The following is a 112,821-nucleotide window of genomic DNA, read 5'->3' as shown; positions in this document are numbered from 1 at the left end:
CAAGGCCTACGGCCTCGCGGCGGAACGGATCGGCTGGGCCACGGGCGCGCCGCACCTGATCGACCTCGTCAACCGGCTGCGCGGGGCCTTCAACGTCTCGGCGAGCGGGCAGAAGGCGGCGCTCGCGGCCCTGGGCGACCAAGATTTCGTCGCCGCCACCCGCGCGCACAACACCGCCGAACGCGCGCGGCTGGCCGAAGCGGTCGCGGCGCTCGGCAATCACGGCCTTTCGGCAAGCCCGAGCGAGGCGAACTTCCTGCTGATCCATTTCGAAGGCGCGGTGAGCGCGGCCGACGCGCTCGAGGCGCTGCAGGAGGAAGGCTATGCCGTGCGCCACCTGCCGGGCCAGGGCCTGCCGCGCTCGCTCCGGATCACGATCGGTCGCAGCGAGGACATGACCCGCGTCATCGCCTGCCTGCGCCGGCTGTGCGGAGAACCGGCGTGAGGATCGAGCGGGTCGCGATCATCGGGCTGGGGCTGCTGGGCGGTTCGATCGGGCTTGCCCTGCGCGAACGCGCGCCCGGCATCGTCACGACCGGCTTTGACGCCAACCCGCAGGTCCGCGCGCGGGCCGGGGAGCGCGGGCTCGTCTCGGCGATCGCCCAAACCCCCGCCGAGGCGGTGCGCGAGGCCGATCTCGTGGTGCTGTGCGTGCCCGTCGGCGCGATGCGCGATGCCGCCGAAGCGATCGCCGCGGCCCTGCCCGAAAGCGCCATCGTCAGCGACGTCGGCTCGTCCAAGCAGAGCGTGGCCCGCGCGCTCGCCGAAGTTCTGCCAGGGCGCTGCGTGATCCCCGCGCACCCGGTCGCCGGGACCGAGGAAAGCGGGCCGGACGCCGGGTTCGCGACGCTGTTCGTGGGCCGGTGGTGCATCCTTACCCCGCCGGAAGACACCGACCCGGAGGCACTCGAGGCGCTCTCGAACTTCTGGGCGGGGCTCGGCGCGAAGGTCGAGGTGATGGACGCCGCGCACCACGATCTCGTCCTTGCCGTGACCAGCCACATCCCCCACCTCATCGCCTTCACGATCGTCGGCACGGCGAGCGACCTCGAGGAAGTGACCCGGTCCGAGGTCATCAAGTATTCCGCCGGGGGCTTCCGCGACTTCACCCGCATCGCCGCCTCGGACCCGGTGATGTGGCGCGACGTGTTCCTCAGCAACCGCGAGGCGGTGCTCGAAATGCTCGGGCGCTTCACCGAGGACCTGACCGCCCTACAGCGCGCGATCCGTTCGGGCGACGGGGAGACGCTGCACGATCTGTTTGCCCGCACCCGCGCGATCCGGCGGCAGGTGATCGAGGAGGGGCAGGAAACCGCGCGACCCGATTTCGGCCGCGAGCATTGAGGTTCAGCCGGGCCTGTTAAGGCGGTTGATCGCCGCGTGCACCCGCGCCTCGATCTCCGCGCGCGGAAGGCCCGCCGGGATCGTCTCGCCCACCCGGTAGGTGATCCGCCCCGCCCGCTTCAGCCGCCGGTGATAGAGCGGGCCGGAATCGACCGCGACCGGCACCACGGGAAGCTTCAGCAGCTTGTAGATCCCGGCGAAGCCCGATTGCAGCGGCGCCTCCTGCCCGTGCGGCACCCGGGTGCCCTCGGGGAAGATGACGAGCGGGCGGCGCTCCGCGACCCGAACCCGGGCGAGCGCGATCATCGCCCGCAGCGCCTTCGCCCCGGCCTCGCGTTCGACCGGCACGAGGCCATAGGCCGTCGCCGAGGCGCCCCAGCCGGGAATGGCGAAAAGCTCGCGCTTGGCGAAGACGGTCGGAAAGCCGAGCAGGCGCGGCATGTCGATCGCCTCGAAGAAGCTCTCGTGCTTGACCGCGATCAGCACTTCGCCGCGCGGCAATTCGCCCTCGACCACGACCTCGATGCCGAGCAGGCGCTCCACGCACCAGCGGTGCCACGCGCTCCACGCCCCGACGACCCGCCGCAGCGGCGCGGCTCCGAACGGGCGGACCAGCACCGATCCGGCGACCAGCAGCGCGCTGATCCCGTAAAACAGCGGGTAGAATGCAAGGTTGCGCGCGAGCGTCAGCATGGCGCGGCTCAGACCCCCAAGAGGCCGCCCGCGAGGCTCGCGAGCAGCTTGTGATATTCGAGGAACAGGTTGGCGAGGCTCGGCTCGGACGGGACCGCGTCGCGCACCACCGTGACCCCCGGCGGCAGGGCGCGGTCGAGCTCGCTCGCGGCGCGGCGCATGTGCCAGTCGGTCGTCACGAAGCGCAGCGAGGTGATGTCGTTCGCCTCGACCCAGGCGGCGATCTCGGAGGCATTGCCCCTGGTATCGACCGCCGCGAAGCCGAGCGTCACGCAGCATTCCATGCGCTCCCCGGAAACGCTGAACTCGGCGGCGAACTCGGCCGGGCGCACCTCGGGCGCGACCCCGCTGACCAGCAACCTTTCGGCGAGCCCGCGCTCGAGCACCGCGAGCCCGCGCGGGATGCGCCCGGCGGCCCCGGTCGGAACGATCACCGCGTCGGTCCGCACCTCCCCCGCGGGCCGGGGAAGCGAGACGGCGAACCACAAGAACCCCAGTGCCCAGGCAAGCACGAGCGAAGCGAGCAGGTAGCGAATCACGGCGGGGCGCTCAAAGCATCTTCCTCAGGGCAAAGGCAATGGTGATCCGGCCCGTGAGCGCGGCGAGCGCGACCGCGAGGACCGGGATCGCGGCGATCGCCCCCCAGTCCCCGATCCCCAGCGCCCCGCCCGCCACCATCCCGCTGTCGAGCCCGGCGAACTGCCGCCCCAGCACGAACACCGCCACCGTGCCGAGCAGCGCGCCGAGCAGCGCGCCGAAGGCCGCGTCGCGGATCATCGCGCGCTGGAAGATGCGGGTCACCTGCCGGTCCGTCCCGCCGAGCAGGTGAACGATCTCGACCGTGTCGCGGTGGTTGGCGAAGGCGCTGCGCGCGGCGAGCCACACGGCTGCAGCGGTGGCGAAGGCGACCAGCGCGATCAGCGCGAGCGCGAGCCATTGCAGCGCGGCGAGCGCGTCGTAGACCGGCCGCAGCCAGTCCGACTGGGCATCGACCCGCGCGCCGGGCACCTCGCCCTCGAGCGCGGCGGTGAGCGCGGCGATCTCCGCCGCGTCGGCCTCGCGCACCAGTTCGACATCGATCAGTGCGGGGATCGGGACCTCGCCGCTTTGCGCGCCGCTGCCGAGCCAGGGTTCGAGCAGGTCCACCAGCTCCGCACGCGGGACCACCCTGACCGATCGCACCAGCGGCTCGGCCGTCAGGATGCGCGCGGCGCGTTCGGCCCCGGCCTCGCGCGCGGCGGGATCGGCCTCAATCACCTGCACCGTCACCGCGCCCGACAGGTCGGCGCGGGCATTGGCCGCGAGATTGCCGAGCGCGAGCCCGCCGGCCGCCGCGATCACGACGAGCGCGGTGAGGAGCGCGATCACCCAGGGCATCGCCCCGCCGAACCGGCTCGAGGGAATGAGGCTCGCCGCGAGCCGCGCGCCCACGGGCGCGGCCCTGCGCGAGGGTTTCTCGGCCAGCGGGGGCGTGGTCATGGCAGGCCCGCCCCGCCCGCGCCCGCCCCGCCCGCACCCGCCCTGCCCGCACCCGCGAACCCCGCCTCGCTCCCGCCCGGGCGCGGGGGAAAGCGCAGCGCGCCGGTCGGATCGGACAATCGCCCCTTGCTGAGCCGCATGATGAGCGAATCCGGCACCTTCTTGAGCAGGTGGACATCGTGCGTCGCGACGATCACCGTCGTGCCGACACGGTTGTTGAGCGCCTCGAACAGGCGCAGCAGCTTGAGCGCCATTTCCGGATCGACATTGCCGGTCGGCTCGTCCGCGATGAGCATCTGCGGGCGCGCGATCACCGCGCGGGCGATCGCGACGCGCTGCTGCTCTCCGCCCGAAAGGCTCGGCGGGCGGGCATCGGCGCGGTGGGCAAGCCCGACCCAGTCGAGCATGTCGGACACCGCCTTTCGCAGCCGTGGCTCCTCGGTTCCGGCGAGGCGCAGCGGCAGGGCGACGTTGTCGAAGGCGGAGAGGTGATCGACGAGGCGGAAGTTCTGGAACACGACGCCGAGCCGCCGCCGGAAATCGGGCAGGCGCGAGCGCGGCAGGGTGATGATGTCCTTGCCGAACATCCGGATCGCCCCGCGCGAGGGCCGCTGGGCGAGGTAGAGCAGCTTGAGCAGGCTCGTCTTGCCCGCCCCGCTGGCGCCGGTCAGGAAATAGAAGCTGCCGGGGAAGAGCGTGAAGCTGAGATCGCTCAGAACCTCGGGATCGGTGCCGTAGCGCAGCCCGACATTATCGAACTTCACGATCTCGCCCGGCCTGTCGGTCATCGCGCGCCTTTATCAGCGCCGAAATGGAGGGGGAAGTGCAGTTTGGGCGCTATGCACCATACAGGGCGCGATACCGGACGCCAACGATGTGGAAAAAAGCGTGCATATCCGGCACCTTTCGGGCGCTGCCCTTGTGCCGGACAGGCCGCGCGATAATGCATAGACGACAATGATCATATCCTGCCCCGCCTGCGCGACCCGCTATGCCGTGCCGGAAACCGCGATCGGACCGGAGGGGCGGACCGTGCGCTGCGCCAAGTGCAAGCACAGCTGGTTCCAGGAGCCTGCGCCGGAAACGGCCGACCGGACCCGCTTGCCCCGGTCCGAAACGCCCCCGGCGCGGGAACCCGGACGGGACGATGCAGCAGGGCCGGTTCCGGGCGCTCCTGCGGGCGTGCCTGCGGACGAGCCTGCGGATGGGGCACCTGCCGAGGAGCCGCCTTCCCCCGCCCCGCCCTCGCCCGCGCCTGGAGAAAGCGATCCCGCGCGCCCGGGCGTCAGCCATTGGCGCAGCGCCGAAGAGGTCGCTCGCTCCTCGCCGCCCGCCGCCGCCGAGGCCGAGGCAGAGGGCGAAGAACCTGCGGGCTCTCCCCCACCGGACCAGCCCCCGTCGCCCCAGGCCCCGCCACGGGAACAGGCGGGCGCCGAAGACGGCGTCGATGCGGGCGTCGCCGTGCGCGCCCTGCGCCGCGGCCTGCGCGCCTCCGACCAGCCCGACGAGCCCGGCGAGCGCGCCCGCGTCAGCCGCGACGGCCCGGCAGGAGCGCGCGATCGCCGCGGCGAAACGGACGAACCGCCGGTCGGGGCGGCGATCGATCCGGCGCGCGACCCTCTCGCCGGGGAGGCCCGGCGCGACGGCTTCGCCGAAGATGAAGAGATCGCCGCGCTCCCCGGGGAGGACTATCCCCTCGGCGAATATTCCGACGATGACGACGCCGACGGGGGCGACCGGGGCGGGGACGAGGTCTCCCACTTCGAATACCGCGCGCCGTTCACCGCCCGGCGCAACCCGGCGAAGATGTGGACCGCGGCCGTCGCGATCTTCGCCCTGCTCGCGGTCGGCGCCGCGGTAGCGGTGAATTATTACAGCCTGCCCGAATTCGCGCCCTTCAGCCGCCCGACCTTCGGGATCGGCAAGCCGGGCCTCGCGCTCGACTTCGCGGCGGCCGAACAGCGCGTGGAAACGCTCGACAGCGGCGAGCGGATCTACCGCGTGCGCGGGACGATCAGCAACGAGAGCAGCGAAAGCGTGCGCGTGCCCGATCTGCTCATCGTGTTTCGCGACGCGGCCAACGAGGAAGTCGCCGACTGGGTCGTCGTTCCGGCGAAGCGCGAACTCGCCCCGGGCGAAACGCTCAACGTGACCGAGGCGATCGCCGACGTGCCGCAGACCGCGCAGTTCGCCGAAGTGGGCTGGGCGCCCGGCTGATCCCTGCCCCCGCCAGCGCGGACCCGTTCAGCTGAAATCGATCCAGATCGTCCCGGCCGCATCGATCCGCCGCTGGCGCGCCCGTGTCCCGCCCTGCCTGTCGTCCCCGGCGCGCCTCGCCTCGGCGTCGATGTCGATCACCGCGGGGCGCAGGATCGTGACCGTGGCGCTCACGGCGACCGCGACCGGCTCGCCCACGGGGCGCGACGCCCGCTCCGTCGGCGCGCCCGAAGCCTGGGCGATGGCCAGCACGGCGGGGGCAAGGCTGAGAAGCGGGCTCACGCAACATGGTTGCCAGTTTCCTAACGCCGCGCGCAAGCCCCGCGGCGAGGCGGTCCCGGGTCGGGACGGGCGCGCCCGCCATCCTTTCGCGCAGCCGCCCGCCCTCCCCCGTGCAAAGTGCTTGCGCCGCGTCCACCCCCTTGCTAGGGGCGCGCTCCTACCGAGGGGCGCCCGGCACCGCGCGCCCCTGACATGAGTGCGGTCGTGGCGGAACTGGTAGACGCGCAACGTTGAGGTCGTTGTGGGCTAACGCCCGTGGAAGTTCGAGTCTTCTCGACCGCACCAAACAGTCTCCGAGGGGACCGGAAACACCGGAGCTCGCTCGGCCGGCGCCGCAAAGCGCGCGGTACGGCGGGGTTTCAGGCGGGAATGGATTGGCAGATGTGCCAGAGCACACCCGGAGAGCCGGATATTGCGGCCTTTTCCCCAGTTTCTCTGGCAGGAAAGAACTGACCGCAAGCGCAGTCGTGCGGGCTTAGCCCGGATTATTCACCGGCAGTGGTCTGACGGGTTGGCGGGAGTGGCGTAAGCATTTGCATTGTTGTAGGAATGTGGTTGCTTAAGCCAGACCTGCAACGGGGCAAAATATGCCACAGACCACACCCGCCGGATGCGATGATAGCGCGTCCGTATTTTCGTTTCCAGCAGTGCGCGGCAAGAAGGTCACAGCTGCGTTTGACGGCGGCAGGCTGACCTCGGATGGCGGGGTCCTGGTGCCGGCTCAGGCCGAGCGCATGATGGGGCTCTGCCAGCGGCTTGCGGCGTGTATTGCCGATCCGCGCGATCCTGCTCGGGTGGTTCATCGGCTTGAAGATATCCTGCGCGCGCGGATGTTCGCGATCGCCTGCGGCTATGAGGATGCCGATGATCTCGACGCTCTGCGCGATGATCCGGGCTTCCGCCTTGCGCTGGGCAAGCTGCCGGGATCGGGTGCGGGGTTGGCCAGCCAACCGACGATGAGCCGCTGGGAGAATGCGCCGAGCACGCGCGAGCTGGCAAAGATGCTGGGGATCATGATCGACATCTACTGCGCCAGCTACCCCACTCCGCCGGCGGCGGTGACGCTGGATATCGATGACACCTGCGACGTCGTGCACGGCTATCAGCAACTCTCCTTCTGGAACGGACATCATGGGGAGCGCTGCTTCCTGCCGATCCATGTCTACGACACGGCAACGGGCCGGCCGGTGGCGATGCTGCTGCGCACGGGCAAGACGCCTTCTGGCAAGGAGGCGGCAGGGCATATCCGGCGTCTGGTGCGCCATCTTCGCCGCCACTGGCCTGATACCCACATCACCATCCGCGGTGACGGGCATTATGGACGGCCCGAGGTCATGGCCTTCTGCGAGGCGGCCCATGTCGATTACGTGTTCGGTCTGCCGACCAACGCCGCGCTGCGCGCTGATCCGGTTATCGTCACTGCCGCCGATGCCTGCGCGGTCCGCCGCGCCGAGTGCCAACTCCCGGTCCTGCGCAGCTATGCCGAGACCCGCTACGGCGCGAAGAGCTGGAACCGCCAGCGCCGCGTCGTCGCCAGGATCGAGGCCAGCACGCTGGGCATGGATATCCGCTATGTCGTCACATCGCTAACCCAAGGCTCGGCTGAATACATCTATGACACGCTCTACTGTGCGCGCGGGCAGGCCGAGAACTTGATCAAGCTGCACAAGACCCAGCTGGCCAGTGACCGCACCTCGTGCCGGTCGGCGAACGCCAACCAGATGCGCCTGATCCTGCACACCGCTGCCTACTGGCTGCTGTGGCGCGTTCAGCAGGCGATCCCAAAGACCACCGCTCTGGCAAAAGCCGAGTTTACGACCCTGCGCCTGCGGCTGCTCAAGGTTGCTGCCCGCGTCATGGAAAGCGCCACCCGAATCCGCGTAGCGTTCGCCTCTGCGTGCCCCGATGCCGATCTGATGCGTGCCATCGTTCTCGCGCTCAAGCCTGCGCCGACGTAGCGGGCGCGGCAGTGCCGCAGAAACCCCGAGCCAAGTCCTTCAACCAGAAAAGCCCATCGATCACAGCGCGGTGAAACAGACGCCAGCGGTGCCGCACGCCCGCTCTACGCCGCCGCACGCAGCAGTGGCGTCAAGCTCGCGCCGAGAGGCGCCCAACCGCATCGCCGTGAATAAGAGAGGCTAAAAACAACAGCGCCAAGAGCGCCCAAAACGTCACAGGCTATTTGTTGCCGATGTATCCAGAAATACATGCAGATGCATATTGTGGCAATCTTGATGCAGATGCATCCGTTTGATAATGGGCTCCATGACGAAAGATACCCGGGAACTCTCAGATGAAGCCGTCACGGCCTGGGCACGGCTTGTTCGCGTCTCGCAGGCGGTTTTGTCGAAAGTCGAAGCGGATCTGAAAGCGGCGGGGTTTCCCCCGCTTTCGTGGTATGATGCGCTGCTGGAACTTGACCGTGCAAGACCCGAAGGCCTTCGGCCGTATCAGCTTCAGGAGCGGATGCTCCTTGCGCAATACAACGTTTCGCGGCTCACCGACCGATTGACGAAGGGCGGTTACGTTGAGCGCGAGGACTGCGTGGACGACGGACGCGGACAGCTGCTCAAAATCACGCAGGACGGACGCCGCTTGCTGCGGCGGATGTGGTCGGCCTATCGACAGGCCATCGCGACGCATTTTGCCGGCAAGCTCGACGCGGACGAGACGACGGAGTTGGCGCGTATGCTAGCCAAATTGCGCTGAGAAGCAAAATGGCTGACGCGAAATTTATCCGACAGGTACTGCGATACTGCCAAGACCATGGAACTCGCTTGCATCGAGGCCCCGAATGTGACCCATGAGATCGGCCCAAGTCTCTTCCGCATTGGCGTTATCGGGCTGGGTTCGGCGTCATGGAGCGACAGCGCACAATTCCACACAAAGGTTTTTCTCTCGGCCAGTGCACCTCGCCGGGATGCTCACAGTCTTGCACCACCCAGACCCGAAGTGTAACCACTTAGTAGCAAGGGAGGAGTTAAAAATTGGGCACGGGAATTTCCAGACGTGGTCTCATTGCAGCAGGGGCGACCGCCTCCGGGCTTTCCGTGATTGGCGGCGGTAAAGGCTGGGCAGGCCAAATATCCGCCGATCCGGTCGATCCCTTCCACGTGGCGAGCCTGCAACGCGATCTCGAAACCTATGACGGGTTCGGTATTCATCGCAGCGGCGGCACCGCCAATCGCGCCGTTCTCAACTGGATGGAAGCCGAATGGTCTCAGATCGGTTATTCGACCACTCGCCAGTGCTTCACCGTGCCCAGCCATGATGATTATGAGGCAAGGCTCGTCCTTCCCGACGGCGCGACGCTGGCACTTGCGGCCCAACCCCCCTTCCGGGCACGGCACGAAGTAGAAGGGAGGTTGTGCTACGCCACGCTGGCCGGGCCGATGGGGCAGGCGGCGGACGCCATTCTCGTCGCCGAACTGCCCAATGGCCGCCACAGCGCGCTTGACGGGCCGCTCATCGCGCCTTTTCTCGCAATGGCGCGCGAAGTCGAAGCGCGCGCTATCATTCTCATCACCAACGGGCCATCTGACGAGGCGATCTTTCTCAACACCGATACCAAACGCGACACTCCGCTGCTCGCGCTCGCTGCACCTTCGCGCGCGCAGAAGCTTCGCGATGCTGCGCTCGCAGGCCACTCGGCCCGCTTGGCAACGCCTGCCCCGGCCGGCCAACGCCCTGCGGAGAATCTGATCGCGCAGCTTGAGCGAGACGGGCCCCGCCTCGTCATCAGCACGCCGCTCAGCGGCTGGACGCATTGCGCCGGAGAGCGCGGACCGGGCGTGGCGGTTATGCGCGCACTCTCGCGCTGGTTGCCGGGGGCATTGCCTGATCACAGCCTGACCCTGTTCGCCGCAAGCGGCCACGAGCTTGCCGAGCTGGGCGGTCGGCTGTGGCTCGACAATGGCGCTCCCGATCCGAAGCAGACCGCTCTGTGGGTCCATCTCGGTGCAGGTTTTGCCGCAAGGGACTGGCATGAACCGCCGCGACGACTCCTGCCGCTCAATCACGCCGATCCGCAGCGCTATCTGATGGCTTCGCCAGACATTCTTCCGATAGTGCGCCGCGCCTTTGCCGACGAACCGGGCCTTGCCAATGCCTATCCGCTCACGCCCGACACGGCGGCCGGGGAACTCGCTCATATCGCGGCCCACGGCTATCCGCGCGTGTTCGGGGCATTTGGCGCGCACCGACTGCACCATGTAATGAGCGACAGGATGAATGCGGTTTCGGGCGAATTAGTGGCCGGCCCGGCGCGCGCTTTCCGGGATGCCATCGCACGGATCCTCGCCCCGGCTCATTCGGGCGAATAGGGCGCACAGCGCGCTGCCCAGCGCAGCGCATCAATCTGCTCAATATCCTCCTGCCGCGGCACGTAATAGCGCAGCAGCACCGCTGCCTTCAGCGCATCGATCTCGATTAGGCGGGCACTGTCGGGAAGCACCTGCGGCGCTTCACCAAGACGCGCGACAATGAAATCGAACGCTTGCGCAGGCGCAAAGTCGCGGTCTGAGGCGACGAAGGGATTGAGACTGTCCGGCGTGTAGACCGAAAGCGACCAGTAGCTTTCGGGCAACGGCCCGCTGACCCGCACCGGGCCCTCGGAAAGATCGACCCAGCAATAGGTCGGCCGCGTATCAGGATTGTTGCGCGGAACCGGCGTCTGCGGGGTGACCGGTGGGGAAAGCACCATGGTGTTGGTCGCGCCCCGTGATTTCATCAGCGCCTCGATCCGCGCCATCTCCTCATAGGGAATAGCGTGAATGCGGCTCTGGAAGCCGCTCCAGCCGGTAGCCAGAAAAACAGCGAGGCCTGCGCCAGCATAGAGCAATGCGGTTTTCAGCACGGGCCAATCCTTTCGATTGCTGGCAGTGCCTCGGGTGCGGCGGGATCAAATGTCGTATCCGGCTGGTAAACCCGGAACAGCAACTCAAAGCGATCCGCCTCGCCCAAAGGCAGCCAGGCATCCTCTTCCGCTGGCGCAGCGCGCGAAAGGACGATTCGGCTGTGGCCCGCATCGGAATTGATCGAATAGCGTTCCAGGCGGTTGGCGATCGGCTTGTGATCTGCATCATAGGCCGCCAAGCTCCACCAGCGCGCACCGATCTCGGGCACGCGCACCTCATAGTCGCAGCCTCCGTCAAGCGGAGCGTCCCCCGGCGCGGTATCGGTGAAGAAATAGGCGACCTCCGAGCGGGCGAGCGGCAGGATACCGGTTCGCGCGATCCACGCGCGCAGGACCGGATCGCTATCGGGCGAGCCCAGGGCCTGGGTAATCCGCCAGCTGCCGTAATTTACGAATTCGCCGCCGCCGAAAATCCGCCCATCGGCAGCGGCTTCGGCCAGGCGGGTTCCAGCAAGCCAGCCAACCACGCCGCACAGGACAAGGAATGCCGCGATCCCCGCGATATAGCGTGTCATTGCCCGGCTTCGCGCAGACCGGCCACCGCATGAAATCCCTGCGGATCTCGCGCGCGGGCGCGCCACGCACGGCACATATTCAGCACGCCTTCAGCAAGCCATTCGCCATATTCATCGTCGCGTGCGGGGTCGGCATGGAGTAGCCAGTTCAGCGCGCCGTTGAGGCAGGTATCCGTATAGGTTTCAGCGCACATATGTGCGATCAGGGAGTCGACACCCTCATTCAGCATCAGCTCGCGCAGACGGCTCGAGATTGCCTCATGCACTTGCTGGTAATGGGCTCCATAGGTCGGATCGTTGCGCGCATCGCGGCAGATAATGATGAAAGCGGCGCGGTTCTCGCGCGCCAGCTGCAAAGTAGCCTCACCCTGGCGCGCAGGATGCGGGTCGCACTGCGCATCGAGTGCCAGCATCTTTTCGGCGATCCGTTCAAGGATCGAATGGATCAGATCCTCCTTCGAGGCGAAATGCCGGTAAAGCACAACCTTGGAGACATCGATATGGTCGGCGATCTGGTCCATCGTGGTATCGCGCAGACCCTGTTCGGCCAGCACTTCCGCAGCTGCATCAAGGAATTTCTCGCGTCGCTCCTTGCGCGAGTCAATCGCCTGGCGCGAGCGGGTGAGCTTTTCGACATTGGCGGCCATGGCCGGTATCCTCCCGAAGTGATGATTGTGATCTCGTGAGCATGCGATCATAACATGTCCACCCCCGGCTAGTCTGGCGGCGGAGAAAGTCCCGGCCAGCAAGACGCGAACAGTGCGCTCGCAAGAGCCGCCCGCCTCAGCAGAGATATGCTGTACGGCTTGCAGCGGGCAGACTGGCAGGCGGGCATCAGAATGTCACCGATGCCTGTACGCCATAGCGAGCCGGTTGGTTGTAGAAATTGTTCTGCAACACATTCTGCAACACGTAGACTTCGTCGGTGATATTGGCGCCATAAGCAGAAATGCGCCACCATTCGCCTGACAGGCCGATGCGCGCATCTACGAGCAGAAAACCGTCGAGCGAGCGACCGGCAAAGGCGGTATTGGGAATCCCCGAATCAAACCGTGTGGGCGAATCGCCAATGGCATTTTCAAATCCGCCATCCTCGGCTTGCAGGCTTCCCCCGAAAAACAGGTTCAAGCCCTCGGACAGCGGCACATTATAAAAGCTGTCAAAGGAAAGGATAACGTCGCGAGTGCGCGGCACCCGCGCGCCGGACAGATCGAATTCGACGATTCCCACACCCTCGACCGAAGACAGGATGGAGGTTCCGTCATCAAATTCGCCGTCAATCGTCGAAATGCGAAAGCCGCCGGTCAGCCTGCCCGACCAGACCGGAAAGGTCCAGTCCAGTTCTGCCTCCAGCCCGTAGACCTCGGAGCCGGAGACATTCTGCAGGGCAGTGGACGTATCGGTCGTCGAAATGGCAGTGACGAGCTGCGGATCGTCAGTCGTCATGTAGAATCCGGCCAGGGCATAGCGCAGCCGATTGTCGAACAGCGAACCCTTCCACCCGATCTCATAGGAGCGGGCAAGCTCGCCCTCATAGGGGACGAAATCCTCGCTCGGTACGCCAGTATTGAAGCCGAAGGGCCGGTAGCCCGTGGCGAACCGGAGATACAGGTTCGAAGCGTCCGTCAGTTCGTAACGCAAGGTGGCGGCCGGCAGGAACCGGGTCTCCTTCTCGTTCAGGTCCCCCGTATCGATCACCGTCGCACCAGATTGCTGGCGGACGAAGACGAAATCTTTTTCATCCCGGATCAGGCGTGCCTCGACCGCCAGGTTCAGGCGCTCGGTGAGATCGAAACCCACCAGCCCGAAAGCGGAAAACGAGGTCAGTTCCTCGACGAAATTTTCGCTGCGTGTCGCGAGCGCTGCGAGCGAGGGAACAGAGGAACTCCCGGCATTGGCCAGCCGGACATCGTCATCGAAGGTCTGGAAATCGGCCCCGATCAGCCATTGCCAGCGCCCGCCTTCTTTCGACGAAAGCCGCACTTCGCCGCCAAACCGCTCGAAATCCTCGGCTTGGGTGACGGTGATCATGGTACCGCCGACGCCCTGAAACCCGAGGAAATGATCGAGATCGTCGTCAAACCGCTCGGCATCGCGCGTCTTGTACGAAAACACGATATCGAGATCGGCAAAATCGAGATTGCTGGCGAGTTCGGCAAACACGCTGGTTTCCTCCAGGTCGACGCGCCCGATCGTATCGGCATTGCGCTCAAACGGCCCAGGATCGGCCGCTCCGGGTACCGGAAGCCCGCCATTATTGACTGGCAGGCGCTCACCCAGTGCCGAAAAGCTCGGCGTTTCGTTGGAGTAATGCTCCAGCGTGAGGGTAATGTCGGTGCGCTCTCCGATCCACCCGCGCAACGCACCACGCAGGCCGGTATGGCTCTGGAAATCGACCGCTTCACCGGTGTTTACGTCGGTGTAGAACCCATCATCCTGATCGCTGTAAAACCCACCAAGACGCGCCGCGAAATTTTCGCCCAGGGGCAGATTGAGCACGCCGTCAATGTCAAATCGGTCGACATCCTCGTACCGGGCACGGACGCGGCCTTCGAGAGTGTTTCGGCGCGGCGCATTGGTGATCACGTTGACCGCCCCCCCAACCGCATTCCGACCGTAAAGCGCAGCCTGTGGCCCACGATAGGTCTCAACCGCCCGAACGTCGAACAGGTCGAGCCGGTTGAACGAACGGCCACCGAAACCGCCGCCCGCGATATAGAACCCGTTGCGGTAAATCCCCGTCGCCGATTCGGAGAAGCCCTGCCGCCCGGCGCCCTGCCCGCGGATCGATATGTCAGCGAGGAAAGCCGGGCCGCCACTGACAAAGCTGGCGCTGGGGATCTGCCGGACCAGATCAACCGTTTCATCGACAACGAGATTGTCCAATGTATCGCCATCTAACACGCTGACCGCGACCGGCGTGTCCTCGACCCCTTCCGCGATACGGCGCGCAGTGACAATAATGACATTGGTATCCTCTTCAGCCGCGCTTTCCTGCGCAGCCAAAGCTGGTGCGAACACCCCCATATTGGCCATGCAGGCCGCCATGCCTGAACCGCCCAGCAGCAATTTACGCATAATTTCACTCTCTCCTCAGATGCATTCTTGTGAGCACCTGAGGCCATTGCTACTTTAGGGTAACAATACAGGTCAAGCCCCTCTCAACGGCCGATGCGAAAACGACCCGTGCCGCTGCTTTGAGGCAGCACTGACAGCGGCGGCAAAACAGGCTCAGCAAGGCAATCAATGGCACCAATCTGGAAGGCGCATTCGAGGGCTGGCACCAAGCATGGCTGCGAAAGAAGGTGCGCTAATTATCGCGGCGCGCCCGATATCATCACGTTGCGCGGATCGAAGGGCACTGGCTGAAGGAGAAATTTGATGCACTGGAACCTTAATCAGACCGTTGCGACACCTGCCGGCATTGTGGCTTACGGAACGGCCGGTACCGGTCCGGCGCTCGTTCTGGCCCATGGCTGGCCATGGTCGTCCTTTGCCTGGCACCGGGTAATTCCGGCACTGGCCGAAAAGTAAAAAGGCCATTGGTACGACATGCCGGGTTATCCCGGATTATTCACCGGCGGTGGTCTGACGGGTTGGCGGGAGTGGCGTAAGCATTTGCATTGTTGTAGGAATGTGGTTGCTTAAGCCAGACCTGCAACGGGGCAAAATATGCCACAGACCACACCCGCCGGATGCGATGATAGCGCGTCCGTATTTTCGTTTCCAGCAGTGCGCGGCAAGAAGGTCACAGCTGCGTTTGACGGCGGCAGGCTGACCTCGGATGGCGGGGTCCTGGTGCTGGCTCAGGCCGAGCGCATGATGGGGCTCTGCCAGCGGCTTGCGGCGTGTATTGCCGATCCGCGCGATCCTGCTCGGGTGGTTCATCGGCTTGAAGATATCCTGCGCGCGCGGATGTTCGCGATCGCCTGCGGCTATGAGGATGCCGATGATCTCGACGCTCTGCGCGATGATCCGGGCTTCCGCCTTGCGCTGGGCAAGCTGCCGGGATCGGGTGCGGGGTTGGCCAGCCAACCGACGATGAGCCGCTGGGAGAATGCGCCGAGCACGCGCGAGCTGGCAAAGATGCTGGGGATCATGATCGACATCTACTGCGCCAGCTACCCCACTCCGCCGGCGGCGGTGACGCTGGATATCGATGACACCTGCGACGTCGTGCACGGCTATCAGCAACTCTCCTTCTGGAACGGACATCATGGGGAGCGCTGCTTCCTGCCGATCCATGTCTACGACACGGCAACGGGCCGGCCGGTGGCGATGCTGCTGCGCACGGGCAAGACGCCTTCTGGCAAGGAGGCGGCAGGGCATATCCGGCGTCTGGTGCGCCATCTTCGCCGCCACTGGCCTGATACCCACATCACCATCCGCGGTGACGGGCATTATGGACGGCCCGAGGTCATGGCCTTCTGCGAGGCGGCCCATGTCGATTACGTGTTCGTCTGCCGACCAACGCCGCGCTGCGCGCTGATCCGGTTATCGTCACTGCCGCCGATGCCTGCGCGGTCCGCCGCGCCGAGTGCCAACTCCCGGTCCTGCGCAGCTATGCCGAGACCCGCTACGGCGCGAAGAGCTGGAACCGCCAGCGCCGCGTCGTCGCCAGGATCGAGGCCAGCACGCTGGGCATGGATATCCGCTATGTCGTCACATCGCTAACCCAAGGCTCGGCTGAATACATCTATGACACGCTCTACTGTGCGCGCGGGCAGGCCGAGAACCTGATCAAGCTGCACAAGACCCAGCTGGCCAGTGACCGCACCTCGTGCCGGTCGGCGAACGCCAACCAGATGCGCCTGATCCTGCACACCGCTGCCTACTGGCTGCTGTGGCGCGTTCAGCAGGCGATCCCAAAGACCACCGCTCTGGCAAAAGCCGAGTTTACGACCCTGCGCCTGCGGCTGCTCAAGGTTGCTGCCCGCGTCATGGAAAGCGCCACCCGAATCCGCGTAGCGTTCGCCTCTGCGTGCCCCGATGCCGATCTGATGCGTGCCATCGTTCTCGCGCTCAAGCCTGCGCCGACGTAGCGGGCGCGGCAGTGCCGCAGAAACCCCGAGCCAAGTCCTTCAACCAGAAAAGCCCATCGATCACAGCGCGGTGAAACAGACGCCAGCGGTGCCGCACGCCCGCTCTACGCCGCCGCACGCAGCAGTGGCGTCAAGCTCGCGCCGAGAGGCGCCCAACCGCATCGCCGTGAATAAGAGAGGCTAGATGTCCTGATACCGATGCATCCCGTTTCACTCCCGGCCCGCGCGAGTGCGCTCGTCTGCTCGCCAGCAGGTGGAACAAAGGAAGGGCGTCTTGCCGGTCATCGCAAGATCCCGCCACCATAGGGCCTGCTTGATGCAAAGGGAGATTGAATAAATTCCTCGAGCCCCTGTCGGAAACTCTCAGCGCCGGAACCGAAGCCGATAAGGATAAAGGCGGCGGCGAGTGAGATGTTTTTCAGGAAGTCCCAGAATATCGGTAGATTGGCGTTCTCTGAGGCGAACGCTACGCCGTCACCAGTCCAGAACCGCTTGTACATAAGCGCCGTTCCGACACAGAAGGTAGCGAGCAAGAGAAAGCACAGGCGATCGGCTACACCGGTCAGCACGCCGAGCGTTGCGACGAGCTTGAGAAGGATCGCTGCCAGGATCATCCACTGGGCGACGCTTCGGCCGACCCCTGCCGAGGCTGCATGTCGCGCCGCGCCTCGGAAGTCGCGCAGCATATAATAAACGCTGAAAGGCACGAACAGAGCCACCAGCCCCAATCGGAGCAAAAAGATCGAGACGAATTCCCAGGGAATGGTCATGTTGGGCCGCGTCTGTTATTTGACTTTTACGCCGCGGATTTTGATAAAAATACGTCCTCTTTTATGAGGAAGCTTTCAAGTTCATCGTCAAGGAACGTTCTCGCCCCGAGATCGCCCTCAAGCGTCCATTGAAAAAAGGCCAGCATCGACGCCTTGATAAGGCCGTGATGGCGACCAAGGCCGGGATAGGCGAGGCTTCTTCCCCTGAATTGCGGATTGGGATCACCGCTGAAGGTAAAGTGGTTGGCGCCATGCAGGCTGAGGAAATATTGGTCGACGTCATTGATCTCCCGAAACGGAACCTGCCGGGCCGCCGCGTCGAAATCGCCGTTCGGCGCATCGTCTTGCGAGCCGGTGATGTGCAGAATCGGCGCAAGCATGTCTGCGAATGCGCTCTCTACGTCGCCATAATGCTCTCGCGGCGGCGAAGGGCTTAGCGCAACGGCGGCTTTCAGAGACGGCAAAGCGAAGCTACGGTCGAAACCCTCCACCCGCTGACCCGCCGCTATCAGCGTGGTGATCGCGCCGAAAGAGTGCCCATAAACCGCCAGCTGCCGTGCATTGATTCCGTCAGAGATCTCCGATCGTGAGGTTTGCAGTTGCGCGACTGCAAAACCGATGTCCCCGAAGCGCGGCGCAGCCAAGCGCGGGTCGCGAATGGCTCGCCCGACCTGCCGCAGATTATCCTGGAAAGCGGCCCGGTCGCTTCCAGGATGCTGCAGATGCACGGATGCGATGCCGTGGCTGGCCAGATGCGTCCCATATTGCCGCCCGCTGTCGCGGGTTCCGCCCGCACCGTGGGAATACAGCGCCACGGGCGCCCGACCAGGCCTGTTCGGAAGGAAAGCGCGCCACGGCACAGCCCGGCCGCCACGCGCAGGATCGGTCCAGACACCGTCGCGTTCGATGACGGCGAACCGTCCCTCGACCGCACGCGGATCGGCCACGGATTGCCTGGGCAGATCGTTGGGGGGCTCCGGCAGCACAATTCCGCGCCGCTCGGCGACGCGTCGCCGGATCCGGTCACGCAGCCGCTCCTGAGCGGAAGCACCGCCGGACGCGCCGCAGGCCGAAATTCCGGTCGCCAGGGCAATCCCGAGCCCAGCCATTGCGGCGCGGCGCGACAACCCGCCGGTTCCACCGGCAGGTGCCCAGTGCTTCCGGCCTCGAAGCTTTTTATCCTCCGAGGGCAACCCGGCCTCACCCATATTCCCGCGATTTTCGGGGATGGTGCGCCGCCTAGTCTTCATGACTTTCCTCCTTCGAGTGGCTGATCGACTTTAGCCCGGATTATTCACCGGCGGTGGTCTGACGGGTTGGCGGGAGTGGCGTAAGCATTTGCATTGTTGTAGGAATGTGGTTGCTTAAGCCAGACCTGCAACGGGGCAAAATATGCCACAGACCACACCCGCCGGATGCGATGATAGCGCGTCCGTATTTTCGTTTCCAGCAGTGCGCGGCAAGAAGGTCACAGCTGCGTTTGACGGCGGCAGGCTGACCTCGGATGGCGGGGTGCTGGTGCTGGCTCAGGCCGAGCGCATGATGGGGCTCTGCCAGCGGCTTGCGGCGTGTATTGCCGATCCGCGCGATCCTGCTCGGGTGGTTCATCGGCTTGAAGATATCCTGCGCGCGCGGATGTTCGCGATCGCCTGCGGCTATGAGGATGCCGATGATCTCGACGCTCTGCGCGATGATCCGGGCTTCCGCCTTGCGCTGGGCAAGCTGCCGGGATCGGGTGCGGGGTTGGCCAGCCAACCGACGATGAGCCGCTGGGAGAATGCGCCGAGCACGCGCGAGCTGGCAAAGATGCTGGGGATCATGATCGACATCTACTGCGCCAGCTACCCCACTCCGCCGGCGGCGGTGACGCTGGATATCGATGACACCTGCGACGTCGTGCACGGCTATCAGCAACTCTCCTTCTGGAACGGACATCATGGGGAGCGCTGCTTCCTGCCGATCCATGTCTACGACACGGCAACGGGCCGGCCGGTGGCGGTGCTGCTGCGCACGGGCAAGACGCCTTCGGGCAAGGAAGCGGCGGGCCATATCCGCCGCCTGGTGCGTCATCTTCGCCGCCACTGGCCCGATACCCACATCACCATCCGAGGCGACGGGCATTATGGGCGCCCTGAGGTCATGGCGTTCTGCGAGGCTGCCGACGTCGATTATGTGTTCGGCCTGCCGACCAACGCCGCGCTGCGCGCCGATCCCGTCATCGTCACTGCCGCCGATGCCTGTGCGGTCCGCCGCGCCGAGGGCCAGCACCCGGTGCTGCGCAGCTATGCCGAGACCCGCTACGGCGCGAAGAGCTGGAACCGCCAGCGCCGCGTCGTCGCCAGGATCGAGGCCAGCACGCTGGGCATGGATATCCGCTATGTCGTCACATCGCTAACCCAAGGCTCGGCTGAATACATCTATGACACGCTCTACTGTGCGCGCGGGCAGGCCGAGAACTTGATCAAGCTGCACAAGACCCAGCTGGCCAGTGACCGCACCTCGTGCCGGTCGGCGAACGCCAACCAGATGCGCCTGATCCTGCACACCGCTGCCTACTGGCTGCTGTGGCGCGTTCAGCAGGCGATCCCAAAGACCACCGCTCTGGCAAAAGCCGAGTTTACGACCCTGCGCCTGCGGCTGCTCAAGGTTGCTGCCCGCGTCATGGAAAGCGCCACCCGAATCCGCGTAGCGTTCGCCTCTGCGTGCCCCGATGCCGATCTGATGCGTGCCATCGTTCTCGCGCTCAAGCCTGCGCCGACGTAGCGGGCGCGGCAGTGCCGCAGAAACCCCGAGCCAAGTCCTTCAACCAGAAAAGCCCATCGATCACAGCGCGGTGAAACAGACGCCAGCGGTGCCGCACGCCCGCTCTACGCCGCCGCACTGAAGCGGCCCCCAAAATGACCGGACAGGACCTCACACTTATGTAAGAGTGAGGCATATGACCGACAGTAATCCCAGGAACTATGTGCATGCGGAGGTTCTCGGAGGGGTTCAGCGCCGTAGGCGCTGGACCCCGGAAGAGAAGCTCCGCATGGTCGAAGAGACCTTCCTGCCCGGCAACAGCGTGTCGCTTGTGGCGCGCATGCACGGGGTCGCGCCGAACCAGCTTTTTGGCTGGCGCCGGCAGGCGGCAAGCGGCGCCCTGTCCGCCACCCGCGCTGGCGGCGAGGTGGTTCCGGCGAGCGAGTATCGCGCGCTGGAGAACCAGGTGCGCGAGCTGCAGCGCATGCTCGGTAAGAAGACCATGGAGAACGAGATCCTGCGCGAGGCGATCTCGCGCGTGGCCGGACCCAAAAAAACAGCGTTGCGCACGCTCTCGTTGCCGGAGGGCGACCTGTGAGCGCGGTTGCGAGAGCGCTTGGCGTCTCCCGGCAGCATCTCTCGTCAGCCAGACGCAAGGCTCCTGCACGCCGCCGCGGCCGGCCTCCACTGCCTGAGGAGGAGCTCGTCGCGCGTATCCAGGCCCTGATCGCCGAACTGCCGACCTATGGCTACCGCCGGATCCATGCGCTCCTGCGGCGGCAGGCGCGCAATGGCGGGCCATCTGCGCCCAATGCCAAGCGGGTCTACCGAGTGATGAAGGTGCATGGCCTGCTGCTCCAGCGCCATAGCGGAAAGGGTGACGAGCGCCGCCACGATGGGCGGGTCGCGGTCGATACCCGCAACACCCGCTGGTGCTCCGACGGCTTCGAGATCGGCTGCGATAACGGCGAGAAGGTGCGGGTCGCCTTCTCGCTCGACTGCTGCGATCGCGAGGCGATGGGCTTTGTTGCCACCACCGCAGGCATATCCGCCGAGGACGTGCGCGATCTCATGACCGCCACCGTCGAGCACCGCTTCGGCCGCGTGAACAGGCTCCCTACTACCATCGAATGGCTGACCGATAACGGCAGTTGCTACACCGCCAGGGAGACCCGTCGCTTCGCCCGCGAGATCAACCTCAGGCCGCGCACGACACCCATCGAAAGCCCGCAGTCCAACGGCATGGCCGAAGCGTTCGTGCGCACCATGAAGCGCGACTACGTCCGCGTCGCCGAAAAGCCCAACGCCAGAGCCGTGATCAACCAGCTGCCCAGCTGGTTCCACCACTACAACACCGTCCACCCGCATCGCGCACTTGGCTACCTCGCCCCGCGAGAATACATCACCCAATCAACCAGTGAGGAACTGTCCGGGAATTAAGGGGCAACGACACGCACGCAGCAGTGGCGTCAAGCTCGCGCCGAGAGGCGCCCAACTGTCAATCGGCGTTCAATCGGGACCCCCTATCGGCGCGCAAAAGGGACCCCTCTGCGGTTGCGAGGATCGGTTGACGCTGGGCGCGGTTTTCGCGCTGCTGGCGGCGTAGGGAGGGCGTAGCCCGACCGGAGGCGTCAGCAGCGCGAAGTCGGTTTTCTGATCGGGTCAGCTGCGGTTTTTGAAGCGCCAGCTGTCGTTGCCGGTCTCGACGATATCGCAATGGTGGGTGATGCGGTCGAGCAGCGCGGTGGTCATCTTGGGATCGCCGAAGACGGTGGGCCACTCGCCGAAGGCGAGGTTGGTGGTGATGATCACCGAGGTCTGCTCGTAGAGTTTGCTGATCAGATGGAACAAGAGCTGCCCGCCTGATCGGGCGAACGGCAGATAGCCCAGTTCATCGAGCACCACGAGATCGAGCCTGCCGAGCTGGGCGGCGATGGCGCCAGCCTTGCCGATGCGAGCTTCTTCCTCGAGCCGGGTGACGAGATCGACCGTATTGAAGTAGCGCCCGCGAGCGCCAGCACGCACGACGCTGGCGGTGATCGCGGTGGCCAGATGGGTCTTGCCCGTCCCGGTGCCGCCGATGAGCACGATGTTGCGGCGACCGGGCAGGAACGAACCTGCGTGCAGGGAGCGCACCAGCTCTTCGTTGATCGGGGTGCCCTCGAACGCGAAGGCGTCGAGGTCCTTGATTACAGGCAGCTTGGCTGCGGTCATGCGGTAACGGATCGAGGCGGCATGACGATGCGCGGCTTCGGCGCGCAGCAGGTCGGTCAGGATCTCGTGGGTCGTGCGCTTGCGCTGCAGCCCGGTGGTGACCGCCTCGTCGAACGCGCCGGCCATGCCCTTGAGGCCGAGTGCGCGCATCGCCTCGATCATCTCATGCCGCTGCATCAAGGCCTCGCACCGTATCGTAGCGCGCGCAGTCCGCGATCGGCGGATGGTTGAGCTTGAGATCGACGACCACGTCCAGGGGGCGCTCGGATGGCGGGTCCCGGTATCGGGCCAGGATGTTGAGGATGACCTCGTCGCTGACGGCGCCGGCATCGAGCGCCTCCCGGACCGCGGCCTCGACCGCTTCGAGGCCATCGGTCATTATGGCTGCCAGCACGCGCACGAAGCGGCGGTCGGCTTCATCACCGCTGCCCAGCTTGCGCCGCAACCGCGTCAGTGCCGGTGGCAGGTCCCACCCCTGGAAGGGTGCGCCGTTCCGCAGAGCGCCGGGCTTGTTGGCCAGAACGGGCAGGTAATGCCAGGGATCATAGATCGTCCGGTCGCGGCCGAAGTGCCGGGCATGCTCTGCGATTACCTCGTCGCCGAGGCGCACGACGATGCGGTCGGCATAGGCGCGGACCTGGACGGCCCGCCGCGCCGCCTTGGCCATGACCGAGTAGCGGTTGCGGTCGAAGCTGATCAGGCAGGTGCCGGTCACGGCATGCGCGGTCTCATGGAAGCCATCGAACGGTGCCAGCATCGGCTGCAGGGCTGGCCGTTCGAGCTCCAGCGCCTCGGCAACGGTCAGCTCCTTCTGCTCGGGATGCGCGTGCGTTGCGGCCCATCTCAGGCACTCAGCTTCCAGCCACCCGTTGAGCTCCTCGATGCTGGCAAAGCGCAGGCGAGGCTGGAAGAAGCGGCCTCGGATGGTCTGAACCTGGTGTTCAACCTGACCCTTCTCCCACCCCGCCGCCGGGGAGCAGGCCGTGGGCTCGACCATGTAATGATCGGCCATGACCAGAAAGCGGCGGTTGAACACCCGCTCCTTGCCGACGAACACGGTGGTAACCGCGGTCTTCATGTTATCGTAGATGCCGCGCAGGGGCACGCCGCCGAAGAAGGCAAAGCCCCGCGCATGGGCGTCGAACACCATCTCCTGCGTCTCGCGCGGATAGGCCCTGACGTAGACCGCGCGCGACGCGCACAGCCGCATCTGCGCCACCTTCACCCGCATCGGCTTGCCCGCGATCTCCACATCCTCGTGGCTCCAGTCGAACTGGTAGGCCTCGCCAGGCTTGAACATGAGCGGGATGAAGGCAGGCGCCCCATCACCCGCATCCTTGCGCCGCGCTTCCGTCCAGCGCCGGGCGTAACGTCGGACCGCGTCGTAAGAACCTTCGAACCCCTCACGGCAAAGCAGATCATGGATCCGGGTCATGCGCAGCCGATCGCGCCGGGGCCGGGCCTCGTTCTCCGTCAGCAGCACGTCGAGCCGCTCCTGAAACGGTCCAAGCCGGGGCAGCGGCTGAACCGTGCGGCGATAATCAAATGCGCCTTCCGGCGCTCGGATCGCCTTGCGCACCACCTTGCGCGACAACCGCAGATCCCGCGCAATCGCCTTGATCGCCTTCCCGCCCGCGTGCTCCCGCCGAATCCGAACAACCGTCTCCACAACCAACATCCCGATCTCACCACCTGGAAAACCAGGCAGCCTGCTACACCATCAGAATGAGGGGTCCCTTTTAGACGCCGATCACCCCGCTAACGGGGTCCCTTTTGCACGCCGTTCCACACGCCCAACCGCATCGCCGTGAATAAGAGAGGTTAAGACCGTCAGCAACTCCGATTCCGACGGCCTTTACTGGGAGGTGAGCGAAGGGCGCCGATGACGGCGCCCTCCCCTTCCGGCCCCTGTTGCGCGCCGAGGCCGATCGGCGCGGCTGATCCGGGCAATCAGAAGGTCGCGCGGACCCCCGCATAGAAGAAGCGGCCGACCGGGTTGACCGGATAGGCCCGCTCGGTGACGAAGGGTTGCTCGTCGGTCAGGTTGTTCACGCCACCATAGACTTCGAAACGGTCGTCCATGAAAGTGTAGCTCGCCGAGAGGTCGTGGATGAAATATTCATCCGCGATCCCGATCGGCCCGAATTGTGCATCGACCGTTTCGATCTCGACGTCGCCGAGGCCCATCTCGCTCAGATATTGCAGCGAATAGCCGAACCTGAACGAGCCCAGGGTGTAGCCGACCGAAGCCGTGCCCGACCATTCGGGACGGCCGATCTCGCCCAGTTCCGGATCGATCGCTTCGGGATCGGTGGGGTCGAAGAAGAAGTCGATCCTGTCGACCCACGAACCGACCGCGGACAGGTCGAAGCCGTGCTCGCCGATGGCGAAGGAGTAGCTTACCGACGCGTCGATCCCGGCCGTCTGGATCTGGACGAAGTTGATCGTCGACAGGTTGAGCGAAGCGAAGCCGAGGAACTGCGCCGAGTTCGGATCGCGGTTGCGGGTGAAGGAGGTGCAGAAATCGTTCGGGAAGGTGGCGCTGTCATAGCAATTGTCGACCACGTCCTGCGCGGCGATGGTGCTGATCGCCTCGTCGATCTCGATATTGTAGTAATCCACCGTGATGCCGAGCCCCGGAATGAAGCTGGGCTGCAGGACCGCACCCAGGGTGATCGTGTCGGCGGTTTCCTCGCGCAGGTCCGGATTGCCCGAGATCGTGCCCGCGAAACGCGCGCTCAGCGGGTCCGAGAAGCCTTCGGGAATGCCGTCGGCGCGGCAGTTGGCGATGCGGTTCTGGACATTGGGATCGTCGATCGCGACGAGGGCGTCGATCTCCGTCTGGTCGCACGGGTCGAACGGGCGGAAGAAGGCCGCCTGCGGAGGCGCGAAGAGTTCGGAGATGTTGGGCGCGCGAACGGCCCGGGAATAGGTGCCGCGAAAGCGCAGGTCGTCGATCGGTGCCCAGAAGCCATTGACCGCGTAGGTCCAGACCCCGCCGACCGTCGAATAGTCGGAATAGCGCCCGGCAAGTTCGAGGCGCAGTTCCTCGAACGCCGGCACGCCCGAAAGCAGGGTGGTCCCGATCTCGCCGAACAGCTCGACCACGTCGAACGAGCCGCCCGAATCCTGCAGGAATTCGTCCGGCGGCGTGGCGAGAGAGGTCTGCGAGAAGCCGAGGTCGCCCACGAAATCGCCCGCGTTGCCATCCGCCGTGGTTACCGGAAGGATGCCGCGCACCAGCGGATCGAAGGTCGAGAAGCTCGATTCGTCGCGATATTCGAAGCCGAAGGCGAAATCGATCGCGTCATAGGGCAGGTTGAGGAACGCGCTCGTGTCCCCGTTGACGATGCCGAGCAGGACGAGCTGCTCGGTCTCGAACCGGTTGGTCGTGGTGGTGGTGATGAAATCGATCGCCTCCTGGCTGATCGTCCCGATACCGAAGAGATTGGCCGGCTGGCACTCGCCCTGGCCGGGCACGAAGGTGAGATAGCCGAATTCGCCGGTCGGGATGCCGAAAAGGGTCGAGGGCGAACGCACCGTGGGATCGAGTTCGCTGCGGCAGACCGGATTGCCCTGGGCATCGCTGGTCACGTCGATCGCGGCGAAGAAGCGGTCGAGAAGGACATTGTTGTTGTTCGTCTCGACGGTTTCGTAGCGCCCCCAGTTGGCGGAGACGGAAAATCCGATCTCGTCGGTCAGCGAGCCTTCGAGCCCGCCCACGAATCGCCATGTCTCCGCCACCGTGGTGTCGATGTTCGGGCCGAGATCGATCGGGTCGCGGGTGATGAACAGCCCGCCCGCATTGTCCGCGACCGGCTGCAGCTCGGGCGGGATGAACGGGTTGTCGGGCGCGACCGTCAGCAGGTCATAGAAACTGTTGAGCGCGGTGCCGAAAGTCGTTTCCTGCCGGACGTACTTGCCTTCGAAGAAGGCGTTCACGCTGTCGGAAATATCATAGTCGGACAGCAGGTTGATGGCGAAGCGATCGATCTGCGGCACGAGGAAGGCGTTGTTGTCGAAGATCACCGCATTCCCGCCGAAAGCGTTGAAATTGCTCGCGACGAGCCCGTCCTCGACGACTTCGACCCCGTTCTCGGTGTTGAGCCAGCAGCCCCCCACGATGCCGAACGAGCCGGAAAAGTCGAGCAGCCCGTTGAAGCCGGTGAAGGAATCGAGGCAGTCCGAATTGCCGTTGCCGTTGAGGTCGAGCCCCGGATCGGAAAAGTTCGCCGGCAGGATCAGACCGCCCGCCGAGGTGATCGAGAACTGGTATTGCGGCGCGATCAGGCGGGTCGGGGACGCCTGCGCCCGGTCGATCAGCGCCTGTTCCTGCGCGGTCGGGCTCACGCCTCCGGAAAAGATCGAATCGAAGGTGCTGCTTCCCGGCGTCGGGATGATGAAGCCGAAGGGAAAGCGGCCGTTCGCGGGGTTGTAGAAGGCATTGAAGTTCGGCGTCCCCGAACCGCCCAGGTCGCCCTGCTGGAACCGCAGGAAGGGGTTTGGCCCGTCGTCGCTGATATTGCCGTCGCGATATTGCGCGCGGTCGCCGAAGCGCAGCCCGTCATCGCGCATGTATTCGCCGACGAGCGTGATGTTGCCCCGGCCATCGCCGAAATTCTTGCCGAGCTTGGCGTAGATGTCGAGGCGGGCGCCGTCGCCCTCTCCCGATATTCCGCCCTGGGCGCCGAGTTCGACACCGTCGAAATCGTCCTCCAGCACGAAGTTGACGACGCCCGTGACCGCGTCCGCGCCATAGACCGCAGATGCGCCGCCGGTCAGCACCTCGACGTTCTCGATCAGGGCGGGCGGGATCGAATTGATGTCGACGATCGCGCTTTCCGCGACGCCCGCGACATGGCGGCGGCCGTTGACGAGGACCAGCGTGCGTTCCGCTCCGAGGCCGCGCAGGTTGAGCGTCGCCGCGCCGACCGCCCCGCCCGATGCGAGCTCGCCCGCATCGAGCGTCTGCGCGCTGGTCACGGAACTGGCGAGGGCCGGGACTTCGCGCAGGGCCTCGGTCACGTCGGCGCCGCCGCGGATCGTTTCGGCCTCGATCGTGACGATGGGCGAGGCCGAGCCGAGGTTGGGATCGCGCCTAAGGCGGGAGCCGGTGACGAAGATGTCCTCGGGTTCGACATCGTCTTCCTCCGCGGCAGTCTCGAGCGAGATATCCTGCGCCTTCACCGGCGGGGCGAGAAGCGCCGTGCCCGACACGGAAAGCAGCGCTGCCGTGATGATGGTGCGGCGCGAGCGAGATCTGGATACGAAGTGCATGTCTACCCCCTGGGCTTGCCTAAGTCCTCGCCTCTCCTTGTTGCATCCACCAGCCGAGCGGCTCTCGCGTCCGCTTCGTCATGATTTTCGTATTGATGTCCGGCCGTGCGGGCCGGTTCGAGTTCCCCTTCGAGCGCCTTGCGGAAGGTCCGCTTGAGCAACCACGGCTCGAGGAACCGGCCGACCAGGTAGACGGCGGCGAAAATGCCGGCGAGGACGTAACCGGGCGTGGGCGAATGCCTGCCCTCGTCCTCGTCTTCCTCCTCGTCCTCCTGATCCTTCGCCTCGGGCGCGGGCGCGCCGAGCATCCGGTCGATCCAGTGAAGTTCGCCCGGCTCTTCCGCCTCTTCCCCGGCGGCGCCTTCGCTGCGGGCTTCCTCGACCTGCGGCCCGTGCAGGGCGTTGGCGAGGACGGCGAGCTGGGCGAAGGCGAGAAACAGGAGCGGCGCGAGAAAGCACAGCAGCAGCGCGGCGCTGCCGACATCATAGTCGAGGCGCGCGCCGCCCCCGCTGCGTTCGACCCGCAGGGTGCCGCTGGTGAAGGTCGCCAGCTTGTCCTGCGCGGCCGGGTTGTCCTTGTTGTAGGTGAGGGTGTCGCCGGTGACCTCGCAGGAGGTTCCGCGGGTCGCGAAGAGCGGCGCGAGACGTTCGAACGCCGCGTCGGGCGGGACCCCGTCCGGCAGCCCGATCGAATCGCGCACCCGCCAGATCCGGTCCAAGTATGGCACCTTGGCTTTCATCTTGCGCTTCGCCCCCGAAGGTGGGCAAGCCAGTCCCGTTCCCGCAGGCGCGGGTTCGAAAAGGCGTGCTTCTCGACTGGTGGCCGCCCCCGGGCGAGGCGACGTGGATGCGACCGGTTACTCGGCCGGCTCATGGCTTTCCGGTCCCGCCACGCGCGCCATCCGCCGCGCGAGGTTGGACTTCAGTGTCCTGTACCCTTCGGTGAAGGGGAAATGCATGGTCTCGCGAATATCCATCCGGCGCCCCCCTTCCATGCCGAGAACTTCCGCCTCGCCATCGACGCAGGTGCCGAACAGCCGGTCCCATAGGATCCAGGTGCCCGAATAATTGCTCCGGGTGGCCTCGTAATCCTGCGAATGGTGAACGCTGTGATGCTCGGTCGTGTTGAAAATGAAGCGCCACCAGGCCGGCGTGTTGAACCGCACGTTGATGTGCTGGTAGGTCGCGACCGTCAGCCCGATCGCCCCCGCGATCAGGAAGGCGCGCGGCAGGAAGTCGAAGAACCCGCCGATGCCGAGACCGATCAGGAAGAGTTCGACCGGATTGCCGACCGAGCCCTTGTTGATGTTGAGCTGGGTGATGTAGTGGTGCGGGGCGTGGGTCAGCCACAGCGGGTACCAGTTGTGCATCCCGCGATGCATCCAGTACTGGCCGAAATCGAAGATCATCGAAATCGCGATCGCCTGCACCAGCAGCGGCATCGTGGTGAACCACGCGACCTTGTCCCAGCCGAACGCGCCCTGGATCGCCTCGATCATGACCGTGTCGCCGATGTAGACATCGACCATCCGCAGCACGGTGTAGCCGAGGCCGACGTAGAACAGGTCGGTGGCGAATTCCTTCCACGTCAGCCGCCAGCTGTCGTAGCGCGGATTGACCCATTCGAGCGCGAGCAGGAGGATCTTGAAGCCGACCGCGATCATGAACGCGGTCGATGCCACGGCGATTTCGTTGGGGGCCCAGTACCAGAACGCGACGACCGCGAACAGGAAGAACGGCTGGAAATAGGTGAAGACCAGCTGCTTGAGCGGGCCGCCTTCGACGCGGCCGATGTTTTCCCAGCCCACGGTGACCGGGGCCTCCGCCCCGATGATCCTGTTTCCGACGCGTGTCCCGCTCATTCGGTTTTCCCCGTTCAAATGCAAATTCGCAGCAGAGCCGTCGCCGAGAGGGCCGGTCGAACCGGTCCCTTCAACGACATCTCTCCCGCGGACGATTTTGGTTATGGCTGTTTGCGCTATGTCTGCGTCTGCGCTTTCATGAAAGTCTAACGATATTACCGACCGGGTCAATCGTAACATTACGGAAATTGGTAGGGTGTGGCACTTTTGCTGCTCTTCGCTCGGTGCCCGCTGAAATTTTCTATTCCTTTCCGCGCGCTACATAGGCCCGCCAGCCGCCGAGCGCGGTGATGTCCTCGGCACCTTTCGTCGCGCGCGGTTCGGCGACGAACCCCTTGACGCTGGTGCCGTCCGACAGGGTCACGGTCCCGATGGCGAGCGGGGCGGGCACTTCGGCGACGAAGCTGCCGAAGGCGGCGCAATCGAGTTCGTAGACCTCGACCTTGATCGCGCCGCCGGTTTCGTCGTGGACGAGCGCAGGCTTGGGCGGGACGCTGTCCGCCATGGCGTAGAGCCTGTAGGTCGGCGCGGTCTCGAACGCGCCGACGAAATGCGCGTCGCGCGATGCGAGCTGCCAGTGCAGCGGCATGTCCTTGAGATGCGCTCCGACGACCGCAAGTTTCACGCTTTCCATCTTTCCCTCCAGATCGAGTGCGGGCGGACCGGGCAGGTCCGCCGCCGAAAGGTATGCTTCGGCCGCCGCGATCAGCGCTGTGTCGCTGTGGGCGGGACCGATCAGCGTGATGCCGAACCCGGTGTCGTTCGCGCGCGCCCCCGCGGGCACGGCGATCGCGGCCATGTCGAGCAGGTTCACGAAATTGGTGTATCGCCCCAGATGGCTGTTGAGCGCGACCGGCTCGGCCAGAAGTTCGGCGACGCGGTAGCTGCGCGGGGCGGTAGGGAAGGCGAGCATGTCGACCTTGCGCCACATGTCCTCGGCCTGCCGGGCGAGTTCGGCGAGGCGGTACATCGCCTTGAACGCATCGACCGCCGTGATCGCGAGACCGGGCTCCAGCAGCGAACGGACGGTCGGTTCGATCTGCCCGGGATCGCTCCGCAGCAGGTCTTCGACCGCCGCGCTGCGTTCGGCCACCCAAGGCCCGCCGTAAAGCAGGCTCGCCGCTTCATCGAGCGGGGCGGTGTCGATCTCGACGAGCTCGGCCATGCTCCCGAGTCGGGCAAGCGCGCTGTCGTAGAGACGTTCCGATTCTGCGTCTCCGAACCATGCCCGCTGGCCGCGCCGCGGGACGCCGATCCGCCGGATGTCGAGGGCGCGCTCCGCGGCTTCGCGCGAATAGGGATCCTCGGGATCGAACCCGGCGAGGATGCCGTCGACGAGGCGCGCATCGGCGGGATCGTGGGCGAAGACCGTGATGCAATCGAGCGTCCGGCAGGCCGGGACGAGCCCGCGCGTGCTCCAGCGGCCCTTGCTCGGCTTGAAGCCGGTGAGATGGTTGAACGCGGCGGGCACGCGGCCCGAACCCGCCGTATCCGTGCCGAGCGCGATCGGGACGAGCCCGGCGGCGACGCTGACGGCGGAGCCCGAACTCGACCCGCCGCTGACGTGAGCGCGGTTGTAGACGTTGCGCGGGATGCCGTAGGGGCTGCGCGTGCCGACGAGGCCGGTCGCGAACTGGTCGAGATTGGTCTTGCCGACGCAGATCGCCCCGGCCCGTTCCAGCCTTTCGATGACCGTGGCGGAGCGTTCGGGCCGATAGGCGAAGGCGGGACAGGCCGCGGTGGTCGACAGGCCAGCCACGTCGATATTGTCCTTCGCGGCAAAGGGCACCCCGGCAAGCGGCAGGGATTCTCCCGCGGCAAGGCGCGCATCGATCCGCCGCGCCGCCCCGATCAGCGCCTCGTCATCGGCGCGGCTTATCCACGTCTGCGGCTGGATGAGGTCATAGGCCGCGATGCGGGCCAGCGCATCGCGCATCACCGCCTCGGCGCTGGCGTCCCCGGCATTGACCGCGGCGGCGATCTCGCGGGCGCGCTGACGGGACGGGGAATGGGCCGGGGCAGGGGCCGGGGTCCGGGCCGCGCCGCTCATGCGCGCTTCCTCAGGGCCAGGATCGGCGCGCCCGGTTCGAGCGCCTGCCGTTCCGCGATGTAGACCGCCTCGACCCGCCCGCTGCCCGGGCTTTCGAGCGGGCTTTCCATCTTCATCGCCTCGATCACGGCAATGGTGGTCCCGGCCTCGATGTCGTCGCCTTCGCTTACCAGCAGCTTCCACACGCTCCCGCCGAAAGGCGCCTCGACCAGTTCGGTGCCGGCGGGAAGCTCGATCTCGGCTGCCTCGCCCGAGGCGCCCGCCCCCTCCTCGACCAGCTCGCTGATCCGGTCGAATTCCCCGTCGCGCTCCCACTGGCCCCGTTCGGCGGCGAAGGCGGCGGCGCGCCGTTCCTCGAAGGCGCGGATCGATCCGGCGTTCTCGGCGAGGAAGGCGCGGTGTTCGGCGAGGCTGAATTCGGAATGCTCGATCTCGATCGAACGCCGCCCGGTCGGAAAGTCGCGTCGCCATTCGGCCAGTTCGTCGCCGCTGACTTCGAAGAAGCGGATCTGGTCGAAGAAGCGCAGCAGCCAGGGCCGGTCCTCGCGGAAGGCGTCGGTCTGGCGATAGGTGTTCCAGACCTGGATGGTGCGCCCGAACAACTGGTATCCGCCCGGCCCTTCCATGCCGTAGATGCACATGTAGGCCCCGCCGATCCCGACGACATTGGGCGGGGTCCAGGTGCGTGCGGGGTTGTATTTCGTCGTCACCAGCCGGTGGCGCGGATCGACCGGCGTCGCCACCGGCGCGCCGAGATAGACGTCGCCGAGACCCATGACGAGATAGCTCGCATCGAACACGATGTCCTTGACCGCATCCGCGTCGGCGAGGCCGTTCACGCGGCGGATGAACTCGATATTGTCCGGGCACCACGGCGCGTCGTCGCGCACCGCGGCCATGTATTTCTCGATCGCCTCGATCGTCGCCGGGTCGCGCCAGCTGAGGGGGAGGTGGAGAATGCGCGAGGGGATCGTGAAATCGTCGAGATCGCCCAGCTCCTGCTCGGCTTCCATGAGCGCGGCGAGCGCGCCTTTCTGATCGAGCCTTTCGCCGTCGAAATGCAGCTGGAGCGAACGGATCCCGGGCACCATGTCGATCACCCCGGGCAGGGCCATCGCCTCGAGCCGCGTCAGCAGCGCATGAACCCTGATCCGCAATTCGAGATCGAGCACGATCGGCCCGTATTCGACGAGGATGTTGCGGTCGCCCTGCTGGCGATAGACCGTCTCCGGGCGGTTGCCCGAACCGGCTATCCTGGCAAGGACGGGGTCGAGCCCGCCCACCTCGCCGCGCCCGGAAACGAGCGCGGGAGGTGCGGCATACCCCCGCTTCTGCCGCTCGCCGATCGCTTCCGCCCCGGCGAGATCGATCGGGACGAAGCGCAGGCGATCGCCGGGCGCGAGCTGGCCGATCTTCCAGCGGTCGGCCGCGATCACGACGAAGGGGCAGACGAAGCCGCCCAGCGAAGGTCCGTCGGGGCCGAGGATGATCGGCATGTCCCCGGTGAAATCGAGCGCCCCTATGGCATAGGGATTGTCGTGGATGTTCGAGGGATGGAGGCCCGCCTCGCCCCCGTCGCTGCGCGCCCATCGCGGTTTCGGACCGACCAGCCGGACCCCGGTGCGGTTGCTGTTGTAATGGACCTTCCATTCCGCCTCGAGGATGGCGGCAATGTCGCCTGGCGTGAAGAAATCGGGCGCGCCATGGGGGCCGTACATGACCCGCAGGCTCCACTTGCCGTCGAATTCGGGCATTGGTTCGAGGTTTTCGGGCGCTCCGGTCCCGCCACCCGCGAGGTGCAGCGTGTCGCCCGCGACGAGGGTGCGCGCCGCGTGGCCGCCGAACTGGCCGAGCGCGAAGGTCGCGCGGCTGCCGAGATAGGCGGGCAGGTCGAGCCCGCCTGCGAACAATATGTAACCGCGCGCCCCCGCCCCGCGCACCCGGCCGAGCGCGAGCGTCTGTCCCGGCGAGACATCGACCGGCTCGTCGCGCGGCACGGCCTCGCCGTCGAGCGTCGCCCCGAAATCGGCCCCCGCAAGGCAGATCCGCGCTGCGCTCGCAAACCGCAGCGTTGGCCCGTTGAAGGTCACCTCGAGCCCCGCGGTGCCTTCGGGATTGCCGAGGCGGCGATTGCCGCGCCGGAAGGAAAGGTCGTCCATCGGCCCTGACGGCGGCACGCCGACCGCCCAGTAACCCTCGCGCCCCGGCCAGTCCTGCACGCTCGTCGCGGTGCCGCCGGAGATGACGGTGACGCTCGCGGGGCGGTATTCGATCCGGCCCAGCATCTTCGTCGAAACGGTCCCGGCGAGGAAATCGGGATGGCGCACGACATCGCGCAGCCAGCGCAGATTGGTCTCGATCCCGTCGAGCCGGGTCTTGCCGAGCGCGTCGTGCATCGCCGCGATCGCCTCCGCGCGCGTGGGCGCGTGGGTGATCAGCTTGGCGATCATCGGGTCGTACCACGCGCTCACCGTGCTGCCGGGGGCGCACCACGTGTCCGCGCGGATGCCCTCGGGGAACCGGACTTCGGTGAGGGTGCCCGAGGTCGGCCGGTAATCGAGCGCCGGGTCCTCGGCATAGAGCCGCACCTGCACCGCGTGCCCCCGCGGTTCGGGCGGGTCGCGCTCGAGCATCGCGAAATCGCCCCGCGCGCCGCGGATCATCCATTCGACGAGGTCGATCCCCATGACCTCCTCGGTGACGCCGTGCTCGACCTGGAGCCTCGTGTTCATCTCGAGGAAGTAGAAGTCGCCCCGCTCGGCATCGAACAGGAATTCGACCGTCCCGGCCGAAAGGTATCGCGCCGCCTGCGCGAGCCGCACCGCGGCCCCGGTCAGGCCGCCGCGCGTCGCCTCGTCGAGCAGCGGGGCGGGCGCTTCCTCCACCACCTTCTGGTTGCGCCGCTGGAGCGAGCAGTCCCGTTCGCCCAGCGGCATGACGCGCCCCGCCCCGTCGCCGAAGACCTGCACCTCGATGTGCCGGGCGCGCGCGATGTAGCGTTCGAGAAAGACCCCGCCGTCGCCGAAATTGCTGCTGCCGAGCCGCGCGACGCTGGCGAAGGCATCCTCGATATCGCTCTCGTTCCGGCAGATCCGCATCCCGATCCCGCCGCCGCCAGCGGTCGCCTTGAGGATGACGGGAAAGCCGATGTCCCGCGCGGCGGCGACGGCTTCGGCGGCATCGGCCAGCAGGCCCGTGCCGGGTGCGAGGGGAACCCCGCTCGCCTCGGCGAGATCGCGCGCCGTGTGCTTCAGCCCGAAGGTGCGGATGTTTTCCGGCGTCGGGCCGATGAAGGCGATGCCGGCCCCGGCGCATTTTTCCGCGAAATCCGCATTTTCGGCGAGGAACCCGTAGCCCGGATGGATGAGTCCCGCCCCCGCCTCGCGCGCGACCGCGATGATGCGATCGGCATCGAGATAGCTTTCCGCCGCCGGAGCGGGGCCGATGCAGTATGCCTCGTCCGCCTGGAGCACGTGGAGGCTTTCGGCATCGGCCTCCGAATGGACCGCGACCGAGCGCAGGCCCATCGCCTTCAGGGTGCGGATGATCCTCGTCGCGATCGCCCCCCGGTTGGCGACGAGGACGCTGTCCGCCCTCATGCCGCGACGATCATGCGGATCGGGGTCGGGTTGAAGGCATTGCAGGGATTGTTGATCTGCGGGCAGTTCGAAACGACCACGACCACGTCCATCTCGGCCCTGAGATCGACGAACAGCCCGGGCGCGGAAATGCCGTCGACGATGCCGAGCGTCCCGTCCGCCTCTACCGGCACGTTCATGAAGAAGTTCACGTTCGGCACCATGTCGCGCTTGCCGCGCCCCTCGGTGAGATTGGCCTCGAGGAAGTTTTCGACGCAGGCGTGCTGGGCGCGCGTGTGGTGCCCGTAGCGCAGCGTGTTCGATTCGCATGAACACGCGCCGCCGATGGTGTCGTGATAATCGACCGCCGACCCGGTGATCGTCATCATCGGCCGACCCTCGTTCGATCGCAGCACGCTTCCTTCCCGCAGGAAGATGTTGCCCTGCGCGGCGACCGTGTCCTGCGCGCTGTACCGTTCGGTGTCGTCGGCGGCGCTGTAGATGAGGAAGTCGACCGCCTGGTTGCCTTCGGTATCGACGATCCTGAGCGTTTCGCCGGCCTTGACGTGATGGATCCACGGCGCGCGGGCGGGCACGATCTCGTCGTGGATGATCCTGCCGGGCAGGTTCTCGCTTCCTCCGGTCGAGGTCATCGGCTTGCGGCCTCCTGTGCTATCGGCGGTAATAGTCTTCGACGTTGAGGAAGGCGCGCTGGCCTTCGGGCGTCGCGTTGCGGACCGGGTCGCCTTCCGGCGTCGCTTCGCCGCGCCATGCCGTCACCCGCAGCGGGGTGACCGAATAGTCCGTCCGCGGGTCGAGCACGTGGGGCACGTTCGCCATGACGACGATCACGTCCATCTCCGCGCGCAACACCACCGTGCGCCCCGCTTCGTACGGGCCGACGAGCGGGGTGATCGATCCGTCGGGCTCGATCCGCGTGCCCTTGAACAGGTTGATGCAGGGATGGACGTCGCGCCGCTGCAGGCCGTGCTTCGCCGCCCCGATCAGCAGCCGGTCGCGCCCGTTCGGAAACGCGCCGCTGTTGCGCCCTTCGCCGTATTTCGCCGCATTGGTCGCGGCGTTCGACGTGCCGCAGAAGGCGTCGTGCGTCCTCGCGTCGTCGGCGATGATGCTCATCAGGACGCGGCCCATGTCGGACAGCAGCAGGCGCCCCCCCTCGAGATAGGCGTTCCACTGGACCTTGACCGTATCGGCGACATTGAGCCTTTCGGTCGGCATTTCCGCGTTGAAGATCATCAACGCCGCGCAGGCATCGCCATCGCGGTCGATCAGGCGCAGCCTCGTTCCGCGCTTCAGCAGGCGCGAGGCGTATCCGCCCGCGGCGACCGTTTCTTCCCAGAGAAGGTCCGCCCGGTCCACGCCATCGGGAAGGTCGTCCGCATCCGGGGGCAGCCTGGGCATGGCCTCGACCACGGTTCCCGCCATCGCGCGGGCGTGTTCGCGCGCCGCCATCGGATCGGCGAGCCTCTCGTTCATGCGGCAGCCTCCTCTGCTCGGTCGTCCGCTCCCTTGCCCGACGCCTCGTCCTGCTCGTGCAGCGGGGGCAGCAGCGCCGTCGTCGTCACCAGCTTGAGCTGGCGCACGCCGCGCACGCGGCGCAGGGCATTGCACAGCTCCTCGAGCCGCTGCGCCGGGCCCTGGACGAGCAGGACCTCGAGCGACTGGTCGTCCTCGAGGAAGACGTGCTGCGAGGAAATCACCTCCTTGAGGTAATCGAGCTGGGTTGCGGAAAGCTGCTGGCGGACATTGCCGTGATCGGCGCTGTAGACGAGGGTCACGGTCCCCGCGAGCGTCTCTTCCGGGCGGAATTCGGCCTCGTGTTCGGCGAGCGCGTTGCGGATCAGCTGGGCGATCAGCTGCGAGCGCGAGGGCAGGGCGCGCTCCTCCACCATCGCGTCGAGCTGCTGGAGGAGCTCGGCCGGAAGGCTCATGCTGAGCCGGGCGAGGCTGGTCGGGTCGCTGGGCATGGTCGTTGTCCTCTCCTAATTATTATGATTTCTGTCAATAGTAATAATCGGCCCGCCCGCCGGGGGTGCCCCCTTCGATCCCGGCTCCCCGGCGGAGCCGTCCGGCAGCGCCTTCGCGCCATCCTCGCGGGTCTTGCGGGTGAGCGGGATGTCGTAGATCACGGTCGCGCCGAAACGCTGGGGAGCGTGGGGATCGATGCGCGGCTTGTCCAGCGTGAGGACCCGCGTGCCGAGGGCGAAGGCTTCCCGGATGTCGTGCGTCACCATCAGGATCGTCAGCCCGTATTCGCGCCAGAGCCGGGTGATGAGCGCGTGCATATCCGCGCGGATGCCGGGATCGAGCGCCCCGAACGGTTCGTCGAGCAGCAGGATGCGCGGACGCTTGATCAGCGCCTGCGCGATCGCAAGGCGCTGCTGCATCCCGCCCGACATCTGCGCGGGGTAGAGATCGAGACTGTCCTCCAGCCCCACCGCCGCGAGCATTTCCGCCGCCTTCTCGCGCGCCGCGCGCCGGCGGCTGCCGAACAGGCGGGCAGTGAAGGGCGCCTCGGCGCATTCGAGCCCGAACATCGTGTTCTGCAGGACCGTGAGATGCGAGAAGACCGAATAGCGCTGGAACACCACCCCGCGATCCGGCCCGCATTCGGGCTTGAGCGGCGCGTCGTCCAGCATGATCCTGCCGCGCGTCGGCGCGGTCTGGCCGAGAACGAGCCGCAGCAGGCTGCTCTTGCCCGCGCCCGAGGGACCGATCACCGAAAGGAAGGAGCCCTCCTCGATGTCGAGGTTGATCCGTTCGAGCACGACCTTGTCGCCATATTCGACCCACACGTTGGACAGGGCGAGGACAGCGCTCAATGGCTCTCTCCGTGCGCCCAGGCAAAGGCGCGGCGGGCGAGGAAGGCGAGCAGCAGGTCGATGACCGCCGCCAGCAGCGCGATCCACGCGACATAGGGCAGGATCACGTCCATCGCGAGATAGCGGCGAACGAGGAAGATGCGGTAGCCCAGCCCGATGTCCGACGCGATCGCCTCGGCCGAGATCAGGAACACCCAGGCCGGGCCCAGCGACAGGCGAAGCGCCAGGATCAGCCGCGGCATGGCCTGCGGCAGGGCAACCCGGAGGATGAGCTGCCAGGTGCTCGCGCCCAGCGTCTGCGCCTTGATGATCTGCTCTCGCGGGAGCGCGACGATGTGGGCGGCGATGTCGCGCACCATGAAGGGCGCTATGCCGACCACGATCAGCGCGACCTTGGCCGTCTCGCCCAGCCCGAAGGTGATGAACAGGATCGGCAGCAGCGCGATCGGGGGGATCACCGCGATCGCCGTGATGAGCGCGCCGAAGGTCGCCCGGAACAGCGGCAGCACGCCCAGCAGCAGGCCGAAAAGCAGGGCGATCCCCGTCGAAATGGCAAGCCCTAGGCCAAGCCGCTGCAGGCTCGCCGCGGTATCGGCCCAGAACAGGAAGCGGCCCGACAGCGGATCGCGCTCGAACGCCAGCGCGCCGAATGCGTCGATCATCGCGCCGGGCAGCGGCAGGAGCTTGTCGTTGGGATTGATCGCGTTGCGCTCGCCCGCCATGACGAGATAGACGAGGACGATCAGCGCGATGGGAACCGCCCCCAGCCAGCGATTGGGGCTGCCCGTGCCCTCGCCTGTCAGCCAGCGCATCACGATCCGCTCACGCCCCGCCCGGCAGCGCCGCGGCGCGCCTCACAGCTTTCCGTCCGCGGCCATCTGCATGAAGGTCTCGTCGAAACGCAGCGTGACATTGTCGGGATCGCCGAGCGTCCGGCCACCGGGAAAGGCCATCCCGACCGCATCGGCCGAACGCGCGCCCTGTCCGAACAGGCCCTGCGAGAAGCTGAAATCGCGCACCTTCCTCATCGTCTCGACCAGCGCCTCGTCGGTCGTCGCGGCGACCGCATCGGCCGGGTCGGCGTAAAGGAAGGTCGTCGCAAGCTGCCGTTCGAACAGTTCGGGCGTGGTCCCGGCGAGCGCCGCCATCGCCGCGCGGGCGGCGCGGCCTTCCTCGTCGTCGCGCCGCATCAGCGCCATCGTCTCGTACCAGATGCCCGCCAGCGCCTTGCCGAGATCGGGATTGGCTGCGAGCGTCCCGGTATCGACCACCAGCAGGTCAACGATCTCGCCCGGGATGTCGGCGGAACTGAAGACGAGGTTCGCCCCCGGCACTTCCTTCATCGTCATCAGCTGCGGGTTCCACGCCACCGCCGCGTCGACCTGCGAGGAGGAGAAGGCGCCGGCAATGTCCGCATCCGACGTGTTCACCGTCCGCACCGCGCTCATCGGCATCCCGGCGCCTTCGAGCGCGCGGGCGAGCAGGTAGTGCGAGACCGACAGCTCGACCAGATAGACCTCGCTCTGCGCGAGGCCCGCGACATCGCTCCCGTTCTTGAGCAGGATGCCGTCATTGCCGTTGGAATAATCGCCGACGATGATCGCGCTCGTATCCTTGCCGCCGGCGGCCGGGATGGTCAGCGCGTCCATGTTGGCCACCGTCACCCCGTCGAGCTGGCCGGCGGTGTACTGGTTCACCGATTCGACGTAGTCGTTGACCTGCACGAAGTTGATTTCGATGCCGTATTTCTCTTCCCACTTGTCGACGATGCCGGCCTGGTCGGCATAGGGCCAGGGCATCCAGCCGGCATAGATCGACCAGCCGATGTCGAACCGGGCCTGTTTTCCCCCCGCCTCTTCCGCTTCGGAAGAGCACGCTGCCAGCAGCGCGGCGCATCCCAGAAGTATGAAAGCGCCGATGCCGCGCACCCCGTTCACCATATGGCAGCTCCTTTCGCGGGTGCAGCATTGCCGCAAACGCTTCCCATGTCCATCCGAAAAATTATTACCTTTGCCCCGATTGGTATTATCGTTATGCCTTTCGGTCAAACCGCCGCGGGGGTTGCGGCGGCCGTCCGAGGGAGTGCCCATGAAACGCCAGACCGCCTGTTCGCTCATGCCCGTGGTGGCCCTCGCGGCGGCCTGCACGCAGGCTCCGCAGGCCGAAACCGCCCCTGCGCCCGGCGCGCGGTTCACCGAACAGGCGATCGACGTGCCCGGTTTCGCCGATTTCCTCGCAGTGGACGGCGACAGGGTGTGGGTGACCAATGACGGGCGGGTCGAGCAATGGTCGCGCGATGGGCTTGCCGAATCGGTCCCGATTCCCCGGCCGTGCGGCACGATGGCGATCCTGGCCGGCTCGCTCTGGGTGGCCAATTGCGCCGATGCCAACCTCTACCGCATCGGCACCAGGACGGGCGAGGTCGAGACGATCCTCAAGACCGGCATCGCCAATCCGCGCGGCGAAACCAATGTCGTGGCCGGTGCGGGATCGGTCTGGGTGCCGAGCGATGCCGACGGCACGATCGCCCGGATCAACCCGGCCAGCAACGAGGTCGAGGCGCAGGTCGATGTCGCGGCCGGGACCTTCTTCCTCGCCTTCGGGGAAGGGGCGCTATGGGCGGTGAGCAGCGCCGAGAGCCTGCTGCAACGGATCGATCCGGCCACGAACGCGGTCACCGGAAGCGTCGAACTGGGCAGGCAGCCGGGCTTCCTCGTCGCGGGCGAGGGTGCGGTGTGGGTGCAGGAACAGGGCGAAGGCACGGTCGCGCGGGTCGATCCGGCCACGCTCGAGATCACCGGGCGGGCCGAAGTGGGCGAGACCCTGCTGTACGGCGATATCGACACGGGCGAGGGAAAGGTCTGGCTGCGCACCACCGAGGACCAGACCTTCGTGGTGATCGACGCGAGGACGCTCGAGATCATCGCGCGGGTCGGCCGGGCCGAGGGCAGCGGCGCGCTGCGCCACACGCCCGAGGGGATCTGGACATCGGCCCACGACGTCCAGACCCTGACGTGGTGGACCCCGGCAGCGGGCGAATAGGGACGACGCACACCGACCGGGGCCGGTTCCGGACGGCCCCCTTCGCAGGCCCCGCCTTCACGCCCTGACGAAGGCCTCGATCCCCCGCCGCGCGTAGGCGAGGTCCTCCCCGGAAAGCCCGCGGGCCGGCCCCGCCATGAACCCGATGCCGCGAATGGTCGCCGAATAGGCCGCGACGAGCGAGGCCGCAGGCACGTCGCCGCCCAGCAATTGCCCGAGCGACCACGCCCCGCTCGGGTCGTCCATGCTGCGAACGACGCCGCGCAGGCCTTCGAATTCGGCCTCGTTGTAGATCGCCAGTTCGATCTCGTCATAGGCCCTGAGCACCGGCTGGCTCCCGCTGGCGATGGCGCCGAGCACCAGTTCGACCATCTCTTCGGGCGCGAAGGAGAGCGCGGCAAGGCCCCCCGCCCCGGCGCGCATCGCTTCGCGCTCGTACAGGCCGTGGAGCGCCCGGTGGAGCAGTTCGCTGCGGGTCCCGCAATGATGCACCACCATGCCCAGCGTCACCCCCGCCCGCTTGGCGATCGCGCGGAAGGTGACGCCGGCATGGCCCCGTTCCGCCAGCAGGTCCGCCGCCGCTTCGATGATCGCGCGCGAGGCCGACTCGTCCCTGCCTTCCGGCCGCTCGTAGGCGTCCGCCGCGCGGCGGCGATGCGCGCGGCGCACGGCATCCTCGCCGGGCTCCCCTGCTTCGAGCCAGCCGACCAGCGCCCGGACCGTCTCGGCCAGCAGCAGACTGTCCATGACCGGGTCCCAGTCGAGCAGGTGGCGCGCGCTCTCCCCGTCCGCGAACAGGGCCAGGGTGGGCGCATGGCGATCGAGCCCGATCAGGGCGGCGAGTTCCCGCCAGAACCCGTGCCAGCTCTCCTCGAACCCCGCATAGCCCAACGCGCGGCTGCGGCGCCGGGCCATGGCGAGCGGGCGCCTGGCGCGCGTCCAGTCCTCGATGACCGCGGCGATGACAGCGGCCCTCGCCGCGCTCGTCAGCACCTCGCCGCGAAGCCCGCCGAAGAGATCGAGCGTCTGCCCCATCCACACCCGCGCCCGATCCGCCGCGACATCGGCACAGGCGACATACAAGCGTTCCAGATTGTCGAAGTGATAGGCGATTGCCGACTGCGTCGCCCCGGCTTCGGCGGCGAGCCAGCGAACCGAAAGGCTGTCCGCGCCTTCATCGGCCCACGCCTTCACCACGGCCTCCATCAACCGTTCTTTTGTCGGCTTTGCGTCGTTTTTGCGACGATTGCGTGACCCGCCGCGCCCGGCCTTCGCATCGCTCGTCATGATCGCATTTCGCTTCGGTCGCGCACGGGTCCCGGCCGGGCGGCCAGGGCCGTGTCATCGTTCTTACTTACATGCGTTCTAATTACCGCGGCGAATCAAGACAAGGGGCTCCATTCAATGATCGTCAGAACACGCCGCGACACGCGCTTCTTCCTTCTTGCCGGAATCGCCACCTCGGCGCTCGGCTGCGCCGTGCCGGCCGCGGCGCAGGACGCCGTGACCGCAGGACAATCCCCGGAAGCGGACGGGCAGACCGCCCGCGACGGCGCTGACGATGTCATCCTCGTCACCGGCTCGATCCGCGGCTCGCTGATCAACGCGACCGAGGCGAAGCGGCGGGCGATCAACGTGGTCGACGTGGCCACCGCCGATTCGGTCGGGCGGTTTCCCGACGTCACCACCGCCGATGCGCTGGCCCGCCTGCCGGGCGTCGCGGTCCAGCTCGACCAGGGGCAGGCGCGCTACATCCAGGTGCGCGGCGCGCCCAATCGCTGGACCTCGGTGAGCATCGACGGCCTGCCTCAGACCGGCGTCGACGAAGGCGGGAGCGAGCGCGCCTACCGCTTCGACGCGGTGCCGGCGGTGCTGCTGCAGCAGCTCGTCGTCAACAAGTCGCTCACCCCCGACATCACGGCCGAGGCGATCACCGCGCTGGTCGACCTGCAGACCTTCTCCCCGCTCGACGACGCGCGCCCCGGCTTCGGCGCGGCCGGCGATCTCGGCTACGGTTTCATGAGCCTGGGCGACGGCGAGCAGCGGCAGGCCTCCTTGCGCGTCTCGTGGACGGACGACACTATCGGCATCGCGCTCGGCGGGTCGCATTACCGCCGCGACCAGGTAACCGACAACCGCGAGGCGGACTACGACGCGGCCGGCGCCCCGATCGACATCGACATCCGCAACTACGAGCTCCAGCGCGAGAACAACGGCCTGTTCGGCGCCTTCGAAGTCCGCGCAAGCGAGGATCTCAGGCTGTTCGCGCGCGGTTTCTACACCGAGTTCACCGACCGCGAGCTTCGCAATGCCTACGAGATCGAGCTCGCCGATGCTGGCGCAGTCGGCACGCGCGGGGCGCTGACGGGGTCGCTCGACAATGTCTCGATCACGACCAATTTCAACGACGGGCGCTACGCCAACGAGAACATCATCCTCGCCACCGGGTTCGACTACGCCAACCCCGACGGCCTCACCGTTTCGGGCCAGTTCGGCTACACGCGGACCGAGAACACGACCGACCTGCCGCTGGTGCAATCCTCGATCGGGGGCATCAGCGTCGATTACGACCGCAGCGCCGATCCGCGGTTTCCGGTGGTCGACCTGTTCCGCACGGTCCCGGCGCAGACCGGCTTCGCGCGGGGCGAAAGGCTCGACGCGATCCCGATCGACGAACAGGACGCGTTGCGCACGATCCTGATCCCGATCGTGCAGGGCGTGGTGTCGGATGCCTATTCCGGGCGGCTCGACCTGGCGAAGGAATGGGACCGCTTCACCTTCAGCGCCGGCCTTTACGCGACCGCGCGCGAGATCGAGGGCAACAATATCGGCATCGGAGGGATCGTGCCGCTCGCCACGATCGGCTTCGACCCCAATGCCTATGCGACGACCCGTCCGTGGGAGACGCAGTTCCCGGTCGGAGTGGGGATCGATTACGTCGACAATGTCGCGCTCAACGCCGACCTCCAGGCCGGGCTCGCCGCGGCGGGGATCGATCCGGCCGATTTCGTCCTGCCGAGCTCGCTCTACGCCCAGGAAGAGCGGATCTACGCGGGCTACGTCATGGGCCGGTACGAGGACGGGCCGCTGCTGGTGAACGCCGGGGTCCGGCTGGAGCAGTACGAGATCGACAATGCCGGGACGGTGCTGGCGGGCGGCGGGGCCGTCCCGCTCGAAACCGCGCAGGATTTCCTCGACATCTTCCCCAGCGTCAACCTGCGCTACGAGGCGAGCGACAACCTCGTCCTGCGCCTCGGCGGGCAGCGCGGCGTGTCGCGTCCGGCCTATGCCGCGATCCGCGTCGGAGCCTCGATCAGCGACACAGGCGCCACCATCGCCGGGGGCAACCCCTTCCTCACCCCCGAATACACCTGGGGCCTCGATGCGAGCGCGGAGTACTATTTCTCGACCAACGGCATCGCGTCGGTCGGCGTGTTCAACCGCTGGGTCGAGGACGTGCTCTACCAGAGTCAGCAGGTGGTCGGGTCCGACCTCTACGACAGCGGCGGGATCGACCGTTCGGGCTACCTGCTCGGCTCGTCCTTCAACGGGGAGAGCGGCAGCCTCTACGGGGTGGAATTCAACATCCAGACGCAGTTCGACTTCCTGCCGGGCGCGCTTTCGGGCTTCGGGGTACAGGGCAACCTCACGCTGCTCGGCGGGGATTTCGAGGCGGTGGATGCGGCGACCGGCCAGCTTGCGACCTTCCAGTTCCAGGGCCTGTCGGACACGGTCTTCAACGCCTCGCTGTTCTACGAATATGCCGGCCTGTCGGCGCGCGTCGCCTACCAGCGGCGTTCGGACTTCCTCGATACCCTCGGCGGCTTCGGCGCGGGCGAGTTCCGCGACGGGTTCGAGAACCTCGACATCACCTTGCGCTATGCGCTGAACGCCAACTTCACCCTGTTCGCCGATCTCGCCAACCTGACGGACGAGACCTATGTCGCCTTCCAGGGTACGCCCGCTACGCCGTCCGAAGTCGAACGGATCGGCGAGCGTTACCTGTTCGGCATCCGCTTCAACTTCTGACCCGCAAGGAAGGGACCCCGGCCCATGAACCGCATCCTCGCAATCGCCGCCGGCGCCGCGCTGGCGCTCGTTCCCGAGAGCCTGCTCGCGCGCAACATCGTGCTTGGCAATGACGACGGGCTCACCAGCAATCTCGTCGCGCTTTACGAGGCGTTGAGCGAGGCAGGGCACGACGTGATCGTCGCGGTCCCCTGCACCAACCAGAGCGGGATGGGCGCGGCGCTCGACATCGCCCGCCCGCTCGTGCCCTTGAGCGAGCCGTGCCTTAACGACGCGGCACAGCCGGGCGATCCCGGGGCGGGTGCGATGACCCGCGAAGACCTGCCCGCAGGCGATTTCCACTATGTCGACGGCACCCCGCTGATGGCGCTGATGCACGGGCTCGACGTGGTCGCGCGGGAACGCTGGGGCGGCGCGCCCGATCTCGTCCTGTCCGGCCCCAACGAAGGGCAGAACGTGGGCGCGATCGTGCTGTCGTCGGGCACGGTCAGCGTCGCCCAGTTCGCCGCGCTGCATGGCCTGCCCGCGATCGCGCTGAGCGCCGGGGCGAACACGGAAAGCGAGACGCTGGACAACCCGCTTTCGGACGAGGTCGCCGGGCGCGTCCTCGACCTCGTCGAAGCGCTCGACGCGGCAGCGGGCGACGGCCCGCTTCTGCCCCGGGGGCTCGCGCTCAACGTCAATTTCCCCGACCGGCTCGAAGGGGCCGAATGGCGCGAGACCCGGATCGGGACCTACAATGCCTACCGGGTCGGCTTCGCCGCCAACCTCGCCGAGACCGCCTCTGCGACCATGCGCGCGATGGCCGCGGCCCGGGGCATGGAGATCCCCCCGCTTCCGGGCGTCAGTTTCGACATGAACACCGAACAGCCGGCCGCCGATCAGCTTGGCGATGAAAGCGTGGTCTATCGCCGCCATGTCGCGGTCAGCCCGATGCGCGCGGGATACGACCCTGCCGGCGCGCCCGAGGTCGACCTTGCGGACCTCCTCGGCGGGCTGCTCGCCCCCTTGCGCGAAGCGGCCGAATAGGTGGCCCGCCCCGTGGAGAACCTCACCACGCCGGCGTGACGATCCGGTCCCTGGCGCGATCGCCGGCCGTGGCGGCCCTCGTGTCGCGCGGTTCGACACGGAAGATCGGCGCAGGCCACCGGCTGCACGAAACCAGGCCGGCCGCCCGGCCATTGCGCGCCGTGACGGACCGGCCTCAGTTCCGGACGGCAAGTCCCATGCCGGCGCTCACCGCGAGGATGAAGACCATGACCACGACCCCGCTGATGCTCCAGCGGGACAGCGCCTGTTCCGCTCTCTCGTCGGCTCGAGCCAGCAGCGTGCCGCCATGTCGCAGGGACGCCTCGGCCCGTTCGGCTAGACTGCCGCGAACCGATGCCAGGCGCGCGGGAACAGCCCGGAGCGGCGCAAGGACCCTGCCTGACCAGCGCGCGGCGCGCAGCGGGTCGGCTTCGTCCTGCGTTCCCGCGGGCCAGCGCGCGGCCGCCATCGCCGCGATCACAGCCAGCCCGATCGCCGCCGGCCACAGCGCCGACCAGAGAGTGCCGGGGCGCAGCGGGTAGTCGGGAGGAAGCCCGCTCCACCCGTTCCACAGCCACCAGGGCAGCGCCAGGGCAGCCAGCACGAGCGCGCCAGCGGGGAGCGCCATCGACATCGGAGGGGCCGACCTGCCGCAAACGACCCTGGCGGGCTCCTTCGCCGGAATCGCAGCGAGCCGGACCATGAACCAGCCGAGCACCAGGGTCGTCGTCACGGCCGAAAGCGTGAGCGCCAGCTCCTCCCAATGCCCCAATCCGGTCTTGGCCATGGTCTTGGCCAGCCCCCCGCCGGTCAGCGGCGCTCCGGCGACGGAAAGCGCGGCGAGGCCCATCGCCGCCAGCGCGCCGGTGCGCCACGCCCCCTTGGCGACCGCGACCACCGCGACGCCGAGAAACAGCGCGCCCTTGGCCAGCCCGTGGTGAAAGGCATAGAACGCGGCCTGCGTCATGTCGGCGCCGGGCGCCCGCGTCGCAGCCGCGACCAGCGCGATCACGATCCCCATCTGGCTGATCGTGGAATAGGCGAGGATCGCCTTGGGCGCGCGCACCCGCAGCCCGGTCAGCGCGGCGAGGAAAGCGGCGGCGAAGCCCAGCGGGACCAGGACGGCCGCAGCATCGCTGGCGACCGGCAGGAACAGCATCAGGCCGACGATGCCCGCCTTGACGATCGCGCCCGACAGCACCGCCGAGGCCGGCGTGGGCGCGGCAGGGTGCGCCAGCGGCAGCCAGACATGGAGCGGCATCAGCCCCGCCTTGATCCCGAAACCCGCAACCAGCAGCCAGATCGCCGCTCCGCCCGGCGGCGGCGCGGCGGGCAGCGCGGCCCGGATGTCCCCGATCATCAACCCGTCGGCCGCCCCTGCGCCGATCACGAAGCCGACCAGCAGGCAGACCTCCCCAACGATCGCCAGCACGATGTAGACCCGCCCCGCGCGCAAGGCCGGCGCGGTCCCTTCGTGCACGACGAGGAAATAGGACGACAGGGAAACCGCGGCGAAGGCGACGTAGAAGGTCACCACATCCTGCGCCAGGAAGACGCCGAGATTGCCCGCCAGCGTCAGGCACCAGAACCCGCTGAACACCGCCGGCCTGCGGGTCGCGGCCATCGAGCCCTGGGCGTGAATGGCGGCGGCGAACCACAACGCCGCCGTGAGCCCCAGCAGCAGCGCGGCAGGGCGATCGGCGGCCAGCGTGACGCCCAGCAGCAGGCCGGGCGCCCGGGTGGCGCCCTCCACCCCGGACACCGCCAGCCAGAGCGCCGGAACAGGCGCGAGCGGGAGCAGCCGCAGGGCATGGGGGCGGATCGCGGGCAGCGCAGCCAGCACGCCCAGCAGCAGCGGCCAGACCAGCGCCGCCAGGGGCAGCAGCGGCCCCGTCGGCCCGATCACGGCAGGTAATCCAGCTGCGCGATCAGGGTGGCCCACCCCAGCGGGCTGAACGGCGTCGCCGCCAGCAGGCCGACCGCGAGCGAGGCGGATCCGGTAACCACCGCCGGCGCGATCAGGGCAAGGGGGCGCTCGGTCGGCGGATCGCCCGTCGCTGCTGCCTCGCCCGGGTCGAGGAACCAGATCCGGTAGACCAGCGGCAGGAAATAGGCGGCATTGAGCAGGGTCGAAAGCGCCAGCACCGCCAACACCCCGGGCGCGTCGGCTTCGACCGCGCCGATGCCGAGATGGATCTTCGTGACGAAGCCGGCCGTCGGCGGCAACCCGATCATTCCGATCGCGCCGAGCGAAAAGCACACCGACGTCCACGGCATCCGTTCGCCGATCCCGTCGAGCTGGTCGATGCGCCTGATCCCGGCACGCTCGTCATAGATCCCGGCACAGAAGAACAGGGTGATTTTCATCAGGCCCTGATGGACGAGATGCACCAGCCCGCCGATCAGCGCATAGGGGCTCGCCAATGCCATCCCGAGCACGATGTAGGACACCTGGCTGACGGTCGAGAAGGCCAGCCGCTTCTTCACCTCGGTCTGGTTGAGCGCGCGCGCCGAACCCCACAGGATGGTGAGCGAGGCGAGCAGCGCAAGCGGCTGCGCCAGGTCGAGCCGATCCATCAGGTCGAGCCCGAACACGTCGAGCACGATCCGCATCACGCCGAACGCCCCCGCCTTGACCACCGCGACCGCGTGCAGCAGCGCGCTGACCGGCGCAGGTGCGGCCATCGCGGCGGGCAGCCAGCCGTGCAGCGGCACCAGCGCCGCCTTGGCCCCCAGCCCGGCGATGAACAGGGCAAAGATGATCTGCAGGCTGGTGTCGTCGATCAGCAGCAGATCGGCCGGAACGGCGAATTCGACCGGGCCGACCGCGCTTTCCAGCCACACGATCGCCACCAGCAGCAGCGCGCTGGCGGGCAAGGCATAGGTCAGATAGATGCGCCCCGCGGCGATCGACCTTGCGTCCTGCCTGTGCACCACCAGCGGCCAGGTCGACAGCGTCAGCATCTCGAAGAAGATGAAGAACGAGATCAGCGTGCCCGACAAGGCAATCCCGGTAGTCGCCGCCACGCACAGGCTGAAGAACCCGAAAAAGCGCGATTGTTCGGGTTTGCCGTGCAGATAGGCGATCGCGTAGATCGTGGTCAGCAGCCACAGGAACGCCGACAGCGTGACGAACAGCAGCGACAGCGCATCGACCCGCAGCAGGAGGTATAGCCCCGGTGCGAATTGCAGCCGCGCTTCGTAGATCGTGCCCTGGGCGACCTCGGCGATCATGAACGCGATCAGCGCCAGTTTGACCACCGCGCCGCCGAGGTTCAGGCCGTTGCGCCAGCGATGGCATCGCTCCGGCAGGAAGAACGTGATCGGCGCGACCAGCAGCGAGCTGAGCAGGATCATGACGGGGAGCGCGGCGGTCATTCCAGCCCTTCCGCAGCGTTCGCCGGTCGCCCGATCTGGAGCAGGCCGAAAGGCGGTTGCGAGGCCACGCCCAGCAGGATGGCCGACAGCGCCAGCAGCAGCGGCGCGACCTGCAACGCGGGCGGCACGGGGTTGAACGCGGCGCCGTCGTCGCGCGCGAAGATCATCCCCAGCGGGCGATAGAGATAGGCCGCCGCCAGCACCCCGCCGATTACCAGCACCACGCCCCAGACCACCTGACCCGAGGCGAAGGCCGCGGTCAGCATCAGGTACTTGGCGGTGAACCCGCCCGATGGCGGCAGGCCGACCAGGGTCACGGCCGCCAGCCCGAAGGCGAAGGCGGTCATCGGGCAGGCGCGCGCGAGGCCGCGCATCCCGTCCAGCCGGTCATGCCCGACCGCGACGATCCACGCCCCCGCGCACAGGAACATCGCCGCCTTGGCAAGGCCATGGCTGAGCGCCTGGAACATCGCCCCGGGCCAGGCGCTGGCCGACCACGGCTGCGCGTAGGAATCGCCGCCGGCCAGCGGGAACACCAGGAACAGGTAGCCGATCTGGGCCACGGTCGAATAGGCGATGATCAGCTTGAGCCGGGTCTGGCGCAGCGCCAGCAGCGAACCATGGAAGACCGCCCCCGCGCCCATCGCGCCGAGCGTCACCAGCAGCGCGGGCGAGGCCAGATCGGGCAGTGCCTCGAACCACAGGCGGACCAGGATCACGAAGGATGCCTTGGGCACGAGGGCCGACAGCATCGCCGATGCCGGGGCGGGCGCTCCCGAATGCGCGGGCGGGAGCCAGGCGTGGAACGGGAACAGCGCGGTCTTGATCGCCAGCCCGGCGGTCATCAACCCGGCGGCGAGCGGGATCGCGATCGCGCCGTCGCCCGGCATCGCCTGCCGCCCGATCCCCTGCGCCGCCAGCAATGCGAGATCGAGCGTGCCGTATCCCGAATAGATCAGCGCAGCGCCGAGGAGATAGGCGAGCGATCCCCACAGCGCGAACATCATGTAACGCAGGGCCGCCGCAAGCGCGCCCGCCCTGCCCTCGATCGCCACGAGAGCCACGGCCGCGACGGTCATCAGTTCGAGAGCGACGTAGAGATTGAACAGGTCGCGCGACAGGAACCCGACGTTGAGCGCGCTCCACAGCATCGTCGCCAGTGGCCAGAACGCCCATTGGCTGCGCGTCTCGCCGGCGTGGCCGATCCCGGCGAATTGCGGGCGCGCGCAGACCAGCACCGCCGACATGACCAGTGCCGTCATCGTCAGGAAGGCCAGCGCCAGCCCGTCCGCGCGCAGCATGATGCCGAGCGGCGCCGGCCAGCCTCCGACGGCAAGCACGACGACGCCAGACCGCAGCGCGACCGGGACCAGCACCGTCAGCGCTGCCGCGATCCCGCCCAGCGCGAGCAGCGCCAGCAGCGCCCCCCGGCGCGGCAGCACGACCGCGAGCAGCGCCGCGAGCAAGGGCGCAGCGACCAGCGCGACCACCGCGAGCGAGGCGTTCATCGCGGCGGCTCCTGCGGCGTGTCCCCGGCGCTGTCCCCGGCGCTGTCCTCGGGCAGGCTCGTGCGGCCCGTGACACGGGCGTAGGCGAGCACCAGTCCGACACCCAGGGCGGTGGCGGCCAATGCCACCACGATGCCGGTGATGATCAGCGCCTGCGGCACCGGATCGGCGGCCACCAGCGGCAGCCTCGCGCCGCTCGCACCGAGCAGCAGGAAGATGCCCGATCCGATCACATTGAAAGCCAGCAGGCGGCGCAGCAGGTGCCGATTGGTCACGTAGCTGTAGAGCCCCAGCCCGATCAGCGCCGCGCCGCAAAGGCCGAAGATCGTTGCCGAGGCGATCACGGCCTGTCCCGCGTATGGCCCGCAGGCGTCGCGGGCGATTGCGGCGGACCCAGCACCAGCAGCGCCAGCGTCGCGGCGATCGACAACGTCAGCCCGCTCTCGATCAGCAGGATCACCCACTTGGCAACGGCAGGCGGCAGGGCGAGAAACGTTCCCGCAAGCGCTCCGGCCAGCCCGATCGCCAGGAACAGCAGCGGTCCCGCGATCAGGACCGCGCGGATCCGCGGCGACGTGACCCGCGGCGGGGCCATCAGCCCTGCCATCATCACCAGCAGCCAGACCGCAGCCAGCACCGTCCCCCCCTGGAACGCCCCGCCGGGCCGCGACGCCCCGACCCAGACGAGATAGACTCCGAGCAGCAGGCCGAAGGGCGGCAGCAAGCGGCCGAACGTCGCCAGAACGCCCGCGGCGCGCGCGTGCTGGCGCAGGCCGGGCCGCAGGCCCCAGTCCTCGTCGCGCGCGAGGGCCCAGACCCCTGTCAGCGCCGCCAGCAGCACCACGCTTTCGAGCAGGGTGTCCCAGCCGCGAAAATTGAGCAGGACGGCGGTGACGGGATTGGTCACCCCCGATGAGGCGAGATTGGCGGCCACCGGGCCGCGCAGCCCCTCGTCCGCCGGCTGCGCGAGAAAGGCCCAGCCCAGCACCGCACTGATCCCGGCCGAGCCGAGCATCGCCGGGATCCGCGCGGCCGGCGAGGCAGCGCGCGACACCGGCGGGGCGGCAAGGAGGCCGCCTTCGCCGCTGCCCTCCGGGCGCCGTTCGACAAGGTTGCGCGCCAGCCGCGCGACCGCGCCGATCAGCAGCACCCCCGTCAGCCCCGCGCCCAGCGCCGCTTCGGTCAGGGCCACGTCGATCGCGCCCAGCCGCAGCCAGGCCAGCGCGACGAAGATGCCGTAGACGATGAAGAACACCACCGCCGCGAACAGGTCGCGCACGCTAATCGCCAACCCAGCCGTGGCGAGGATCAGCGCGGCGAGCACCAGGTCGAAGCCGGTCGCGGCGTAGCCGGTCATGGCGCCTCCCGCCCGCCCTGCGGCGCGGCTTCCGGCGGCGTCCGGCGGGACTGCCGCACCGCTGCCGAGCGCGCGACCAGCTGCGCGGTGGTCCCGGCCGCGATCAGCGCCATCACCCAGATCAGCGCGAGCTTGCCGAGCGATTGCCAGTCGGGTGCCTGGAACGCCAGCCCGGCGATCAGCAGGCCGAGCCCGACATTGTCGGCCTTGGTCAGCGCATGCAACCGGCTGAGCGTATCGGGGAAACGGATGATGCCGGCCGTCCCGGCGAGGAAGAACAGCAACCCGGTTGCGGTGAACCCCACCGTCATTGCGTCAGCGAGCATCGGATCCCGCTCCGCCCGGGGTTGCGCTGCCCGCTCCGCCATCGTCCGGCAACGGCACCTCGTCTTCCTCCGGATCGCCGGTGCCATCCGCGCTTTGCGCCTTGACGAAACCGATCGCGGCAAAGGCGGCGAGCAGCGCCAGCACCAGCCCGGCATCCAGCATCCGCCAGTCGCTCGCTGCCGCGAGCAGCAACACCGTCCCGACCCCGCCCGTCCCCGCCAGCTGCGCGGCCATCATCCGGTCGGCCGGGTCCGGCCCGCGCCAGATGCGCCACAATGCGCCGCCAAGGCTGAGCAGCAGCAGCGCGGCGAGCAGGAGCAGCCAGGCGGTCATGCCCCGGGGTTTTTGCCGCCGGATGCGCCGATCGCGAGGCGCAGCCGGCGTTCCTCCTCGCGGATCGCGGCTTCGGCATCGCTATTGCGGTCGAGCACGTGGACCAGCAGCATGTCGCCGCTGGTTCCCGCCGCCAGCGTGCCGGGCATCAGCGACAATTCGCCTCCCAGCGCGACGCGCCCGCCATCGGGAAGATCGACGCGGATCGCGATCCAGCCGGGATCGATCGGCATCGCGGGAGCAAGGGCGCGCCATGCGACGTCGATCCCGCCGACGAGGGATTGATGGACGAAATGCGGCAATTGGCGCAGCACCCGGACGATCCGCAGCGGCGTTCCGGGCGGCAGCAGCCGCAGGCTCAGCACCAGGGCGAGCGGGACCATTGCTGCTCCAACCAGCAGCGCCTCGCCGCCGGTTCCCGCAAGCACAAGCCAGACCAGACCCAGAAGAAACCCTCGCTCGACGACAGAGATCGCGCTTCTCCCTGTCCGGTGCACCGCCCGTCCGCGAGGACGGTGTCTAGCCCGGATTATTCACCGGCAGTGGTCTGACGGGTTGGCGGGAGTGGCGTAAGCATTTGCATTGTTGTAGGAATGTGGTTGCTTAAGCCAGACCTGCAACGGGGCAAAATATGCCACAGACCACACCCGCCGGATGCGATGATAGCGCGTCCGTATTTTCGTTTCCAGCAGTGCGCGGCAAGAAGGTCACAGCTGCGTTTGACGGCGGCAGCAGGCTGACCTCGGATGGCGGGGTCCTGGTGCTGGCTCAGGCCGAGCGCATGATGGGGCTCTGCCAGCGGCTTGCGGCGTGTATTGCCGATCCGCGCGATCCTGCTCGGGTGGTTCATCGGCTTGAAGATATCCTGCGCGCGCGGATGTTCGCGATCGCCTGCGGCTATGAGGATGCCGATGATCTCGACGCTCTGCGCGATGATCCGGGCTTCCGCCTTGCGCTGGGCAAGCTGCCGGGATCGGGTGCGGGGTTGGCCAGCCAACCGACGATGAGCCGCTGGGAGAATGCGCCGAGCACGCGCGAGCTGGCAAAGATGCTGGGGATCATGATCGACATCTACTGCGCCAGCTACCCCACTCCGCCGGCGGCGGTGACGCTGGATATCGATGACACCTGCGACGTCGTGCACGGCTATCAGCAACTCTCCTTCTGGAACGGACATCATGGGGAGCGCTGCTTCCTGCCGATCCATGTCTACGACACGGCAACGGGCCGGCCGGTGGCGATGCTGCTGCGCACGGGCAAGACGCCTTCTGGCAAGGAGGCGGCAGGGCATATCCGGCGTCTGGTGCGCCATCTTCGCCGCCACTGGCCTGATACCCACATCACCATCCGCGGTGACGGGCATTATGGACGGCCCGAGGTCATGGCCTTCTGCGAGGCGGCCCATGTCGATTACGTGTTCGGTCTGCCGACCAACGCCGCGCTGCGCGCTGATCCGGTTATCGTCACTGCCGCCGATGCCTGCGCGGTCCGCCGCGCCGAGTGCCAACTCCCGGTCCTGCGCAGCTATGCCGAGACCCGCTACGGCGCGAAGAGCTGGAACCGCCAGCGCCGCGTCGTCGCCAGGATCGAGGCCAGCACGCTGGGCATGGATATCCGCTATGTCGTCACATCGCTAACCCAAGGCTCGGCTGAATACATCTATGACACGCTCTACTGTGCGCGCGGGCAGGCCGAGAACTTGATCAAGCTGCACAAGACCCAGCTGGCCAGTGACCGCACCTCGTGCCGGTCGGCGAACGCCAACCAGATGCGCCTGATCCTGCACACCGCTGCCTACTGGCTGCTGTGGCGCGTTCAGCAGGCGATCCCAAAGACCACCGCTCTGGCAAAAGCCGAGTTTACGACCCTGCGCCTGCGGCTGCTCAAGGTTGCTGCCCGCGTCATGGAAAGCGCCACCCGAATCCGCGTAGCGTTCGCCTCTGCGTGCCCCGATGCCGATCTGATGCGTGCCATCGTTCTCGCGCTCAAGCCTGCGCCGACGTAGCGGGCGCGGCAGTGCCGCAGAAACCCCGAGCCAAGTCCTTCAACCAGAAAAGCCCATCGATCACAGCGCGGTGAAACAGACGCCAGCGGTGCCGCACGCCCGCTCTACGCCGCCGCACGCAGCAGTGGCGTCAAGCTCGCACCGAGAGGCGCCCAACCGCATCGCCGTGAATAAGAGAGGCTAGACGGCCGAACTCGCCTTCTCAACCACGATACGCCCGCGGCGCGAGGCGCCGATCATCTCCGCCCGAAACGCCGGACAGATCACGAACCCATGTGCACGCCTCCACTCGTCGTCATCGTGTTCGGCCTGCCCCTTGCCGGCGTGCCGACTCCGGTCGCTCGGATCCCCGGCCCGCGCCCGGGCAGGCTTACGGCTCGATCCGCACGGTCAGCATGTCCCCCGCGATCGCGCCCGGCCCGGCCTCGTCCGGTTTCTTCTGCTCGATCGTGAACGGCGGCGAATAGCCCGCTTCCCCGAAAGTGAACGCGATCAGCTTGTTGGTGTCGAAAAAGACCTGCCAGTAATGATCGGTATGGCAATAGGGCCGCACCGCCAGCACCGTGCCGCGCTCGTTGAAATCGAGGATCTCGACATCGGGCGCCGGATCGGCGAGCACGTTGGGAATGGCCGCGAGCCCGGGCTTCAGCCGCGCACAAGCGAAGCCTTCCTGTCCCGCGAAAGATCGGGTCGCGCACCGCCGGCACCGCGCGGCGGACGATCGGCGGCTCGACAAGGCGCGCGGCTTCGCCCAGTGACGCGCCATGACGCCCGTTCTGCCCGATGAGCCTGCCGCGCGCCCGGTTCCAGCGCGCCCGGCGCTCGCCTGGCCGGCGGCGGCGCTGGTGGGGGGCGCGGTGCCCGCCCTTGCCATCGTGCTGTTCGCGCAGGCGCCCGCTGCCCTGCCGCTCGCGTTCCTCGCCGGGCCGGTCATCGCGGTGGGCCTGATGGGGGCCGGGATGATCGGCGCCGCCGCCGACGGCCGGTTCGGGGTCGGCGTGCTTCTTGCGCTGGCGGCGGGCGCGGGCCTCGTCCTCCTCGCGCACCTTTTCGGCATGGCGCCGCTCGCGCACCCGCTTTCGGCCGGAATCGCGCTCGCCGCCGCAAGCCTCAGCTTCGCCGCTCGCGGTGCGCTCTTCGCCCGCTCCGCCGCGCAGCGGGGCTGGTGGATCGCGCTCTTCGTCATCGCGGGCGAGGTTTCGATCGTGCTCGCCGCCTGGGCCGAACCGGACGCCCTGCCGGACTGGCTGCTCGCCCTGCTGCCGGCGCAATGGGCAAGCAGCGCGATCCAGGCGGCCGTGACCGGCGGCGGGGCGCGCGCGGCGGGAGCGCCGCTGCTCGCGCTTGCCGGGACGGCGGCGAGCACCCTGCTGGTGGCCCGGCTGTGGCCGCGCCGCTGGCCCTATCTCGTCATGTTCACCGCGTGGCTCGCCCTGTCGGCGCTGGTGCTGCACCGGCCCGGCCCGCCGCTGCCCCAGCCCCGCGCCGAGCCCGCCGCCGCAGCGGCTTCGATGACCGGCGCGGGAGCGGGCCCTCAGAACCGGATCGACGCCTCCACCCCGTAGGTCCGCGGCGCGCCGCGGGTCAGGTAGTCCTGGTAGAAGGCGTTGAGGTTGAGCCCGTAGACGTAATAGAATTCGTCGCCCAGGTTCCTGCCCCACAAGGAGAGCGAGAAATCGTCGCGCTGGTAGGTCACCCGCGCGTCGAACAGCCAGTAGGCGGGGTTGCCGCAGGCGAGTTCGGGCGTGGCGAGCAGCACGCTCGATCCCGGGGCCGGCCGGTCGCAGGGGTCCTGCCCGTAATCGCCGAAAGGATCGAAGAAATATTCGCCCATGTAGCTCGCGTTCCCGCGCAGGGTGAGCTTGTTGCGCCCGTCGTCATAGGGCACGAGCTCGACCCCGGCGTTGAAGGTGAGTTCGGGCGCGTTGGGGAAATCATTGCCGTTGATGTTGAGCGTCAGCGCGCTCGGATCGCCGGGATCGATCTCGTTGCCGCGGTATTCGGAATTGAGATAGCCGAGCGCCGCGTCGATCCGGATGAAGTCGGCCGGCTGCCAGGTCAGCTCGGCCTCGGCCCCGAACAGCCGCCCGTCGGCGGACCGCAGGAAGCTCGTCGCGCCGATGATCTGCGCGATCTGCTGCCCGCTGTAATCGTAGTAGAAGCCGGCGAGGTTCAATTGCACCGTATTGTCGGCGAACTGGCTCTTGAGGCCGACCTCGTAGGCGTTCACCTGTTCGGGATCGACGAAATAGACCTGGCTGATGTCCTGGTAGGCGAGCGCGTTGAAGGTCCCCGCGCGGTAACCGCGCGAATAGCTTGCATAGAGCAGCAGGTCCTCGCTCGCCTCCCAGTCGAGGATGATCCGGCCCGTGAGCTCGCCCGTGTCCTCCTCCCGCCGGACCCGGTCGCGGGTCCCGTCGAAGGGGAATTCATAGGGCACGGTGCTGGCGAAGATGTTCTGCCCGCCGAGGTCGAACAGCACGGACGACCCGTTCTTGTAGCGCACCGTGTCCCACGTGTAGCGCAGGCCCACCGTCAGGGAGAGGCTGTCGGTGAGGTCGAGCACGCCCTCGCCATAGACCGCGAAGCTCGGCCGTTCGATCGTGAACTGCTGTTCGGCGAGGATCGGGCCGAAGGGCGGCGCGCCCGCCGCGGCGCAGGCGGCCTGCACCGCCGTGCCGCCCGCGCTGTTGGTCGCGGCGACATCCGCGTTGAAGGCGATCAGCGAACGCGCGTCGAAGAAGCCGGCGGGATTGACCACCACCGGCGCGCAGAAGCCCGGATCGTTGATGCCCAGCGTCGGATCGAGCGCGAAGGCCGGCAGCGTGCCCAGCGAATTGCCGACCGCGATCGGGATGTTGTTGAAGCTGTCGGGAACCCCCGCCCCCTGCAGCAGCGGGCGCAGGAAGCCGAAGAAGTCGGGCTCGTCCCGCGTGTCGATCGAATCCACCCCGAAATAGGCGCCGACAATGCCGCGGAACGGCCCGCCGTCGTCGAAGCTCAGCCGGGTGTCGAAATTGAGGTTCTGGCTCTGCGAATTGTAGCGGATGGCGCAGACATTGTTGGGCGATCCGTCGCAGTCGAAGGGAGATAGGCGGAAAGTCGCCTCGTCATAGCCCATGATCGAGGTCAGGGTGAGGTCGTCGCTGAGCCGCCCCTCGACCGTCAGCGCCGCGCCATAGCTGTCGGTGAAATAGCGCCCGGCGGTGTCGGCCTGGACCTCGTCCTGTTCGAGCAGGCGGCCGCCCAGTTCGGGCCGCGGGAGGAAGCGCGAATAGCCCGCCGCATCGGTCCGGTTCTCGAGATAGCCGATGCCGTAGGGCAGATCCTGCCGCGGGTTGGAGCGCGCGCCGTAGAGCTTGAGCGTGATCGACAGGTCGGGGCTCGGCTCGAGCAGGAAGGTGACGCGCCCGGAGACGTTGTTGGCCTCGGCGAAATCCTGATTCAGCGTCGGGTTGAAGGTGTAGCCGTCGGCGTCGAGATAGGTCCCCGCGATGCGCACGCCGAGCAGGTCGTCGATCAGCGTGAGGTCGAGCGCACCTTCGGCGAAGACCCGGTTGAAATTGCCGTAGCTCATCGTGAGGTAGCCCGATGTCCCGTCGAGCGTGGGCCTGCGGGTGATGAAGTTGATCGCCCCGCCGGTCGTGTTGCGCCCGAACAGCGTGCCCTGCGGCCCGCGCAGCACCTCGACCCGTTCGAGATCGTAGAGCTGCTGGCCGTGGCTGGCGCGGAAGGACTGGTAGACCTCGTCGACATAGACGCCCACCGGCGATGCGGTGGCGGCGGAAAATTCGTTCGCCACCCCGATCCCGCGCAGCGAGAAGTTGGGCTGGGTTTCCGAATAGGCGCTGGTGACCTGCAGGTTGGGCAGCGCCCCCATGAGGTCGCTCGTATCGGTGATCCCCCGGTCGGCGAGCTGGTCGCCCGCGATGGCGGAGATCGCGATCGGGACCTTCTGGAGATTCTCGCTGCGTTTCGTCGCGGTGACGACGATGGTGTCGATGCCGCCTGCCCGGGCGACCTCGTCGCCGGTTTCGCGGTCGGGGCTCTCGGCCGTCTGCGCCCATGCCGGGAGCGCCCCCGCCAGCATGGTGGCAAGCGATACGCCCGAATACAGCGCCAGTCGGGCCGGATTGAAACGATGCTTCACGGTTACTCTCCCCTGTTTCGGCCCGGATTGGCCGGTTTCGTCCGTGCCGGGTGCCCGCGCCTTGCCGGGTCGGCATGGAAGTCCCTCAATTCCTGCTTGCGGACCTTGCCCGTCTCGAGCCGCGGGACGCGCCCGACGAAGGCGATCTGGCGCGGGATCTTGTTCGGGGCGATGAGGCCCGCGAGCCGTTCGCCGATCGCGGCCGCGCGCGCGGCCGGGTCGGCGGGCGGGCCGCCTGCCGCTTCGACGATCGCCTGGACCACCTCGCCCATGTCGGCATCGGGCACGCCGAACACGGCGCAATCGACGATCTGCGGATCGGCCATGAGCGCGGCCTCGACCTCGGCCGGGTAGATGTTCGCCCCGCCCAAGATGATGGTGAAGGCCGCGCGGTCGGTGAGATGGAGGAACCCGTCCGCATCGACATGGCCGATGTCGCCCATCGTCGCGTAACCCTGCCGGCTGGTGGCTGCGCGCGCCTTGGCGGGATCGCCGTGATAGGCGTGGGCGCGGGGCCCCTCGAAGAACACCTCGAACCCGGCGACCGGCCCCTCTTCCCATTCGCCCGGCGTGAGGACGTTGGCCAGCCCCGCGTCCCGCGCCAGCACCACCTTCGCCCCGCTGTCGGCGAGGATGTGGTCGCGTTCCGGCGGGGCGAGCCGCTCGGACATCGGCACGAAATAGAGGCCCGACGTCTGCGCCGGCCAGGCCGCCACGAAGAATTCCGCGCCGTTGCCGAGGATCAGCGCCACCGTGTCCCCCCGCGCGCAGCCCAGCGCCGCAAGCCGCCCGGCGAGCCGCTCCGCCCGCGCCGCGAGTTCGCCATAGGTCAACGCCTCCTCGCCCAGCACGAAGGCGACCCGCTCGGGTTGCTCCCGCGCGATGGAGCAGGGGTGGCTCACCGCGCGCGTTCCCGGGCAAAGGCGGGGGCGAGATGCGCGGTCTCGTTGATGCTGACCACCGTCAGCCGGTCGAGCGCGCGCCCGCTGACCCGGCTGATCGAGCCGTAGCCGGGCACGAAATGGGCGATTCCCGGCAGGCCCAGCGCGTGGGCAAGCAGGATGTTGATCGGGAAACCATGGGTGAAGATCGCGATCGTGCGGCGATGATAGGCCTCGAACAGGGCGCCGAAGCCGTCCAGCGTCTCGGCCACGAAGCGGTCCTGGTCGATTCCGAAATAGCCCAGCGGATCGCCGAGGAAGCGGGTCCATTCGGCCTGACCCCTGGCCCTGACCATTTCCGGGTTGGCATAGTCGCCCCCATAGCGGTCGACCTCGCCCAGAGCCTCGATCACCACCGGTTCGAGCCCGAGCGCCTCCACCGTCGGCCGGGCGGTGTCGGCGGCGCGGGTCATGCCCGAATGGACGATCCCCTCGATCCCCTCGTGCTTCAGGAAGTCCCGCAGCCCGCGCGCCTGGGCGTGACCTTCGGCCGAAAGCGGGGGATTGCCCGCGCGCGAGCCGCCGGGCGTTTCGGGCTTGCCGTGCCGGACGAGGAGGAGGCGCATGTCAGGCCGCCTTTCCCGCCGCGGGGGAGGCGGTCGCGCGCAGGGCGTGATAGCCCCCGTCGACCTTGAGGTTCGCGCCGTTGACCCAGGCCGCATCGGGCGAAAGCAGGAAGGCGATGGCGGCAGCGATCTCGTCGGGCCGCCCGTGCCGCCCGGTCAGCTGCGCCGCGGCGGCGATCCGGTCGGCCCCGATCGACCGCTCGAAATCGGCGAGGATCGGCGTTTCGACGGGGCCGGGGCTGACCGCGTTGACCCTGATCCCGCGCGGGAGGAAGGCGCGCGCGGCGTGTTCGGTCCAGCGGTTGACGAGCGCCTTGGACCATTCATAGGCCGCCTTGCCGTCCGTGACCCCGCTCGCCCGGGCGATCTCGCCCGGCGGCAGGGCCAGCAGGTCGTCTAGCGCCGCCGCGTCGAGCGGGCAGCGCGCCGCGGTCACGCTGCTGACGACGACGATGGCGCCGCCCTCGGCCAGCTTGGCGGCGAAGGCTTCGGCAAGCCGGCGCGGCGCATCGGTGTTGACCGCGAAGATCGCGTCGGCCGGGGCGGTTCCGGGCAGGCCGGCGACGAGCGCCAGCGCGTCGAGCGGGGCCGCGACCGATTCCGCTGCGGCGGCGATCTGCGCGGGGTCGGTGAGGTCGCAGGCGATGTCGGCGTCGCGCCGGTCGAGCCCGATCACCTCGTCCCCCGCCGCCCGCAGCCGCTCGGCGAGGGCCGCGCCGATCCCGCTCGCGCTGCCGGTGACGAGGACGCGGCGGCTCATTGCCAGCGCACCCGCATCGCGGTCCAGCCGGTGAACCAGTTGGACGGCAGGCGTTCGGGCGGCTCGACGATCTCGATGTCGGCGAATTCGCGCGCCATGGCCGCGAACAGCATCCGCGCCTCGAGCCGGGCAAGATGCGCGCCAAGGCAGAAATGCGCCCCCACGCCGAAGCCGACATGCGGGTTCGGCCTGCGGTCGAGCACCAGCTCGGCCGGCCGCTCGAACACGTCCTCGTCGCGGTTGGCGCTGGAAAACCACAGCACGACCTTGTCGCCGGCCGCGATTCTGGTGCCCGCAAGTTCGGTGTCGCGCGCGGCGGTGCGGCGCATGTGCGTCACGGGCGAGACGAAGCGGCACATTTCCTCGACCGCCGTCGGGATCAGTTCGGGCCGTTCCCGCAGCTCGTTCCAGGCGCCCTGCCGCACGAGCTGGTGCAGGCCGCCGGTGACGAGAAAGCGGGTGGTCTCGTTCCCCGCGATGGTGATGAGCATGAGGTAGGCGTCGAGCAATTGCTGCTCGAGCGGCGCGTCGTCCAGTCTTGCGGTGACCAGCCGCGTGGCGAGGTCGTCGCCCGGAATCCGGCGCTTCGCCTGGACGAGGGCGCGGAAATAGTCGAACAGCTGCCCGCGCGCGGCCGCCTGTTCGGCGTCGCTTGCGCGCATGTCGCTCATGAGATTGGCGTGGTCGACCAGCGCGGGGGCTTCGGGTGGCGGGACGCCGAGGACGTCGGCGATCACCAGCATCGGCATCCGCACCGCGATGGCAGCGACGAAATCGAACACCTCGCCCCGCGGCGCCTCGGCGACGAGGTTCTCGACGATGGCCTCGAACCGGTCGGCCCGCGCGGCGATCGCCTCGCGCGAAAGGCCGGGCATGGCGACGGCCCGCAGCTTGCCGTGGAGCGGCGGGTCGGCGTTGTGGACGCTCGGCGCGCCGTGGCCTTCGGCGCGGCGGTTCCGGATCTGCGTGCCCTCGCCCGAGATGAACATGCGGTGGTCGCGCGCGGCGGCGACCACGTCCGCGTGGCGGGTCGCGCACCAGAACCCCTCACACCCGGGCTCGGGATTGAACCACAGGCCGGGCGCAGCGCGCAGTTCGGCGAAGACCTCGTGTTCCCGGCTGGCCTCGAACGGCGCAAGGTCGAGGAGGTCGATCCGGCTCACGCCGCGCCCCCCGCCAGCGTGCGGTACCAGATGAGCCCGCAGCTCCTGCCGAGCCGTTCGATGAAGGCATCGTCCGGATCCTCGGCCGCGAGCCCGATCTGGACATAGGCGAGCTGTTCGGTGAGCGAGCACAGGCCCTGCGCGACCATGGGCACGTCGGCCACGGGCGCGATCTCGCCGCTCGCCGCGAGCCGTTCGATCCAGCGCTCGGTCCGGTGGACGAAGCGGTCGCGCATCTGCAGCCAGACCCGGCGGAAATTGCTCACGTCCTCCTGCGCCGCCGCTTCCCGCGCGACCCGCAGCAGCAGGCGATCGCGGCGGTAATCGGCGAAGAACTGGATGTTGCGCGCCTCGAGCCGTTCGAGCGAGAGCACGTCGTCCTCCCCCACCGAACGGGCCGAGGTCTGGCGCAGCTTGTCGTTGAGGCTTTCCAGCACCGTGAGGAGGATCGCGTCCTTGTCCTGGAAGTGGCGGTAGAACAGGCCGTGGCTGGTGCCCGCCTCAGCGACGATGTCGGCGACCCGGACCGCGCCGTAGCCGTAACGGCCGAAGCACACCCGCGCCGCCGCGAGCAGCTTTTCGCGCGTCGCCTTGCCCTTGCGGGTGGGAGGAAGCTCCAGTTGCGCCTGGTCGGCTGCCTCTTGCGTCATCCTTGCTCCCCGAAAATGCCCCCTTCGCAAGGGGGCCAAGTCCCGGCCCCGTTGGTCACTGATTGCAAAAGTGATGTCAATGTCAATTTTTTGGCTGACAGGGCGCGGGCTCTTCGGCATGATCGCTAACCGGGCCGGAGAAGGATGGACAAGGTGAACGAAACGCGCCTGCCCCGGCCCGGGACAGTGATCATGCGGTCAGAACGGGGAGAGGCTCATGATGAGGTTGGAAGGCAAGGTCGCCATCGTCACCGGCGCGACCGGGGGCATCGGCGGGGCGACGGTTCGCAAACTGCTGGATGAAGGGGCGAGCGTGATGCTCGCCGGGCGCGACGGGGATCGCCTCGCCGCGCTGGCCGCGGCGCTCGAGGCTGGCGACCGCGTCGCCACCTGCGCCGGGCAGCCGGCCGCGGAAGACGATGTCGCGGCGCTCGTCGCGGCGACGGTCGAACGGTTCGGGCGGCTCGACGCCTTCGTCGCCAATGCCGGGTCGGAAGGCCGGGTGATGCCGCTCACCGCCACCAGCCTCGAGGATTTCGAGGCGGTCCAGCGCACCAACATCAACAGCGTGTTCCTCGCGATCAAGCACGCCGCCCCCGCGATGCAGGAAACCGGCGGGGCGATCGTCGCGATCTCCTCGGTCGCGGGGGTCGTGGGCGTGCCGGGAATCGGCGCCTATGCCGCGAGCAAGCACGCCATCTGCGGCCTCGCCAGGGTCGCCGCGCTCGAGCTCGCGCCGGCGAGGATCCGCGTCAACTGCGTCGCGCCGGCGCCGATCGACAACGCCATGATGCAGTCGATCGAAGGCCAGGCGAGCCCGGGCGATCCCTCCGCCGCCCGGACCGGCTTCACCGCGCTGATCGCGATGGGCCGCTACGGCACCAACGAGGAAGTCGCCAACCTGGTCGCCTTCCTCGCCAGCGACGAGGCGGTCTATTGCACCGGCGGCGTCTATCCCGTCGACGGCGGGTTCCTGGCGGCATGAGGGGGGCGAAGATGGTCGATACCGAACCGCGGCTCGCCGCCATGCTCGAGGCGCGCAAGGCGCGTCGCGCGATGCCGCCCTACATTCCGCAGCGCGACGCCGATATCGCGGCCCTGCTCGAAAGCTTCTTCGCGCGCGAGGAGCCGGGCGCGACCGTCTCCGATGTCGCCCGGATCGGCGGCGGGGCATCGAAGGAGCAGTTCGTCTTCTCGCTCGCCGGGCCGGACGGGGAGACGCGCCGCTATGTCCTGCGGATGGACGCTCTCGAGGGGATCACCGAGACGAGCCGCGAGCGCGAGTTCGAGATCCTGACCGCGTTCCAGGGCGTCGTGCCGGTCCCGCGCCCGATCTGGCTCGATGCCGAGCCGTCGCATTTCCCGATGCCGGCGATCATCATGGAATTCGTCGCCGGGGTGACCAAGCCCCGGACCGACGGGGTCAGCGTCACCGGCCTCGGCACGGTGCTGGGCGATCCGCTGCGCGGCATGATCGCCCCGCAATATTTCGAGAATCTCGCCGCGATCCACAAGTTCGACTGGCGCGCGGCGAACCTCAAACATTTCGCCGCGCCGCTGGACGATCCCAAGCAGCCGACGCGCTGGCTGATCCAGTTCTGGAAGGAACTGCTCGAACAGGACGCGGTCACGCGCGAACCGGTACTGCGGCTTGCGACGCAATGGCTCGAGGACAACGTCCCCGATTGCCCCGACCCTTGCGTGGTCCACGGCGACTATCGCACCGGCAACTACCTGTTCGACGAGGTGACCGGGCAGGTCACCGCGATCCTCGACTGGGAGATGGCCTATATCGGCGATTTCCACGCCGACCTCGGCTGGCTGCTGCAGCCGGTCTTCGGGAGCAGCATCGACGGGGTCTTCCGTGCCAGCGACATCGCCCCGCCCGAAGAGATGATCGCCCGCTACGAAGCGGCGAGCGGGAGCGCGGTCGACCGCGCGAAACTGCATTACTTCACGGTGTTCAACGCCTGGAAAAGCTACATCCTCGTCTCGGCGTTGGGGATGCAGGCGGCGCGCTCGGCGCACAACCACCAGGACGTGCTGCTCACCTTCCTCGCCGCCACCGGGCCGATGTTCGTCGACGAACTCGCCCGGCTCCTGATGATGGAGGAAAGCCGATGAACCCTTCGGTCGACGATCGCCTGAACTCGGTGCTGCGCGCGCTCGAAACCGTGGTGCTGCCCGCGCTCCCCGCAACCGCGAGCCTCGCGCAGGAACAGGTCATGCTCGCGATCGGGCACATCCGGATCATCCAGGCCCAGCGCGACGCGACGCCCGGCTTCGAAACGGGCGAACTGGACGACCTGAAACGCATGGCCGGCGCGATCCTCGCGCTCGACGCGGCGCCCGCGGCCTGCGCGCCGCAACGCGCCGCGCTCGAGGCTGCGCTCGAGGGGTCGGGGGAGGAGCCGCGTGCCTCGGCCGAGCGCCTGCGGGTCGCGATCGACGACCTGCTCGTCGCCGCGCGGCAGGCGGGCGAGGACGTCTATCGCGCCGCGCTCTCGGACACGATCCTGCCGCTCGCCCGCGAACGCGCGGCCAAGGACCGCGAGTGGTTCGCGGTGATGGGCTTCGACATCGACCTCAGCGCGGCCTGACCGTCCGGCCATGGAAAGGCGCGCACGGGTGCGGTTCGACGGCGGTTTCGCGATGACCATCGGCGGCGGGGCGCATCGGGCGGCGCGGGCGCTGCCGGTGATCAATCCCGCGACCGGGCAGCCCTTTGCCGAGGCGCCCGATGCCCGCCCGGACGACCTCGACGCCGCCGTGGCGGCGGCGCGCGGCGCCTTCGCCGCATGGGCCGCGACGCCCCATGGCGAACGGGCGCGGATGGTGCGCGAGCTCGCCGACGCCGTCGAGGCCGATGCCGACCCGCTCGCGGCGCTCCTGACCCGGGAACAGGGCAAACCGATCAGGGACGCCGCGCGCGAGGTCGCAGGGCTGGTGTCATGGCTGCGCGCCGCCGCCGGCTTCGCCATCCCGCGCGAGGTCCACGAGGACAGCGGCACGCGCTATTGCGAGACGCGGCGCGTGCCGATCGGCGTGGTCGCGGCGATCGCGCCCTGGAACTATCCGCTACTGCTTGCCGCCTTCAAGCTCGGCCCGGCGCTGGTGACCGGCAATACCGTGGTGATGAAGCCTTCGCCCTTCACCCCGCTCGCGACGCTCAAGCTGGGGGAGATCGCGCGAGGCATCCTGCCGCCCGGCGTGCTCAATGTGGTGAGCGGCGGGGACCAGCTCGGCCCGTGGCTGACGGCCCATCGGGGGATCGACAAGATCGCCTTCACCGGCTCCACCGCGACCGGGCGGGACGTGATGCGCAGCGCTGCCGACGGGCTGAAGCGGCTGACTCTCGAACTGGGCGGGAACGATCCGGCGATCGTCATGCACGACGTCGATCCCGCGGGGCTGGCAAAGGCGCTGTTCTGGGCGTCCTTCGGGAATTCGGGGCAGGTCTGCGTCGCCTCGAAACGGGTCTATGTCCACGCCGGCGTCCACGACGCGGTGCGCGATGCGCTTGTCGAATACGCCGCCGGGGTCACGGTGGGCGACGGGATGGACGAGGCGACCATGCTCGGCCCGGTCAACAACCGGAGGCAATATGACCGGCTGCTGGACCTGTGGGCGGATTGCCGGGCGAGCGGCCTCGCCTTCGCCTGCGGCGCCGAGGTGCCGCAGCGACCGGGCCATTTCCTGAACCCCGCGATCATCGACAACCCGCCGGATACCGCGCGCATCGTGCAGGAGGAACAGTTCGGCCCGATCCTCCCCCTTCTGCGGTTCGACGATTACGACGAGGCGGTCGCCCGCGCCAACGCCTCCCCCTTTGCCCTCGGCGCCACGGTCTGGGCCGGGGACGAGGAAGCGGGCTGGGCGCTCGGCGAGCGGCTGCGCGCGGGCAATGTCTGGGTCAACGAATGCCGCCCGCTCTCGCCCCTCGTTCCCTTCGCCGGCCACGGCCAGTCGGGTTTCGGGGTCGAGAACGGGCTTGAGGGCCTGCTCGAATACACCCTGCCGCGGACGATGAGCCGGGTTCGCCCTATTGCGGCGTCTCGCTGACGACTTCGCCGTCGATCACCACGCCGACCGCGTGCGAGGTATATTCGAACGGGTCGCCGTCGAACAGCGCCACGTCCCCGTCCTTGCCGACCTCGATCGAGCCGACCCGGTCATCGACCCCGACGATCCGCGCGGCATCGATGGTGATGGCCGACAGCGCCTCGTTCCATTCCAGCCCGTTCGCCGCCGCCATCGCCGCTTCCCACAGCACGACCCGGGTCTTGGGCACATAGCCCTCGTAGCCCGACTGGTAGGCGAAGGGGATCGCCGCGTCGCGCAGCACGGCGCCCGTGGTGAAGCTCGCATTCTCCAGCTCGCCATATTGCCGCGCCATCGGCGGGTGGAGGATCACGTCGACGCCCGCGGCCTTGATCGCGTCGGTCAGGAGATAGGCTTCGGACGCCCCGTCGAGGACGAGGTCGATGCCGAATTCCTCCTTCAGCCGGAGCGCGCTCATGATGTCCTGCGAGCGGTGGGCCGTCACCAGCAGCGGCCGCCGCCCGGCGAGCACTTCGCGCAACACCTGCGTCTGGAGGCTCGGCGGCTTGGCCGCGGCCTTGGTGTCGCCCTCCTCTTCCTCGCCGGCCTGCGCGTCGAGCAGGGCCTTGCGGAGCAGCGCGATCTGCTTGGCTCGGGTGCCGGGCGATTTCGACCCGTCGGTGAGCGCCCAGGGACCGAGATTGGCCGCGACCATGGCGTCGCCGCGGATCATCGCATCATCGGCGGTCAGGCCGGCGGTCTTGGCGACCATGGTCTGCCCGGAAACGAGCGCGCCGGGGCCGTGCCCGGTGTGGATCGTCGTGATCCCGAAGCCGCGCAGCCATTCGACCAGCACTTCCTGCGGGTTGTAGGCGTCGATCGCGCGCAGCTGCGGCTGGACCGGGGCGCTCTCGTCGAGCTGGTCCTGGTCCTCGTCCTGGTTGAGATAGCCCGCGAGCCCGACGACCGTGCGCGCATCGACGAGGCCGGGGGTCACCACCTTCGCTTCCATCACGCGGACACCTTCGGGGATCGGGGTGCTCGCCTCCGGCCCGACCGCGACGATCTTGCCGTCGTCGATCACCACGACGCCGTTCTCGATCATGGGGCCGGCCATGGTGTGGACCTGTTCGCCCCTGACCGCGATGTCCTGCGCCTGGGCCGGGACGGCGAGACCGAAAACGACGGCCCCGGCGAGCAGCTTGTTCACGATGGTCATTGCCCGCCCTCCCCGGCAGCGATTTCCCAATGGTGGTGCGACGCCTCCAGCGGACTGCCCGCGCCGTATCCGCCCGTCGCCATCTTCAGGTCCTCCTCGCGGCTGCGGTCGAACAGCTTCTCGCCTTCGACCCAGGTTTCGAGGATGTGGGTGTAGACCGAGAAGGGATCGCCATCGAGGATCAGGAAATCGGCGTCCTTGCCCGCTTCGAGCGAACCCACGCGGTCGTCGAGGCGCATCTGCTTCGCCCCGTTGATCGTCAGCGCCCGCAGCGCGCCTTCGCGGCTCATGCCGCCGCGCACCGCCATCGCCGCTTCGCGCAGCATCATGCGCGAATCGACGATCGGGTCGTCCGAATGGATCGAGACGAGCACGCCCGCGCGCTCGAGGATGCCCGCGTTGTCGAGCCTGAGGTCCATCGTCTCGAGCTTCCCGCCCGGCGCATCGAGCGTGATGTTCGAAACCGGGATGCCCGCCTCGGCGAGCTTGTCGGCGACCTTGTAGGTCTCGGTCCCGTGCTGGATCAGCACGTCGAAATCGAATTCGCGCTTGAGGCGAAGCACGGTCATGATGTCGTCGGCGCGGTGGGTGTGGAAATGCACCAGCCGCTCGCCCGAAAGCACCTCGCACAGGGCTTCCTTGGCGAGGTCGCGTTTCTTCCTGTCGCCGTCGCAATAGGCCTGCGCCTCGACGAAGCTTTCGCGCACCAGCGCCGCCGATTTCGCGCGCGTGCCGGGAAAGCCGCCTGCCCCGCGCATCGAATTGGTGCCGTTCGCCATCTTCATGCCGCCCAGGGCCTCGCCGTCCTCGTAGGAGAAGGCGATGTCCTCGGCGGTCTTTCCGTCGCGCAGCTTCATGTAATAGGTCTGGCCGCTCATCAGGTGGCCCGAGCCCGGCATGACATTGGCGGTCGTGACCCCGCCCGCGCGCGCCTTGGCGATGTTCGAGGAGAGCGCGTCGATCGAATCGAGCGCGCGCACCTCGGGCTGGATCGGTCCCGAGCCGTCCGCCCCCGCGACCTGGCCGATATGCGAATGGGTGTCGACGATGCCGGGCATGACCACGCGGCCCCGGAGCGAGCGCCGTTCCGCGTCGGCGGGGATCGCGACATCGCTGCCGACCGCGACGATAACGCCGTCCTCGATCACGAGCGCGCCGTTCTCGATCGTCTCGCCCGCCATGGTGAGGATCTTCGCATCGGTGAAGGCCAGCGCGCGGTCCTGCGCGGCGGCCGGGCCTGCGGCCAGCAGGGCAGCGCCGAGCGCGCTCCCCGCGAGGGGCGCGACGCCCCGCATGATGGTGATCGGCTTCATCGCGAAGCGTCCCTCCCTTGTCCTGTGATTCCCCGCGCGGACCCTAGTGACCTCGCTTCGCCTGACAAGCGAAAAGTCGATTGCGAACCAGCGCGTTACCTTGCGCTCGGGCCGGCAGGCTCAGGTGAGCCGCGCGAAATTGGCGACGCCGGGGGCGGGGGTCCGCAAGGCGGGCTCGCTTTCGCTGCCGCCTTCGCTGCCGCCCGCGATCCGGCCGAGCGCGGCGGCGAGCGTCCCGATGCGGTCCGCCGCGAGGCTGTAATAGACCAGCTTCGCTTCCTTGCGCGTCTCCACCAGCCCGGCCTTGCGCAGCACGCCCAGTTGCTGCGAGAGCGCGGGCTGGCCGATATCGGCCGCCTGGTCGATCTCGCCGACGCTCAGCTCGCAGCCGCTCAGGACCTCCAGGATGCGAAAGCGCAAGGGATGGGCGATCGCCTTCAGCTCCTCGATCGGAGGTGCCATGGTCATGCGTCTTCTCCCGCGGGATCGAGGAACCAGGCGACCGGGTCCCTCGCCGCATAGACTGCGTCGAGATCATGGGTCGGGGCGCGCAGCAGCGGGTCGCCCTTGCGCCAGTTGGCCGGCGCCGCCCCGCCCCGCGCGTCGACCGCCTGCAGCGCCTCCAGCGTCCGCAGCATCTCGGGCACCGAACGCCCGACATTGGCGGGATAGCAGGTCATCGCCCGGATCGTGCCCTTCGGGTCGATGAAATAGGTCGTGCGGACCGCCGCGCTGTCGCTGTCCTGCGGCGCGACCATGCCGAAGGCGCGGCCGATGACGAGCGTCGGGTCCTCGACGATGGGAAAGCGCACTTCCACCGCGAACCGGTCACGGATCATCCTGAGCCACGCGAAATGCGCGAACAGGCTGTCGACCGACAGCGCCATCAGCGCGCAATCGAGCGCCTCGAAATCCTTCGCGTGGCGGGCCAGCTCGATGAATTCGGTGGTGCACACGGGGGTGAAATCGGCCGGGTGCGAGAACAGCATCAGCCAGCGCCCGCGAAAGGCGGACAGGCGCACCGGGCCGATCGTGCTGCGGGCCTCGAAATCGGGCGCGCTGTCGCCGATCCGGAGCCCCGCCCGCACGTCCACGGGGCGGAATGGGTTTTCGTTTGCCTGGTTCATTACTCGCCTTCATAGCACTTGACAGGATGAAGGCAATACATATACACAATTTATGTAACCAACTAGGAGAGTGTCATGGACAACAGCGACTCTGCCCTCGCAGCAGCCACCAGCCAGATCGAAGCCGCCAGCGCCGAAAAGGCGAAGCGCCCGACGATCGCCGGTTTCTTCGACGAAGCCACCTTCACCGTCAGCTATGTGGTGCACGATCCCGCCACCGACGAGGCGGCGATCATCGACTCGGTGCTCGATTACGAGGGGGCTTCCGGCCGCACCTCCTACGGCTCGGCGGATCGGATCATCGAATACGTCAATTCGAATAATCTGAAAGTGACATGGCTGATCGAGACCCATGCCCATGCCGACCACATCTCGGCCGCGCCCTACCTCCAGGAAAAGCTCGGCGGGAAGCTCGCGATCGGCAAGGAAATCGTCCGCGTGCAGGACGTGTTCGGCAAGCTGTTCAACGCCGGCACCGACTTCGCACGCGACGGATCGCAGTTCGACCACCTGTTCGCCGACGGCGAAACCTTCAAGGTCGGCACGCTCGACGGCATCGCGCTCCACGTTCCTGGTCACACGCCCGCGGACATGGCGTTCATCATCGGCGATGCGGCCTTCGTGGGCGACACGATCTTCATGCCCGATTTCGGGACCGCCCGCGCCGACTTCCCCGGCGGCGACGCGCGCCAGCTGTTCAAGTCGATCCGGCGGCTGCTCTCGCTTCCCGACGAAACCCGCCTGTTCCTGTGCCACGACTACAAGGCGCCGGGCCGCGACGAATATGCCTGGGAGACCACGGTCGGCCAGCAGCGGCGCGAGAACATCCATGTCAAGGACGGCGTGAGCGAGGACGAGTTCGTCGAGATGCGGACCACCCGCGACGCGACGCTCGCCATGCCGAACCTCATCATGCCTTCGGTGCAGGTCAACATCCGCGGCGGGCGCCTGCCCGAGCCGGAGGATAACGGCGTGAGCTACATCAAGATCCCGGTCAACGCGGTATGATCCTGCCCGGCTACCCAGAGGCCGCGCCGCTCGCAGGGCTGGCAGGAGGAATCCTGATCGGCCTTGCAGCGGCGATCATGCTGCTCGGCGCGGGCCGGATCGCGGGCGTCTCCGGCATCGCCGCGCGCGCCGTCGGGCTCGGCGGCAGCGGGATGGAGCGGTCGTCCGCATGGGCGTTCGTCATCGGCCTGCCGCTGGGCGCGCTCGCGATCATGGCGGCGTCGGGCGGGATCGAGGCGAGCTTCGCATCGCCGCTCGTCCTCGCCATCGCGGGGCTCGTGGTCGGCGTCGGCACGAAGCTCGGCAGCGGCTGCACCAGCGGACACGGCGTGTGCGGGATGAGCCGGTTCTCGGCGCGCTCGATCGTCGCGACGCTGACCTTCATGGCGACCGGCATCGCCACCGTGGCGGCGATGAACGCTCTCAACCTCGACGTGCTGCAATGAACGCGCGCGGAATCGTCGCCCTTCTTTCAGGGGCAGTGTTCGGCGCGGGGCTGGCGCTCGGCGGGATGACCGATCCCGCGCGCGTGCGCGGGTTCCTCGACCTGTTCGGAGACTGGGACCCGACGCTGGCCTTCGTCATGGGCGGAGCGGTGCTCGTGATGGTGGCGGTGTGGCACCTGCTGCAACCGCGCCTCGCCCATCCGCTCTTCGCCGATGACTTCGCCATCCCGACCCGCAAGGACCTCGACGCGCGCCTCCTCGGCGGGGCCGCGCTGTTCGGGATCGGCTGGGGCATTGCCGGGCTCTGCCCAGGCCCCGGCATCGCCGCGCTCGTGATCGAACCGGTCGGCGCGGCGGTCTTCGTGGCCGCCATGCTCGCCGGGATGGGTCTCGTGCGCCTCACCGAAAGGAAATCCTGATGGACATTCGAGAAGTTGCCCCCGGTTTCGCCGTCTCGCCGCAGATCGCGGCAGAAGACATGCAGGCGCTCGCCGACAGGGGCTATGTCGCCGTCGTCTGCAACCGCCCCGATGGAGAGGAGGCGGGCCAGCCCCCGCTCGACGAATTGCGCGCCGCCGCCAACGCGGCCGGGCTCGCCTTCCACCACATCCCCGTGGCGGGCGGGGCCTTCCCCGAAGGCGCCATCGCCGCCTTCGCCGCGGTGCGGCGGGGCACCGAAGGCCCGCTGCTGGCCTATTGCCGCACCGGAACGCGCTCGATCACGCTCGAGACTCTGGCCAACCCGATGGGCCTCGGCGCCGACGAACGGCTCGAACGGGCGAAGGCGGCGGGATATGATCTCGGCGCCCTCGCCCCGCGGCTCGGCGGCTGAACGATCACGAAAGGGAGAGGACACATGACAGGCACATCAAGGCACACCGTCGTCGTCATCGGCGGCGGCGCGGCGGGGATCGCGACCGCGAGCTCGCTGCTCGCGCGGCGCAAGGGGCTCGACATTGCGATCGTCGAACCGTCGGAAACCCACGCCTACCAGCCCGGCTGGACGATGGTCGGCGGCGGCGTGTTCCAGCCCGAAGTCACCGTCCGCCCGATGGCGAAGGTCATGCCGCAATCCGTCACCTGGCTGAAATCCGCCGCGGCGACGTTCCAGCCGGAGGACAACCAGGTCACGCTCGCTGATGGCTCCACCGTCATTTACGACGTGCTCGTGGTCGCGCCGGGCATCCGGCTTGCCTGGGAAAGGATCGCCGGGCTCGAACAGACGCTCGGGCGCAACGGGGTGACCTCGAACTATCGCTACGACCTCGCGCCCTACACCTGGCAGCTGGTGCAGGAGATGCGGAAAGGCCGCGCGCTGTTCACCCAGCCGCCCATGCCGATCAAGTGCGCGGGCGCGCCGCAGAAGGCGATGTATCTGTCCTGCGACCACTGGAACCGCCGCGGCGTGCTCGACGAGGTCGAGGTCGAGTTCTGCAATGCGGGCGGGGTGCTGTTCGGGGTCGCCGACTATGTCCCGGCGCTGATGGAATATGTCGAGAAATACGGGATCGACCTGAGGCTCGGCAACAACCTCGTCGCGGTCGACGGCGAAGCGCGAGAAGCCGTGTTCGAGACCGAGAGCGGGGAGATCACCCGCGAATTCGACATGCTCCACGTCGTCCCGCCGCAGGTCGCGCCGCAATTCCTCGCGGACAGCCCGCTCGCGGCGGAGAGCGGCTACACCGATGTCGATCCGCACACGCTCCAGCACGTGCGCTACCCCAATGTCTTCGGCCTCGGCGATGCCGGGTCCATGCCCAATGCCAAGACCGCCGCCGCCGCGCGCAAGCAGGCCCCGGTGGTCGCGGTCAACGTGCTCCAGCAGCTCGACGGCAAGGGGCCGCGCGCGGGCTACGATGGCTACGGCTCCTGCCCGCTGACGGTGGAGCGCGGCAAGATCGTGCTCGCCGAATTCGGCTATGGCGGCAAGCTCATGCCGAGCTTTCCCGAGTGGCTCGTCGACGGAACGAAGCCGCAGCGCCTGTCCTGGATGCTCAAGGCCGATTTCCTCCCTTGGCTTTACTGGAACGGGATGCTCAAGGGACGCGAATGGCTGGCCGGCCCGGGCGGCCTGATCGCAACGTGACGGAAACGAGCGGGGCATGTTGAAACGCTATCTCCCCATCCTCGAATGGGGGCGGACCTATGACCGGGAGGTGCTGACCAGCGACCTCGTGGCGGCGGTGATCGTCACGATCATGCTGATCCCGCAGAGCCTCGCCTATGCCCTGCTTGCCGGGCTGCCGCCGGTGGTCGGGCTCTATGCCTCGATCATGCCGCTGGTGCTCTACGCGGTCTTCGGGACCAGCCGCACGCTCGCGGTCGGGCCGGTCGCGGTGATCTCGCTGATGACCGCTTCGGCCGCCGGCGCGGTCGCCCAGCAGGGCACGGCGGCCTATCTCGAGGCGGCGGTGACGCTCGCCTTCCTCTCGGGGATCATGCTCGCCCTGCTCGGCCTGCTGCGCGCGGGGTTCCTTGCGAACCTGCTGTCGCATCCGGTCATCAGCGGCTTCATCACCGCAAGCGGCGTGCTTATCGCGACGAGCCAGCTGCGCCACATCCTCGGCATCGACGGGGGCGGCGACAACTGGCCGGAAATGCTCGGCGGTCTCGCCGCGTCGCTCGGAACGACGAACCCCTGGACGCTGGCGATCGGCCTGCCCGCGCTCGCCTTCCTGTTCTGGGTCCGCAAGGGCGCGAACCCCGCGCTCCAGCGGCTCGGCCTGCCGCCCAAGCCGGCCGACATGCTGGCCAAGGCCGGACCGGTCGTGGCCGTGGCGCTGACCATCCTCGCGGTGATCGTCCTCGAGCTCGGCGAAAAGGGCGTCGCCATCGTCGGCGAAATCCCGCAGGGCCTGCCGCCCTTCACCCTGCCCTCGACCGATCTCGCGCTGATCGAGGCGCTGTGGGTCCCGGCCCTGCTCATCTCGATCATCGGCTTCGTCGAAAGCGTCTCGGTCGCGCAGACCCTCGCCGCCAAGCGCCGCCAGCGCATTTCTCCGGACCAGGAACTGATCGGCCTCGGCGCGTCGAACATCGGGAGCGCGCTGTCGGGCGGCTATCCGGTGACGGGCGGCTTCGCGCGGTCGGTGGTCAATTTCGACGCGGGCGCGCAGACTCCGGCGGCGGGCGCGTTCACCGCGGTCGGCATCGCGCTCGCCTCGCTCTACCTGACGCCGCTCCTCTACAACCTCCCGATCGCGACTCTCGCCGCGACCATCATCGTGGCGGTGCTGAGCCTCGTCGATCTCAAGACGCCGGGACGGCTGTGGGCCTATTCCAAGGCCGATTTCGCCGCGCACGTGGCGACCATCGCCATCACCCTCATCGCCGGGGTCGAGCTGGGCGTGATCGCGGGCGTCGGCGTCGGCCTTCTCCTCTACCTCTGGCGCGCCAGCCGGCCGCACGCCGCGATCGTCGGCCGCGTTCCGGAGACGGAGCATTTCCGCAATGTCGAACGGCACCGGGTATTCACCGTCCCCCATGTCCTCTCGATCCGCATCGACGAAAGCCTGACCTATCTCAACGCCCGCTGGCTCGAGGAATACGTGCTCGAACGGGTCGCGGAAAAGCCCGAGCTGCGCCACGTCATCCTGATGTGCTCTGCGGTCAACGCGATCGATGCCTCGGGCCTCGAAAGCCTCGAGGCGATCAACTACCGCCTGCGCGATGCGGGGGTCTGCCTGCACCTGTCGGAGGTGAAAGGCCCGGTCATGGACCGGCTGCAGCGCTCGCATTTCCTCGAAGAGCTGAACGGCGAGGTGTTCCTGTCGCAGTCGCGCGCCTTCGAGGCCTGCGCGCTCGACAAGGGCGGCGCGGCCGAACCGCAGGACCGCTGGCTCGCCCGGGGGATGATCTAGGCGGCGGCAAGCGCGGCGAGCAGGGCGAAGGAGGCGAGCCAGTGCTCGCCCATGTAATCGCCCGTGACGTGCGGCATCGCCGCCCGGCGATGCGCCTCGGCGCGGGCGAGCAGCAGCGCCGCCGCCGGGTGGCGGGGAATGCAGGCAGCGATCTCGCGCAGGCACCACGCGCGGCTGAGGTTCAACCCGTCGAGATGCGCGATCTTGCCGTCGCTGCGGTCGGAAACGGTGACCGGGCGGCATTCGCGCTCCACCCAGCCATTGGCGAGCACCAGCGCCTCGACCCACGGTTCGAAGGCGCCTGCCGGCATGACCCGGCTCATCAGCAGCGCGGCGGTGAGGACGGGGGAGAGGAATTCGTCGCCCCCCGGCTCCCACCCGGCATAGTCGCGCCGCTGCCCGAACGCGGCCATCGCCCATTCGTCGGCCGCGGCGAGCAGGACGGGGTCGCGCGTCTCCGCCCAGTCCCGCGCCAGCGTTAGGGCGAAGGCGGTGTTGAAATGGGTGCCGACCGTGATCGGATAGGTGAGAAGGCGCAGGTACTGCGAAAAACGCTCCGCCAGCGCACGCGCCAGCGGTTCGAGGTGGGCGGCCCAGTCGGCATTGCCGTGCCGCTCCGCCTCGGCATGGAGCGCGAGCAGCCAGCCCCAGCCATAGGGCCGCTCGAACCCGCGCGATTCCGGCCGTTCGAAATAGGCCAGCTCCACCGCCAGCTTCTGCGCCGTGAAGGTCGTCTCGGCCAGCGCCGCGATCCGGGGCGCTTCCGGCATGGCCGGATGGAGCCGCCTCAAGGTCAGCAGGGTCCACCAGCCATGCACGCAGGAATGCCAGTCGTAGCTCCCGAAGAATGCCGGGTGCAGGGCGCGCGGCACCAGCGCGTCGGCATCGCTCCCCAGCACATGGCCCGGCGAGTTGGGATATTCGCGCGCGACATGGCCCAGCGCGGCCCGCGCGAACCGCCGCGCCGTCTCCTCGCTCAGCGCCACAACAGGAACCCCGCGACATAGATGATCGCGACATTGACGACCCACAGCGGGATCGCGGTCCCGACCTGCTGGCGGATGACGCCGTACTGGTCGCGCAGCTCCAGCAGCACCGCGGGCACGATGTTGAAATTGGCCGCCATCGGCGTCAGCAGCGTGCCGCAGAAGCCTGCCAGCATCCCGACCGCGCCGATCACCGCCGGGTTGCCGCCGTATGTCTCGACCAGCAGCGGGATGCCGATCGCGGCGGCCATGACCGGGAAGGCGGCGAAGGCATTGCCCATTATGACGGTGAACAGCGCCATGCCGAGGCAGAAGACGATCACGGTGACGAGCACGCTGCCTTCGGGGATGACCAGCCCGGCCAGTTCGCCGATCGAATCGCCCACCCCGGCCAGCGCGAACACGGCGCCGAGCGCGGCGAGCATCTGCGGCAGGATCGCGGCCCAGCCGATCGAATCGATCAGGCGCCGTCCCTCCTCGACCGGCGCGAGGGCGGGCGGGCGCAGCCACGCCATCGCGACCGCCAGCGCCAGCAGCACGCCCACCCCGAAGAGGAGCAGGGTCTCGCGCCGCTCCTCGAACAGACCGGTCGCGCCGAGCGGCGTGTAGTTGTACAGCAGGGTCCCGGCGACCGCCGTCAGCGGCACGATCAGCGCGGGCAGGAACAGGCGGTTGCCGAAGCGCTCGGAAAGCACCTGCCGTCCGGCTTCGTCGGTGGTCGCGGGATCGCTCCGCCCGATCAGCCCCGCCCCCGCGATACCGACCAGCGCCAGCACCAGCACGCCGTTGACGAGATCGGAGACGTGGCTTCCGAAGAAGAAACTCGCCGCAAGCAGCCCCCAGAAGGCGGCGTTGCCGATCCGCTTCGGATTGCCCCGGTCGGCGAGGCTGGCGAGCGACCACGCCGCGAAGAACAGGCCGGCGAGGACATAGAGCCATTCATAGGTGATCATCCCGCCACCTCCCTGCGCGCCGCCCCCAGCCGCCGGTCGAGCCACAGGATCCGCGCGCCGTGGATGACGAAGGCGAAAATCGCGGTCGGGATCGCCCAGACCGACAATTGCAGCGGCGTGAGCGGGTAGCCGTAGCTTTCGAACACGCCCTGGATCAGCAGGATCGAGGCGATGGCGAAGAAGATGTCCTCGCCGAAGAACAGCCCGACATTGTCGGTCGCCGCCGCCATGCCCTTGACCGCCTCGGCATCGTCCCCGGAGAGTTCGCCGTGGGTCTTGCGCGCCGCCGCCTCGGCCATGGGCGCGACCAGCGGGCGCACGGTCTGGGGGTGGCCGCCGATGTCCTTCATCCCGATCGCCGCGGTGACCTGGCGGAAGCCGAGATAGAGCACGAGCAGCCGGCCCATCGTCGCCCCGCGCACGCTTTCGATCGCGGCGCGGGCGCGCTGCTGCAGCCCGTAGCGTTCGAGCAGGCCGATGACGGGAAGGATGATCCAGGTGACCGAGATGTAGCGGTTGTCGTTGAACGCGCGCCCCAGCGCCTCGATCACGGCGACGAGGTCGAGCCCGCCGAGCAGCCCGGTGACGAGCGCGGCGAACGCGACCACGAACAGCGGGTTGAACCTGAAAGCGAAGCCGGCGACGACGAGCGCGATGCCGACCAGCGGCCAGTGGTTCATGGCACGGGCGCTCCCCAGCCGCCGCCGCCGGGCGTGAGGATGACGAAGGTGTCGCCCGGCCCGACCTCGACCGAACCGGTCGCGCCGAGTTCGACCCTGGTGCCGTCCGCCCGTTCGACCCAGTTCGCCCCGGGCGCCGCATCGCCCCCGCCCGCGATCCCGCGCGGGGCCACCTTGCGCCGGTTGGCGAGCATGTTGGCGCGCATCGGCTCGAGGAAGGTGACGCGCCGTTCGACCCCCTCGCCCCCGCAATGCCTGCCCCTGCCGCCCGAACCTGACCGCACCGCGAAGCGTTCGAGCCTCACCGGAAGGCGGGTTTCGAGGATCTCCGGATCGGTCAGGCGGCTGTTGGTCATGTGGGTCTGCACCGCGTCGGTCCCGTCATGGTCGCAGCCCGCGCCCGAACCGCCGGCGATGGTCTCGTAATACTGGTGTTCGGCATTGCCGAAGGTGAAGTTGTTCATCGTCCCCTGGCTGGGCGCGAGGCGGCCGGTCGCGGCGAAGAGCGCGTCGGTGACCACCTGGCTCGTCTCGACATTGCCCGCGACCACCGCCGCGCCCGGCCGGGGATTGAGCATCGAGCCTTCGGGCACGACCAGCTCGACCGGGCGCAGGCACCCGTCGTTCATCGGGATGTCGTCGTCGATCAGCGTCCGCAGCACGTAGAGCGTGGCCGCGCGGGTGATCGATCGGGGGGCGTTGAAATTGCCTTCGTGCTGCGGGCTCGTGCCGGTGAAGTCGAACACGGCGGACCCGGCCTCGCGGTCGATGCGGATCGCGACCTTGACGGTGAGGCCGTTGTCCATGTCGTAGGCGAATTCCCCGTCTTCGAGCCCGCCCAGCAGGCGGCGCACGCTTGCGGCGGCGTTGTCGATGACGTGGCCCATGTAGGCGGCGACGACCTCGCCCCCGTGCTCCATCGCCGCGCCGCGCAGCAATTCGGCCCCGCGGGTGCAGGCGGCGAGCTGCGCGCGCAGGTCGGAGATGTTGCGCCCCGGATTGCGCGCCGGATGCGCTGCATCGGCGAGCAAGGCGCGCATCTCCGCCTCGCGGAAGCGGCCCTCGTCCACCAGCAGGACATTGTCGATCAGGACGCCCTCGTCCTCGATCCGGCGGCTTTCGGGCGGCATCGATCCGGGCGCGATCCCGCCGATATCGGCGTGGTGGCCGCGCGCCGCGACGAAGGCATCCGGTTCCTCCGAGGCATCGCCGTAGAAGACGGGCACGATCACCGTGATGTCGGGCAGGTGCGTGCCGCCGCGGAAGGGATCGTTGAGGACATAGGCATCGCCGCGGCGGAACCCCCGCCCGTCGCGCCTGCCCCCGCGCGCTTCGATCACGCGGGCGATGGAATCGCCCATGCTTCCGAGGTGGACCGGGATGTGCGGCGCATTGGCGATGAGCGCGCCCGCGGCATCGAACAGCGCGCAGGAGAAATCGAGCCGTTCCTTGATGTTCACCGATGTCGCGGTCGAGCGCAGGACGACGCCCATCTCCTCGGCAATCGCCATGAAGAGGTTGTTGAAGATCTCGAGCCTGACGGGATCGACCGCGGTGCCGATGGCGCGCTCGCGCCGCAGCGGCTCGGTCCGGGTGAGGACGAGGCTGCCCTCCCCGGCAAGGCGCGCCTGCCAGCCCGGCTCGATCACCGTGGTCGAGCCGGGATCGATCACCAGCGCGGGGCCGTCCACCGCCTCGCCTTCCTCCATCGCGGCGCGTTCGACCGCGCGCCATTCGCCCGAGGGCTCGCCCGCGAGCGCGGCCGGCTCGGCCCTGGCGGTGCCGAGCCCGCCGCTGGTCCCGCTCGCCTCGACGCTCAACGCATCGACGATGATCGCCGCGGCGTCATCCGAATAGCCGAACAGCCTGCGGTGCAGCGCGCGGAATTCGGCGGCCATTCGCGCCGCGTCCGTGATTGGCACGGTCAGCTTGCTGTCGCTCCCGGCGAAGCGCAGGCGGGCGCGGCGATCGAGCGTGATCGCCTCTTCGGCAATGCCCTGTTCGATGAGCGCCCCGCCCGCCGCGGCGGCCAGTTCCGCGAGCGGAGCGGAGAAATCCGTCCCCAGTTCCTCGCCGAAACTGACCTCCCGGATCGCCTTCACGGGGGCAAGTCCGATGCCGTAGGCCGACAGGATGCCCGCAAGCGGATGGACCAGCACCGTCCCGATCCCGAGCCGATCCGCCACCCGCGCGGCGTGCTGCCCGCCTGCCCCGCCGAAGCAGGCGAGCGCATAGGTCGTCACGTCATGCCCGCGCGCGACCGAGATCTTGCGGATCGCGTTCGCCATGTTGTCGACCGCGATGGCGAGGAAACCCTCGGCGATGGCATCCAGCGGCTGCGGCTCGGGCAGGCGCGCCGCGACCTCCTCCAGCCGCGCCCGCGCCGCCGCCGGGTCGAGCGGTTCGTCGCCCCCGGGGCCGAAGACCCGCGGGAAGAAAGCGGGGTCAAGCCGCCCGAGAAAGAGGTTGCAGTCGGTCACGGTGAGCGGCCCGCCCTTGCGGTAGCTGGCGGGGCCGGGGTCCGCGCCCGCGCTATGAGGCCCGACGCGAAAGCGCGATCCGTCGAAGGAGCAGATCGACCCGCCGCCCGCGGCAACCGTGCGGATCTGCATCATCGGCGCCGCGACCCTTACGCCTGCCACTTCGTTGTCGCCGGTCAGTTCGTATCGGCCCGCCCAATGCGCGACGTCGGTGCTGGTCCCGCCCATGTCGAACCCGATCAGCCTGGCGTGGCCGAGGGGTTCGCTCGCCGCGACCATGCCGACGACGCCGCCCGCCGGGCCCGAAAGGATCGCGTCCTTGCCCCGGAACGCGCCGACCTCGGCGAGCCCGCCGTTCGACTGCATGAACCGCAGCCGCCCCACCTCGGGCAGGCGAGCCTGGAGCGTGTCGGTGTAGCGCCGCAGTACCGGCGAGAGATAGGCATCGACCACGCTGGTATCGCCGCGCGCGACGATGCCGATCAGCGGGGCGACCTCGTGGCTCGCGCTGACCTGCGAAAAGCCGGTTTCGCGCGCGATCTGCGCCAGCCGCCGTTCGTGTGCGCGGAAATGCCAGCCGTGCATCAGCACGATCGCGATCGCATCGCAGCCCTCGGCGCGCAGGGCCGCGAGCGCCGCGCGCGCGCCGTCCTCGTCGAGCGGGGTCAGCACCTCGCCCGCCGCGCTCACCCGCTCGTCCACCTCGACCACCCGCCGGGCGAGCTGTTCGGGCAGGACGATGCGCCGCGCGAAGATCTCCGGCCGCGCCTGCGTCCCGATCCGCAGCACGTCGGCAAAGCCGCGGGTCGTCACCAGCGCGCAGGCTTCGCCCTTGCGTTCGAGCAGGGCATTGGTCGCGACCGTGGTGCCGATGCGGACTTCGGCCACCGGGCCTTCGCCATGCCGGGCCATCAGCCTAGCGATCGCCTCGCTCGCCGCGTCGTCGTAATGGCCGGGGTTTTCGGACAGGAGCTTGTCGGTCACCAGCCGGCCGCCGGGCGTCACCGCGACGACATCGGTGAAGGTGCCGCCCCGGTCGATCGCGAAGCGCCAGGCGGGGGAAGGCGGGCTCGGCTCCGTGTCCTGCATCCCCGCCGCTAAACGGGATGCGCGGCGTCAATGCAAGCCTTGCGGGATGCGCGCGCCCGCCCGTCAGGACGCCCAGGGGCCGGTGATCGCGAGCGTCAGGGTCGGCCGATAGGCGTTGACGAACAGCCACTTGCCATCGGGCGAATAGCACGCTCCGGCAAGCTCGGTCTGGGTCCGCAGGCGCGCGAAGTCATAGGGCCTGCCGTCGGGAGCGATCCCGCGCAGGTGGTTGTCGACCACGTCGGTGTACTGGTCCTCGCACACGATGAGGTGCCCGTTCGGGGCAACGCACAGGTTGTCGCCGTAGTTGAACTGGTCCGCGCTTTCGCTTTCGAAGAACAGCTCGAACCGGTCGGGCCGGTCGCTGCGACCGGGCGCGAGGCGGAAGACCTGGCCGAGCCCCCTGGCCCCGCCGCTCGTCGCGCAGGCGAACATCTCGCCCTCCCCCATGTGCAGTCCCTCGCCCCGCGCGATCAGGGCCGCGCCCCCGGCGGCCGCCCGCCCTCGCAGGTCGTCGGCCGGCGCCTCGACATCGTCGAGGTCGATCCAGCGCACGTCGTAGCCTCGCCCGACCGCCATCGCCGCCCCGTTCCAGTTGCGCGTGTCGGCAAGCCCTTCGAGCGCCATCGCCTGCAACCGGCCGCCCTTGACCAGATCGCCCGGAACCCGGGGCACGAAGCGATAGAGCACGCTGTCGTCGCGGTCCTCGGTCATGTAGACGAAGCCCGTCGCGGGATCGACGCAGGCCGCTTCGTGGTTGAAGCGGCCCATCGCGGTGAGCGGGACCGGATCGACCAGCCCGCCCGCCCGCGCGGGAACCTCGAACACCCAGCCATGGTTGCGCGCCAGCCCCTCGCCATATTTCTGGCCCGGCCCGGTCGGCGCTTCCTCGCAGGAAAGCCACGTGCCCCACGGCGTGACCCCGCCCGCGCAATTGCGGATCGTCCCCCCGAGCGAGCGGAACTGCCGCTTTACCGCCAGCGTTTCGGCATCGAGCACGATCGTGGTCGTGCCGCCCGGCACGAATTCGCCGTTGCGCATTCCGAACCCGCGCGCGATGCGTCCGCCCGCATCGTGCTGCGGCTGGAGTTCGTGGTTGCGGACCAGCGCGATCTCGCCATTGCCGAGATCGAAGGCGCCCATTCCGTCGGCCCGGTCGGGCACGGTGCCGCCGTCGTCCATCGCATCGCCAAGCCGCGAGAGGATGCGGTAGGAGAAGCCTTCGGGCAGGTCGAGCAGGCCCTCCGGATCGGGCCGCAGCGCGCCGTAGCCGGCCGCCCTGCCGCTCGTCGGGCCGGATCGCAGCGCGCCCGCCGCGCCAGCGGCGGAGCCGGTGCGGCAGCCGCTCGCGACGAGGGCGGCGAAGGCGACGCCGGTGGCGGACAGGAACCGGCGGCGGTCGGAGCGGAAACGGGGCATTGGTCTTCTTCCGGATCGGGGACGTGTCGCGGGGGATTAGCAGGACCGGATGGCATTGCGATGAATGCGGGCGCCTTGCTCGCGCCCTATTGCGCGATCCGGCAGAACCGTCCGCGGAAAAAGCCGAGCGGCGCGGCGGTGTCGGATGCTTCGGGCGCGTCCATCGCGGTCACTTCGCCCAGGATCATGGTGTGATCGCCCGCAGGGTGGGTCGCCCATGACCGGCATTCGATCCGGCCCAGCGCGCCCTTCACCACCGGCAGGCCCGCCGCGCTCCAGTCGAAATCGGAGGCGATCAGCCCGCTCGAGGCGCGCGCGGCATAGCGGCGCGCGATCGCCTGCTGGCTTTCGGCGAGGATGCTGATGGCGAAGCGTTCCGCCCCCAGCCACTGGGCGAACTGGCTCGATGAATTCTGCAGGCTCCAGCACACCAGCATCGGGTCGAGCGAGACCGAGACGAAGGAATTGACCGTCATCCCCATGACTGCGGGCGCGCCATCCCCTTCACCCGGCGCGGAGACGACGCACACGCCCGTCGCGAACAGGCCCATCAGCCTGCGGAACTCGGCGGTCACATCCGGATCGGCCGGGTCGGCGTCGGGCAAGGCGAGGGTCTCCGAAGGATCGAAAGTGGCGGGGATCGGGCGGTTGTCGCGTCTATGCGCCGTCCCCGATAGTGGCTGCGCGCGTCAAATCAACGCCCGAAGCGCGCGCGGGTGCCGGACCGGAGGCCCGGTGCCGGGGGCTTGACCCCCGTGGCTACGGCGGGAAAGAGGCGGGCACGCCTGCGCCGCCGCGCGGACGCCGCCACCGAACGGGGACCACACGCACCATGCCCAGCAGACCCGCCCCGGCCACCCGCCGCATCGAAACCGGCAACGGGCTGCTCGCCTTTTTCGACTGGCGGGGCCAGCCGGGCAATGCCGATCCGCCGCTGGTCTTTGCCCATGCGACGGGGTTTCACGCGAGGGTGTGGGACGCGGTGATCGAGCTTTTCCCCGAGCGGCGCTGCATCGCGCTCGACCTGCCCGGCCATGGCCGCTCCGAAGGCGGGCCGGTTTCGGACTGGCGGGCGGTGGCCGCGGACGTGTCGGTGGTCCTGCAAAGCATCAAGCTGCGCGGCGCTATCGGCATCGGCCATTCGATGGGAGCGCACCTGCTCGTGCAATGCGCCGCCGATAGCCCCGCGACCTTCGGCCGGCTGGTGCTGTTCGATCCCGTCATCTGCGCGCCCGAATTCTACGCCCCCGCAGGCCCGCTCTACACCGGCGACGCGCCCCATCCCGCGATCCGGCGAAAGCGCGATTTCGATTCGCCCGAGGCGATGATGGAGCGGTTCCGCGCGCGCGATCCCTATTGCCTGTTCGACGCCCGCGTGTTCGAGGATTACTGCCGCCACGGCCTGTTGCCGCGCGAGGGCGGCGGCTTCGAACTCGCCTGTTCGCCGGAGGTCGAGGCGAGCATCTACGCTTCCAGCCGCAGCAATTCCGGCATCCTCGAGGCGGCGAAGCGGGTGGACGTCCCCGCGCTCGTCATCCGCGCGAAGCAGACCGAGTTCACCGATTTCAAGAGCTCGCCGACCTGGCCCGCGCTCGCCTCGATCATGCCGCGGGGGGAGGACCTTCACCGCCCCGACCGGACCCATTTCCACCCCTTCGAAGACCCCGCCGACGCCGCGCGCATCATCGCCGGCTTCATCGGCTGACGGCGCCGTCCGGGGCGGGTCCTCAGGGCGCTTTCGCCGCCTCGAGCAGGTCCGCGAAATCGCCCCGCGCCCCCGCGATCTCGTCCGGCACGGCGCGCACCATGTTGCGCCGGATGACGCTTGCAAGGCCGCCATAGAACTGCACCAGCGCATCGCGCACCGGGTTGGCCGGATCGACCGAGAGCGCCAGCCACAGCGCGATCCCGTGCGCCCGGGCGAGCGATTCGCGCGGATTCGCGTTGGGCCGACGCTCGAGCGCGGCGAGCGCCTGGCCGAGCGCTGCGACCACCTCCTCGAGACAGATCCGGGTGAGTTCGCTGCCTCGCGCGGCCTCGATCCGGGCGTCGAGTTCGACCCTGCGATAGGCGGTTGCGGCATTTCGTTCGGGCATCATCATCGCCTCGATTGTCCGAAGGCCGGAATTCATCGTCCGAAAACCGGCCTTGATTGGCTGAAAACTGGTTTCAATTGTCTGAAAGCTGGAACGTCTGGCGCAGGAAATCGAGCGTCGATTGCGACGCGGCGATGCGCGTTTCGGACCGGACGAAGCTGCGCGTCAGCCGCTCGCGCAGGGCAGCCTGCTGTTCCTCGATCCGCGCGAGCCGTTCCTCGCCGCGCTCGACCAGCCGCTCGAACCGCACCACCGACCCGCCGAGCGAACCGGGATCGGAGCTCAGCGAATTGTCGCGGGCGAGCTGGTCGATCGTCGCGAAGACCCCGAACACTCCGGTCGTGAACATCGCCGCGGCGCCGTCCGGGCTCGCCTCGAGCGTCGCGGAAAGCCGCGCGTTGTCGAGCCGGAAGGTGCCGTCGCGGTTGAGCGAGAGCCCGAGATCGGCAAGCGTCGACGGCTCGCCTTCGGCGGCGTCGGGCATGACGACCCGGCTGGTCAGGCCCTGCAGGTCGCGCCGCAATTCGCGCGCGCCCGCATCGCTGCCGAGCGTGCCGCCCTCGACTGCCGCGTTTTCGGCGAGGAGTTCGACGAGATCGTTGAGGGCGGCGGTGACATCGCCCATCACCGCCGCGATCGCGCCGGGATCGTCGGCGAAGGAAATCGTGGTCGGCGCGTCGATATTGGTCGCGGCAAGGTCGAGCGTCATGCCGCCCGGCAGGCCGGTCACGCGGTTGGACGGGCTGGAGCGCGCGACCGTGTCGAGCTCGAATTCGGCATCGCGCGCGGTGGCCCGCAGTTCGCCCGCATCGCTCGCCGGGGACCAGGCGAGATAGGACAGATCGCCCGGCACGGCTTCGGGCGGGGAAGCGGCGCTCGCCGGTTCGAGGACGAAGCCGCTCGCCGCCCCCTCCTCGCCCTTGATGACGAGCTGCGCCCCGTCCGCCCCGGTGGCGACATAGGCATTAAGCGCGCCGCCGGCCTGCCCGTTGATGCGGGCGGCGAGATCGGCAAGCGTGTCGTCCGGCCCGACCGCGAGGTCGAGCGGGGCGCGACCCGTGTCCTCGGCGAAGCTCGCCCCGTCCACGCGTCCGAAACGGATCGTGAGCGTGCCTTGGCCGACCGGCGCATCGGCGCTGGCGTAACCGCGCGAAACCAGCGTCTGCCCGCGCGCGAGCTGCGTCACCTCGAGCGAGAAGCTGCCCGAAGGGGTCACGCCCGGGGTGGTCGCGACCCGGGCCACCGCCGGATCGCCGATCGCCGCACGCGGGGCGACATCGCCGCCGCGGATGCGGTCGCCCAGCGCGCTCGCGAGGCCGGTGAGCGTCGAGCGGAGCAGCGAAGCGGCCGAGATGCGCGCCTCGAGCGTCTCGTTCTCGCGTTCGATCCGGTCGCGCTGGACGCCATAGCTCGCCTCGGCGAGATCGTCGGCGAGCTGCATGAAATTGATCCCGCTGCCGCCGCCGAGGGCCGAAAGGATGGATGCGCCGGGATTGTCCATGGCCCCAAGGACGGACACCCCCGCCCGGGTTTAAGCGCCGCCGGGGGCGGGGGTGCGGTTCCCCTCGGCATCGAAGCGCAGATCCGCGGGCACCTCGATTTCGGGCAGGCGCGGGGCCTCGCCGCGCTTCAGCGACATCACGAAGGCGACCAGCGCGGCGATCGCGACATAGAGCTCCTCGCGCACCATCTGGCGGGTGCGGGTGGTGAAATAGACCGCGCGGGCAAGCGCCGGGTATTCGAGCACCGGCAGGCCGTCCTCGGCAGCGATCTCGCGCATGGCGAGCGCGGTTTCGCCGCGCCCTTTCGCCAGCACCACCGGCGCGGGGGCGAGCGCGGGGTCGTAGGCCAGCGCGACCGCGAAATGCGCCGGGTTGACGATCACGAACTGCGCCTCCTTCATCGCCTTGCCGATGCTCCCGCGCGCAAGGTCGCGCTGGCGCTGGCGGCGGGCGGCCTTCATCTCGGGCGAGCCTTCGGCCTGCTTCGCCTCCTCGCGCATTTCCTGGTGGCTCATTCGCAGGCGGCGATTGCGCTGCCATGCCTGGACGGGATGGTCGATCGCCGCAATCAGCAGCAGCCCGGCGACGAGCGCGCCCGCCAGCCCCGCCGCCGCGACCTGGGCATGGCCGAGCTGCGCCGAAAGCGTGCCGCGCCCGAGCCCGAGCACCGCGGCGAGATTCTCCGCCGCCCAGACCCACGCGATCGTGCCGAGCAGGGCGAGCTTGACGAGCCCCTTCGCCAGTTCGACCAGGCCCTGCGTGCCGAAGATCCGCCTGAGGCCGTTCACCGGGTCGAGCCGCGCCCCCTTGAACGCGATTGCCGAGGGATTGAAGCCGCCCTGCCCGGCGGCAAGCTGCACGGCGATCGTGACGATGATCGTCGCCGCCCCGATGGCGAGAATCGGCGGCAGCATGGTGCGCGCCGCGAGCCCGCCCAGCACCTCCGGACGGAACGCTTCGAGAGTGCCACGGTCGAATCGCAGCGCCGCAACCGCGATCCGCGCGAGCCCCTCGATCAGCGGCGGCGCGGTCAGGATAAGCATCCCCGCGCCTGTCGCCGTGCCGACCGCCGTGACCAGTTCGCGCGAGCGCAGGACATCGCCGCGGCGGGCGGCGTCCTCCTTCTTCTTTGGGGTCGGCTCCAGCGTCTTGTCGGCCGCGCTCTCGCTCACGATGCGGCTCCCGCGACCAGCCGCGCCGCCTGGCCGAGCGCGACTTCGATCAGGGCGACGAACTGCTCGACCATGATCGGCATGACCACGATCAGCGCGGCAATCCCCGCAAGCACGCCCGAAGGCAGGCCGAGCGCGAAGAGATTGAGCGCCGGGGCCGAACGCGAGATGACGCCGGTGACCATCTGCACCAGCATCAGGACGAAGATCACCGGCAGCGCGATCGCCGCGGCGGTGGCGAAGGCATGGCCCGCGAACAGGGCGAGGTTCCACGGGCCGGTCCGGCCAGGTCCGCCGCTGCCCGCGGGAAGGAGGCGGTAACTCTCGATCAGCAGCTCGAACCATAGCAGGTGCCCGCCGATGGCGTAGAACAGCAGCGTGAGGACCAGCCCGAGGAAGGTGCCGAGCGCGCCCGATTGCGCCCCGCTCGCCGGATCGATCGAGGTCGCGATGGCAAGGCCCATCGTGCCCGCGATCTGTTCTGCGGCGATGAGGGGGATGGCGAAGGCGATCTGCAGGACGAAGCCCAGTGCCGCGCCGATCACCGCCTCCTGGAACACGGCAAGGATCGCGGCGAAGCTCGTCATTTCGGGAAGCGGCGGGAGCGGCGTCCAGCTCGCTACGAACACCCCCAATGCGACGCCGAGCAGGGCGCGCAGCACCGGCGGCACGGCGAGCGCGCCGACGACCGGCGCCGCGATCAAGGCGGCGGCGCAGCGGACCGACAGGAACAGCACCTGCCAGAGCTGCTCGTCGAGCGCGCCGAAGCCGACATCGAGGACGTTCACAGCGGGTCCGCCTCAGGTCGCGACGAGGGCGATCTGGGCGAAGACCTCGCGCAGGAAATCGCCCAGCAGCGCCATCATCGAGGCTCCCAGCACGACGAACACCACCGCGACGACGGCGAGCTTGGGGACGAAGGTCAGCGTCTGCTCGCTGATCGAGGTCGCCGCCTGGACGATCCCGACGAGCAGGCCCACCAGCAGCGCCGAGAGCAGCACCGGCGCGACGATCAGCGCGGTCACCCACAGCGTCCGGTCGGCGAGCGCGAGCAGCTGGGCCTCTTCCTGCATGGCCGCTACCCGAAACTCATCGCGAGGCTGCCCATCAGCAGCGCCCATCCGTCGACCAGCACGAACAGCAGCAGCTTGAACGGCAGCGAGATGATGGTCGGCGACAGCATCATCATGCCGAGGCTCATCAGCACGGACGCGACGACGAGGTCGATCACCAGGAACGGCAGGAACAGCATGAAGCCGATCTGGAAGGCTGTCTCGAGCTCGCTGGTGACGAAGGCGGGCAGCAGGATCGAGAAGGGAATGTCCTCGGTGCCGTCGAACCCGCCGCTGCGAGCAAGGTCGGTGAACATGACGAGGTTGGTCTCGCGCGTCTGGCGCAGCATGAAGCCGTGGAAGGCCTCGCCCGCGCGGGCGATCGCGGCGTCTGCGGACAGGCTCCCGGCGGCGTAGGGAGCGATCGCCCCGTCGTTCACGAGGTCGAGCGTCGGGGCCATCACGAAGAGCGAGAGGAACAGAGCGAGCCCCGCCAGCACCTGGGCCGGCGGGGAGCCCTGGAGGCCGAGCGCCTGCCGCAGGATCGAAAGCACGATCAGGATCCTGAGGAAGCTCGTCATCATCAGGACCAGCGCGGGCAGGATGGTGAGCAGGCTCATCACCAGCAGAAGCTGGAGCGAGATGCTCAATGGCGCGCCGCCCGCTGCGCTCCCCGCTCCCTCGCTTCCGAGCGCGCGCTCGATCGCCCCGCCGATGCCGGGGCTTGCGTTCGCCGTAAACGGCGCGGCAAGCGGCGCGGCCGTCGGGGCGGCGAGGGCCGGTTCGGGCGGGAGGAAGATCGCCGCGGCCAGCACCGCCCAGGCGGCGAGCAGGATCAGGAGCTTCCGGATCACGGCGCGTCTCCTTGCGCCCCGCGCGCAAGGCCAACCTCGGCCCGCACATCGGCCCGTGCATCGGCCCGTGCGGGGGGCCGTGCGGGGGCCTCGCCCAGCCGCACCAGCCCCCCGCGCCCGGCACCGATCAGGATCTCGCGGTCATGGAACCGCACCACGGCGAGCCGCAGGCCGGGCGCGACCAGGCTCGTCTCGACAAGGCGCAGCACCCGCCCTTCACTCGCGCCGCCGACCAGCCGGCCCTGCAGGAAGCGCGTGAGGCGCAGGCTGCCATAGACGAGCGCGCCGAGCAGCGGCAGCAGCAGCGCCAGCCGCAGGAGGTATTCGCCCATCATGCGTCGTCGCCCCCGGTCGCGCTCGCAGTCGCTTCCCCGCCCCCGACCCCGCCGGTCCCGCCCGGCGCATCGGGCTCGGGCGGGGCCTCGTCGCCCTCTTCGCCCGCGAGGCTGACGATGCGAAGGGCGAAGCGCCCGTCCTCGGCCACCACCTCGCCGCGCGCGATCACCCGGCCATTGGCGGTGACGTCGAGCAGTTCGTCGGTCAGGCGGTCGAGCGCGACGACGCTCCCTTCGCCGAGCGCGAGGACATCGCGCAGGCTCATCTCGGTCCGGCCGAGTTCGACCGAAAGCCTCACGCTCACATCGCCGAAGCGCGCGAGAGCGGGGTTCAGGGCGGTCATTGCGAGTCTCCCTGCGACGCATCGCCCGGCGCCCGGCGGGCCGCATCGGGCAGGCGGGTGAGGCGGATCGCCAAGCGGTCGCCCAGGGTGCCGAGCCGTCCCCAGCCGACCACGCGCTCGCCGATCCGCAGCGGCAATTCGCCCGGCACGGCGAGCGCGATGGTGTCGCCCGGGGCAAGCCGCCCGAGCCGCGCGAGCGAGAGTTCGAATTCCGCGAGCACGCCCTCGAGCGCGAGCGGGATCGCGCCGAAGGGCGCCCCGGCCGCACCGGCGCGGGCCGACCGCGCGCGCCGGGCGGGACGCGGCGCGGCGGTCCCGGGGAGGAGCGCTTCGAAGACCCGCTCGGCAAGGGCGAGGCGGGCGTCCCATTCGCGCCCCTCGGCATTGGCGAGCGACAGCGTGAGGAGCACCGCGGGCGCATCCGGGGCGAAGGGCTTGAGCCGCCCCGCGCTTTCGCTGCGGAGGATGACGCCGGCCTCGCTCTCCGGCCCTATCCCGGTCCCGTTCGCCCCGTTCGCCCCGTCGCCGGACCCGGCGGCGAGCGCGCGGGCGACGATCGCCGCGACCCGGTCGATCAGCAGCGCCGCCGAACGCGGCAACCGGTCGGGCGCGACCGCCGTCGCCGCTCCGGCCCCGTCCGGCACGCCGCAAGCAACCTCCCCCTCCCCGCCGAAGGAGCGGTCGGTCAGCGCGATCGCGGTCGCGAAGGTGAAGGATAGCAGCGCCGTGCGCTCGGCATCGCCGCAGCGCAGCAGGCTGTTCGCCGCGAGCGGCCCGATCCGGGCGAGCGCATCGCTCCCGCGCAGCAGCTCGGGTTCGGAAACGGTCACGGCGAGACTGTCGCCGGGCAGCAGCGCGCCGAGTTCCCGCGCGAGCGTGAGGGCAAGGTCGCGCCGCCAGAGAGCGAGGATCCCGGCCCGCTCCTCGGGCCGCGGTCCGCGCCGCACCAGTTCGTCGCAATGTCGTGCAGGGCGCCGCACGCGGAATCGCGCGCGGGCTTTGGCGCCGGGCGCCGATCCGGCGGCCGGGGCGAAGGAGGGCATCATGTTCACTGGACGAGGAAACCCTTGAAATGCACGTTCTCGATCCCGCCGAAGCCCTCGTTCTCCTCAAGCACTTCGTTGATCGCCCGGGTCAGGCGCTGGGCAAGCTTTTCCTTCCCGTCGACCGCGTAGACATCGGCCTCGGGCGTCGCGGCGAGCTGGACGAGGATCGCCGAGCGGATCGCGAGCTCGTGGTTTGCGACCCATTGCAGCACCCGCCCGTCGCGCCGCGTCGAAACCGCGAGATCGACCTGGATCAGCGCGGGCGAATCCGCGAGGTTGGAGGTGAAGCTGTCCTCGAAACTGTAATAGGCGGTGCGGTATTCGCTCCCGCCCTCGCCATAGACGACCGGGCCTTCGTCCTTGCCCTTGCCGCCGGCGGGGGCATAGGGATCGGCCTCGCCCTTGGCGACGAACCCGGGCACGTCCGGCCCCTCCTTCGCCCCGCCGCCGAACAGGCCCGCGGCGAAGGCGCCATAGGCCCCGCCCGCGCCGACCGCGACGAGCGCGACGCCGCCGAGCGCGATCTTCAAGACGCCCCCCTTGGGCTTGTCGCCTTCGGCCTTGTCCTTGCCCTTGGCCATGGAAACTCACCTCCTCCTGTCGTCATCGCGCCCGCATCGGCGCGCTCAGGCATAGAGGCCCGCACCGCGCGCCCTGCCATGGGTCGCCTGCGCGCCGTGCCCGGCCGCTTCATCCGCAGGCGCCGGGGCCTCGCGCCCGTCCTGATCGAATTGGGCGATATATGGTTGAGGCGAACTCTGCCCCGACCCCGGGGAAGACCCGTAGCCGGCCTCGCCCGCGGCTTCGGCCTGCGCGGCGCCGGAGCCCGGGTGCTGCCCCCCGGCGGAGCCCTGTCCGCCGCCGCCGGACCCGGTTCCTGCCTGCGGCTGGGCCTGCGACTGGGCCTGCGTGTGGGTCGGCGATTGCCCCTGGCTCGAAGTCCCCCCCGCAGCGCCGGGCGGTTCGGGCATCCGCAGGGCGATCGAAAGACCGGCCTGCGCCGCCGTCTCAGGCGCAGGGGCGATCCGCTCGAACGCCCCGCGTTCGGCCAGCGCCTGCCGCACCGCCGGGACGAAGCCCGGATCGCGCGCGCTGAGCGTCGCGCGCAGGTCCTCGCCGCTGCCTTCGAGCCGGACCCGGACGAGCCCGAATTCGCCGTGGCGCAGGTTCACCTCGGGGCGCAGGTCGCGCTGGGCCTGGCGGCTGTCGGAAAGCCGGTCGAATGCCGCCTCGACCTCTGCCGCGAGCCTGGCGTCGGGGCGGGCCTCGCCCGCGGCCGGAGCCGTCTGGAGCGGCGTGGCGGCGGGGCCGGGCGAAGCGGGGGACGCCGGCGCAGCTGCGGGGGCGGCGGAGGAGGCGGGGGCAGGCTCGTCCGGCAGTGCCCGCGGTTCGACCGGCTGCGCCCGATCGCCCGGGGCCGGGGGCGGCGCGGGCTGGTCGGCGCCCGGCTCCTGCGGAACGGGCAGGGCGGGACCGGCGGCTGGCGCTTCCGCGCGCGGGATCGACCCGTGCAGGGGCGCTTCCGCGGGCGGGGAACCGGCAGCCGGCGCGAAACCCGGAACGAGGCCGGAGCCGGGCGCAAGACGGGCAGATGCGGGCGCAGCGGTCGGTCCGGCGGTCGCGGCCGACTCGTGAGCTTGGGCGGCTTGGGCGGCTTGGGCGGGGTCCGCGTTAGGCGCGGCGGGCGGCGCCGTGGCGGGCGCGACGGCGCGGCCGCGCACCGCCCGCAAGGGGGCTGGCCCGATCGGCGGATCGCTCGCGCCGCGCCGGGCCTCGGCGCCCTGGCGCACGGGTTCCGCCGGGCGGCCTCGCGCGGCGCGGGGTTCGGCGGGCGGCCCGGCGAGGGTTGCGGCGGCCGGATCGGCGCGGAGCGCGGCCGGGGGGACCGGCTCGACCGGGATGGTCGCGATATTCTCCGGCGGATGCGCCGCGCTAACGGGTGCCGGAACCGGCAGGGCAGGCGCGCCTCGCATCGGCGGCGCACCTTGCGCGCCCGTCCGGGGATCGGCCTGAACCGCCGGGGGCAGCGGGATCGAGGGGAAGCCCGGTTCAGCCTCCTGCGCCCCGGGCTCGGCAGGAGGCGCGGAGCCGTCTTTCTCGGACGAAATGGGGACGGGCGCGGGCACGGCCGGAGGAGCGGCCGGTTCCGCACCAGTCCGCGATTCCACCTCGCCGCCATCGCGCGCTGCCGCTGCAGGTCGCAGCAGTCCGGCCGGCGCGAAGTCGGGATCGGGGCCGGGCAGGCCCGCAAGCGGCAGGCGTTCGCCGGTGTGCGGCAGGTCCCTGCCTCGCGGCGCTTGCTCCGGCAAACCCGCCTCGGACGGCCCCGCTTTGGGCAAGCCTCCTTCGGCAAGGCCCCGGCTGGCCGGGCGGGGCGGGCCTTCCGGCCCTGCGGCAATGGCGGGAAAAGCGGCTGGCCCCCGCCCCGCGGCCACGCCCGCCGCGGTCGGCTGCACGGACCGCGCGGCTGGACCGGACAGCGCGTCGGCGAACGGCCCCTGCGCCAGACCGGCCGGATCGCGCCCCGCCGCAGCGGGTGCGAGCGCGCGCGCTAGCGCGAGGTGCGAAGCCTCCAGCGCGGCGGAAAAGCCCGGCGCGGCCTCGCCCGCGTTCGCCTCGACCGCGTTCGCCGCGAGCCCTTCAAGCGGGGCGGCGGGTAGCCCGGCGGGCGACGCGAGCGGGAGAGCTTCGGGCAGGGCAGGATACATCGGCGGGGACCTCCTCGACGGCAGGACGGGGCGCGGGGGTTTCGCACCCGGGCGACAGCGCGCTCACGAAGAACGCTGCAACTTGCGTGCCAGCGGGCCTGCCGCCGCGTCTTCGCGGCGCTCGCGCGCCATCTCCTCGGCCCGCCGCGCGGACGCCGCTCGCGCCTCCAGCATCTCGAGCCGCCGCTCCGCCGCGGCGAGCGCGCGCGCCTGGCACCCGGCCTCGCGCGCAGCCTCCTCCCCGCGTGCCTCGGCCTCGCCCGCGAGCCGCACGAGCGCCCCGGCAAAGCGCAGCCGCCCGGCAAGCGCCGCGCCGACCTGCGCGCCGCCATGTCCGCCAGGCCCGGCATATTCGGCGGCCATGTCCCGGCTGCGGACGGCGAGCGCCCGGCTGCGCTTTTCCTCGGCCAGCGCCCCGGCGAGCCCGCCGAGCGCCTCGCGCCGCGCGATCCGGCCAAGCGCAAGCTGGCGGGCGACCAGGGCGCGGCGGCGTTTCGTGCGCGGGGTCACGCGGCGCCCTCGATCCCGGCGACCAGCGCCTCTAGCGCGGCGAGGCTGTCCGCAAGCCCCGCCGCTTCGCCCCGGCCCTGCTGCAGGAAGGCGTCGATCGCCCCCGCAGCGGCGAGCGCGCGGTCGAGCACGGGGTCCGAGCCGGCGCGATAGGCGCCCATCAGCACGAGGTCGCGGTTCTCCTCGCGCGCGGCGATCAGGCTCCGCAGGCGGCGCGCGGCGCTCCCCGCCGGGGCAGGCACGATGTCGTCCATCACCCGGCTCAGCGAGGCGGGCACGTCGATCGCGGGATAGTGCCCGCGCTGGGCGAGGTCGCGCGACAGCACGATGTGACCGTCGAGAATCGCGCGCGCGGTATCGACCACCGGGTCCGCCACGTCGTCCCCGTCGGCGAGCACGGTGTAGAGCCCGGTCACCGCCCCGCCCGTGCGCGCGGAATTGCCCGCGCGCTCGACCAGCCGCGTGACCGCCGCGAGCGCGGAAGGCGGATAGCCCCGTGCCGCGCCCGGCTCGCCCAGCACCAGGGCGAGCTCGCGCGCGGCATGGGCGACGCGGGTGAGGCTGTCGAGCACGAGCAGCACGCGCTTTCCGCGGGCGCGGAACCATTCGGCGATGGCGCAGGCATACTGGCTGGCGCGCAGGCGCAGGTTGGGCGCGTGATCGGCCGGGACCGCGACCACCACCAGCCGCCCCCGCCCCGCCCCGGCCATGTGGCGGGCGACGAAGTCGGAGACCTCGCGCGCGCGTTCCCCGATCAGCGCGACGACGGTCACGTCCGCCACGGCGCGGGCCGTCATCTGGTCGATCAGCACCGACTTGCCGACCCCCGATCCCGCGATCACGCCGAGGCGCTGGCCCACGCCCATGGTCGCAAGCGCGTTGATCGCGCGCACCCCGCAATCGAAGGCTTCGCGCACGGGCGCGCGTTCGAGCGCCCCCTCGCGCCGCCCGGCGAGCGGCCAGAGCGCCTCGCAGGCCGGCGCGGGGCCGCCGTCGATCGGCCGCCCGAGCCCGTCCACCGCGCGCCCGAGCAGCGCCTCGCCCACCCGCACCTCGCCCGGCGACCCGCAGGCGCGCACCGCGGCACGCGGGCGCAGCAGGACCGGGTCGCCGAGCAGCATCATCAGCGAACGCCCGCCGCGAAAGCCGATCACCTCCGCCAGGCATTCCCCCGCGCCGCCCGTGTCGATCGCGCCGAGCGAGCCGATCGGGAGCGGCAGGCCCGAAACCTCGACGAGCCCGCCGTCGCAGGCGGCCACGCGCCCGGTCAGCACGGGTCCCGTCGACGGCGCGGCGCGGGCCAGGCGCGCCAGTTCGATCTGCAATTCCGCGATCATGCGCCGATATTCCCGCCACCGCCCCGCACCGCCTCCGCGATGGCGCGACGCCATTCCTCCGGTCCGTCGCGCACCGCCCCGTCCGCCCCTTCGAGCCTCAGCGCCCCGCGTTCCAGCGCCGGGTCGGGCACCACGCGCCACTCGGCGAGCGCCCCTTCCCCCAGCGCCGCGATATCGGCGGGATGGAGATGGAGCGCGAGCGCCGCGGGCGCCTCGCCCAGCAGCCGGGCGGCCTCGGTGCAGCGCGCGGCGAGCCGGGCGGGATCGGGCGTCCAGTCCCCCAGCACCTTGGCACACAGCGCGGTCACGGTCTCGGCCAGCGCCGCTGCCAGCGCGTCGAGCGCCGCCGCGTCGAGCGTGCGGAAGGCGAGCCGCAGCGCGCGGCGATGCTCTTCCTCGGCGGCGTGCGCGGCGAGCGCGGCGGCGCGTCCGGCGGCCTCGCCCCCGGCCCGCGCCTCGGCCAGCGCGGCGGCAAGCGTTTCTTCGGGCGAGGGGCCGGGCGGCGGGGCGGGCGGAGGCTTGGCGAAGGGCGCACCGGGGCGAAAACCGTCCCGCCGGTCCAGCGCGGCAAGCCATCCGGCGGGCGGGCGGCACGGCGCTGCCCCGGCCTCCGCGGCACCGGCGGCGATCAGCGCGGCGATAGCGTCAGACGAATTCGCCATCGTCCCCCCCGATCACGATCTCGCCCGCATCGGCGAGGCCGCGCGCGAGCTCGACGATCCTGCGCTGGGCCGCCTCGACCTCGCTCCTAGCGATCCGCCCGCGCAGCTCGATCTCGTCGCGAATGCCGTCCGCCGCGCGGCTCGACATGCAGGCGAAGAAGGGCGCGCGCTGGTGTTCCCCCAGCCCCTTGAGCGCATCGACCAGCGCATCGTTGTCGACATCACGCAGCAGGCGGCTCATCGCCTGGCGATCGAGGTCGAGCAGCATTTCGAAGGTGAACAGCTCTTCCTCGATCCGGCTCGCCAGCCCAGCATCGCGCTGGGCAATCGCGGGCAGGACGAGGTTCTTGAGATCGCCCGCGGCCCGGTTGATGAGGTTCGCTGCCTCGCGCGGGCCGCCCATGGTCAGCGCCGCCGTCCCGAAGCTCGCCCCGATCCGCTGCCGCAGCAGGTCGTCGATCATCGCCACCGCCGAAAGCGACACCGGACCGATCCGTGCGACGCGTTCCACCACTGCGGCCTGGACCGGCTCGGCAAGGGCCGAAAGCACCTCGGCGGCCTGGTCGGGATCGAGCAGCAGCAGCAGCGCGGCGATCACCTGCGGGTGCTCGTCCTCGATCAACCGCACGAGGATCGCCGGGGCGAGCCAGCTCGCGAGTTCGACCATGCGGGGCCGGCCCTCGGGCTCGATCCGCTGCATCATGCTTTCCGCCCGCGCCGGGTCGAGCGCGCTTTCGATCAGCTGGCGCACCTGCGCGCCGCGTCCGCGCGCGGGGATGATCTCGCGCCCGGCCTCGGCGACGAAGTCCGCGATCGCCTCGGCCATGCGGGTGCGGTCGATCTCGCCCAGCGCGAGCATCGCGGCTCCGACCGCCTGCAATTCCCCGGGGTCGAGCCGGGCGAGGAGGCCGGCCGCCTCCTCGTCGCCGAGCAGCATGAGGAAAACCGCCGCGCGCTCGATCCGGGTGAGCGGCGCGCGCGTAATGGCGGGCGCGGCCTCGTCCGGCTGCCCCTTGGCGGCGTCCGCGTCCGCTGCCTGCGCGCTCATGCGGCCTCGGCCCCGCCTGGCTCGATCGCGGGCTCGGGCGGGGCTTCGAGCATCCGCTGGAGCGCCGCGACCGCGCGTTCGGGCCGGCTCGCGGCGAGCTGGCGGGCGAGCCGGACCTGCTGCGGGAGGTCGGCGAATTCGTCGGCCGGCTCGCCCTCCTCGCCTTCCGCCGCGTCCCGCGCAGCGGGCGCGACGTCGGCGGAACCCTCGCCCGCAGGCTCGACCGCGGCCCCGGCCGTCTCCCCGGTCGCGGGGCGCGCGCGCTTCATCAGCGGTCGGACGACGAACAGCAGCACCAGCAGCACCGCGACCAGCGCCGCGCCATGACGCAGGGCCGGCATGAACCACGGCTGTTCCCACAATTGCGGCTCGGCCGGAGCAATGCTCTCGAAGCCGCCGACCACCACCTCGACCGTGTCGCCGCGCGCGGGATCGGCCCCGACCGCCGCAGCGACGAGGGCTTCGAGCTGTTCGGCGGTCATCGGTGCTGCGGCGACGAGCGCGGCGTTGCTGACCGCGACCGCGACCGAAAGCCTGCGAAGCCCTCCCGGGCGCACGCTGGTCACCGCGACTTCGCGGCCGAGTTCGTAATTGCGCTGGACCGCGCTTTCGCTGTCGCTCGGACCGGCGCCGACGGCAGCGGCGGACGCAGCGGCCTCGGGCGCGCCGTCGACGAGATCGGCGGGCGGCGGCGGGATGTTCGCATCGACCCCGGGCACGCCGCCGACGGGCGCGCCGTTCGTGCGCGTCGCGCTGCGCTCGCTCTCGGAACGGATCACGCCCTGGTCGTCGAAGCTCTCACGCGCCGAGGTCACCTCGGCCTGGTCGAGATCGACCTGCACCTGGCTGGAAAAATTGCCCGCGCCGAGAAGCGGCAGCAGCAGGCTCGAAACCTGTTCGCGCAGCTTCGCCTCGAATTCGCGCTGCAGGGCGAGACCTTCGTGTTCCTCACCCTCGGGGGCGGAGAGCAGCCGACCGTTCTGGTCGACCACGCGCACCGCGTCCGGGCTCATGCCGGGGACCGATCCGGCGACGAGATTGACGATCGCATCGACCTGCGCGCGCGACAGGCTCCGCCCGCGCGCCAGCGACAGCATGACCGAGGCACTGGGCGCGTCCCGCTCGCGCACGAAGACGGAACGTTCGGGCGTGGCGAGGTGGACGCGCACCGCCGCGATGCCCTGGATCTCCCTGATCGTCAGCATCAGCTCGCGTTCGCGGGCGAGCCGCAGGCGTTCGCCCTCCAGCGTGCGCGAGGAACCGAGCGGGATCGCGTCGAGCATTTCCGCCGCCCCCTGCGGCGCGGGCAGGGCGCCGTTGCTCGCGACGAGCGAGGAGGCGGCGTAGTAATCGCCCTCGGCCACGGTGATCGCGCCGGTCGACGGGTCGACGCGGTGATCGATCCCGCCCGCGGCGAGCGCCTCGACCACCTGCCCGCGCTCGAGATCGCCGAGACCCGAGAAGAGCAGGCGCTGCGGCGGTTCGGCGATGGCGAGCCAGAGCGCGGCGACGAGCCCGACCGCGCCCAGCGCGACCACGCCCGGCAGCGCGCGCCGCACGGCGGGCTGGGCCATGAACCCGGCGACCCGCCCGCGCCAGCCGTCGCCCGGCAGGGCGGTTCCGAAGGGGACGAGGCGCGGCTCGGACACGGCGGGCAGCGCCCCGCCCGCCGCAAGCGGCTGCGCCTGGGGCGCATTGGCGTCGGCCACCTATCAGCTCCCCATCCGCATGATTTCCTGGTAGGCGGACAGCAGCTTGTTGCGGACCTGCAGCGTGGCCTCGAAGGCGACCCCGGATTCCTGCCGGGCGAGCATCACCTTGGCGACATCGGTCACTTCGCCGCGTTCGTAGGCCGCCTGCATTTCGGCCGAACGCTGCTGCGCCGCGCTGACCTTTTCGAGCGCGTGGCCGAGCGTTTCGGCAAAGCCCGCGGCGGGCGCTTCCCCCTGCCCGCGCGCGGGCGCGGCGGCGGGGGACGCGCTTGCCTCGCGCACCTCGCGCAGCGCCTCGCTCCGGGCGAGGACCTCGCGCCGCAGGGCGAGCACGTCGGCAAGCCCCGCCTGCACGCCGCCGCCGGAACGGACCGGGCTCATGCCTCACCCCCTGCCGCGATGAGGCCGGACTCGCGCATCGAGGCGAGCCGGTAGCGCAGGGTCCGCTCGGAAATGCCGAGGCTCGCCGCGGTCCGGGCACGGTGGCCACCGTGGCTGTCGAGCGCGGCGAGGATCGCGCGCGCCTCGGATTCGAAGGCGACCTCGGACAGCGAGCGCCGCGCGCGTGCATCGGGGCACGCGGGGGCACCGGCCGCGGGCAGCACGGCGCGCACCGGCTGGTCGAACACGACGTGTTCCGCCGCGATCGCGCGCGCGTCGCCTGCGAGGAGGAGCGCGCGGCGCATGACGTTTTCCAGCTCGCGCACGTTGCCCGGCCAGCCATGCGCCTCGAGCAGGCGGAGCGCGTCCGGCTCGATCCAGCGCGCGCCCGCGTTCGCGCGCGGCGCGTGGCGCAGCAGCATGGCGAAGGCGAGCGGGGCGATGTCGCCGCGCCGCACGGCGAGCGGGGCGAGCGCCAAGGGGAAGACGTTGAGACGGTAGAGCAGGTCCTCACGGAAACGCCCGGCGGCGACTTCGGCCGACAGCGTGCGATTGGTCGCGGCGACGATCCGCACGTCGACCCCGACCGCCTCGGTCGCGCCGAGCGGGAGGACCTCGCCCTCCTGCAGCGCGCGCAGGAGCTTGGCCTGCAGGGCAAGCGGCAGTTCGCCGATCTCGTCCAGCAGCAGCGTCCCCCCGTCGGCGGCGCGGAACAGCCCCTCGCGCGCTTCGGCAGCGCCGGTGAAGGCGCCCTTGCGGTGGCCGAACAGCAGGCCCTCGAGCATGGCCTCGGGCATGGCCGCGCAATTGACCGCGACGAACGGCCCGGCCGCGCGCGGCGAGCGGCGGTGGACGAAGCGCGCGAGGACTTCCTTGCCGGTGCCGGTCGGCCCTTCGAGGAGGACGGGAATGTCGCTCGCCGCGAGACGTTCGGCGAGGGTGAGGAGCGCGAGGCTGTGCTCGTCCCCCGCGACCGGCCAGCCCCCGCGCCCCGCCGCCGCGAGCATCGCCGCGCACGCCGCTTCGGGCGCGGAGGGATCGTAGGCGAGCGCGAGGCGCGTCTTGCCGAGCGCGGCGAGCGCGCCCGCATCGGCATGGGCGAGCTCGATCTCGACCCGGTCGGCGCGGCGGCCGCCGGGCGGGCAGGCGAAACGCCCGTCCTCGCCCAGCACGATGCGGCCCTGCTGCCAGTCCTTGCCGAGCAGGGGCAGGGTCGCCTCGAGCAGCGCGGCGTGCCGCGCGCGCACCCGTTCGAACCCCGCGACGTCGTGATGCGGCGCGGCAGGGCGCGGGTTCGGCGCGGTTCCGCGGGCGGCCGGGTCCGAGACCGGAAAGTCGTGGTGACGAGGTTCGCTCATGCTTGTCCCCTTGCGTGGCAAGGGATTGCCGGGCGCGCGTCCAAGATGTCGCAAATTTAAGCCCCCGTAGGAGCCCCTAGGCCGCGCCCCCTGCCGGCCGCCGCGCCCGCGCCGCCACCCTTAAACATCGCGCCGCCCGGTCGCTCTTAGCCCCGGCAGCCGCGGCCCGCCGCCCTGCGCAAGACCACACGGGAGTTTCGATCAATGTCAGTCATCAACACCAATATCTCCGCCCTGCGCGCCCAGAACGCGAGCACGGAAGCCAACGAGATGCTCTCGACCGCGATGGAGCGCCTCTCGTCCGGTCGCCGGATCAACAGTTCGTCCGACGACGCGGCGGGCCTCTCGATCGCGACCGGCTTCACCTCGGACATCCGCGCGCTGAACCAGGGCGTCCGCAACGCCAATGACGGCATCGCCCTCGCCCAGACCGCCGAAGGTGCGCTCGAACAGGTGACCAACATGCTGCAGCGCGTGCGCGAACTGGCGATCCAATCGCAGAACGGCACGCTCGACAACGAGGACCGCGGCTTCCTCGACACCGAAGTCACCCAGCTCGCCGAACAGATCGACGACGTGCTGTCGAACACCGAGTTCAACGGCGTGACCCTGTTCAGCACCACCAGCGGCACGGACGTGACGGTCAACATCCAGCTCGATGCGGGCCGCTCGATCACCCTGACCAGCACCGCGATCGACGGGACCAATCTCGGCGACACCAACTACGACGTGTCGAGCGCCTCCGCCGCCGCGGACACGATCGATCTGGTCGACAACGCGCTCAGCGACGTGAACACGACCCGCTCCTCGCTCGGTGCGGGGGTAAACCGGCTGGAATCGGCGATCAACGAACTGGCGACGACCGCGAGCAATTTCTCCGATGCCCGGTCGCGCATCGAGGACGCCGATTTCTCGCAGGAGACCACCGCGCTCGCCAAGGGGCAGATCCTGTCGCAGGCCTCGACCGCGATGCTCGCCCAGGCGAACCAGTCGCAACAGAACGTGCTGTCGCTGCTGCGGTAACCGAACCGCGGCGCGGCACGCATCGCCCACTTGCCGGTGGCAGCAGGGTCCGGGGCCGCAAGGCTCCGGACTTTCGCACGTCCGGGTGCCGCGCAGCGCCGCCGCCGGCCGCGTCCGGTCAGGCCGCTGCGTCCCGGCGCGCGGGCGCCCCACCCACCTTGTCCTTCCCATCCGCCCCGCTCACCGCCGCGCCGAGCGGCTCTTCGCTTCCGCCCGCAAGGCGCAGCGGGCGAAACACGATTTCGACCATCATCGGCGGTTCGCCCGGCACCGGCTGGCGGGGCGGGATCACGATCGCCGCATCGCCGCGCGTGCATTCGACGATCCGCGGCGCGATCTCGCGCATCCCGTCGAACAGCGCCTCGACCGGCTCGGGATCGTCCGGGTTCGCCTCGGCGCGCAGGCTGTCGACCGGAGCGCGGGTGATCGGGCCGATCTCGGCCAGCGCGACCCTGCCGCCGAGCACGAGCGCGATCGCGTGCCCCTTCGTCCCCAGCGGGAGGCGCGCAACGTGGAATCCGTCATGCGTCGCGCTCGCCGCGATCCGCTGGACGCTGGCCTGGTGCGCGTCGAAATGGATCGCCTCCAGCTCGATCGCGGTCCCCGCGCTGTCGGCATAGGTGAGGCCGAGCCCGCGCATCTTCTGCACCATCAGCGCAAGCCGCGCCTCGATCGGTTCGGCGGCGAGTTCGGCGGGGAGGAACATCCGCTCCGATCCCTTCAGGTAGAACAGCCCGCGCCGCCGCATCCCCTCGCGCGCGCCGACGGGATCGAACAGCGCGACCATCCGCTCGCTGCCGAGATTGACGTCGTGTTCGAAGCGCGCGAGCACCTCGACCTCGCGGGCCAGCGGCAGGAACAGGAAGCGGGCGAGCGCATGGGCCGCGCCCTCGCGCCAGGCGCGCGCGGCATCGGGCTCGCCCGCGCGGATCGCCGGCGGATCGAGCGCGGCGCGGGCGAAGCGCACGCAGCCCGCCTGGACCGCCTCGCGCACCCGCGACTGGCCGCCCTTGACCGCGCTTTCGCGGCGCACCGGCCGGCCGCTTTCGGTGTAATCGACGACCGAGCCGAGGTCGCAGGTCGCCAGCTGCTCGATCACCGCGACATTGCCGCACAGCGCTTCGAGGAATTGCGGGTCGTGATGGCGCGCGTCGATCAGGCCCCGCTTGTCGAGCCCGCTCGCATCCATTTCGCGCAGCAGCAGGTAGCGCCCGGCGACGTGGCAGCCGAACGCCCCGGCGAGCAGCGCGTCGATCCGGTTCTGGGCCGACCCGTTGTAGCCGAGATCGATCAGCATCAGCGTGTCGCCCGGCTGCGGGTCGCAGGCCGCGCGCACGTGCTCCACCAGCCGCCCGGCGAAGGCGCGGGCGCGGCGATTGGTGATCCTGCGCCGCCGCGCCGAACGCAGTTCGGCGATGAGCGCGAGGCTCGCCTCGACCATTTCCTGCTCGGTTCCGGGCGCGCCGACGATCCGTCCGATCTCCTCCTCGTCCATCAGCATCTGCCGCGCGAGCGTCGCCGGGTTGAGCCCGAATTCGAGCCCGAGGTGCCGCTCGTAGGCCGCGCGCGAGGTGAGCGAGGCGGCGGTCGCGACGAAGCGGCTGATCTCGACCCGGGCGGCGCTTTCGGCCTCGCCCCGCACGCGGTGGACGAGGTGCGGCAGATGCCCGTCGCGCAGCATGAACAGCCAGTGGACCCGCCCCCCGCGCGCCTCGGCGAGCGCCGCCGCCTCCGCCCGCAGCCAGTCTTCGAAGGCGTGGAAGACCGGGCCGAGCACGGCAAAGCCCAGCGCCTCGGCCGGGTCGGCGATGGCGGGTTCGTGGAGGGCGAGGATCGCGCGGTGCGGCTGGAGCCCGTCGATGCGCCCCTCGGCCGGCCCGATCAGCGCGCGACTCGCCCGTTCCAGCCGCAGGCGCCGGCGCGCGGTCTCGCGGAACTGGACAAGATGCAGCGCCGGGATGCCGAGCGCGCGCGCGCCCTCGTAATCGGCCGCGCGGTTGTCGCCGATGTGGAGCATTTCGCCCGGCCGGCATTTCATCGCCTTCACGACCCGCACCAGCAGCCCCTCGCGCTTGGAAAAGCCCGCCTCGCACGAAGTGACGATCCGGTCGATCAGTCCCGCGACCTCTGCCCCGGCGGCGCGTTCGATCAGCCGGGCGAGTTCGGGCGCGGCGAGATAGGTGTCCGAGGTGACGACGATCCGCACCCCCTTCGCCTTCGCCGCGCGCATCAGTTCGACCGTCGGCGCGAAGGCGAAGCAGGCCGCGGCTTCCGCGTCGAGCTCCGCCCCGATCGCATCGCTCACGGCGGCGCGAGAGGCGTTCGGCATCGCCGCATCGTAGATTTCGGCAAGCCGCACCTCGCCGCGCCGTTTCAGCGTCCGGGCGAGCTTGCGCGCATTCTGTTCGGCCGCCACGCGCCGCAGGGTGCCGAGGGCCGGCAGGGCGGCGAACACGTCGCTCGGCGCATGGCAATCGCGCCACAGCAGCGTGTCGAAGCAGTCGAGCGAAAGCACGTCGAGCGGCCCCTCGAACCGCTCCAGCACCCGGGGCAGGTCGGCGGGAAGGATCGTGTCGGCAGGGCGCGGCGGGGTTCGGGCGGTCATGGCGGGCTTTCCTTCGTGCGGGAGGATCGGGGGTGAAGCGGAGGTAAACCGCCATGCTTGACCGGGCCCTTGCGCGGTCCCCCGCAGATCTTCCTAGTCGAAGGCGCCGGGGTCGGGCCGCTGGCGCATTGCGCGCGCGTTGGGATCGAGCAGGAGCAGCGAGATGCGGCGGTTGCGCGGGTCCTCGGGATTGGCGGTGATCACCGGCTCGCGATCGGCGACGCCCTCGATCCGGGCGAAGCGGGTCGCCGGGATGCCGGTGCGGATCAGTTCCTGCCGGGTCGCCTCGGCCCGGCCGGCCGAAAGCGACCAGTTGTTCGCCGGCACCCCGGGGCGCCAGGGCAGCGAATCCGTGTGGCCGCGCAGGATCAGCGGGGCGCCCTCCTCGGCCAGCGTCTCGCCGATGATCGCGAGCAGCGCCTCGGCCTCGCCGGTGAGGATGGTGGTGCCGAGCGCGAACATCGAGAAATCGGCATCGTCCATCAGGTCGATGCGGATGCCCTCGGGCGCGCGCAGGACCCGCACCTGCCGCGCGAGATGCTGCAGTTCGCGCCGCTGGACGAGCTTGTCCTCGATCGCCTCGCGCAGTTCGCGCAGCTGGTCGGCCTCCATCTCGCCGCGCCCGCCGCCCTCGACCGGGCCGCCGGTCACGCCGCGCGGGATGGTGATCGCGCGCGTGCCGGTCTGGCCCATGGCGTTGGGATAGCTGTCGACGTCGGTGATCGACGAACCGCCCAGCATCCCGTCCGCCCCGGCGCTTTTCTGGCGCATCTTGACCAGCGTGGGTGTGAAGTAGTCCGCGATCCCCTTGCGCTGGTCCTCCTCGGTCGCGCCGAGCAGCCAGAGCAGCAGGAAGAAGGCCATCATCGCGGTCACGAAATCGGCATAGGCGACCTTCCACGCCCCGCCGTGGTGGCCGGCTTCCTCGATCGTGACCTTCTTGACGATCACGGGCGCGGGGATTTCTCCGGCCGGTTTCGGATCGGCTTCGGCCATGGCGTCAGCGGCCCCGCATCATGTCCATGAGGTCGGTCAGCTTGGGCCGGTGCGCGGGCGGCAGGCCCGAACGTGCCGCCTCCAGCACCAGCGGCTGCGGATGGCCATGCAGGCTCGCGATGATGACCTGCTTGATCGAATGGTAGATCTGCGCGTCGTGCGTGTTGATCTGCTTCAGCCGGCTCGCCATCGGGCCGGTCATGCCATAGGCCAGCAGCACGCCGAGAAAGGTGCCGACGAGCGCCCCGCCGATCATCTTGCCGAGGATCTCCGGCGGCTCGTTGATTGCGCCCATGGTCTTGATGACGCCCAGCACCGCCGCGACGATGCCCAGCGCCGGAAAGGCGTCGGCGAGCGACTGGATCGTGTGCGCGGGCTCCTCCATCTCGTGCAGCTGGACCTTGATCGCGGTGTCGATCACCTCCTCGACCGCGTGCGTGTCGAGCGTGCCGGAAGAGACGACCATCAGGGTGAGCGGGTCGCAGATGAGATCGCGCACCACCTTGTCCTTCTGCAAGCGCGGATATTCGCCGAACAGGGTCGAGCTTTCGGGATCGGTGACATGGCTTTCGAGCCCGACCGCGCCTTCTGACCGCATCAGCTTCATCAGCTTGGACGTGAGCGCGATCGCGTCGAGATGGTCCTGGTGCGAATAGCGCGGCCCCTTGAACACGGTGCCGAGCCCGCCGCCCAGAAGCTTTATCTCGTGCATCGAATTGCCGATCAGGATCGCGCCCAGCGCGGCCCCGCCGATCATCATGAATTCCAGCGGGAGCGCAGCGAGGATCGGCCCGAGCGAGCCGCCGGCAAGGGTGAAGCCGCCGAACACCATGGCGATGAGGACGACGAGGCCGATGGCGGGAAACACGGGGGTTCTGTCTCCGTCTGGATGTGCGCGCCGGTCAGAGCGCGTCGAACAGGGTGAGCGAACTCACGCGGGTGAAACTGGCCTGGCTCGCCTCGAGCGCGGTGAGGGTCTGCTGCAGCCGTGCGATCGCCTCGCCGAGATCGGTGTCGCCCGCTTCGGAGGCCTGCTCGGCGCGCAGGATTTCCTGTTCGACCTGGTTGCCGCGCACGGTCTCGACCCAGGCAAGCCGGGTGCCGAGGATCGTCGCCCCGCGCGTCGCGCTGTCGAGCGCGGTGTCGAGCCCTTCGATCGCTGCGCGGGCCGCGCCCGCCGGGTCGGGGGAGCCGCCGCTCATCGCATCGGTGAGCGCGCCGAGCACGGCGAAGACGCTCGACGGGGCGCCGGCGAGGTCGAATTCGAACACCTGCCGCCCGTCGAGCCCGCGCGCGATGTCCGTCCCCGGCGCGATCGTGACCGCGGCTTGCTCGGTGTTGCCGGCATAGCTCACCGCCCCGCTCGCATCGCGCACGAAAGCCGGCCCCGCGGCGGTCCCGGCGAAAAGCGGTTCGCCCGTCAGGGTCACGCCGTTCGCGCGGGTGAACAGCTCCTCCTCCATCTGCGCGAGTTCCTGCGCGATGATCGCGCGGCCGTCCGGACCGGTCGTGTCATTGGCCGCCTGGATCGCGAGCTCGCGCGCACGCTGGAGGATGGCGGCGACGCCGGCCAATTGCATCGAGCCCGAATCGAGGTCCTGCGAAAGCCTGGTCGCATTGTCCTGTTCGACCCGGGCGAGCCGTTCGCGCCGTTCGAGCGCGCGCAGGCGGGCGGCGGCGGCGGGGTCTTCCGATCCGCGCGAAATCCGTTCGCCGGTGGCGATCTGGGCCTGCAGCCTCTCGAGGCCGGCGCGCAGGTTGCCCATCTGGTCGAGCGAGCGCTGGAAGAAGGCCCCGGTGGAATTGCTGACGAAACTCATGGGCGCGCCTCCTTTCGTCAGGCGAGGCCGAGGATGGTGTCGAAGATCTCGCTCGCCACGCGGATCACCCGGCTGTTCGCCTCGAAAGCCTGTTGCAGCCGGACGAGGTTCGCCGCTTCGGCGTCGAGATCGACCCCTGTTTCGGTGAGCAGTTCGGCCTCTGCCGCCGCCGCGATGATCGACAGGCCCTCGCGCGTGGTCGACAGGCCGGCGATCCGGCTCGACAGGGTGAGGAGGACCTCGTCGGTTTCGGCCACCGGGCCGTCCGCAGCGCCGATCGCGGCGATCAGCCCTTCGAGCGCGGCGGTGTCGCGGCTGCCCGCCCCCGCCCCGGCGGTCGCGAGCCCCGCCCCGCTCGCGAGCGCGATGCCGATCGTGCGCGCATTCGTGCCCGAGAACAGCGGCTGGCCCGCCGTCCCGTCGGGCGCGGTGCCCGCGCCTTGCGCCGCGTTCCCGCTGGCGATGACGGCCCCGGCGATCCGGTCGATCGCGCCCTGCTTGCGCCCGTATTCGACCAGCGCCGCCTCGCGCCCGGCCATCGCGCCGGTATCGGGTTCGAAGAACAGGTCGCCGAAGCGGAAGCGATAGGACCCGTCCGCCTCGCGGTCGGCGGTGAGCGTGTTGAACCGCCCTTCCTGCACCACCAGCAGCGGGCTCGGCGCGGCGGAGAGGCGCACTTCGACCGCGCCCTTCTCGTCGAAGCGGGTGACGATGCCGAATTCGTCGCTGATCTGGCGCAGGGTCGCATCGCGCGCGTCGAGCAGTGAGGCCTGCCCGGCCGAACCCTCGCGCGCCGCGGCAAGTTCGCGGTTGATCCGGGCGAGTTCCTCGGCAAGGCCGCGGACATTGTCGACCCCCGCCTCGACCTCGGCCTGGACCAGCCGCCGCGCGTTGCCCAATGCGCTGTCGGCAAACCGAAAGGTGTCGGTGAGCTGGCGCGCGGTTTCGAGCGCGACGGTGCGCAGCGCGGGGTCGAGCGGATCGCTTTCGAGGCTGACCAGCGCCGCCTCGTAATCGACCAGCGCGGGATACAGCCCCGATTCCTCGAGCGCGGTTTCGGCGAGGCGAAGCCCGTCGAGCTCGGCGCTGGTCCGCGCGAGGTCCGCAGCGCTCTCGCGCGCCTGGCGCTGGACCAGCACGCTGTCGATCCGCCTGATCTCGCCGAGCCTGACGCCGCCCAGCGAATCCGCCGAATTCACCCCGATCGTCGCGCTGCCGACCAGCTCGTTCTGGCCGAGCGTGCGGCGGGCGTAATCGGGATTGGACGCATTGGCGATGTTCTGCGCGGTGAGCTCGATGCTCGCCCGCGCTGCCGCGGCGCCGGTCCGGCCGATATTGATGAGCGCGGTGGGCATCACGCCTCATCCTTGCCGGGGAGGTGTTGCGCCAGCGCTTCCTCGATGCTCCGGGCGAATCCGAGGGCGCCCGAGGCAGCGACGATCCCGGCGAGGTGTTCGTCGCGCATGGCGACGTATTGCCGCATTCCCCCGCCGGTGAGCGGGGTGTCCTCGGCAAGGCTCGCCGCGCGCGCGCTCGCCAGCATCCGGCGGACCATGATCGCCTCGAATCCCTCGGCCGCCTCGCGCAGGTCGCGCCGTTCGGGGGAGAGCGCCTCGGCGCGCGCAGGCGAAACCGGGCCGATCACAGCACCACCATTTCGGCCTGGAGGGAGCCCGCCCGCTTGAGGCTTTCGAGAATCACGACGAGGTCCGCCGCGCCGACGCCGAGGAGGTTCAGCGCATCGACGACTTCCGAAAGCGAGGCGGCGCCGGGCATCAGCGCGACCCTATCGGATTCCTCGGTCACGGAAATCGCGCTGTCCTCTTCGAGCGCGGTCTCGCCACCAGCGAAAGGTTCGGGCTGGATCACGCGCGGGGCCTCGTCGATCCGGATGACGAGCTTGCCGTGGCTGATCGCGGCGGGGGCGAGCCGCACCGCCTGGTTGATGACGACCGTGCCCGTCCGGCTGTTGACGATCACCCGCGCCGCGACCGGGGCGGGCGTGACGGAGAGCATCTCGATCTCGGCCAGCAGCGCGGCGCGCGTGTCGGCCGTGGCGGGCAGGGCAAGCGCGATGCTGACCCCGTCGGCGACTTCGGCCATGCCCGGAAAGCGCGCGTTGATCGCATCGCGCACCCGCGCTGCGGTGAGGAAATCGGCGTGGTGGAGGTTGAAGCGCAGGGATGCGCCCGCGTCGAACCCGGTCGCGACCGCGCGCTCGACCGTGGCCCCGTCGGCGATCCGGCCGACGGTTGCGACGTTGACGGTGAGCTGCGATCCATCGCGCGCCGACACGCCGAGCCCGCCGACCGCGACATTGCCCTGCGCCATCGCGTAGATCGCCCCGTCCGCGCCATAGAGCGGGGTCAGCACCAGCGCCCCGCCGCGCAGGTCGCGCGCCTGCCCGATGGTGGAAACCGTGATGTCGATGCGCTGCCCCGGCTTGGCGAAGGGCGGCAGTTCGGCGGTGACGATCACCGCGGCGGCGTTCCTGAGGTTGGGCGACACGCCCGGCGGCAGTTGCAGCCCCAATCGCCCGGACACGCCGCGCATCGCCTCGGTGACATAGGCGAGGTTGTCGTCGCCCGTGCCCTGCAGGCCGACGACGACGCCGTAGCCGGTGAGCTGGTTCGCGCGCAGGCCCTCGAACTGGCCGAGATCGCGGATCCGTTCGGCCCGCGCAATGTCGGGCGCGAGCGCGAGGAGCGCGGCGACGAGCGCGGCGAGCGCGATCCACAGGCGGCGGCGCAGCAGGGCCATCGCGTCCTCCCTCACAGCGGCGAAATCCAGTTGAAGAAGCGCGACAGCCAGCCCGGCCGGCTCGCCTGCTGCACCGCGCCCTTGCCCGAATAGACGATCCGCGCATCGGCGACCCGCGAGGAGGGCAGGCGGTTGTCGGCGTCGATGTCGACGAGCCTTATGCGCCCGGCGAACTGGACCCATTCGTCCCCCTGGCTCAATTGCATCAGTTTCTCCCCGACGACTTCGGCGGTCCCGTTGGGATGGATCGCGGTGATCGTGACCGTGAGGGTTCCGTTGAGCCGGCTCTGCTGCGCGGCGTTTCCGCCACCGTTGAACGACCCGTCGCCGCTCGCGTTAAGGGCCTGCGGGTCGAGCAGGGAAAGCGGCCCTGCGGCGGGCGGGACGAGCGCGAAGGCCCCCTCGCGCGTGGTCTGGCCGGAGGTGCTTTTCGATGTCGTGGTGCTTTCGACCAGCACGATCGTGACCATGTCGCCCGGCGCCCGCGCCCGGGTCCCGGTGTGGAGCCCGGCATAGCCCTCGCTCGCGCGGAAGATCGCGCCCCGCTGGCCCGGCTGGGGCGCGGCGAAGGCATTGGCGACCGGTTCGGCCGCGCGCGCATCGCCCGGCTGGGGCGCGCCCGGCGGCGGAGCGGTGAAGCCGGGGCGCGGGCCGCCGCCGATGCAGCCGGCGAGGGAAAGCGCGAGCGAGAGAGGAAGCGCGAGGGCGAAGACGCGGCGCGGCACGGCCTTCCTCACAGCGTCTGGTTGGCGTTGCGGAGCATTTCGTCGACCGCGCTCACCATCTTGGAATTGATCTCGTAGGCGCGCTGGGCCTCGATCATCTCGACCAGCTCCTCGACCACGTTGACGTTGGAGCCTTCGAGCATCCCCTGGCGCACCTGCCCGCGCCCCAGCTGGCCCGCGATGCCGAGTTCGGCAGGGCCGCTTGCGGCGGTCTCGATCAGGAAATTGTCGCCGATCGCGCGCAGACCGGCCGGGTTCACGAAATTCGCGACCTGGATCTGACCGAGCTGGACCGGGGCGGCCTGGCCGGGCTGGACCGCGCTGATCGATCCGTCGGGCGCGATCGTGAGCGATTGCACCCCTTGCGGGACCTGCACCGGTGGCGTCACCGAATAGCCCTGGCTGGTGACGAGATTGCCCTGCGGCGAAAGCGTGAAATTGCCCGCGCGGGTATAGGCGACCTGCCCGCCCGGCGGCAGTTCCACCTGGAAATAGCCCGGCCCGTCGAGCGCGATGTCGAGCGCGTTGCCGGTCGCGTTCAGCGTCCCCTGGCTCTCGATCCGCGAGGTGCCCATCACCTGCACCCCCGTGCCGAGATTGAGGCCCACGGCATAGGCGGTCTGGTTGGTCGATTGCTGCCCGGCCACCCGCTGTTCCTGATAGGCGAGCGTCGCGAAATCGGCACGGTCGCGCTTGAAGCCGGTCGTGCCGATATTGGCGAGGTTGTTGGCGATGACGCGCATCCGCGCATCCTGCGCTTCGAGGCCGGTGCGCGCGACGTGGAGGGCGGAGGTGGGCATTTTTCGACGGGTCCCTTACTGGAGCGAGAGGAGGCGGCTGCCCGCCTCGTCGAGTTCGCCGGCGGTGCGGATCACCCGCGCGCGCTGTTCGAAGGCGCGCTGGGCCTCGATCATCTGGACGAGCGCCTCGGCGGTCTCGACGTTCGAGGATTCGAGCGCGCCGGGCGTGACGGTCGCGGTCGGATCGGGCGGGAGCACGCCGCCGCCGGGGACTTTGAGGAAACTGTCCACCCCCTTGGCGAGCGCGCTGCCCTCGGGCGAGACGAGGCGGATGCGATCGAGCGTCTCGGCCC

At 69.3% G+C, this 112,821-nt stretch carries 103 protein-coding genes, 1 tRNA gene and 1 pseudogene (2 of these 105 running past the window's edge); 27 read left to right on the top strand and 78 right to left on the bottom strand.

All coding sequences use genetic code 11. From position 1 onward, the window contains the following. Together hisC and BLU08_RS12975 are read left to right on the top strand one after the other, a co-directional pair. On the top strand, positions 1-445 hold the final stretch of the coding sequence (gene hisC, locus BLU08_RS12980; protein WP_090200082.1) for a histidinol-phosphate transaminase. The gene continues 656 nt to the left of window position 1, outside the view; the window shows 445 of its 1,101 coding nt (coding positions 657-1,101); the start codon falls outside the window, past its left edge; its stop codon occupies positions 443-445. Next, positions 442-1,344, top strand: a complete 903-nt coding sequence (locus BLU08_RS12975; protein ID WP_090200080.1) for a prephenate/arogenate dehydrogenase family protein — start codon at positions 442-444, stop codon at positions 1,342-1,344. Before hisC ends, BLU08_RS12975 begins: the two co-directional genes overlap by 4 nt. Positions 1,345-1,347: 3 nt before the next feature. Here BLU08_RS12975 and BLU08_RS12970 read toward each other — a convergent pair whose 3' ends face one another. From BLU08_RS12970 to ftsE, 4 genes are read right to left on the bottom strand one after another with little or no spacing between them, the layout of a single operon-like run. Further along, a complete protein-coding gene (locus BLU08_RS12970) occupies positions 1,348-2,037 on the bottom strand; it encodes a 1-acyl-sn-glycerol-3-phosphate acyltransferase (protein ID WP_090200078.1) in 690 nt (229 codons plus the stop codon). An 8-nt stretch (positions 2,038-2,045) separates the two neighbouring features. After that, positions 2,046-2,576, bottom strand: coding sequence for a YdcF family protein (locus tag BLU08_RS12965; RefSeq protein WP_090200075.1), 531 nt, complete (start codon positions 2,574-2,576; stop codon positions 2,046-2,048). A 10-nt stretch (positions 2,577-2,586) separates the two neighbouring features. Beyond that, positions 2,587-3,516, bottom strand: a complete 930-nt coding sequence (locus BLU08_RS12960; protein ID WP_090200073.1) for an ABC transporter permease — start codon at positions 3,514-3,516, stop codon at positions 2,587-2,589. Further along, positions 3,513-4,304 carry a cell division ATP-binding protein FtsE gene (gene ftsE / locus BLU08_RS12955; protein ID WP_090200071.1) on the bottom strand — a complete coding sequence of 264 codons (792 nt, stop codon included), beginning with the start codon at positions 4,302-4,304 and terminating at the stop codon, positions 3,513-3,515. The genes BLU08_RS12960 and ftsE overlap by 4 nt, the downstream gene beginning before the upstream one ends. Positions 4,305-4,473: 169 nt before the next feature. Here ftsE and BLU08_RS15660 point away from each other — a divergent pair, with 169 nt between their 5' ends. Beyond that, on the top strand, positions 4,474-5,733 hold the full coding sequence (locus tag BLU08_RS15660; RefSeq protein WP_369816793.1) for a zinc-ribbon domain-containing protein: 1,260 nt from the start codon (positions 4,474-4,476) through the stop codon (positions 5,731-5,733). A 27-nt stretch (positions 5,734-5,760) separates the two neighbouring features. Here BLU08_RS15660 and BLU08_RS12945 read toward each other — a convergent pair whose 3' ends face one another. Further along, positions 5,761-6,015 (bottom strand): hypothetical protein, encoded by a 255-nt coding sequence (locus BLU08_RS12945; protein ID WP_090200069.1) that lies wholly within the window; start codon positions 6,013-6,015, stop codon positions 5,761-5,763. 198 nt (positions 6,016-6,213) lie between these two features. Between BLU08_RS12945 and BLU08_RS12940 the strand changes: the two genes are divergently transcribed. The 4 genes from BLU08_RS12940 (at position 6,214) to BLU08_RS12925 (ending at position 10,337) form a co-directional block, all read left to right on the top strand. Beyond that, a tRNA-Leu gene (locus tag BLU08_RS12940) sits at positions 6,214-6,300 on the top strand. A 302-nt stretch (positions 6,301-6,602) separates the two neighbouring features. Then, on the top strand, positions 6,603-7,973 hold the full coding sequence (locus BLU08_RS12935; RefSeq protein WP_090195842.1) for an IS1380 family transposase: 1,371 nt from the start codon (positions 6,603-6,605) through the stop codon (positions 7,971-7,973). Between the two features lie 307 nt (positions 7,974-8,280). Beyond that, a complete protein-coding gene (locus BLU08_RS12930) occupies positions 8,281-8,724 on the top strand; it encodes a MarR family winged helix-turn-helix transcriptional regulator (RefSeq protein WP_090201413.1) in 444 nt (147 codons plus the stop codon). 278 nt (positions 8,725-9,002) lie between these two features. Continuing rightward, positions 9,003-10,337, top strand: a complete 1,335-nt coding sequence (locus BLU08_RS12925) for a hypothetical protein (protein ID WP_157674560.1) — start codon at positions 9,003-9,005, stop codon at positions 10,335-10,337. Here BLU08_RS12925 and BLU08_RS12920 read toward each other — a convergent pair. The 4 genes from BLU08_RS12920 to BLU08_RS12905 form a co-directional block, all read right to left on the bottom strand. Beyond that, entirely contained in the window at positions 10,322-10,870 is a 549-nt protein-coding gene (locus BLU08_RS12920; RefSeq protein ID WP_157674559.1) for a DUF1254 domain-containing protein, read from the bottom strand. The two genes, BLU08_RS12925 and BLU08_RS12920, sit on opposite strands and share 16 nt — an antisense overlap. Next, entirely contained in the window at positions 10,864-11,445 is a 582-nt protein-coding gene (locus BLU08_RS12915) for a DUF1214 domain-containing protein (protein WP_090200062.1), read from the bottom strand. The genes BLU08_RS12920 and BLU08_RS12915 overlap by 7 nt, the downstream gene beginning before the upstream one ends. Then, a complete protein-coding gene (locus tag BLU08_RS12910; RefSeq protein WP_157674558.1) occupies positions 11,442-12,092 on the bottom strand; it encodes a TetR/AcrR family transcriptional regulator in 651 nt (216 codons plus the stop codon). The genes BLU08_RS12915 and BLU08_RS12910 overlap by 4 nt, the downstream gene beginning before the upstream one ends. A gap of 187 nt (positions 12,093-12,279) precedes the next feature. Next, a complete protein-coding gene (locus tag BLU08_RS12905) occupies positions 12,280-14,523 on the bottom strand; it encodes a TonB-dependent receptor (protein ID WP_090200059.1) in 2,244 nt (747 codons plus the stop codon). Positions 14,524-15,117: 594 nt separating this feature from the next. Here BLU08_RS12905 and BLU08_RS12900 point away from each other — a divergent pair. Beyond that, positions 15,118-16,487, top strand: a pseudogene (locus tag BLU08_RS12900) (IS1380 family transposase). Between the two features lie 281 nt (positions 16,488-16,768). On the opposite strand, the gene BLU08_RS12895 reads toward BLU08_RS12900, so the two are convergent. Together BLU08_RS12895 and BLU08_RS12890 are read right to left on the bottom strand one after the other, a co-directional pair. Continuing rightward, the gene (locus tag BLU08_RS12895) at positions 16,769-17,257 is read right to left on the bottom strand and encodes a DoxX family membrane protein (RefSeq protein WP_090200056.1); all 489 of its coding nucleotides are present in this window, start codon (positions 17,255-17,257) and stop codon (positions 16,769-16,771) included. Positions 17,258-17,283: 26 nt separating this feature from the next. Continuing rightward, positions 17,284-18,507, bottom strand: coding sequence for a hypothetical protein (locus tag BLU08_RS12890; RefSeq protein WP_157674557.1), 1,224 nt, complete (start codon positions 18,505-18,507; stop codon positions 17,284-17,286). A 142-nt stretch (positions 18,508-18,649) separates the two neighbouring features. Between BLU08_RS12890 and BLU08_RS12885 the strand changes: the two genes are divergently transcribed. Together BLU08_RS12885 and BLU08_RS12880 are read left to right on the top strand one after the other, a co-directional pair. Beyond that, on the top strand, positions 18,650-20,020 hold the full coding sequence (locus BLU08_RS12885; protein ID WP_090200052.1) for an IS1380 family transposase: 1,371 nt from the start codon (positions 18,650-18,652) through the stop codon (positions 20,018-20,020). Between the two features lie 175 nt (positions 20,021-20,195). Beyond that, positions 20,196-21,439 (top strand): IS3 family transposase gene (locus BLU08_RS12880; RefSeq protein WP_090193779.1). Its coding sequence is split into 2 segments (ribosomal slippage): positions 20,196-20,534 and positions 20,537-21,439, totalling 1,242 coding nucleotides; the frame shifts between segments, so codons are not numbered across the junction. 222 nt (positions 21,440-21,661) lie between these two features. On the opposite strand, the gene istB is transcribed toward BLU08_RS12880, so the two are convergent. The 13 genes from istB to BLU08_RS12815 all read right to left on the bottom strand — a co-directional run bounded on the left by istB (position 21,662) and on the right by BLU08_RS12815 (position 39,763). Then, positions 21,662-22,390 carry an IS21-like element helper ATPase IstB gene (gene istB, locus BLU08_RS12875; RefSeq protein ID WP_090193854.1) on the bottom strand — a complete coding sequence of 243 codons (729 nt, stop codon included), beginning with the start codon at positions 22,388-22,390 and terminating at the stop codon, positions 21,662-21,664. Then, the gene (istA, locus tag BLU08_RS12870; protein WP_090193857.1) at positions 22,377-23,891 is read right to left on the bottom strand and encodes an IS21 family transposase; all 1,515 of its coding nucleotides are present in this window, start codon (positions 23,889-23,891) and stop codon (positions 22,377-22,379) included. Before istA ends, istB begins: the two co-directional genes overlap by 14 nt. Positions 23,892-24,163: 272 nt before the next feature. Then, positions 24,164-27,490, bottom strand: coding sequence for a TonB-dependent receptor domain-containing protein (locus BLU08_RS12865; protein ID WP_090200050.1), 3,327 nt, complete (start codon positions 27,488-27,490; stop codon positions 24,164-24,166). 2 nt (positions 27,491-27,492) lie between these two features. Continuing rightward, positions 27,493-28,209: a hypothetical protein gene (locus BLU08_RS12860; RefSeq protein ID WP_090200047.1), complete on the bottom strand. Its 717-nt coding sequence runs from the start codon at positions 28,207-28,209 to the stop codon at positions 27,493-27,495. 138 nt (positions 28,210-28,347) lie between these two features. Continuing rightward, complete coding sequence (locus tag BLU08_RS12855) at positions 28,348-29,352, bottom strand: sterol desaturase family protein (protein ID WP_090200045.1); 1,005 nt, start codon at positions 29,350-29,352, stop codon at positions 28,348-28,350. A gap of 241 nt (positions 29,353-29,593) precedes the next feature. Further along, positions 29,594-31,402 carry an allophanate hydrolase gene (gene atzF / locus BLU08_RS12850; protein ID WP_090200043.1) on the bottom strand — a complete coding sequence of 603 codons (1,809 nt, stop codon included), beginning with the start codon at positions 31,400-31,402 and terminating at the stop codon, positions 29,594-29,596. Beyond that, a complete protein-coding gene (uca, locus tag BLU08_RS12845) occupies positions 31,399-35,001 on the bottom strand; it encodes an urea carboxylase (protein ID WP_090200041.1) in 3,603 nt (1,200 codons plus the stop codon). The genes atzF and uca overlap by 4 nt, the downstream gene beginning before the upstream one ends. Next, complete coding sequence (locus BLU08_RS12840) at positions 34,998-35,633, bottom strand: urea amidolyase associated protein UAAP2 (RefSeq protein ID WP_090200039.1); 636 nt, start codon at positions 35,631-35,633, stop codon at positions 34,998-35,000. Before BLU08_RS12840 ends, uca begins: the two co-directional genes overlap by 4 nt. Positions 35,634-35,652: 19 nt before the next feature. Further along, on the bottom strand, positions 35,653-36,477 hold the full coding sequence (locus BLU08_RS12835; protein ID WP_090200037.1) for an urea amidolyase associated protein UAAP1: 825 nt from the start codon (positions 36,475-36,477) through the stop codon (positions 35,653-35,655). Beyond that, a complete protein-coding gene (locus tag BLU08_RS12830; RefSeq protein ID WP_090200035.1) occupies positions 36,474-36,968 on the bottom strand; it encodes a CopG family ribbon-helix-helix protein in 495 nt (164 codons plus the stop codon). The genes BLU08_RS12835 and BLU08_RS12830 overlap by 4 nt, the downstream gene beginning before the upstream one ends. 15 nt (positions 36,969-36,983) lie before the next feature. Further along, entirely contained in the window at positions 36,984-37,823 is an 840-nt protein-coding gene (locus BLU08_RS12825; RefSeq protein WP_090200033.1) for an ATP-binding cassette domain-containing protein, read from the bottom strand. Further along, positions 37,820-38,635 carry an ABC transporter permease gene (locus tag BLU08_RS12820; RefSeq protein ID WP_090200031.1) on the bottom strand — a complete coding sequence of 272 codons (816 nt, stop codon included), beginning with the start codon at positions 38,633-38,635 and terminating at the stop codon, positions 37,820-37,822. The genes BLU08_RS12825 and BLU08_RS12820 overlap by 4 nt, the downstream gene beginning before the upstream one ends. Before the next feature lie 42 nt (positions 38,636-38,677). Further along, complete coding sequence (locus BLU08_RS12815) at positions 38,678-39,763, bottom strand: putative urea ABC transporter substrate-binding protein (RefSeq protein ID WP_090200029.1); 1,086 nt, start codon at positions 39,761-39,763, stop codon at positions 38,678-38,680. A gap of 148 nt (positions 39,764-39,911) precedes the next feature. On the opposite strand from BLU08_RS12815, the gene BLU08_RS12810 reads away from it, so the two are divergent. Further along, positions 39,912-40,865: a YncE family protein gene (locus tag BLU08_RS12810; RefSeq protein WP_233995989.1), complete on the top strand. Its 954-nt coding sequence runs from the start codon at positions 39,912-39,914 to the stop codon at positions 40,863-40,865. A gap of 57 nt (positions 40,866-40,922) precedes the next feature. On the opposite strand, the gene BLU08_RS12805 is transcribed toward BLU08_RS12810, so the two are convergent. Next, a complete protein-coding gene (locus BLU08_RS12805) occupies positions 40,923-42,071 on the bottom strand; it encodes a TetR/AcrR family transcriptional regulator (protein ID WP_172801036.1) in 1,149 nt (382 codons plus the stop codon). A gap of 198 nt (positions 42,072-42,269) precedes the next feature. On the opposite strand from BLU08_RS12805, the gene BLU08_RS12800 reads away from it, so the two are divergent. Together BLU08_RS12800 and BLU08_RS12795 are read left to right on the top strand one after the other, a co-directional pair. Then, entirely contained in the window at positions 42,270-44,894 is a 2,625-nt protein-coding gene (locus BLU08_RS12800; RefSeq protein ID WP_090200024.1) for a TonB-dependent receptor, read from the top strand. A 24-nt stretch (positions 44,895-44,918) separates the two neighbouring features. After that, positions 44,919-45,923 (top strand): 5'/3'-nucleotidase SurE, encoded by a 1,005-nt coding sequence (locus tag BLU08_RS12795; RefSeq protein WP_090200022.1) that lies wholly within the window; start codon positions 44,919-44,921, stop codon positions 45,921-45,923. 175 nt (positions 45,924-46,098) lie between these two features. Here the strand turns inward: BLU08_RS12795 and BLU08_RS12790 are convergent, their stop codons facing one another. The 8 genes from BLU08_RS12790 to BLU08_RS12755 are packed head-to-tail and all read right to left on the bottom strand — an operon-like array spanning position 46,099 to position 53,323. Further along, complete coding sequence (locus BLU08_RS12790) at positions 46,099-47,829, bottom strand: complex I subunit 5 family protein (protein ID WP_090200020.1); 1,731 nt, start codon at positions 47,827-47,829, stop codon at positions 46,099-46,101. Further along, positions 47,826-49,301, bottom strand: a complete 1,476-nt coding sequence (locus BLU08_RS12785; protein WP_090200018.1) for a proton-conducting transporter membrane subunit — start codon at positions 49,299-49,301, stop codon at positions 47,826-47,828. The genes BLU08_RS12790 and BLU08_RS12785 overlap by 4 nt, the downstream gene beginning before the upstream one ends. Further along, positions 49,298-50,809, bottom strand: coding sequence for a complex I subunit 5 family protein (locus tag BLU08_RS12780; protein ID WP_090200016.1), 1,512 nt, complete (start codon positions 50,807-50,809; stop codon positions 49,298-49,300). Before BLU08_RS12780 ends, BLU08_RS12785 begins: the two co-directional genes overlap by 4 nt. Then, positions 50,806-51,153 carry an NADH-quinone oxidoreductase subunit K gene (locus tag BLU08_RS12775; protein WP_090200013.1) on the bottom strand — a complete coding sequence of 116 codons (348 nt, stop codon included), beginning with the start codon at positions 51,151-51,153 and terminating at the stop codon, positions 50,806-50,808. The genes BLU08_RS12780 and BLU08_RS12775 overlap by 4 nt, the downstream gene beginning before the upstream one ends. Continuing rightward, complete coding sequence (locus tag BLU08_RS12770; RefSeq protein ID WP_090200011.1) at positions 51,150-52,166, bottom strand: hydrogenase subunit MbhD domain-containing protein; 1,017 nt, start codon at positions 52,164-52,166, stop codon at positions 51,150-51,152. The genes BLU08_RS12775 and BLU08_RS12770 overlap by 4 nt, the downstream gene beginning before the upstream one ends. Further along, positions 52,163-52,477 carry a monovalent cation/H(+) antiporter subunit G gene (locus BLU08_RS12765; RefSeq protein ID WP_197676867.1) on the bottom strand — a complete coding sequence of 105 codons (315 nt, stop codon included), beginning with the start codon at positions 52,475-52,477 and terminating at the stop codon, positions 52,163-52,165. Before BLU08_RS12765 ends, BLU08_RS12770 begins: the two co-directional genes overlap by 4 nt. A 4-nt stretch (positions 52,478-52,481) precedes the next feature. Next, on the bottom strand, positions 52,482-52,826 hold the full coding sequence (locus BLU08_RS12760; RefSeq protein WP_197676866.1) for a hypothetical protein: 345 nt from the start codon (positions 52,824-52,826) through the stop codon (positions 52,482-52,484). Further along, on the bottom strand, positions 52,823-53,323 hold the full coding sequence (locus BLU08_RS12755; protein ID WP_255361264.1) for a Na+/H+ antiporter subunit E: 501 nt from the start codon (positions 53,321-53,323) through the stop codon (positions 52,823-52,825). Before BLU08_RS12755 ends, BLU08_RS12760 begins: the two co-directional genes overlap by 4 nt. A 134-nt stretch (positions 53,324-53,457) precedes the next feature. Between BLU08_RS12755 and BLU08_RS12750 the strand changes: the two genes are divergently transcribed. Then, positions 53,458-54,831 (top strand): IS1380 family transposase, encoded by a 1,374-nt coding sequence (locus BLU08_RS12750; protein ID WP_090200005.1) that lies wholly within the window; start codon positions 53,458-53,460, stop codon positions 54,829-54,831. A gap of 370 nt (positions 54,832-55,201) precedes the next feature. On the opposite strand, the gene BLU08_RS15410 is transcribed toward BLU08_RS12750, so the two are convergent. Beyond that, a complete protein-coding gene (locus tag BLU08_RS15410) occupies positions 55,202-55,450 on the bottom strand; it encodes a mechanosensitive ion channel family protein (RefSeq protein WP_197676865.1) in 249 nt (82 codons plus the stop codon). 145 nt (positions 55,451-55,595) lie between these two features. On the opposite strand from BLU08_RS15410, the gene BLU08_RS12740 reads away from it, so the two are divergent. Next, complete coding sequence (locus BLU08_RS12740; protein ID WP_197676864.1) at positions 55,596-56,396, top strand: hypothetical protein; 801 nt, start codon at positions 55,596-55,598, stop codon at positions 56,394-56,396. On the opposite strand, the gene BLU08_RS12735 is transcribed toward BLU08_RS12740, so the two are convergent. Genes BLU08_RS12735 through BLU08_RS12710 form a run of 6 tightly spaced genes read right to left on the bottom strand, consistent with a single transcriptional unit; the run spans position 56,366 to position 63,061 of the window. Next, positions 56,366-58,981: a TonB-dependent receptor gene (locus BLU08_RS12735; protein WP_233995988.1), complete on the bottom strand. Its 2,616-nt coding sequence runs from the start codon at positions 58,979-58,981 to the stop codon at positions 56,366-56,368. The two genes, BLU08_RS12740 and BLU08_RS12735, sit on opposite strands and share 31 nt — an antisense overlap. A gap of 2 nt (positions 58,982-58,983) precedes the next feature. Then, entirely contained in the window at positions 58,984-59,883 is a 900-nt protein-coding gene (locus BLU08_RS12730; RefSeq protein ID WP_090200003.1) for a class I adenylate-forming enzyme family protein, read from the bottom strand. Beyond that, positions 59,880-60,488 carry a histidine phosphatase family protein gene (locus tag BLU08_RS12725; RefSeq protein ID WP_157674555.1) on the bottom strand — a complete coding sequence of 203 codons (609 nt, stop codon included), beginning with the start codon at positions 60,486-60,488 and terminating at the stop codon, positions 59,880-59,882. The genes BLU08_RS12730 and BLU08_RS12725 overlap by 4 nt, the downstream gene beginning before the upstream one ends. Before the next feature lies 1 nt (position 60,489). Further along, complete coding sequence (locus BLU08_RS12720) at positions 60,490-61,248, bottom strand: SDR family oxidoreductase (RefSeq protein ID WP_090199999.1); 759 nt, start codon at positions 61,246-61,248, stop codon at positions 60,490-60,492. Beyond that, entirely contained in the window at positions 61,245-62,411 is a 1,167-nt protein-coding gene (locus BLU08_RS12715; RefSeq protein WP_090199997.1) for a cytochrome P450, read from the bottom strand. The genes BLU08_RS12720 and BLU08_RS12715 overlap by 4 nt, the downstream gene beginning before the upstream one ends. Then, positions 62,408-63,061 (bottom strand): TetR/AcrR family transcriptional regulator, encoded by a 654-nt coding sequence (locus BLU08_RS12710; protein WP_157674554.1) that lies wholly within the window; start codon positions 63,059-63,061, stop codon positions 62,408-62,410. Before BLU08_RS12710 ends, BLU08_RS12715 begins: the two co-directional genes overlap by 4 nt. A gap of 217 nt (positions 63,062-63,278) precedes the next feature. Here BLU08_RS12710 and BLU08_RS12705 point away from each other — a divergent pair, with 217 nt between their 5' ends. Genes BLU08_RS12705 through BLU08_RS12690 form a run of 4 tightly spaced genes read left to right on the top strand, consistent with a single transcriptional unit; the run spans position 63,279 to position 67,123 of the window. Further along, a complete protein-coding gene (locus tag BLU08_RS12705) occupies positions 63,279-64,046 on the top strand; it encodes an SDR family NAD(P)-dependent oxidoreductase (protein WP_090199993.1) in 768 nt (255 codons plus the stop codon). Positions 64,047-64,057: 11 nt separating this feature from the next. Continuing rightward, positions 64,058-65,185, top strand: coding sequence for a phosphotransferase family protein (locus BLU08_RS12700; RefSeq protein ID WP_157674553.1), 1,128 nt, complete (start codon positions 64,058-64,060; stop codon positions 65,183-65,185). Beyond that, entirely contained in the window at positions 65,182-65,661 is a 480-nt protein-coding gene (locus BLU08_RS12695) for a hypothetical protein (protein ID WP_090199987.1), read from the top strand. Before BLU08_RS12700 ends, BLU08_RS12695 begins: the two co-directional genes overlap by 4 nt. Before the next feature lie 10 nt (positions 65,662-65,671). Continuing rightward, on the top strand, positions 65,672-67,123 hold the full coding sequence (locus BLU08_RS12690; RefSeq protein WP_172801035.1) for an aldehyde dehydrogenase family protein: 1,452 nt from the start codon (positions 65,672-65,674) through the stop codon (positions 67,121-67,123). Here BLU08_RS12690 and BLU08_RS12685 read toward each other — a convergent pair. The 4 genes from BLU08_RS12685 to BLU08_RS12670 form a co-directional block, all read right to left on the bottom strand. After that, on the bottom strand, positions 67,104-68,321 hold the full coding sequence (locus BLU08_RS12685) for an amidohydrolase family protein (RefSeq protein WP_090199985.1): 1,218 nt from the start codon (positions 68,319-68,321) through the stop codon (positions 67,104-67,106). The genes BLU08_RS12690 and BLU08_RS12685 overlap by 20 nt on opposite strands. Continuing rightward, complete coding sequence (locus BLU08_RS12680; protein WP_197676863.1) at positions 68,318-69,634, bottom strand: amidohydrolase family protein; 1,317 nt, start codon at positions 69,632-69,634, stop codon at positions 68,318-68,320. The genes BLU08_RS12685 and BLU08_RS12680 overlap by 4 nt, the downstream gene beginning before the upstream one ends. Positions 69,635-69,754: 120 nt before the next feature. After that, positions 69,755-70,102, bottom strand: coding sequence for a helix-turn-helix transcriptional regulator (locus BLU08_RS12675; RefSeq protein WP_090199983.1), 348 nt, complete (start codon positions 70,100-70,102; stop codon positions 69,755-69,757). Then, complete coding sequence (locus BLU08_RS12670) at positions 70,099-70,761, bottom strand: peroxiredoxin (RefSeq protein ID WP_090199979.1); 663 nt, start codon at positions 70,759-70,761, stop codon at positions 70,099-70,101. The genes BLU08_RS12675 and BLU08_RS12670 overlap by 4 nt, the downstream gene beginning before the upstream one ends. A 75-nt stretch (positions 70,762-70,836) precedes the next feature. Between BLU08_RS12670 and BLU08_RS12665 the strand changes: the two genes are divergently transcribed. Genes BLU08_RS12665 through BLU08_RS12645 form a run of 6 tightly spaced genes read left to right on the top strand, consistent with a single transcriptional unit; the run spans position 70,837 to position 76,075 of the window. After that, entirely contained in the window at positions 70,837-71,769 is a 933-nt protein-coding gene (locus BLU08_RS12665) for an MBL fold metallo-hydrolase (protein WP_090199977.1), read from the top strand. After that, the gene (locus BLU08_RS12660) at positions 71,766-72,215 is read left to right on the top strand and encodes a YeeE/YedE family protein (protein WP_090199975.1); all 450 of its coding nucleotides are present in this window, start codon (positions 71,766-71,768) and stop codon (positions 72,213-72,215) included. Before BLU08_RS12665 ends, BLU08_RS12660 begins: the two co-directional genes overlap by 4 nt. Continuing rightward, entirely contained in the window at positions 72,212-72,634 is a 423-nt protein-coding gene (locus tag BLU08_RS12655; protein WP_090199973.1) for a DUF6691 family protein, read from the top strand. The genes BLU08_RS12660 and BLU08_RS12655 overlap by 4 nt, the downstream gene beginning before the upstream one ends. Continuing rightward, entirely contained in the window at positions 72,634-73,047 is a 414-nt protein-coding gene (locus tag BLU08_RS15530; RefSeq protein ID WP_233995987.1) for a TIGR01244 family sulfur transferase, read from the top strand. Before BLU08_RS12655 ends, BLU08_RS15530 begins: the two co-directional genes overlap by 1 nt. A gap of 24 nt (positions 73,048-73,071) precedes the next feature. Next, entirely contained in the window at positions 73,072-74,301 is a 1,230-nt protein-coding gene (locus BLU08_RS12650) for an FAD/NAD(P)-binding oxidoreductase (RefSeq protein WP_233995986.1), read from the top strand. A gap of 16 nt (positions 74,302-74,317) precedes the next feature. Then, positions 74,318-76,075, top strand: a complete 1,758-nt coding sequence (locus tag BLU08_RS12645) for a SulP family inorganic anion transporter (RefSeq protein WP_090199971.1) — start codon at positions 74,318-74,320, stop codon at positions 76,073-76,075. Here BLU08_RS12645 and BLU08_RS12640 read toward each other — a convergent pair. From BLU08_RS12640 to BLU08_RS12615, 6 genes are all read right to left on the bottom strand, one after another. Next, the gene (locus tag BLU08_RS12640) at positions 76,072-77,061 is read right to left on the bottom strand and encodes a DUF2891 domain-containing protein (protein ID WP_090199968.1); all 990 of its coding nucleotides are present in this window, start codon (positions 77,059-77,061) and stop codon (positions 76,072-76,074) included. The genes BLU08_RS12645 and BLU08_RS12640 overlap by 4 nt on opposite strands. Then, positions 77,052-78,014 (bottom strand): DUF979 domain-containing protein, encoded by a 963-nt coding sequence (locus tag BLU08_RS12635; RefSeq protein ID WP_090199966.1) that lies wholly within the window; start codon positions 78,012-78,014, stop codon positions 77,052-77,054. Before BLU08_RS12635 ends, BLU08_RS12640 begins: the two co-directional genes overlap by 10 nt. Then, a complete protein-coding gene (locus tag BLU08_RS12630) occupies positions 78,011-78,694 on the bottom strand; it encodes a DUF969 domain-containing protein (RefSeq protein WP_090199964.1) in 684 nt (227 codons plus the stop codon). The genes BLU08_RS12635 and BLU08_RS12630 overlap by 4 nt, the downstream gene beginning before the upstream one ends. Further along, complete coding sequence (locus BLU08_RS12625) at positions 78,691-82,263, bottom strand: hydantoinase B/oxoprolinase family protein (RefSeq protein WP_090199962.1); 3,573 nt, start codon at positions 82,261-82,263, stop codon at positions 78,691-78,693. Before BLU08_RS12625 ends, BLU08_RS12630 begins: the two co-directional genes overlap by 4 nt. Positions 82,264-82,326: 63 nt before the next feature. Next, entirely contained in the window at positions 82,327-83,682 is a 1,356-nt protein-coding gene (locus tag BLU08_RS12620; RefSeq protein ID WP_090199959.1) for an alkaline phosphatase PhoX, read from the bottom strand. 86 nt (positions 83,683-83,768) lie between these two features. Beyond that, positions 83,769-84,287, bottom strand: coding sequence for a flavin reductase family protein (locus tag BLU08_RS12615; protein ID WP_090199957.1), 519 nt, complete (start codon positions 84,285-84,287; stop codon positions 83,769-83,771). A 227-nt stretch (positions 84,288-84,514) separates the two neighbouring features. Between BLU08_RS12615 and BLU08_RS12610 the strand changes: the two genes are divergently transcribed. After that, positions 84,515-85,387, top strand: coding sequence for an alpha/beta fold hydrolase (locus tag BLU08_RS12610; protein WP_090199954.1), 873 nt, complete (start codon positions 84,515-84,517; stop codon positions 85,385-85,387). 22 nt (positions 85,388-85,409) lie between these two features. On the opposite strand, the gene BLU08_RS12605 is transcribed toward BLU08_RS12610, so the two are convergent. The 18 genes from BLU08_RS12605 to BLU08_RS12520 all read right to left on the bottom strand — a co-directional run bounded on the left by BLU08_RS12605 (position 85,410) and on the right by BLU08_RS12520 (position 101,799). Then, positions 85,410-85,814, bottom strand: coding sequence for a hypothetical protein (locus BLU08_RS12605; protein ID WP_157674552.1), 405 nt, complete (start codon positions 85,812-85,814; stop codon positions 85,410-85,412). Positions 85,815-85,851: 37 nt separating this feature from the next. Then, on the bottom strand, positions 85,852-87,279 hold the full coding sequence (gene fliD, locus BLU08_RS12600; RefSeq protein WP_090199949.1) for a flagellar filament capping protein FliD: 1,428 nt from the start codon (positions 87,277-87,279) through the stop codon (positions 85,852-85,854). Between the two features lie 30 nt (positions 87,280-87,309). Continuing rightward, positions 87,310-88,452, bottom strand: coding sequence for a flagellar biosynthesis protein FlhB (locus BLU08_RS12595; RefSeq protein ID WP_090199947.1), 1,143 nt, complete (start codon positions 88,450-88,452; stop codon positions 87,310-87,312). Next, positions 88,449-89,240, bottom strand: coding sequence for a flagellar biosynthetic protein FliR (locus BLU08_RS12590; protein WP_090199945.1), 792 nt, complete (start codon positions 89,238-89,240; stop codon positions 88,449-88,451). Before BLU08_RS12590 ends, BLU08_RS12595 begins: the two co-directional genes overlap by 4 nt. Before the next feature lie 12 nt (positions 89,241-89,252). Next, positions 89,253-89,525 carry a flagellar biosynthetic protein FliQ gene (locus tag BLU08_RS12585; protein WP_090199942.1) on the bottom strand — a complete coding sequence of 91 codons (273 nt, stop codon included), beginning with the start codon at positions 89,523-89,525 and terminating at the stop codon, positions 89,253-89,255. 5 nt (positions 89,526-89,530) lie between these two features. Next, positions 89,531-90,355 (bottom strand): flagellar type III secretion system pore protein FliP, encoded by an 825-nt coding sequence (gene fliP, locus BLU08_RS12580; protein WP_233996165.1) that lies wholly within the window; start codon positions 90,353-90,355, stop codon positions 89,531-89,533. Beyond that, positions 90,355-90,690, bottom strand: a complete 336-nt coding sequence (locus BLU08_RS12575) for a flagellar biosynthetic protein FliO (protein ID WP_090201400.1) — start codon at positions 90,688-90,690, stop codon at positions 90,355-90,357. Before BLU08_RS12575 ends, fliP begins: the two co-directional genes overlap by 1 nt. Further along, positions 90,690-91,037 (bottom strand): flagellar motor switch protein FliN, encoded by a 348-nt coding sequence (gene fliN, locus BLU08_RS12570; protein WP_090199940.1) that lies wholly within the window; start codon positions 91,035-91,037, stop codon positions 90,690-90,692. The genes BLU08_RS12575 and fliN overlap by 1 nt, the downstream gene beginning before the upstream one ends. Beyond that, positions 91,034-91,984 (bottom strand): FliM/FliN family flagellar motor C-terminal domain-containing protein, encoded by a 951-nt coding sequence (locus tag BLU08_RS12565; protein WP_157674551.1) that lies wholly within the window; start codon positions 91,982-91,984, stop codon positions 91,034-91,036. The genes fliN and BLU08_RS12565 overlap by 4 nt, the downstream gene beginning before the upstream one ends. 101 nt (positions 91,985-92,085) lie before the next feature. After that, positions 92,086-92,664 carry a flagellar basal body-associated FliL family protein gene (locus BLU08_RS12560; RefSeq protein WP_090199936.1) on the bottom strand — a complete coding sequence of 193 codons (579 nt, stop codon included), beginning with the start codon at positions 92,662-92,664 and terminating at the stop codon, positions 92,086-92,088. A gap of 45 nt (positions 92,665-92,709) precedes the next feature. Beyond that, the gene (locus BLU08_RS12555; RefSeq protein ID WP_090199934.1) at positions 92,710-94,791 is read right to left on the bottom strand and encodes a hypothetical protein; all 2,082 of its coding nucleotides are present in this window, start codon (positions 94,789-94,791) and stop codon (positions 92,710-92,712) included. A gap of 63 nt (positions 94,792-94,854) precedes the next feature. Further along, positions 94,855-95,301, bottom strand: coding sequence for a hypothetical protein (locus BLU08_RS12550; protein WP_090199932.1), 447 nt, complete (start codon positions 95,299-95,301; stop codon positions 94,855-94,857). Continuing rightward, positions 95,298-96,638 carry a FliI/YscN family ATPase gene (locus BLU08_RS12545; protein ID WP_090201398.1) on the bottom strand — a complete coding sequence of 447 codons (1,341 nt, stop codon included), beginning with the start codon at positions 96,636-96,638 and terminating at the stop codon, positions 95,298-95,300. The genes BLU08_RS12550 and BLU08_RS12545 overlap by 4 nt, the downstream gene beginning before the upstream one ends. Next, positions 96,635-97,300, bottom strand: coding sequence for a FliH/SctL family protein (locus tag BLU08_RS12540; protein WP_090199930.1), 666 nt, complete (start codon positions 97,298-97,300; stop codon positions 96,635-96,637). The genes BLU08_RS12545 and BLU08_RS12540 overlap by 4 nt, the downstream gene beginning before the upstream one ends. Next, the gene (locus tag BLU08_RS12535; RefSeq protein ID WP_090199928.1) at positions 97,284-98,348 is read right to left on the bottom strand and encodes a flagellar motor switch protein FliG; all 1,065 of its coding nucleotides are present in this window, start codon (positions 98,346-98,348) and stop codon (positions 97,284-97,286) included. The genes BLU08_RS12540 and BLU08_RS12535 overlap by 17 nt, the downstream gene beginning before the upstream one ends. Continuing rightward, positions 98,345-100,057 (bottom strand): flagellar basal-body MS-ring/collar protein FliF, encoded by a 1,713-nt coding sequence (gene fliF / locus BLU08_RS12530; RefSeq protein WP_233995985.1) that lies wholly within the window; start codon positions 100,055-100,057, stop codon positions 98,345-98,347. Before fliF ends, BLU08_RS12535 begins: the two co-directional genes overlap by 4 nt. Before the next feature lie 3 nt (positions 100,058-100,060). Further along, positions 100,061-100,441, bottom strand: coding sequence for a flagellar hook-basal body complex protein FliE (fliE, locus tag BLU08_RS12525; RefSeq protein ID WP_090199926.1), 381 nt, complete (start codon positions 100,439-100,441; stop codon positions 100,061-100,063). After that, positions 100,438-101,799, bottom strand: a complete 1,362-nt coding sequence (locus tag BLU08_RS12520; protein WP_090199924.1) for a sigma-54-dependent Fis family transcriptional regulator — start codon at positions 101,797-101,799, stop codon at positions 100,438-100,440. The genes fliE and BLU08_RS12520 overlap by 4 nt, the downstream gene beginning before the upstream one ends. A 204-nt stretch (positions 101,800-102,003) precedes the next feature. Here BLU08_RS12520 and BLU08_RS12515 point away from each other — a divergent pair, with 204 nt between their 5' ends. After that, positions 102,004-102,822, top strand: coding sequence for a flagellin (locus BLU08_RS12515; RefSeq protein ID WP_090199923.1), 819 nt, complete (start codon positions 102,004-102,006; stop codon positions 102,820-102,822). Between the two features lie 118 nt (positions 102,823-102,940). On the opposite strand, the gene BLU08_RS12510 is transcribed toward BLU08_RS12515, so the two are convergent. From BLU08_RS12510 to BLU08_RS12465, 10 genes are all read right to left on the bottom strand, one after another. Next, the gene (locus tag BLU08_RS12510; protein WP_090199921.1) at positions 102,941-105,427 is read right to left on the bottom strand and encodes an HAD family hydrolase; all 2,487 of its coding nucleotides are present in this window, start codon (positions 105,425-105,427) and stop codon (positions 102,941-102,943) included. A 93-nt stretch (positions 105,428-105,520) separates the two neighbouring features. Further along, positions 105,521-106,423 (bottom strand): flagellar motor protein MotB, encoded by a 903-nt coding sequence (locus BLU08_RS12505; RefSeq protein WP_090199919.1) that lies wholly within the window; start codon positions 106,421-106,423, stop codon positions 105,521-105,523. 4 nt (positions 106,424-106,427) lie between these two features. After that, a complete protein-coding gene (motA, locus tag BLU08_RS12500; protein ID WP_090199917.1) occupies positions 106,428-107,291 on the bottom strand; it encodes a flagellar motor stator protein MotA in 864 nt (287 codons plus the stop codon). Positions 107,292-107,325: 34 nt separating this feature from the next. Next, positions 107,326-108,243 carry a flagellar hook-associated protein FlgL gene (gene flgL, locus BLU08_RS12495; RefSeq protein ID WP_090199915.1) on the bottom strand — a complete coding sequence of 306 codons (918 nt, stop codon included), beginning with the start codon at positions 108,241-108,243 and terminating at the stop codon, positions 107,326-107,328. A 17-nt stretch (positions 108,244-108,260) separates the two neighbouring features. Continuing rightward, positions 108,261-109,598 (bottom strand): flagellar hook-associated protein FlgK, encoded by a 1,338-nt coding sequence (locus tag BLU08_RS12490; protein ID WP_090199912.1) that lies wholly within the window; start codon positions 109,596-109,598, stop codon positions 108,261-108,263. Next, complete coding sequence (locus tag BLU08_RS12485) at positions 109,598-109,888, bottom strand: hypothetical protein (RefSeq protein ID WP_090199910.1); 291 nt, start codon at positions 109,886-109,888, stop codon at positions 109,598-109,600. Before BLU08_RS12485 ends, BLU08_RS12490 begins: the two co-directional genes overlap by 1 nt. Further along, positions 109,885-111,003, bottom strand: a complete 1,119-nt coding sequence (locus tag BLU08_RS12480; protein WP_090199908.1) for a flagellar basal body P-ring protein FlgI — start codon at positions 111,001-111,003, stop codon at positions 109,885-109,887. The genes BLU08_RS12485 and BLU08_RS12480 overlap by 4 nt, the downstream gene beginning before the upstream one ends. 11 nt (positions 111,004-111,014) lie before the next feature. After that, positions 111,015-111,728, bottom strand: a complete 714-nt coding sequence (locus BLU08_RS12475; RefSeq protein ID WP_090201394.1) for a flagellar basal body L-ring protein FlgH — start codon at positions 111,726-111,728, stop codon at positions 111,015-111,017. An 8-nt stretch (positions 111,729-111,736) separates the two neighbouring features. Next, complete coding sequence (gene flgG, locus BLU08_RS12470; protein ID WP_090199906.1) at positions 111,737-112,528, bottom strand: flagellar basal-body rod protein FlgG; 792 nt, start codon at positions 112,526-112,528, stop codon at positions 111,737-111,739. A gap of 15 nt (positions 112,529-112,543) precedes the next feature. Further along, on the bottom strand, positions 112,544-112,821 hold the 3' end of the coding sequence (locus BLU08_RS12465; RefSeq protein WP_090199904.1) for a flagellar basal body rod protein FlgF. It continues 466 nt past the right edge of the window; the window shows 278 of its 744 coding nt (coding positions 467-744); its start codon lies off the right edge, out of view — the gene reads right to left on this strand; the stop codon is at positions 112,544-112,546.

It is taken from the genome of Erythrobacter sp. HL-111, assembly GCF_900105095.1.
Taxonomy (GTDB): Bacteria; Pseudomonadota; Alphaproteobacteria; order Sphingomonadales; family Sphingomonadaceae; genus Erythrobacter.
This window is presented reverse-complemented; position numbering and strand designations above follow the sequence as displayed.

Bases quoted from the DNA above. Each gene is read 5' to 3' on its own strand.
- BLU08_RS12970 (WP_090200078.1), bottom strand. From the start codon at position 2,037: ATGCTGACGCTCGCGCGCAACCTTGCATTCTACCCGCTGTTTTACGGG.
- BLU08_RS12960 (WP_090200073.1), bottom strand. From the start codon at position 3,516: ATGACCACGCCCCCGCTGGCCGAGAAACCCTCGCGCAGGGCCGCGCCC.
- ftsE (WP_090200071.1), bottom strand. From the start codon at position 4,304: ATGACCGACAGGCCGGGCGAGATCGTGAAGTTCGATAATGTCGGGCTG.
- BLU08_RS15660 (WP_369816793.1), top strand. From the start codon at position 4,474: ATGATCATATCCTGCCCCGCCTGCGCGACCCGCTATGCCGTGCCGGAA.
- BLU08_RS12935 (WP_090195842.1), top strand. From the start codon at position 6,603: ATGCCACAGACCACACCCGCCGGATGCGATGATAGCGCGTCCGTATTT.
- BLU08_RS12930 (WP_090201413.1), top strand. From the start codon at position 8,281: ATGACGAAAGATACCCGGGAACTCTCAGATGAAGCCGTCACGGCCTGG.
- BLU08_RS12915 (WP_090200062.1), bottom strand. From the start codon at position 11,445: ATGACACGCTATATCGCGGGGATCGCGGCATTCCTTGTCCTGTGCGGC.
- BLU08_RS12910 (WP_157674558.1), bottom strand. From the start codon at position 12,092: ATGGCCGCCAATGTCGAAAAGCTCACCCGCTCGCGCCAGGCGATTGAC.
- BLU08_RS12905 (WP_090200059.1), bottom strand. From the start codon at position 14,523: ATGCGTAAATTGCTGCTGGGCGGTTCAGGCATGGCGGCCTGCATGGCC.
- BLU08_RS12895 (WP_090200056.1), bottom strand. From the start codon at position 17,257: ATGACCATTCCCTGGGAATTCGTCTCGATCTTTTTGCTCCGATTGGGG.
- BLU08_RS12890 (WP_157674557.1), bottom strand. From the start codon at position 18,507: ATGAAGACTAGGCGGCGCACCATCCCCGAAAATCGCGGGAATATGGGT.
- BLU08_RS12885 (WP_090200052.1), top strand. From the start codon at position 18,650: ATGCCACAGACCACACCCGCCGGATGCGATGATAGCGCGTCCGTATTT.
- istB (WP_090193854.1), bottom strand. From the start codon at position 22,390: ATGCAGCGGCATGAGATGATCGAGGCGATGCGCGCACTCGGCCTCAAG.
- istA (WP_090193857.1), bottom strand. From the start codon at position 23,891: ATGTTGGTTGTGGAGACGGTTGTTCGGATTCGGCGGGAGCACGCGGGC.
- BLU08_RS12865 (WP_090200050.1), bottom strand. From the start codon at position 27,490: ATGCACTTCGTATCCAGATCTCGCTCGCGCCGCACCATCATCACGGCA.
- BLU08_RS12855 (WP_090200045.1), bottom strand. From the start codon at position 29,352: ATGAGCGGGACACGCGTCGGAAACAGGATCATCGGGGCGGAGGCCCCG.
- atzF (WP_090200043.1), bottom strand. From the start codon at position 31,402: ATGAGCGGCGCGGCCCGGACCCCGGCCCCTGCCCCGGCCCATTCCCCG.
- uca (WP_090200041.1), bottom strand. From the start codon at position 35,001: ATGAGGGCGGACAGCGTCCTCGTCGCCAACCGGGGGGCGATCGCGACG.
- BLU08_RS12840 (WP_090200039.1), bottom strand. From the start codon at position 35,633: ATGACCTCGACCGGAGGAAGCGAGAACCTGCCCGGCAGGATCATCCAC.
- BLU08_RS12835 (WP_090200037.1), bottom strand. From the start codon at position 36,477: ATGAACGAGAGGCTCGCCGATCCGATGGCGGCGCGCGAACACGCCCGC.
- BLU08_RS12830 (WP_090200035.1), bottom strand. From the start codon at position 36,968: ATGCCCAGCGACCCGACCAGCCTCGCCCGGCTCAGCATGAGCCTTCCG.
- BLU08_RS12820 (WP_090200031.1), bottom strand. From the start codon at position 38,635: ATGCGCTGGCTGACAGGCGAGGGCACGGGCAGCCCCAATCGCTGGCTG.
- BLU08_RS12815 (WP_090200029.1), bottom strand. From the start codon at position 39,763: ATGGTGAACGGGGTGCGCGGCATCGGCGCTTTCATACTTCTGGGATGC.
- BLU08_RS12810 (WP_233995989.1), top strand. From the start codon at position 39,912: ATGAAACGCCAGACCGCCTGTTCGCTCATGCCCGTGGTGGCCCTCGCG.
- BLU08_RS12805 (WP_172801036.1), bottom strand. From the start codon at position 42,071: ATGGAGGCCGTGGTGAAGGCGTGGGCCGATGAAGGCGCGGACAGCCTT.
- BLU08_RS12800 (WP_090200024.1), top strand. From the start codon at position 42,270: ATGATCGTCAGAACACGCCGCGACACGCGCTTCTTCCTTCTTGCCGGA.
- BLU08_RS12795 (WP_090200022.1), top strand. From the start codon at position 44,919: ATGAACCGCATCCTCGCAATCGCCGCCGGCGCCGCGCTGGCGCTCGTT.
- BLU08_RS12785 (WP_090200018.1), bottom strand. From the start codon at position 49,301: ATGACCGCCGCGCTCCCCGTCATGATCCTGCTCAGCTCGCTGCTGGTC.
- BLU08_RS12780 (WP_090200016.1), bottom strand. From the start codon at position 50,809: ATGAACGCCTCGCTCGCGGTGGTCGCGCTGGTCGCTGCGCCCTTGCTC.
- BLU08_RS12770 (WP_090200011.1), bottom strand. From the start codon at position 52,166: ATGACCGGCTACGCCGCGACCGGCTTCGACCTGGTGCTCGCCGCGCTG.
- BLU08_RS12765 (WP_197676867.1), bottom strand. From the start codon at position 52,477: ATGACGGTGGGGTTCACCGCAACCGGGTTGCTGTTCTTCCTCGCCGGG.
- BLU08_RS12760 (WP_197676866.1), bottom strand. From the start codon at position 52,826: ATGACCGCCTGGCTGCTCCTGCTCGCCGCGCTGCTGCTGCTCAGCCTT.
- BLU08_RS12750 (WP_090200005.1), top strand. From the start codon at position 53,458: ATGCCACAGACCACACCCGCCGGATGCGATGATAGCGCGTCCGTATTT.
- BLU08_RS12740 (WP_197676864.1), top strand. From the start codon at position 55,596: ATGACGCCCGTTCTGCCCGATGAGCCTGCCGCGCGCCCGGTTCCAGCG.
- BLU08_RS12725 (WP_157674555.1), bottom strand. From the start codon at position 60,488: ATGCGCCTCCTCCTCGTCCGGCACGGCAAGCCCGAAACGCCCGGCGGC.
- BLU08_RS12720 (WP_090199999.1), bottom strand. From the start codon at position 61,248: ATGAGCCGCCGCGTCCTCGTCACCGGCAGCGCGAGCGGGATCGGCGCG.
- BLU08_RS12710 (WP_157674554.1), bottom strand. From the start codon at position 63,061: ATGACGCAAGAGGCAGCCGACCAGGCGCAACTGGAGCTTCCTCCCACC.
- BLU08_RS12705 (WP_090199993.1), top strand. From the start codon at position 63,279: ATGATGAGGTTGGAAGGCAAGGTCGCCATCGTCACCGGCGCGACCGGG.
- BLU08_RS12700 (WP_157674553.1), top strand. From the start codon at position 64,058: ATGGTCGATACCGAACCGCGGCTCGCCGCCATGCTCGAGGCGCGCAAG.
- BLU08_RS12695 (WP_090199987.1), top strand. From the start codon at position 65,182: ATGAACCCTTCGGTCGACGATCGCCTGAACTCGGTGCTGCGCGCGCTC.
- BLU08_RS12690 (WP_172801035.1), top strand. From the start codon at position 65,672: ATGGAAAGGCGCGCACGGGTGCGGTTCGACGGCGGTTTCGCGATGACC.
- BLU08_RS12685 (WP_090199985.1), bottom strand. From the start codon at position 68,321: ATGACCATCGTGAACAAGCTGCTCGCCGGGGCCGTCGTTTTCGGTCTC.
- BLU08_RS12680 (WP_197676863.1), bottom strand. From the start codon at position 69,634: ATGAAGCCGATCACCATCATGCGGGGCGTCGCGCCCCTCGCGGGGAGC.
- BLU08_RS12675 (WP_090199983.1), bottom strand. From the start codon at position 70,102: ATGACCATGGCACCTCCGATCGAGGAGCTGAAGGCGATCGCCCATCCC.
- BLU08_RS12670 (WP_090199979.1), bottom strand. From the start codon at position 70,761: ATGAACCAGGCAAACGAAAACCCATTCCGCCCCGTGGACGTGCGGGCG.
- BLU08_RS12665 (WP_090199977.1), top strand. From the start codon at position 70,837: ATGGACAACAGCGACTCTGCCCTCGCAGCAGCCACCAGCCAGATCGAA.
- BLU08_RS12660 (WP_090199975.1), top strand. From the start codon at position 71,766: ATGATCCTGCCCGGCTACCCAGAGGCCGCGCCGCTCGCAGGGCTGGCA.
- BLU08_RS12655 (WP_090199973.1), top strand. From the start codon at position 72,212: ATGAACGCGCGCGGAATCGTCGCCCTTCTTTCAGGGGCAGTGTTCGGC.
- BLU08_RS15530 (WP_233995987.1), top strand. From the start codon at position 72,634: ATGGACATTCGAGAAGTTGCCCCCGGTTTCGCCGTCTCGCCGCAGATC.
- BLU08_RS12650 (WP_233995986.1), top strand. From the start codon at position 73,072: ATGACAGGCACATCAAGGCACACCGTCGTCGTCATCGGCGGCGGCGCG.
- BLU08_RS12645 (WP_090199971.1), top strand. From the start codon at position 74,318: ATGTTGAAACGCTATCTCCCCATCCTCGAATGGGGGCGGACCTATGAC.
- BLU08_RS12635 (WP_090199966.1), bottom strand. From the start codon at position 78,014: ATGATCACCTATGAATGGCTCTATGTCCTCGCCGGCCTGTTCTTCGCG.
- BLU08_RS12630 (WP_090199964.1), bottom strand. From the start codon at position 78,694: ATGAACCACTGGCCGCTGGTCGGCATCGCGCTCGTCGTCGCCGGCTTC.
- BLU08_RS12625 (WP_090199962.1), bottom strand. From the start codon at position 82,263: ATGCAGGACACGGAGCCGAGCCCGCCTTCCCCCGCCTGGCGCTTCGCG.
- BLU08_RS12620 (WP_090199959.1), bottom strand. From the start codon at position 83,682: ATGCCCCGTTTCCGCTCCGACCGCCGCCGGTTCCTGTCCGCCACCGGC.
- BLU08_RS12610 (WP_090199954.1), top strand. From the start codon at position 84,515: ATGCCCAGCAGACCCGCCCCGGCCACCCGCCGCATCGAAACCGGCAAC.
- BLU08_RS12605 (WP_157674552.1), bottom strand. From the start codon at position 85,814: ATGAATTCCGGCCTTCGGACAATCGAGGCGATGATGATGCCCGAACGA.
- fliD (WP_090199949.1), bottom strand. From the start codon at position 87,279: ATGGACAATCCCGGCGCATCCATCCTTTCGGCCCTCGGCGGCGGCAGC.
- BLU08_RS12585 (WP_090199942.1), bottom strand. From the start codon at position 89,525: ATGCAGGAAGAGGCCCAGCTGCTCGCGCTCGCCGACCGGACGCTGTGG.
- BLU08_RS12575 (WP_090201400.1), bottom strand. From the start codon at position 90,690: ATGGGCGAATACCTCCTGCGGCTGGCGCTGCTGCTGCCGCTGCTCGGC.
- fliN (WP_090199940.1), bottom strand. From the start codon at position 91,037: ATGACCGCCCTGAACCCCGCTCTCGCGCGCTTCGGCGATGTGAGCGTG.
- BLU08_RS12560 (WP_090199936.1), bottom strand. From the start codon at position 92,664: ATGGCCAAGGGCAAGGACAAGGCCGAAGGCGACAAGCCCAAGGGGGGC.
- BLU08_RS12555 (WP_090199934.1), bottom strand. From the start codon at position 94,791: ATGTATCCTGCCCTGCCCGAAGCTCTCCCGCTCGCGTCGCCCGCCGGG.
- BLU08_RS12545 (WP_090201398.1), bottom strand. From the start codon at position 96,638: ATGATCGCGGAATTGCAGATCGAACTGGCGCGCCTGGCCCGCGCCGCG.
- BLU08_RS12540 (WP_090199930.1), bottom strand. From the start codon at position 97,300: ATGGCGAATTCGTCTGACGCTATCGCCGCGCTGATCGCCGCCGGTGCC.
- BLU08_RS12535 (WP_090199928.1), bottom strand. From the start codon at position 98,348: ATGAGCGCGCAGGCAGCGGACGCGGACGCCGCCAAGGGGCAGCCGGAC.
- fliE (WP_090199926.1), bottom strand. From the start codon at position 100,441: ATGAGCCCGGTCCGTTCCGGCGGCGGCGTGCAGGCGGGGCTTGCCGAC.
- BLU08_RS12520 (WP_090199924.1), bottom strand. From the start codon at position 101,799: ATGAGCGAACCTCGTCACCACGACTTTCCGGTCTCGGACCCGGCCGCC.
- BLU08_RS12515 (WP_090199923.1), top strand. From the start codon at position 102,004: ATGTCAGTCATCAACACCAATATCTCCGCCCTGCGCGCCCAGAACGCG.
- BLU08_RS12510 (WP_090199921.1), bottom strand. From the start codon at position 105,427: ATGACCGCCCGAACCCCGCCGCGCCCTGCCGACACGATCCTTCCCGCC.
- BLU08_RS12505 (WP_090199919.1), bottom strand. From the start codon at position 106,423: ATGGCCGAAGCCGATCCGAAACCGGCCGGAGAAATCCCCGCGCCCGTG.
- flgL (WP_090199915.1), bottom strand. From the start codon at position 108,243: ATGAGTTTCGTCAGCAATTCCACCGGGGCCTTCTTCCAGCGCTCGCTC.
- BLU08_RS12490 (WP_090199912.1), bottom strand. From the start codon at position 109,598: ATGCCCACCGCGCTCATCAATATCGGCCGGACCGGCGCCGCGGCAGCG.
- BLU08_RS12480 (WP_090199908.1), bottom strand. From the start codon at position 111,003: ATGGCCCTGCTGCGCCGCCGCCTGTGGATCGCGCTCGCCGCGCTCGTC.
- flgG (WP_090199906.1), bottom strand. From the start codon at position 112,528: ATGCCCACCTCCGCCCTCCACGTCGCGCGCACCGGCCTCGAAGCGCAG.